The organism is Rothia sp. HSID18069, from assembly GCF_003989155.1.
GTDB classification, from domain to species: Bacteria; Actinomycetota; Actinomycetes; order Actinomycetales; family Micrococcaceae; genus Rothia; species Rothia aeria.
The window spans coordinates 1-98,139 of the sequence record NZ_RBMG01000006.1 but is presented as its reverse complement, the minus strand read 5'-3'; the positions used below and the strand labels follow the sequence as shown (position 1 = coordinate 98,139).

General features: G+C 56.2%; 91 protein-coding genes. 76 read left to right on the top strand and 15 right to left on the bottom strand.

What is annotated here, in order from left to right; genetic code table 11:
• Positions 1-11: 11 nt before the first annotated feature.
• Positions 12-656 carry a ParA family protein gene (locus D8M41_RS11245; RefSeq protein WP_126927049.1) on the bottom strand — a complete coding sequence of 215 codons (645 nt, stop codon included), beginning with the start codon at positions 654-656 and terminating at the stop codon, positions 12-14.
• Between the two features lie 260 nt (positions 657-916).
• Positions 917-1,723 carry a tyrosine-type recombinase/integrase gene (locus D8M41_RS11240; RefSeq protein ID WP_126927048.1) on the bottom strand — a complete coding sequence of 269 codons (807 nt, stop codon included), beginning with the start codon at positions 1,721-1,723 and terminating at the stop codon, positions 917-919.
• 421 nt (positions 1,724-2,144) lie between these two features.
• Between D8M41_RS11240 and D8M41_RS11230 the strand changes: the two genes are divergently transcribed.
• A complete protein-coding gene (locus D8M41_RS11230; RefSeq protein ID WP_037287474.1) occupies positions 2,145-2,939 on the top strand; it encodes a hypothetical protein in 795 nt (264 codons plus the stop codon).
• A 13-nt stretch (positions 2,940-2,952) separates the two neighbouring features.
• On the top strand, positions 2,953-5,217 hold the full coding sequence (locus D8M41_RS11225) for a hypothetical protein (protein ID WP_006888968.1): 2,265 nt from the start codon (positions 2,953-2,955) through the stop codon (positions 5,215-5,217).
• Between the two features lie 86 nt (positions 5,218-5,303).
• Here D8M41_RS11225 and D8M41_RS11220 read toward each other — a convergent pair whose 3' ends face one another.
• On the bottom strand, positions 5,304-5,915 hold the full coding sequence (locus D8M41_RS11220; RefSeq protein ID WP_006889024.1) for a murein hydrolase activator EnvC family protein: 612 nt from the start codon (positions 5,913-5,915) through the stop codon (positions 5,304-5,306).
• 611 nt (positions 5,916-6,526) lie between these two features.
• Between D8M41_RS11220 and rpsB the strand changes: the two genes are divergently transcribed.
• The 29 genes from rpsB (at position 6,527) to D8M41_RS11075 (ending at position 37,294) form a co-directional block, all read left to right on the top strand.
• Entirely contained in the window at positions 6,527-7,333 is an 807-nt protein-coding gene (rpsB, locus tag D8M41_RS11215) for a 30S ribosomal protein S2 (RefSeq protein ID WP_006889032.1), read from the top strand.
• 125 nt (positions 7,334-7,458) lie between these two features.
• On the top strand, positions 7,459-8,289 hold the full coding sequence (gene tsf / locus D8M41_RS11210) for a translation elongation factor Ts (protein ID WP_126927047.1): 831 nt from the start codon (positions 7,459-7,461) through the stop codon (positions 8,287-8,289).
• Positions 8,290-8,455: 166 nt separating this feature from the next.
• Positions 8,456-9,202 carry a UMP kinase gene (pyrH, locus tag D8M41_RS11205; RefSeq protein WP_006889002.1) on the top strand — a complete coding sequence of 249 codons (747 nt, stop codon included), beginning with the start codon at positions 8,456-8,458 and terminating at the stop codon, positions 9,200-9,202.
• A 216-nt stretch (positions 9,203-9,418) separates the two neighbouring features.
• Entirely contained in the window at positions 9,419-9,976 is a 558-nt protein-coding gene (frr, locus tag D8M41_RS11200) for a ribosome recycling factor (RefSeq protein ID WP_006889026.1), read from the top strand.
• An 18-nt stretch (positions 9,977-9,994) separates the two neighbouring features.
• Entirely contained in the window at positions 9,995-10,873 is an 879-nt protein-coding gene (locus tag D8M41_RS11195; RefSeq protein ID WP_006889005.1) for a phosphatidate cytidylyltransferase, read from the top strand.
• 70 nt (positions 10,874-10,943) lie between these two features.
• A complete protein-coding gene (locus D8M41_RS11190) occupies positions 10,944-11,543 on the top strand; it encodes a DivIVA domain-containing protein (RefSeq protein ID WP_006889001.1) in 600 nt (199 codons plus the stop codon).
• A 144-nt stretch (positions 11,544-11,687) separates the two neighbouring features.
• Positions 11,688-13,004 (top strand): 1-deoxy-D-xylulose-5-phosphate reductoisomerase, encoded by a 1,317-nt coding sequence (gene dxr, locus D8M41_RS11185; protein ID WP_039955294.1) that lies wholly within the window; start codon positions 11,688-11,690, stop codon positions 13,002-13,004.
• A 181-nt stretch (positions 13,005-13,185) separates the two neighbouring features.
• Entirely contained in the window at positions 13,186-14,685 is a 1,500-nt protein-coding gene (locus D8M41_RS11180) for a M50 family metallopeptidase (RefSeq protein ID WP_023132851.1), read from the top strand.
• A gap of 188 nt (positions 14,686-14,873) precedes the next feature.
• Positions 14,874-16,025 carry a flavodoxin-dependent (E)-4-hydroxy-3-methylbut-2-enyl-diphosphate synthase gene (gene ispG, locus D8M41_RS11175; RefSeq protein ID WP_023132850.1) on the top strand — a complete coding sequence of 384 codons (1,152 nt, stop codon included), beginning with the start codon at positions 14,874-14,876 and terminating at the stop codon, positions 16,023-16,025.
• Positions 16,026-16,102: 77 nt separating this feature from the next.
• Positions 16,103-17,113 carry a GNAT family N-acetyltransferase gene (locus tag D8M41_RS11170; protein WP_006889036.1) on the top strand — a complete coding sequence of 337 codons (1,011 nt, stop codon included), beginning with the start codon at positions 16,103-16,105 and terminating at the stop codon, positions 17,111-17,113.
• Positions 17,114-17,233: 120 nt separating this feature from the next.
• Positions 17,234-19,051, top strand: coding sequence for a proline--tRNA ligase (locus D8M41_RS11165; protein ID WP_006888970.1), 1,818 nt, complete (start codon positions 17,234-17,236; stop codon positions 19,049-19,051).
• A 40-nt stretch (positions 19,052-19,091) separates the two neighbouring features.
• Positions 19,092-19,748 (top strand): ribosome maturation factor RimP, encoded by a 657-nt coding sequence (locus D8M41_RS11160; protein ID WP_126927046.1) that lies wholly within the window; start codon positions 19,092-19,094, stop codon positions 19,746-19,748.
• Positions 19,749-19,878: 130 nt separating this feature from the next.
• Positions 19,879-20,913, top strand: coding sequence for a transcription termination factor NusA (nusA, locus tag D8M41_RS11155; protein WP_037233353.1), 1,035 nt, complete (start codon positions 19,879-19,881; stop codon positions 20,911-20,913).
• Positions 20,914-21,050: 137 nt separating this feature from the next.
• Complete coding sequence (locus D8M41_RS11150) at positions 21,051-21,359, top strand: YlxR family protein (protein WP_052029760.1); 309 nt, start codon at positions 21,051-21,053, stop codon at positions 21,357-21,359.
• Between the two features lie 196 nt (positions 21,360-21,555).
• Positions 21,556-24,339, top strand: a complete 2,784-nt coding sequence (infB, locus tag D8M41_RS11145) for a translation initiation factor IF-2 (protein ID WP_126927045.1) — start codon at positions 21,556-21,558, stop codon at positions 24,337-24,339.
• A 220-nt stretch (positions 24,340-24,559) separates the two neighbouring features.
• Complete coding sequence (gene rbfA, locus D8M41_RS11140) at positions 24,560-25,024, top strand: 30S ribosome-binding factor RbfA (protein WP_037233244.1); 465 nt, start codon at positions 24,560-24,562, stop codon at positions 25,022-25,024.
• Positions 25,025-26,173: a tRNA pseudouridine(55) synthase TruB gene (gene truB / locus D8M41_RS11135; RefSeq protein WP_126927044.1), complete on the top strand. Its 1,149-nt coding sequence runs from the start codon at positions 25,025-25,027 to the stop codon at positions 26,171-26,173. It begins immediately after the preceding gene.
• The gene (locus D8M41_RS11130) at positions 26,170-26,541 is read left to right on the top strand and encodes a hypothetical protein (protein WP_006889018.1); all 372 of its coding nucleotides are present in this window, start codon (positions 26,170-26,172) and stop codon (positions 26,539-26,541) included. The genes truB and D8M41_RS11130 overlap by 4 nt, the downstream gene beginning before the upstream one ends.
• 45 nt (positions 26,542-26,586) lie before the next feature.
• Positions 26,587-27,030, top strand: coding sequence for a hypothetical protein (locus D8M41_RS11125; RefSeq protein WP_126927043.1), 444 nt, complete (start codon positions 26,587-26,589; stop codon positions 27,028-27,030).
• 59 nt (positions 27,031-27,089) lie between these two features.
• The gene (locus D8M41_RS11120; RefSeq protein ID WP_126927042.1) at positions 27,090-27,752 is read left to right on the top strand and encodes a DUF4345 domain-containing protein; all 663 of its coding nucleotides are present in this window, start codon (positions 27,090-27,092) and stop codon (positions 27,750-27,752) included.
• Positions 27,753-27,866: 114 nt separating this feature from the next.
• Entirely contained in the window at positions 27,867-28,823 is a 957-nt protein-coding gene (locus tag D8M41_RS11115) for a bifunctional riboflavin kinase/FAD synthetase (protein WP_126853992.1), read from the top strand.
• A 127-nt stretch (positions 28,824-28,950) separates the two neighbouring features.
• Positions 28,951-29,409 carry an S-ribosylhomocysteine lyase gene (locus tag D8M41_RS11110; RefSeq protein WP_126853991.1) on the top strand — a complete coding sequence of 153 codons (459 nt, stop codon included), beginning with the start codon at positions 28,951-28,953 and terminating at the stop codon, positions 29,407-29,409.
• Positions 29,406-30,296 carry a 5'-methylthioadenosine/S-adenosylhomocysteine nucleosidase gene (mtnN, locus tag D8M41_RS11105; RefSeq protein WP_126927041.1) on the top strand — a complete coding sequence of 297 codons (891 nt, stop codon included), beginning with the start codon at positions 29,406-29,408 and terminating at the stop codon, positions 30,294-30,296. The genes D8M41_RS11110 and mtnN overlap by 4 nt, the downstream gene beginning before the upstream one ends.
• Before the next feature lie 159 nt (positions 30,297-30,455).
• Entirely contained in the window at positions 30,456-30,758 is a 303-nt protein-coding gene (locus tag D8M41_RS11100; protein WP_006888979.1) for a hypothetical protein, read from the top strand.
• A 227-nt stretch (positions 30,759-30,985) separates the two neighbouring features.
• Entirely contained in the window at positions 30,986-32,407 is a 1,422-nt protein-coding gene (locus D8M41_RS11095; RefSeq protein WP_126499757.1) for an amino acid permease, read from the top strand.
• Between the two features lie 155 nt (positions 32,408-32,562).
• Positions 32,563-32,832: a 30S ribosomal protein S15 gene (gene rpsO, locus D8M41_RS11090; RefSeq protein ID WP_006888961.1), complete on the top strand. Its 270-nt coding sequence runs from the start codon at positions 32,563-32,565 to the stop codon at positions 32,830-32,832.
• A gap of 333 nt (positions 32,833-33,165) precedes the next feature.
• A complete protein-coding gene (locus D8M41_RS11085; protein ID WP_126927040.1) occupies positions 33,166-35,379 on the top strand; it encodes a polyribonucleotide nucleotidyltransferase in 2,214 nt (737 codons plus the stop codon).
• 139 nt (positions 35,380-35,518) lie between these two features.
• Positions 35,519-36,850, top strand: a complete 1,332-nt coding sequence (locus tag D8M41_RS11080) for a M16 family metallopeptidase (protein WP_006888998.1) — start codon at positions 35,519-35,521, stop codon at positions 36,848-36,850.
• A 78-nt stretch (positions 36,851-36,928) separates the two neighbouring features.
• The gene (locus D8M41_RS11075; protein ID WP_006888987.1) at positions 36,929-37,294 is read left to right on the top strand and encodes a hypothetical protein; all 366 of its coding nucleotides are present in this window, start codon (positions 36,929-36,931) and stop codon (positions 37,292-37,294) included.
• Positions 37,295-37,342: 48 nt separating this feature from the next.
• Here D8M41_RS11075 and D8M41_RS11070 read toward each other — a convergent pair whose 3' ends face one another.
• Positions 37,343-38,308, bottom strand: a complete 966-nt coding sequence (locus D8M41_RS11070) for a hypothetical protein (RefSeq protein WP_006888952.1) — start codon at positions 38,306-38,308, stop codon at positions 37,343-37,345.
• Between the two features lie 145 nt (positions 38,309-38,453).
• Between D8M41_RS11070 and D8M41_RS11065 the strand changes: the two genes are divergently transcribed.
• On the top strand, positions 38,454-38,897 hold the full coding sequence (locus D8M41_RS11065; RefSeq protein WP_006889023.1) for a hypothetical protein: 444 nt from the start codon (positions 38,454-38,456) through the stop codon (positions 38,895-38,897).
• A 68-nt stretch (positions 38,898-38,965) separates the two neighbouring features.
• The gene (locus tag D8M41_RS11060) at positions 38,966-39,559 is read left to right on the top strand and encodes a uracil-DNA glycosylase family protein (protein ID WP_126927039.1); all 594 of its coding nucleotides are present in this window, start codon (positions 38,966-38,968) and stop codon (positions 39,557-39,559) included.
• A gap of 115 nt (positions 39,560-39,674) precedes the next feature.
• Here D8M41_RS11060 and D8M41_RS11055 read toward each other — a convergent pair whose 3' ends face one another.
• Entirely contained in the window at positions 39,675-41,630 is a 1,956-nt protein-coding gene (locus tag D8M41_RS11055; protein ID WP_126927038.1) for an acyltransferase family protein, read from the bottom strand.
• A 220-nt stretch (positions 41,631-41,850) separates the two neighbouring features.
• Between D8M41_RS11055 and dapB the strand changes: the two genes are divergently transcribed.
• The 12 genes from dapB (at position 41,851) to D8M41_RS10995 (ending at position 55,713) form a co-directional block, all read left to right on the top strand.
• The gene (gene dapB / locus D8M41_RS11050) at positions 41,851-42,612 is read left to right on the top strand and encodes a 4-hydroxy-tetrahydrodipicolinate reductase (RefSeq protein ID WP_126927037.1); all 762 of its coding nucleotides are present in this window, start codon (positions 41,851-41,853) and stop codon (positions 42,610-42,612) included.
• Positions 42,609-43,262, top strand: a complete 654-nt coding sequence (locus D8M41_RS11045) for a hypothetical protein (protein WP_126927036.1) — start codon at positions 42,609-42,611, stop codon at positions 43,260-43,262. Before dapB ends, D8M41_RS11045 begins: the two co-directional genes overlap by 4 nt.
• 75 nt (positions 43,263-43,337) lie before the next feature.
• Positions 43,338-44,330, top strand: a complete 993-nt coding sequence (dapA, locus tag D8M41_RS11040; protein ID WP_023132838.1) for a 4-hydroxy-tetrahydrodipicolinate synthase — start codon at positions 43,338-43,340, stop codon at positions 44,328-44,330.
• A gap of 184 nt (positions 44,331-44,514) precedes the next feature.
• Positions 44,515-46,233 carry a ribonuclease J gene (locus D8M41_RS11035; protein ID WP_126853983.1) on the top strand — a complete coding sequence of 573 codons (1,719 nt, stop codon included), beginning with the start codon at positions 44,515-44,517 and terminating at the stop codon, positions 46,231-46,233.
• Positions 46,234-46,383: 150 nt separating this feature from the next.
• Positions 46,384-49,458, top strand: coding sequence for an FtsK/SpoIIIE family DNA translocase (locus tag D8M41_RS11030; protein ID WP_126927035.1), 3,075 nt, complete (start codon positions 46,384-46,386; stop codon positions 49,456-49,458).
• Between the two features lie 199 nt (positions 49,459-49,657).
• On the top strand, positions 49,658-50,275 hold the full coding sequence (gene pgsA, locus D8M41_RS11025; protein ID WP_126499765.1) for a CDP-diacylglycerol--glycerol-3-phosphate 3-phosphatidyltransferase: 618 nt from the start codon (positions 49,658-49,660) through the stop codon (positions 50,273-50,275).
• A gap of 69 nt (positions 50,276-50,344) precedes the next feature.
• Complete coding sequence (locus D8M41_RS11020; protein WP_006888958.1) at positions 50,345-50,851, top strand: CinA family protein; 507 nt, start codon at positions 50,345-50,347, stop codon at positions 50,849-50,851.
• Positions 50,852-51,101: 250 nt separating this feature from the next.
• Positions 51,102-51,509, top strand: coding sequence for a helix-turn-helix domain-containing protein (locus D8M41_RS11015; RefSeq protein ID WP_006888959.1), 408 nt, complete (start codon positions 51,102-51,104; stop codon positions 51,507-51,509).
• A 162-nt stretch (positions 51,510-51,671) separates the two neighbouring features.
• Positions 51,672-51,893: a DUF3046 domain-containing protein gene (locus tag D8M41_RS11010; RefSeq protein WP_006888983.1), complete on the top strand. Its 222-nt coding sequence runs from the start codon at positions 51,672-51,674 to the stop codon at positions 51,891-51,893.
• Between the two features lie 285 nt (positions 51,894-52,178).
• Positions 52,179-53,288: a recombinase RecA gene (recA, locus tag D8M41_RS11005; protein WP_023132830.1), complete on the top strand. Its 1,110-nt coding sequence runs from the start codon at positions 52,179-52,181 to the stop codon at positions 53,286-53,288.
• A gap of 125 nt (positions 53,289-53,413) precedes the next feature.
• Complete coding sequence (locus tag D8M41_RS12040; protein WP_023132829.1) at positions 53,414-54,664, top strand: regulatory protein RecX; 1,251 nt, start codon at positions 53,414-53,416, stop codon at positions 54,662-54,664.
• A gap of 17 nt (positions 54,665-54,681) precedes the next feature.
• Positions 54,682-55,713: a DNA glycosylase AlkZ-like family protein gene (locus D8M41_RS10995; protein ID WP_232617574.1), complete on the top strand. Its 1,032-nt coding sequence runs from the start codon at positions 54,682-54,684 to the stop codon at positions 55,711-55,713.
• Positions 55,714-55,750: 37 nt separating this feature from the next.
• Here D8M41_RS10995 and D8M41_RS10990 read toward each other — a convergent pair whose 3' ends face one another.
• Positions 55,751-57,061 (bottom strand): hypothetical protein, encoded by a 1,311-nt coding sequence (locus D8M41_RS10990; RefSeq protein ID WP_231375583.1) that lies wholly within the window; start codon positions 57,059-57,061, stop codon positions 55,751-55,753.
• 40 nt (positions 57,062-57,101) lie between these two features.
• Here D8M41_RS10990 and miaB point away from each other — a divergent pair, with 40 nt between their 5' ends.
• From miaB to dapF, 4 genes are all read left to right on the top strand, one after another.
• Positions 57,102-58,607, top strand: coding sequence for a tRNA (N6-isopentenyl adenosine(37)-C2)-methylthiotransferase MiaB (miaB, locus tag D8M41_RS10985; protein WP_006888985.1), 1,506 nt, complete (start codon positions 57,102-57,104; stop codon positions 58,605-58,607).
• 241 nt (positions 58,608-58,848) lie between these two features.
• Positions 58,849-59,820: a tRNA (adenosine(37)-N6)-dimethylallyltransferase MiaA gene (miaA, locus tag D8M41_RS10980; RefSeq protein ID WP_006889017.1), complete on the top strand. Its 972-nt coding sequence runs from the start codon at positions 58,849-58,851 to the stop codon at positions 59,818-59,820.
• A gap of 92 nt (positions 59,821-59,912) precedes the next feature.
• Entirely contained in the window at positions 59,913-61,070 is a 1,158-nt protein-coding gene (locus D8M41_RS10975; RefSeq protein WP_006889008.1) for an acyltransferase family protein, read from the top strand.
• A gap of 45 nt (positions 61,071-61,115) precedes the next feature.
• Positions 61,116-62,075: a diaminopimelate epimerase gene (dapF, locus tag D8M41_RS10970; RefSeq protein WP_006889014.1), complete on the top strand. Its 960-nt coding sequence runs from the start codon at positions 61,116-61,118 to the stop codon at positions 62,073-62,075.
• Positions 62,076-62,123: 48 nt separating this feature from the next.
• Here the strand turns inward: dapF and D8M41_RS10965 are convergent, their stop codons facing one another.
• Complete coding sequence (locus tag D8M41_RS10965) at positions 62,124-62,741, bottom strand: class I SAM-dependent methyltransferase (RefSeq protein WP_037233180.1); 618 nt, start codon at positions 62,739-62,741, stop codon at positions 62,124-62,126.
• Between D8M41_RS10965 and D8M41_RS11600 the strand changes: the two genes are divergently transcribed.
• Genes D8M41_RS11600 through D8M41_RS10955 form a run of 3 tightly spaced genes read left to right on the top strand, consistent with a single transcriptional unit; the run spans position 62,727 to position 66,582 of the window.
• The gene (locus D8M41_RS11600; RefSeq protein ID WP_153269378.1) at positions 62,727-62,876 is read left to right on the top strand and encodes a hypothetical protein; all 150 of its coding nucleotides are present in this window, start codon (positions 62,727-62,729) and stop codon (positions 62,874-62,876) included. The two genes, D8M41_RS10965 and D8M41_RS11600, sit on opposite strands and share 15 nt — an antisense overlap.
• A 23-nt stretch (positions 62,877-62,899) precedes the next feature.
• Positions 62,900-64,552 (top strand): GTPase HflX, encoded by a 1,653-nt coding sequence (gene hflX / locus D8M41_RS10960; protein ID WP_126927051.1) that lies wholly within the window; start codon positions 62,900-62,902, stop codon positions 64,550-64,552.
• Between the two features lie 20 nt (positions 64,553-64,572).
• The gene (locus D8M41_RS10955) at positions 64,573-66,582 is read left to right on the top strand and encodes an ATP-dependent DNA helicase (RefSeq protein ID WP_174232432.1); all 2,010 of its coding nucleotides are present in this window, start codon (positions 64,573-64,575) and stop codon (positions 66,580-66,582) included.
• 162 nt (positions 66,583-66,744) lie between these two features.
• On the opposite strand, the gene D8M41_RS10950 is transcribed toward D8M41_RS10955, so the two are convergent.
• Together D8M41_RS10950 and lexA are read right to left on the bottom strand one after the other, a co-directional pair.
• Positions 66,745-67,113, bottom strand: coding sequence for a VOC family protein (locus D8M41_RS10950; RefSeq protein ID WP_126927033.1), 369 nt, complete (start codon positions 67,111-67,113; stop codon positions 66,745-66,747).
• A 104-nt stretch (positions 67,114-67,217) separates the two neighbouring features.
• Complete coding sequence (gene lexA / locus D8M41_RS10945) at positions 67,218-67,901, bottom strand: transcriptional repressor LexA (protein WP_006888969.1); 684 nt, start codon at positions 67,899-67,901, stop codon at positions 67,218-67,220.
• A gap of 375 nt (positions 67,902-68,276) precedes the next feature.
• On the opposite strand from lexA, the gene D8M41_RS10940 reads away from it, so the two are divergent.
• The 6 genes from D8M41_RS10940 to D8M41_RS10920 all read left to right on the top strand — a co-directional run bounded on the left by D8M41_RS10940 (position 68,277) and on the right by D8M41_RS10920 (position 72,070).
• Positions 68,277-68,831 (top strand): LysM peptidoglycan-binding domain-containing protein, encoded by a 555-nt coding sequence (locus D8M41_RS10940; RefSeq protein ID WP_161970784.1) that lies wholly within the window; start codon positions 68,277-68,279, stop codon positions 68,829-68,831.
• A gap of 122 nt (positions 68,832-68,953) precedes the next feature.
• The gene (locus D8M41_RS10935; RefSeq protein ID WP_126927050.1) at positions 68,954-69,649 is read left to right on the top strand and encodes an imidazole glycerol phosphate synthase; all 696 of its coding nucleotides are present in this window, start codon (positions 68,954-68,956) and stop codon (positions 69,647-69,649) included.
• 6 nt (positions 69,650-69,655) lie between these two features.
• Positions 69,656-69,829, top strand: coding sequence for a hypothetical protein (locus D8M41_RS11715; RefSeq protein WP_023132820.1), 174 nt, complete (start codon positions 69,656-69,658; stop codon positions 69,827-69,829).
• A gap of 10 nt (positions 69,830-69,839) precedes the next feature.
• Positions 69,840-70,673, top strand: coding sequence for a HisA/HisF-related TIM barrel protein (locus D8M41_RS10930; protein WP_126927031.1), 834 nt, complete (start codon positions 69,840-69,842; stop codon positions 70,671-70,673).
• Positions 70,670-71,563, top strand: a complete 894-nt coding sequence (locus D8M41_RS10925) for an SseB family protein (protein WP_126853970.1) — start codon at positions 70,670-70,672, stop codon at positions 71,561-71,563. The genes D8M41_RS10930 and D8M41_RS10925 overlap by 4 nt, the downstream gene beginning before the upstream one ends.
• A 3-nt stretch (positions 71,564-71,566) precedes the next feature.
• On the top strand, positions 71,567-72,070 hold the full coding sequence (locus tag D8M41_RS10920; RefSeq protein ID WP_126927030.1) for a hypothetical protein: 504 nt from the start codon (positions 71,567-71,569) through the stop codon (positions 72,068-72,070).
• A 122-nt stretch (positions 72,071-72,192) separates the two neighbouring features.
• Here D8M41_RS10920 and D8M41_RS10915 read toward each other — a convergent pair whose 3' ends face one another.
• The 5 genes from D8M41_RS10915 to D8M41_RS10895 form a co-directional block, all read right to left on the bottom strand.
• Positions 72,193-72,789 carry an SMI1/KNR4 family protein gene (locus D8M41_RS10915; protein ID WP_126853968.1) on the bottom strand — a complete coding sequence of 199 codons (597 nt, stop codon included), beginning with the start codon at positions 72,787-72,789 and terminating at the stop codon, positions 72,193-72,195.
• Between the two features lie 254 nt (positions 72,790-73,043).
• Positions 73,044-73,427 (bottom strand): hypothetical protein, encoded by a 384-nt coding sequence (locus tag D8M41_RS10910; protein ID WP_126853967.1) that lies wholly within the window; start codon positions 73,425-73,427, stop codon positions 73,044-73,046.
• Between the two features lie 197 nt (positions 73,428-73,624).
• The gene (locus tag D8M41_RS10905; protein WP_126853966.1) at positions 73,625-74,314 is read right to left on the bottom strand and encodes a hypothetical protein; all 690 of its coding nucleotides are present in this window, start codon (positions 74,312-74,314) and stop codon (positions 73,625-73,627) included.
• A gap of 197 nt (positions 74,315-74,511) precedes the next feature.
• On the bottom strand, positions 74,512-74,922 hold the full coding sequence (locus D8M41_RS10900; RefSeq protein ID WP_126927029.1) for a hypothetical protein: 411 nt from the start codon (positions 74,920-74,922) through the stop codon (positions 74,512-74,514).
• A gap of 146 nt (positions 74,923-75,068) precedes the next feature.
• The gene (locus D8M41_RS10895) at positions 75,069-75,491 is read right to left on the bottom strand and encodes a DUF1844 domain-containing protein (RefSeq protein WP_023132813.1); all 423 of its coding nucleotides are present in this window, start codon (positions 75,489-75,491) and stop codon (positions 75,069-75,071) included.
• 395 nt (positions 75,492-75,886) lie between these two features.
• On the opposite strand from D8M41_RS10895, the gene infC reads away from it, so the two are divergent.
• The 14 genes from infC to D8M41_RS10825 all read left to right on the top strand — a co-directional run bounded on the left by infC (position 75,887) and on the right by D8M41_RS10825 (position 90,697).
• Positions 75,887-76,534: a translation initiation factor IF-3 gene (gene infC / locus D8M41_RS10890; RefSeq protein WP_219098703.1), complete on the top strand. Its 648-nt coding sequence runs from the start codon at positions 75,887-75,889 to the stop codon at positions 76,532-76,534.
• Positions 76,535-76,701: 167 nt separating this feature from the next.
• A complete protein-coding gene (gene rpmI, locus D8M41_RS10885; RefSeq protein WP_004006287.1) occupies positions 76,702-76,896 on the top strand; it encodes a 50S ribosomal protein L35 in 195 nt (64 codons plus the stop codon).
• A gap of 112 nt (positions 76,897-77,008) precedes the next feature.
• Positions 77,009-77,392, top strand: coding sequence for a 50S ribosomal protein L20 (gene rplT, locus D8M41_RS10880; protein ID WP_006888986.1), 384 nt, complete (start codon positions 77,009-77,011; stop codon positions 77,390-77,392).
• A 189-nt stretch (positions 77,393-77,581) separates the two neighbouring features.
• A complete protein-coding gene (locus D8M41_RS10875; protein ID WP_238693529.1) occupies positions 77,582-78,484 on the top strand; it encodes a TrmH family RNA methyltransferase in 903 nt (300 codons plus the stop codon).
• Between the two features lie 51 nt (positions 78,485-78,535).
• Positions 78,536-79,465: a cation diffusion facilitator family transporter gene (locus tag D8M41_RS10870; protein ID WP_126853965.1), complete on the top strand. Its 930-nt coding sequence runs from the start codon at positions 78,536-78,538 to the stop codon at positions 79,463-79,465.
• Positions 79,466-79,469: 4 nt separating this feature from the next.
• Positions 79,470-79,919, top strand: coding sequence for a (deoxy)nucleoside triphosphate pyrophosphohydrolase (locus D8M41_RS10865; protein ID WP_006888960.1), 450 nt, complete (start codon positions 79,470-79,472; stop codon positions 79,917-79,919).
• Positions 79,920-80,266: 347 nt separating this feature from the next.
• Positions 80,267-81,211, top strand: a complete 945-nt coding sequence (gene efeU / locus D8M41_RS10860) for an iron uptake transporter permease EfeU (RefSeq protein ID WP_006889004.1) — start codon at positions 80,267-80,269, stop codon at positions 81,209-81,211.
• A 35-nt stretch (positions 81,212-81,246) separates the two neighbouring features.
• Positions 81,247-82,698, top strand: a complete 1,452-nt coding sequence (gene efeO / locus D8M41_RS10855) for an iron uptake system protein EfeO (protein WP_006888996.1) — start codon at positions 81,247-81,249, stop codon at positions 82,696-82,698.
• A 149-nt stretch (positions 82,699-82,847) separates the two neighbouring features.
• Complete coding sequence (gene efeB / locus D8M41_RS10850; RefSeq protein WP_006888994.1) at positions 82,848-84,164, top strand: iron uptake transporter deferrochelatase/peroxidase subunit; 1,317 nt, start codon at positions 82,848-82,850, stop codon at positions 84,162-84,164.
• Between the two features lie 296 nt (positions 84,165-84,460).
• The gene (locus tag D8M41_RS10845; RefSeq protein WP_231375580.1) at positions 84,461-84,982 is read left to right on the top strand and encodes an ABC transporter ATPase; all 522 of its coding nucleotides are present in this window, start codon (positions 84,461-84,463) and stop codon (positions 84,980-84,982) included.
• A 232-nt stretch (positions 84,983-85,214) separates the two neighbouring features.
• Positions 85,215-86,342, top strand: coding sequence for a phenylalanine--tRNA ligase subunit alpha (gene pheS, locus D8M41_RS10840; protein WP_006888953.1), 1,128 nt, complete (start codon positions 85,215-85,217; stop codon positions 86,340-86,342).
• A gap of 4 nt (positions 86,343-86,346) precedes the next feature.
• Positions 86,347-88,899: a phenylalanine--tRNA ligase subunit beta gene (gene pheT, locus D8M41_RS10835; RefSeq protein ID WP_006888966.1), complete on the top strand. Its 2,553-nt coding sequence runs from the start codon at positions 86,347-86,349 to the stop codon at positions 88,897-88,899.
• Between the two features lie 207 nt (positions 88,900-89,106).
• The gene (locus D8M41_RS10830) at positions 89,107-89,883 is read left to right on the top strand and encodes a hypothetical protein (RefSeq protein ID WP_006888977.1); all 777 of its coding nucleotides are present in this window, start codon (positions 89,107-89,109) and stop codon (positions 89,881-89,883) included.
• A 328-nt stretch (positions 89,884-90,211) separates the two neighbouring features.
• Positions 90,212-90,697: an arginine repressor gene (locus D8M41_RS10825; protein ID WP_023132807.1), complete on the top strand. Its 486-nt coding sequence runs from the start codon at positions 90,212-90,214 to the stop codon at positions 90,695-90,697.
• Between the two features lie 96 nt (positions 90,698-90,793).
• Here D8M41_RS10825 and D8M41_RS10820 read toward each other — a convergent pair whose 3' ends face one another.
• Positions 90,794-91,210, bottom strand: coding sequence for an ankyrin repeat domain-containing protein (locus D8M41_RS10820; protein WP_006888964.1), 417 nt, complete (start codon positions 91,208-91,210; stop codon positions 90,794-90,796).
• A gap of 250 nt (positions 91,211-91,460) precedes the next feature.
• Here D8M41_RS10820 and D8M41_RS10815 point away from each other — a divergent pair, with 250 nt between their 5' ends.
• The 4 genes from D8M41_RS10815 (at position 91,461) to tyrS (ending at position 97,718) form a co-directional block, all read left to right on the top strand.
• On the top strand, positions 91,461-93,131 hold the full coding sequence (locus tag D8M41_RS10815) for an AMP-binding protein (RefSeq protein ID WP_006889013.1): 1,671 nt from the start codon (positions 91,461-91,463) through the stop codon (positions 93,129-93,131).
• A 121-nt stretch (positions 93,132-93,252) separates the two neighbouring features.
• Complete coding sequence (locus D8M41_RS10810) at positions 93,253-93,798, top strand: adenine phosphoribosyltransferase (protein ID WP_006888991.1); 546 nt, start codon at positions 93,253-93,255, stop codon at positions 93,796-93,798.
• Positions 93,799-93,926: 128 nt separating this feature from the next.
• Entirely contained in the window at positions 93,927-96,230 is a 2,304-nt protein-coding gene (locus tag D8M41_RS10805; protein ID WP_006889035.1) for a HelD family protein, read from the top strand.
• 183 nt (positions 96,231-96,413) lie between these two features.
• On the top strand, positions 96,414-97,718 hold the full coding sequence (tyrS, locus tag D8M41_RS10800) for a tyrosine--tRNA ligase (RefSeq protein ID WP_006889016.1): 1,305 nt from the start codon (positions 96,414-96,416) through the stop codon (positions 97,716-97,718).
• Positions 97,719-98,139 lie beyond the last annotated feature (421 nt).

Sequence of the window (98,139 nt, the reverse complement as noted above, 5' to 3'; positions counted from 1 at the left end):
CGGTGGTTGGGTTATAGGCGGGTGATTTCCTGGGTAAGGAGCTGGATTTCAGCTTTTGCCTTGGAGTTGTCAGATTCGACGACGCTTAGTCCTTCAGAAAGTGCCTGCGCGTAGACGTTGCGATGATGGATCACGGTGTCGGCGAGGTCGAATTCTATTTCTTTGGGGATTTCCGCGAGAGCATGAGTCGCAGTTTCTACATGGTTGCTATGCCAATAAGTCGGTGCCTTGGAGATCACGACAAGCATTTTCAGTGCTGGATTCATATCGCGGGCTTCGTCCATCCAGGAGAGGAAGATCCGGGTGGCATCTAAATCGGCGACGGTGGTGCTGGTGGGTACAAGGAGTAGGTCTGCCCTGTGGGCGGCGGATCGGAGCTCTGTAGAGTCTTTGCCTGCGGTATCAATGATCACGATATCGTATGCTGCGGCGAGGTCATCAATGGTGCTGCCAAGCCGCCCGGTTTTACGGACAGTAGTGATGGGTTCCTGAGTGGTGTTTTCCCGGTCGGCGGCCCATTGGGAGGCGGTGCTTACGGTGGGGTCGGTTTCTAGGATGATGACTTTGCGGCCTTGCCGCTGATATTCAACGGCGAGATTCACGGCCAGGGTTGATTTGCTGGTGCCGCCTTTATGGTTTCCTACAACGATGATCATGATATTTTTTCCTTCCTCTGGTGGGGTCATATCGTATTGAATTCATATGATATGGGTTCAATATGATATGACTGTGTGGTTTTAAAAGGAGACCCGCCACACGTGATTGCGGGGGTCTCATATATAAGTTGCTTTTGGGAGCGAAAAGCGCAACAAAAACAGCAAAAAACTTTTTCTCACTGCCTGGTGTTTATGCCCCTCCCACCCCCGGAACGTCAAGGCGAGGGGGTCATATCATATGAGGTTCATATGATATGGGTTCAATATGATATGAGGTGTGGGAGGGTGTTGACGGCGGAGGTGAGGTCGTCGTCTATTACGCCGATATAGCGCTGTGTGGTGGAGATGTCGGCGTGGCCGAGGAGTTCTTGTACGGCACGTAGATTATGGGATTCGGTGTAAACGGTCGTGGCGAACCAATGCCGCAGCTGGTGCGGGGTGCGGCCAGGGCCGAGGAGGCGGGATATTTTTTTGGCGATGTTGTCGCTGCTGCGGTGTCCGGTGAAGCGGCCGGGGAAGAAATATCCTGTGCTTTTTGATTCTAGATAGGGGCGGATCTCGCGGTGGGCTGGGATGACCCTGGTGTGGCCGCCCTTGCCGGTAATGTGAAGCCACCCACTGGCGTAGTCCTGGGTGTGGAGGGCTGCGATTTCTGAGCGCCTGAGGCCGGCGTGAGCGCCGAGCAGGATCATAAACCGCTCTTCGGTGGTAGCTGCTTCCGCTAGGGCGTTGGTGATAATACGGGTGGGGATAGCGCGGCAGTGGTGTCGAGGCTGGGGTATGGACGGGATAAGCCGTGTGGGGTTGTCGTCTCGTGTGCCGGTGAGGGTGAGGTACCGGAAGAATTGCCGGATGGATTGGAGAGCGCTTTTACGGGTGGCGGGCTGCCAGCGGGGGTTAGCAAGCCATTGGGTAACTTGATCTTCGGTGACGGTCAGGGCCGTCTCGGATGGGTAGGTGCGTGCAAGGTGCTGGATCCAGCGTTGGCGAGTAATCGTGGTGGATTCGGTTTTTCCAGACGCGAGTTGCCAAGTGGTGAACGCGGTCTGGTGCGGTTCCCAAAGCATGGGGGACTCCTTATGTAGCTGATGTGATGTGATGTGTTAATAAGGGTAGAGGGGCAAAATAAAAGCCCCGGTGTGGGGCTGTGGTGCGAGTTGCGGCCGGGACAGGCTGGGTCTGATAATCCTTTGGTCGTGGGTTCAAGTCCCACACTCCCTACATGCCCCCGCTCGGTATGACTCTGTCTAGCAGTCGCCGAGCGGGTTTTAGTATGTTCATAGTGGTGTAGCTCAGTGCGGCAGAAATAAAAATAAGCAAAAATAAGCCGGGTCAATCTTCGTCAAAACATGACTGAATACATGCCCCTTGGACGCAGTTTTAAGGTACTGTAAAGGGTAGTCTTCTGGCGGTCTAGTCTTAGCACCGCAGAAGGTTTGAATGCACGGCGTAACTGATGCGTCTACCCCCTTGAGACAAGGACCGATGATGAGCGATAACCTTCCGCAGCAGCCCGGGTACAACGGGTATGACCAGCAGGATCAGTACCAGCAGAATCAGCAGAGCCAGACTCCGGCCGCCCCTAATCATTTTGTGTTGGCGTTCAAGGGGGTGTGTGGGGCCTTCCTAGATATTTTTAAGAGCAACCCCACTGGCGCGCACGACCGTATGCAGCAGCACCCCCTGTGGAGCTGGCTTATTGCCTGCACATTACAGTCGGTTGTGGGTTCCCTGTTCATTATGGCGTTTTTGAACACCTATGCCGGGCAAATTTTCCGTGTCTTGTTTGTTGTTACTAAAGATACAGCGAAGTACACTTCGGGCGCGTACACCGCCGATGAGAGGTTCCTCCTATTCCTTATTTTCCTGCTCCTGATTTTTGGTGTGCTCGTGCTACGCGGGGTGGGCCTGATGCGTATCGCCCGCATCGGCAAGTCGCAGATGGGGTTTAACTCCGCGATGGCTATTGTGGGTACTGCTGTCCTACCACAGATTCCCGCTTTCCTAGTTCTGTTCGTCCTCTCATTCTTGCTGCCACATGCAAGTACTGTGACCGATACGTACGCCGTGTGGCAGCGCCCCATCTTGGTGATGATGATAGTCTTCGCCGTATTTAGCGTAATCGTTGGTGAATCCCTGCTGTACCTGGGACAGGCGAAAGTTGCCAACACCGAAAAATCGGTGTTCTTCAGGTACGTGGTGTCAAGCACCGCATACGTACTTGCTGGGATTCTGGTACTGTACTTCGGCTTCAGCGTATTAGCCCCGAACCCCTCCCACTAGCGGAACATCTCTGATGAGCATGAAACGTGACGACGCCCAGGTAACGCGCACCCCCATGCGTGTGCGTTACCTGGGCGTTCTACTGGTTTTGGTGGCGCTCGTACTTTCAGCATGCGGCGCCAGGGTCGAGACAGATCTGGGGTTGGAGAACGCCGAGAAAGGCTCCCGAACGATGTCCATCTCCTTCAATATGAAGGACAATAAGGACTACGTGAAGGGTGACATTAACTCGATTGATTCGTCGATTAAGAAGCATCTGCCTTCTGAACTGTCTTATGAGGGTATACAGACCGATGGTGATAAGGCGCGTGCCACCTTCAAACTCTCGTTTACGAGTATCAGCGAATACCGCACAAAAGTTGAGAACCTTCTGAAGCTTTCAGGATCCTCCACAACCCCCACTATCAGCATCTCAGACAGCACCACGGGGCTGGTTCAGGGTGTACAGGTGTCGGAGAACTTCAGCTCCAAAGAATTGTTGGGGTGGGTTCCCGAGAGCTTGGTAGTCGATGGTGTTATCGAGTCGAAGCGCAAAAGTAGTGTGCTTGGAACAGAAGATAAAACCACTGTCAAAATGGGCGATAGGGAGCTGAAAAACTCATCCTCGTCGACCCCGATCTCAGTGAAAGATATTAAAGATAACGGGTTCGGCTTCGTTCTGGTGGATACGCAGGTGCAGCAGAATGGCTCGTACACTGCAAAAATATTTTTTGTTGCAAAAGATATTATGGAGCCTGATAAAGCTAAGGCTGTAGACTCTTACCTGCAGTCGGCCACCCCCGAGGGGGGACAGGTATCTAAGGGCGTGGATGAGGCGAGCATTAAGAGCTACTACACCGTCTCTTCCAAACCCAGCACCTCCGCTGGGAAGGAAGAACTGGGGCGTACCCTCACCTTTGAAGCCAGCAACTTAGAAGACATGAACTCGAAGCTGCAGAAAATCTTCGGGAATAAAAACACCGAACTGAAGCACGAGCAGGAGGTGAACGATACCTCCGGCAAGCTCATGGTGAAAAATCATGTCAGCGGCCAGGTGGACTGCTCGATTGTATGCTCACCGGAAGGTAACGGAACCCTTTTCAAGCTCTCCGGCAGTAACGGTGCATACACCGAGCAGGGCAGCTCCTCAAATAGCGGATCGTCTAAGAACATCGTGCAGAATGTGGACCTTAGCTCCACCCAGGAAATTAAGGTTCAGGATGCCAGGACTTCTGTATCTTTGGGCATGGACGGCTCCGTTGAGGCTCGTTTCGAGTACTCAGTGAAGAACACCGATGCGGCTTTAGCATCAGAGGCTCTTAAAAAGAAGTTCTCTCCCGGCGATGATATTGGAACCTTAGAGGAAGGGAACGACGGCGACAATACCGTCTACTCCACTGTTATTAAGGGGAAAGACTCGGCTGATTTTAACAATCGTTTAGAAGGCTACCTGCCCGGGTCGACATTCACTATCACTCACCCCGGCGGTTATAACCCTTTCGGTACCTCATACACGGTGGAACCAGCGTTTAACCTCAAATCACGAGTGGGGGATAGCTACTCAGGCAGCTACAGTTTCTCATTCAACGCACCGTTTATGAGCACGGTGGATCAGAAAAAGTTTGAGACGCAGAACTCTCTGCCTGAGGGGGCGAGAACTGAGGCTGAAGGGCGTAACCTGACGGTCAGCAACGAGCACGGAACATTTACTCTGAGGATTCCGGCCGCTGGCCTAACAATGAGCGATATGGTAATTGATGGCGTCATTGTGCTTCTGGTGCTGCTGATCGTCATGATCCTGTTGCTGTTCCGCAGGCGCATCAGCTCCTCACTTCGTAACTCCCGCGAGCAACGGGCAGCCCTCGCAGCTGCCCAGCAGGCGCAGGGGTACGGTCACGGCGGCAACCCTGAAACATACTTTATGAGCCGCTCTGGCGGAGGCCACCAGGCCCAGGGGTATAGCCCAGCCCAGCCTCCCTACTCGGAGGAAGGGACCTACCAGCAGGATCAGTATCCCCCACAGAAGTCGGGGTATGGCGAACCGCCAACTGTTCCTATTAACAATATGGGTTCAAACGGTGCCTGGGACGATAAGACCCACCCGATGCCCCAGTATGCACCGCAGGAAGGCATGGGAGAGCCCACCGTGCCCATGTCTTACCAGCAGGTAACGTATGAGGAACCTACTCAGGCGATTTCCGGGAACGGTGCAGCTCAGCATGAGCCTCCGACTCGACCGGTCTCTGAGCAGCCCCGTTCGGGCAGCTCTTCACAGCGCGAACAGGACTACCTGAAATAACCTGGGTGCCTCTGCGCGTGAATAAGCCGCTGGCTTACACCGCCTCTGCGGTGGAGCCAGCGGCTTTGCTGTACGCCCACTACACGCTAACCTGCGGTAAAGCTCCCATCAACAGGCAACAGGATGCTGGGCCGTTCGCGCCCCAGCAGGGTGAGCGGGTTAATGTACTCGGCATTTTTGCCGCTTCCGTCTTCTCTATCTCCGCCGCGTCGCACGCCCCAGTGCAGGCACGGCCCCTGCTCACAGTGGTGTATATCGGGGTCTAATGTTGCGATAGTCTGCCCGGCGGATACCTGTGTCCCTTCGGGAAGAGGGTCTTTTACTGGTTCAAAGCTAGACCTTAAGCCTCCTGGATGTTCCAGTACGATCACGGTGCGATCGACAACTTTGCCGGAGAAGACGACGGTTCCAGCAGCGGGGGCCTGCACCTGCGCATTGTCGCTGTCGGTAGCTAAATCAACACCACGGTGCCCCGCGCTCCACCGCTGGGCTGGTTTGCTGAACGGTTTGAGCACGCGCACTTTGCCGGAGGCGGGTGACCGCCATTTACTGCGAGATGCCGATACCTGCTGCACAGTGATGGCCTGGGCGGGTTCGGCGGCAGAGACGATAATGGGCGGGGTGAACAATATAAACGCAACACATACAGCTATTGTTGGTAAGGTCTTCGACGCATGCGCGGTAAGGGAGAGAGGCATTATGTTTTCTCCTTAAGCGATTTTCTTGGGTCGGGGATAATACGTAGTTCTTTTGAGGAAACCAGAAAATTCTCAGTCTTGGGGCGTCGTCTGCCAGAACTGTGGATAAAGACGGGGCGCAGTCACCTAATGGTGCTATCCACAGGTGCGCAGCAACAGATCTTTCGTGGGTACACTCGTGTGGCGGTGTTGGTCTGTATCTGAGTCAACGAGGCAAGGGAAACGTATTAGCTGCCTGGAGCATGGTGACTGCCCAGTAGGGACAGAAACAAACTGCCTCATAAGCGGAACTGCCACTGGGGTGAGGTATTGAGGGCAGGGGCGCGGGCACGGTGAGAGAGCCGAAGCAGAAAAACCTGCGTCAATAGGGTACAATTTCGTATTGCAGTGTGCGCTTTTGCGTACTCTGACTACGCGCGGCGTGAGCGTCCGGTGTCACAAGCCGGACGATAAGGAACCTTCGGTCCGCCCCATAAAACTAGGCGGTGAGGGTCTGAGGCCCGGGGCTACCCCTGGCTTAAGCGCCGCTAGGAGAAACCGATAACTACTATGCGCGCGTGCGGCTAGCCCGAGACGGGAGGTCGGCGCGGCACCCAGAAAAAGGAGACGACATGCCCGTCGTAACTATGCGTGAGATGCTGGATTCCGGCGTTCACTTCGGCCACCAGACCCGTCGCTGGAACCCCAAGATGAAGCGTTTCATCCTCACCGAGCGCAACGGCATCTACATTATTGACCTGCAGCAGTCCCTCGAATTTATCGACAAGGCTTTTGAGGCTGTGAAGGCAACCGTCGCACACGGCGGTAATATTCTGTTCGTAGGCACCAAGAAGCAGGCCCAGGAAGCTATCGCTGAGCAGGCTACCCGCGTGAACATGCCGTACGTGAACCACCGCTGGCTCGGTGGTATGCTCACCAACTTCTCCACCATCGCTAAGAGCATTGAGCGCATGAAAGAGCTGGAGCAGATCGACTTCGACGACGTCGCAGGTTCACGCTACACCAAGAAGGAACTGCTGCTGATGCGTCGCGAGTTTGAGAAGCTCGAAAAGACCCTGGGCGGTATCCGTAACCTGACCAAGGTTCCCTCCCTGGTGTGGGTTGTTGACACCAAGAAGGAGCACCTGGCGGTTAACGAGGCTCAGAAGCTGGGCATCCCCGTGGTGGCTATTCTCGACACCAACTGCGACCCCGACGAGGTGGCATTCCCCATCCCCGGCAACGACGACGCAATTCGCTCCGTGAACCTGCTTACCCGCGTGGTGGCGGATGCGGTGGCAGCTGGTCTGCTTGAGCGTAACGCTAAGAAGAGCGGCAAGGCGGAGACCACCGAGGAGCCCATGGCTGCTTGGGAGCGTGAGCTTCTGGAGCAGCACGAGGCCGCTAAGACCGAGGAATCCGCAGAAGAAGCTAAGTAAGCTTTAGCTCACCCGGTAACGGGGAGCTCACGGACGGTACCCACCCGCTCAGGGCGGGTGCCGTCTGCTCATAACTCATGGGCGTTATCGCGCCCACATCTTATAAAGGATAAAGAGGAGTTCACATGGCGAACTACACCGCAGCCGACATTAAGGCACTGCGTGAGAAGACCGGCGCAGGTATGCTCGACGTTAAGAAAGCCCTGGACGAGGCAAACGGCGACCAGCAGAAGGCCGCGGAGATCATCCGTGTTAAGGGTCTGAAGGGCATCACCAAACGTGAAGGCCGTGCGACCGCTGAGGGTCTGGTTGCTGCCCGCGTGGAGAATGGCGTTGGCTACATGGTTGAGGTTAACTCCGAGACTGACTTCGTGGCGAAGTCCGACCCGTTCATTGCGTTCGGTCAGAATGTGCTGGAGGCTGCTATTGCAGCTAACGCTTCCACCCTGGAAGAGCTGCAGGCTGCATCTTACGAGGGGAAGACCGTTGAGGAGCTGACCACTGACGCAGGTGCGCTGCTGGGTGAGAAGATTGTGGTGCGCCGCGTGGCCCGTGTGGAAGGCGAGAACGTGGCAGTGTACCTGCACAAAACCTCCAAGGACCTGCCCGCACAGGTCGGTGTTCTGCTGGCCGTATCCGGTGCTAACACCGAGGAAATCGCACACGATGTTGCTGTGCACATTGCCGCTATGAGCCCCAAGTACCTCGATTCGGCCTCCATCCCTGCTGACCAGGTTGAGACTGAGAAGCGTGTGGCCCGTGAGACCGCGATCACTGAGGGCAAGCCCGAGCAGATTCTGGACAAGATCGTTGAGGGGCGCCTGAAGGGCTTCTACAAGGAGAACACTCTGCTGGATCAGGACTTTGCTAAGGATCCCAAGAAGTCCGTTGCCCAGGTGCTCTCTGAGGCAGGCGCAACCGCAACCGGTTTCGCACGTTTCCGTGTGGGCGCATAAAAATACGCAGCCACTAATTTTAGTGCTCCCCTAACCCGGTGAAACCTGGCGGCGGGGGCGAGAAAACGAGGGGAGGTCGTCACACGGCGGCCTCCCTTTAACGTATCCTTGATAAAGACTGATGGGGCATACCCCGACCACTACTAGCTAACCGTTGGAGGGTTCTATGAAAGAATCGATCGCACACCCCCTGTACGAGGACAGCAACCGGCATCGACGCCGTGTTTTACTCAAACTTTCCGGCGAAGTTTTTGGTGGCGGTGAAGTGGGTATTTCCACCGAGGTGGTGCGCAATATTGCTCGGCAGATCGCGGCAACCGTGGGTGAGGTAGAGACCTCCATCGTGATCGGTGGCGGCAACTTTTTCCGTGGCGCCGAACTTTCCCAAGCGGGGATGGACCGTTCCCGTGCCGACTATATGGGCATGTTGGGTACCGTCATGAACTCTTTGGCACTTCAGGATTTTCTGGAGCAGGAGGGTATTGATACCCGTGTGCAGTCTGCTATCACTATGCCGCAGGTTGCCGAAACTTACATTCCACGCCGCGCGATTCGTCACATGCAGAAGGATCGCGTGGTTATTTTTGGCGCTGGTGCGGGCTTGCCGTACTTCTCAACTGACACCGTAGCCGCCCAGCGCGCCCTGGAAATCCACGCGGATGAGGTGCTGGTCGCTAAGAACGGTGTGGACGGGATTTACACCGCCGACCCGAATAAAGACCCAAATGCTGAACGTCTGTACAACCTCACCTACGATGAGGCGATGCAGCGTAATATCCGGGTGCTGGATCAGACCGCGTTTTCCTTGTGCCGCGATAATAACGTGACGATGCGCGTGTTTGGCATGCAGGGTGAAGATAACGTGACTCGCGCCATTAAGGGTGAGAAGATGGGCACTCTGGTGACTCGCTAGGTGCCGCGCTATTATGCAGCGGCGTCTTGCCCCATCGCACCGACACACAGGCGCAAAGAGTCGCCGCGAAGGCCGTGGGGCGACTAAACTATAACTACAGGCATTGCTCAAGTACCCGGGCACCATCGTAGAGCCCGCCCGTACCGCTGGAAGCCGCCACGAAAATAATGTTCAGATTCGGCTCGCGCCGACTTCACCCCCAGAAGGAGATCCGAAGTGATCGAAGAAACCCTTGCCGAAGCCGGCGAGAAGATGGACAAGACTGTTGAAGCTGCTAAGGCTGAGTTCGCTAAGGTGCGTACGGGCCGCGTAAACCCGGGCCTGTTCAGCTCGCTCACCGCCGATTATTACGGGGCACCCACCCCGCTGCAGCAGCTTGTTTCGTTCAATGTTGAGGACGCCCGCACCGTGAAAATCGTGCCGTTTGACGTGACCGCCCTCGCCGCTATCGAGAAGGCGCTGCGTGACTCGGATTTGGGTGTTAACCCCAGCAACGATGGGGCGGCTATCCGCGTGGTGATGCCAGAAATGACCGCTGAGCGCCGTAAAGAATACACGAAACTGGTGAACCATAAGGCCGAAGAGGCCCGCATTTCGGTGCGTAATATCCGCCGTCACGCCAAGACCACCATCGATAAGTACGTTAAGGACGGTGAAATCGGTGAAGATGATGGGGCACGTGCCGAGAAGGAACTGGATGCCCTCACCAAGAAACATGTTGATACCATTGACGAGCTGTACAAGCACAAGGAATCCGAACTGCTAGAGGTTTAGCGGGAGCCGGTACCAACGATGACAGCAGAACCCGAAAGCACCGGGGAATCCCCCTCACTACCGCAGGTAAAGCCCACGTCAAAGGCTGGGCGGGACCTGCCCGCCGCCATTGGCGTGGGGGTGGCTTTCGGGGTGCTTCTTCTCTTGGGGCTGTTCTTCCCGCCCGTGATGGTTTTTACTGCCGCGCTAACCGCTGGGGTGGGTGCCTGGGAAGTCGCTCATGCTTTGAACGATAAGCGCGGGCACGGCATCCCCGCCGTCGCGACCGGAGCGTTGACGGTGATGACCGTTGTCGCCTCATATATTCATGGGGTGCTTGGGCTGGTTATATGTACTGCGGTATCGGCAGTTATTCTGCTGGTGTGGACCCTGCTTCTGAGCGGACATAGGCGCACCGCAAACATCCCGGCGGCCACCCTCGGGATTCTTGGGACCCTACTGTGGGTACCGGTGCTGATGAGCATCCCCATTGTCTACCTGGGGAGTGTTGAGCGTGGTTGGCTGGGAATCCTGATGATCCTCCTTATGGCCATTAGCAACGACACGTTCGGCTATATTGCCGGGGTAAACTGGGGGAGGCACCCCATGGCCCCGAAAATTTCACCCAAGAAAAGCTGGGAAGGGCTGGCTGGCTCTATTATCGGGTCGGCCCTGGTAGCCATTGTCACCCTCATTATTGTGGGACAGCCGTGGTGGTACGGGCTGCTCGTAGCCCCTGTGATGGTGGTCGCATCCACGGCTGGGGATTTGATGGAGTCGGTAGTAAAACGTCGGCTGGGTGTGAAAGACATGTCGAACATCCTGCCCGGTCACGGCGGCATGATGGACCGTTTGGACTCAATTCTTTTCGCCGCCGCCGCCGGGTGCCTGATTTTTGGGACCGTGATGCCGCTGTAACGGATACCGTACACTAGATGTTTAGCCGCGCTGCAGGTTATTGAACGCCAGTACACGAAGGAGCGTCCTTTTGGCAAGGAAAAAAATTAGGCCCGCCCGTGACGGGGGCTTCTCCCGTACCGCTGAGACCGTTGCCGGGTACCGCCGTGTGGAGGTAGACCGCCTATTTACCCGCCTTGCCAACGACTACGAGCACCTCAGCAGCGGAGCAGAAGTGCCTTCAGACATATACACTTCACGTTCCATCCGGCAGGTGATTTTTCAGGCTGAGCCCGGCGGATACAATCCCGTGGAAGTGGACCGTGCCTTGGAGCAGGTGGGGGAGAGGTTCGCCAAACTGGAACGCAGCCGCTATATTCAGCGGTACGGACTGACCGAATGGGAGCGTTCTTTACGGTCCACCGGTGAGCTGCTGGCGGGGCGTTTAGAGCGTCCTCGGGGTGAGAAATTCCGCCGCCCTACTAAACGCAAAACGGTTGGCTACTTCATTAGTGACGTGGATGAACTGTGTGACCGGGTGCTCGCCCAGCTCAACAGTGAGGAGCCGCTGGATGCTGGTGTAGTGCAGCGCGCCTCGTTCCGGCCTGCCACCGGGTCTGTCTGCTACGACGAAACTCAGGTGGACGCGTTTTTGGACCGCTGCATTGAGCTACTGCAGGACTTAGCCTAAGGCGGCGTGCTTTCTCTCTGAGGCGCCAACGGTATGTCCGTGCGTAGCCGCTGACTTTCGCAGGCGATACTGGGGTTCGCAGCTGCTGACGGGCGGGAGTAGTCCGCTTCTGGTTCTAGCCTCGGATAGGGGATACTTATAACTATGAAATTTGGTTCCTCCGCCCGCTTAGATGCCACGTCCCCCGCCCTTACTGATACGTTGAGAAGCCTTGTGCGCACACCCTCACGGGTCACTCTTCTAGGTTCTACCGGGTCTATCGGCACCCAGGCAATACAGGTTATTGAGCATCTTGCGCGTCTTGCAGGCACCATCGTCGATGCTGCGGATGCGCCGCTGAAGGTTGCAGCTCTCAGTGCCGGTTCACGCTCCCTCGAATTATTAGCACAGCAGGCGGTGCTGGTACGGGCCGAGCTTGTTGCCACCAGCGGCACGGCGCAGGATGCACAGCGGTTGCGAGAATACCTTGATGCGGCCGCCCGCAGCACGGGCATTAGCGGGTACAGTCCGCGCATCGTCTGGGGAGAACGTGCCAGCGTTGAGGCGGCGGCGCATCCGGCGGATGTGGTGCTCAATGGCATTACCGGATCTATCGGTTTAGAACCCACACTGACCGCCCTCAAAGCGGGGCACCGGGTTGCCCTTGCAAATAAAGAATCTCTGATCGCGGGTGGACCGCTTGTGCGTGCCGCCGTCGATGCCTCACCGTTAGAAACCCCGATGGTTCCGGTAGATTCGGAGCATTCGGCTCTTGCCCAGGCTCTAACCAGCGGTACCGACGCCGAGATAGGCCGGCTGATTCTCACGGCCTCAGGCGGGCCCTTTCGCGGGTACACGCGTGAGATGCTTCACGATGTTACCCCACAGCAGGCGCTGGCACATCCTACCTGGGATATGGGGCTGGTGGTCACAACCAATTCGGCAACGATGGTGAATAAGGCCCTTGAGGTATTAGAGGCACACCATCTTTTTGGGGTTGATCTTGACCGCATTGATGTTGCGGTACACCCGCAGTCGATTGTGCATTCAATGGTTCAGTTCGTAGACGGCGCGACTATCGCCCAGGCGTCCCCGCCGACCATGCTTCTGCCTATTGCTCTGGGACTGACGTGGCCGCATCGTATTCCGCAGGTAGCGGCTCCCTGTGATTGGACTCAGGCGCAAACATGGACTTTTGAACCGCTTGATGCGACGGCTTTCCCTGCTGTGCAGATGATTAAAGAGGCGGGCAAGCGGGGCGGAACTTTTCCCACCGTTTTTAACGCTGCTAATGAGGAAGCGGTTAGTGCTTTCCACGCCGGTAAAATTCGGTTTACCGATATTGTGGATTCCGTGGCGCGTGTTTTGGAGGCACACACCGCCAGCGGCGAAGCCGTGACAGACACCGAGATGACCCTAGACGCGGTGCTTAACGCCGAAACCTGGGCGCGGGCACAAGCCTGTGAACTACTGGGCCCGTAGATTAGCGTTACTCACGGTTCCGGGCTAGGGAACACAGATAATTTGCCCCGTTACTACCACACGGGGTGTCTGGGTGTGGTGTTTGTTCGGTGCTGCCTTCAGCAGGTTCACAGATAACAGGAGTATCCTAAAGGCTTTGCGGTATCCCGCACACACAAGCAGTCCGCTCTGAAGGAGAGACGTGGAGATTCTGTACTACGCCGCTGGCGTGATTATTATGGCGTTTGCCATCGCGGTATCCATTGCTCTGCACGAGGTGGGGCACTTGGTGCCCGCTAAACTTTTCGGCGTGCGTGTACCCCAGTATATGATCGGCTTCGGAAAAACCATTTTCTCGTTCCGCCGGGGCGAGACCGAGTACGGTTTTAAAGCCATCCCGCTCGGTGGGTACATCTCTATGATTGGCATGTACCCGCCCGCCGCCCAAGAAAAAACTGATGCTTCAGTCGAAGAGGATACTTCGATTGAACGTGAGAAGGTCACAGCGTCCGCGGCCGCAGGTACCGTGGCGGGGCGGGCAGCATCTGAACCCGCTGAACTCACCGGTGATACTGCAGAACCAGCCGAAAAACATGCTGTACCCCAGCGGCAGGTGCGTTCCGGGAATACCAGCCTGCTGGCATCGCTCTCTGCTGCCGCCCGTGAGGCGGATGCCGAACGCATCCAGCCCGGCGATGAGAACCGTCTCTTCTATAAGCTGCCGGTGTATAAGCGCATTATCATTATGCTCGGCGGGCCGTTCATGAACCTGCTGATTGGGGTTGTGTGCACCGCAATCCTAATTTGTGGGTTTGGGCTGCCCACCGCCACGAATAAGGTCAGCTCCGTATCGGAGTGCGTGCCGACGGTCAGCATGAACACAGATTCCATCACCTATGAGGAGTGCAGCGCTTCTTCTCAGCCGTCCCCCGCGAAAACTGCCGGGTTGCGTTCAGGGGACACGGTGCTGGCGGTGAACGGTACTGAAACCAGCAGCTGGACGGCGGTCTCAAGCGCTATCCGTGCGGCAGGGACCACCCCCAGTGAGATAAAGATCATGCGGGACGGGCGTGAACAGACCCTCACCATCACCCCGGTGCAGCTGGTGCGGCCCGTGGTTGATGAACAGACCGGCCAGTACGCCCGCAATGAGGACGGGTCATTTAAAACAGTCAGCGGCGGGTTTGTGGGTATTTCTCCCACCTCCGAGCTGAAGCCTGGTAACCTATCCGATGTGCCGCCAAATGTGGGGCATACCCTGGCGCGTATTGCCGGGTCCATGTGGTCGTTGCCGCAACGGGTCTGGGATCTTGGGGTAACTCTCGTTACCAATGGTGACCGCGACGCGAACTCGCCGGTTTCTGTGGTGGGGGTGAGCCGTATTGCGGGGGAGGTCGCCTCCACCGATCAGATTGACCGCACCTCCAAGGAAGCAACTCTTGTCTCCCTGGTGGCCAGCATGAACTTGATGCTTTTCGCGTTCAACCTTATCCCGCTGCTGCCCCTGGATGGCGGGCACGTGTTTGGGGCACTATGGGAGGCTACCCGCCGTGCCTTCGCCAAACTTACCCGCCGTGAAGACCCGGGTCCCTTCGATCCCATTAAGCTCATGCCGCTTACCTACGTGGTGGCTGGAGCATTCATCCTCATGTCCGTTATCCTTATTGCCGCAGATATTATTAAACCGATTAGGTTGTTCTAAATGTGCGGCTCGTGAGAGCCGCAACCTACGGTTTGGACGCCCCATCCTTAACGCCCTGTGATTTATCGCGCGGTTAGGGTATCCGTATTAGTGAATCGCCGCGCGGCGGTGGCACAATAAGAAGCTGAACGGCGCACCCAGCGCCACCTCAACCCTTTTGGAGGAATACCTTGTCGGTTAGCCTCGGCATGCCCGTACTTAAGCCCGCACCCCAGGTTCTTGCGCCGCGCCGCAAAACCCGCCAGTTCAAGGTTGGTACTGTGGGCATCGGTTCCGAATCGCCCGTCTCGGTGCAATCCATGACCACCACCAAGACCCACGATATTGGTTCTACCCTGCAGCAGATTGCCGAGCTCACCGCCGCCGGGTGCGATATTGTGCGTGTTGCGTGCCCCACCGATAAGGATGCTGAGGCGCTGCCGATTATCGCCAAGCAGTCCAATATACCGGTGATTGCCGATATCCACTTCCAGCCGAAATACGTGTACGCCGCCATTAAAGCTGGCTGCGGTGCGGTGCGAGTGAACCCCGGTAACATTCGTAAGTTTGACGACCAGGTGAAAGAGATCGCCGAGATGGCATCCGACCACGGCACCTCTATACGTATTGGTGTGAACGCCGGTTCACTCGATAAACGACTGCTTGAGAAGTACGGTAAAGCAACCCCTGAAGCACTGGTTGAATCAGCCGTCTGGGAGGCTTCCCTGTTTGAAGAACACGGCTTCCGGGACTTTAAAATCTCCGTTAAACACAACGACCCGGTGATTATGGTCGAGGCGTACCGGCAGCTTGCAGCCAGCGGCGACTGGCCCCTGCACCTGGGAGTGACCGAAGCTGGCCCCGCATTCCAAGGCACCATTAAAAGCTCCGTCGCGTTCGGCACCCTGCTCTCACAGGGGATTGGTGATACTATCCGCGTGTCTCTTTCCGCCCCGCCGGTTGAAGAGGTAAAAGTTGGTACAAAAATCCTTGAATCGCTGAACCTGCGCGAACGTAAACTTGATATTGTTTCGTGCCCCTCGTGCGGGCGCGCCCAGGTGAACGTGTGGGAGCTGGCCGAGAACGTGACCAAGGGCCTGGAAGGCATGAAAGTTCCGCTGCGTGTGGCCGTGATGGGGTGCGTGGTGAACGGCCCCGGTGAGGCGCGTGAGGCCGACCTTGGGGTGGCATCCGGCAACGGTAAAGGCCAAATTTTTGTCAAGGGTGAGGTCATTAAGACTGTGCCCGAGGACCAGATCGTGGAAACCCTCATTGAGGAGGCGAACCGTATCGCCGCCGAAATGGAGGCACGCGGTGAATATGTTCCCGAAGGAGCCGCCCCCGCCGTCACCGTCAAATAGTTTTCAGCGCCCCGCACCCGTGTGCGGGGCGTTTCGCCCACTCGCCGCCCAGCACCTTACAACCTTTGGACGTCACAGTGTTACCTAAGCTCTTCACTGCCGCAAGCGCATCGCAGTCGGCGCCCCGTCGCGCTATCCCGCTGGATATGCGGCACGCGGATGCGTTAGAAGAAGCATTGTATTCGAGTATTGTGGGTAACCTGTATGCCGTTGATTTTTACGAGCAGGTCGGTCTGCCCATGGCCGGGTCGGTGGGTGATAAAGTACCGTCTGGTTACGCCGGTTTTGTGGGTATCCCGGCTGAGGGAGACGAAAGAGACGGTGCGCAGCAGCCGAATTTGAGCAGCATTATCCTGCTGGGGAACAATACGGTTCCTGTGGTTGTGGCTAATAGTGATTACGCTGTATTGGCAAAATGCATCCACCGCAGCAAGCGCCGCCTTGACTCTATTTTTGGGCCTGCGGATATGGTGAACCCGTTGTGGCACACCCTTGAGAGCCGTATGCCCGCGCCGTCTTCGTACCGCCCGATTCAGCCTCTGCTGTACCTGTCGCCTGAGGTTGATCTCACTGAGCATATTGATGCGACACTACCGCGTATCCCTATGCACCTGCCTCCGCTTGCTACCACCGACCTGTATGACCAGCAGGTGGGGCATTACGTGCGGTTTGCTAATAGCGCCGACTATAATGCGTTGCTGCCCGCAGCGGCCGCCATGTTCCGTGAGGAGGTGGGCCTTGACCCGCTGGAGCGGTATGGGCAGGGGTACCGTAACCGTGTGCATACCCTCAGCGCGCAGCAGCGAACCGTGGTCGCTACTAATGTTGAGGGGGCGGTAGTGTATAAGGCAGACGCGGGCCTTACCAGCCTGGACACTGCCCAAATACAAGGGTTGTGGGTGCACCCGGATTACCGGGGTCTGGGGTTGGCGGCTTCACTGACTGCCGCGGCGTGCGCCCTGTTACGCCGCCGCTACCGGCATCTGAGCCTGTATGTGAACGACTATAATGCCCGCGCCCGTGCCCTGTATGCACGCCTGGGGTGGGAGCCGGTGGGTGAATACGCCACCGTCATCTTCGCGCGTTAACCCTGCGAACAGATAGACTAGAAAGATGGCACAGCCTGTGCCTGGTTTTTGTGTGCCCGCACCGTTTACGCGTCTTTGTGCGCGAACAAGACTATTTCAACCGATTGCAGGAGGCTTCCCGTGGTACTTCGACTGTCCAACCTCTTCGTGCGAACTTTGCGCGAAGACCCTGTAGACGCTGAGGTGGCCAGTCACAAGCTGCTGGTGCGCGCAGGTTATATTCGCCGTGCCGCCCCTGGCGTGTACACGTGGCTGCCTCTGGGGCTGCGGGTCCTGCGCAAGGTTGAGAATGTGGTGCGTGAGGAAATGAACGCGATTGGAGCCCAAGAAGTACTTTTCCCGGCACTGCTGCCGCGAGAACCCTATGAGGCAACTAACCGGTGGGAAGAATACGGTGATAATCTCTTCCGCCTGCAGGACCGCAAAGGCGCCGATATGCTGCTGGCGCCCACCCACGAGGAAATGTTTACCCTGCTGGTGAAAGACCTGTATTCCTCCTACAAGGATCTGCCGCTGTATATTTACCAGATCCAGAATAAGTACCGTGACGAGGCGCGACCCCGCGCTGGTCTGCTGCGTGGGCGCGAATTCATCATGAAGGATTCCTACTCTTTTACCGTGGACGACGAAGGCTTGAGTGAAGCCTACGAGGCCCACCGTGCCGCCTACCAGCGTATCTTTGACCGCTTGGGACTAGACACCGTCATCGTGACCGCACAATCGGGTGCCATGGGCGGTTCACGTAGTGAAGAATTCCTGCATCCGACCCCTGTAGGTGAAGACACCTTTGTGCGTTCCGCCGGTGGCTACGCCGCAAACGTGGAGGCAGTCACCACTGTTGTGCCCGCAGACATTGATTTCACGGATACGCCCGCAGCTATCGTGCTCGATACCCCCGAATCTCCCACGATTGAAACCCTCGTAGCCCAGATGAACGACCTGCACCCGCAGGTGACCGGTGGTGAACTCACCGCTGAGCAGACGCTCAAATGTTTTGTGGGCGCAGTCATTACCCCCGCCGGGGAGCGTAAGCTCTTTGCCGTGGGCGTGCCCGGTGACCGCGAAGTCGATCTGGGGCGCGTCGAGGTTAACGTTGGTGCACTCCTGGGTATCGGCGGCGAGGTCGAGGTTGAGGCTGCCTCCGAGGAGGACTTAAAGAAATTCCCGCAGCTCGTCAAGGGCTATATTGGCCCGGGTCTTACCTTCGATCAGCCCATGCTGGGAGAAAATACTGAGGAGCGCCACACCGCTACCGGTATTCCGTTCTTCGTTGATCCGCGCGTGGTTCGCGGAACCTCATGGGTGACCGGCGCTAACGAGCACGGCAAACACGTGGCAAATCTCGTGTATGGGCGGGACTTTAGCGCAGACGGTACTTTGGAAGCGTGTGAAGTACGCGAAGGCGACCCAGCACCGGATGGTTCCGGACCGCTTATTGCCGCACGCGGCATTGAGATGGGACATATCTTCCAGCTTGGTCGTAAATACGCCGAGGCACTGGGCCTGAAAGTACTCGATCAGAACGGTAAACTCCAGACCGTGACGATGGGATCTTACGGTATTGGCGTAACCCGTGCGCTTGCCGCAATTGCTGAAGGAAATCACGACGAGAAGGGTCTGATCTGGCCGCGTAACTTGGCACCCGCCGATGTGCACATCGTCATCACGAATAAAGACGCCCACTCCCGTGAGTACGCAGAAACCTTGAGCACGGAGCTTGAAAATGCCGGGGTGCAGGTGCTTTTGGACGACCGTCTGAAAACCAGCCCGGGCGTTAAATTCGGCGATGCAGAGCTTCTGGGCGTACCCACCATCCTAGTGATTGGCCGCGGGTTCAAAGACGGAATGTTGGAGCTCAAAGACCGGCGAAGCGGCGAAGCACGCGATATTGCCGTATCGGATGCGGTACGCGAAGTCCTGGCTGAAACTCGCCCCTAACTGTTCTGGGTGTGTGATAGCAGGAAAGAAGGGATAACTTATGGCGTACAAACCTAAACGTTCGGGCAGTAAGAAAGGCGGTGCCTCCAACGCTCGTGCCCGGCGTGCCGCCTCACGAGCCGCAAGCGGCGTCTCACATGCACCCGCCGAGAAGGCTCCGCAGGCTCCAGTGGGTACCCGCCCTCTTCATGCCGATGAGGTGCGGGCTGCGATCGAACCAACCCTAGCGGAGTTCTCCCTTGTGGTGGAGAGCATTAAAATTACCGGCCCGGCACAGAACTGCACCGTTGAAATTACCGTGGATTACACGGAAGACCGCGCTGATTCGCTTTCTTTGGATACGATCGCCGAGATTTCGGGGGTATTCTCTGCGGCCCTAGACCGTGCTGATGCGAACGATGAGTTCTTCCCGTATTTACTGGAGGTCTCCTCGCCGGGGGCAACGCGTGAACTGTCTGAACGCCGCCACTGGGTGCGAGCCCGAACCCGACTCGTGGCCATTACCGAGACTGATGGCTCCGAGTATGTGGGGCGCCTTGATGAAGTTACGGATGACGGCCCAGTTCTGCGGCGGAAGAAGCAGACTAAGAAGGGGCAGAAACCTTCGTACCATGAGCCGCAGACCCTGCCGTGGGAGCGTATCGCCAGTGCTCATCTTCAGATTGATTTCAATTCCACAGCCGATTCGGTAGAATAGGAATCAAAGTGGGCTCTTCACCGTTGTTTCCTATTTTTAGGTGGTGAAGGGCATACCGTCCGGTAGCCGGGGCGCCCAGAGCGTCCCGGCGCTGTGCTACAGGGAAAGGCTGATGAGCGTGGACAATAATATGACGATTGACCTAAGCGTTCTGAGCACGCTTGAGAAGGAACGCGGGATCGCTCTGGAAGAACTGTTTGCGCTCGTCGAGAATGCGCTGCTGCTGGCGTACATGAAGCAGCCGGGCGCTATTAAAGGTTCCCGTGCAGAGATTGACCGTAAGAGCGGTCAGTTCGTCATTTTAGCCCCCGAACTTGACGACGATAACCAGAAGATCGCCGAGTTTGATGATACCCCCAATAACTTTGGCCGTATCGCCGCCGCGACTGTGCGTCAGGTGCTGGCGCAGCGCCTGCGAGACGCCGAGGACGCCAGCGTACTGGGGGAGTTCCGTGACCGTGAGGGCACCCTCGTCTCTGGTGTGGTGCAGCAGGGCAATAATCCGCGCATGGTGCAGGTCGATCTGGGAACCGTTGAGGCGGTGCTGCCAGCTAATGAGCAGGTGCCGGGAGAGAAATACCCGCATGGCGCGCGTATCCGCGCATATTTGGTGGAGGCACGCCGAGGCCAGAAAGGCCCCTCAATTGTGCTTTCCCGTTCCCACCCGAACCTAGTGTTGCGTTTATTTGAGCATGAGGTTCCCGAGATTTCTGACGGGCTGGTGAAGATCGCCTCGATTGCCCGTGAAGCGGGGCATCGTTCGAAGATCGCGGTGCACGCCACCGACCCGTCTATTAATGCAAAAGGTGCTTGCATTGGTGATATGGGTGCGCGTGTTCGTGCTGTTGCCGCGGAACTGAATGACGAGAAAATCGACATTGTCGATTATTCCTCAGACCCCGCCGAGTTTATTGCCGCAGCGCTTTCCCCTGCGAAGGTGACTGAGGTCATTATTTTGGATGCGCGTGAGTATTCGGCCCGAGCTGTTGTACCCGATGACCAGCTGTCGTTGGCTATTGGTCGTGAGGGGCAGAACGCCCGGCTTGCCGCTAAACTCACCGGGTGGCGTATCGATATTCTCTCGGAATCGAAGTATGCGCAGCTAAAGGCTGAAGAGGAAGTGGCGGAGCGGGTTTCTCGCGCTTTGCATGCTGACAACGAGTAATATTCGTTCATAGCCGCAATGGCGGCTCTGAAAATACCGGCATACCGTATAGAATATAAATGTGCGTTTGTGATCGCGTGCCTTAGTGCGCCCTCAAACGAGGGTAATTGATGTTGGGACGATAAAGGGGGAAACTTATGAGCCTACCCCTGAGAACCTGCATCGGTTGCCGTGACCGCGATACCCAGCGGAACATGCTCAGGATCGTACGATCCTGTGGCGGTGACGGGCCTACCTCCCAGCGTATTCTTGTGGATGCGCGAAGAGATATGCCCGGGCGCGGAGCGTGGCTACACCCCAGCGTGCAGTGCCTGCAGCAGGCAGTACGCAGGAATGCTTTCGCCCGCGCCTTCAAAACTGTCTGTGGCGCTTCGCAGGTGCAGGCTTTTGCCGAGCAGCTTCAACAGCGTCTGGAGGCGGAGGAGAGAACCGCAGGCCCCATGTAAGTCAAACAAGTTTGACGGCTTCTTAACACTGTATGAAAGCGAGTCAGAAAACTGATGGATATCTAATGAGTGCCGCAGAATGAGTACTTACCTGTGCTCAGAAAACGGCTGTCTAATGCCACCGTGCGCCGTAGTGCGCACACCCATACATCACTAGAGCCCGCGCCGTCCTGGCGCGAGCCAGGACAGGAGAAAATTGGCTAAGCCTCGTGTACACGAGCTCGCTAAAGAGTTTGGCGTCACCTCTAAAGAAGTTATCGCCAAACTCGGCGAGATGAATGAATTTGTTAAGGGTCCTTCCTCAACCCTAAACCCCATGGTTGTCAAAAAGCTGCGTGAGGCGTTTCCCGCTGCAAAACCTGCAGCTGAAGCAGCTCAGAAACCTGCTGCATCCCAGAAAGCAGCCTCCGGTGCCTCTGCCGCGCCGAAATCTGCAGCAAAGCCTGCGGCTCCGAAACCTGGGCCTAAATCTGCCGCTCAGAAACAGAGCGGTACAAAGGCCGCTCCGTCGGCAGGGAAGGCTGCTGCTGCGCCGAAGCCTGCAGCTCCTAAGCCCGGTCCGAAACCCGGCCCGCGCCCGGGTAATAACCCGTTCTCATCGCAGCAGGGCATGAAACGCCCCGATGCGCAGTCCGCAGCACCGAAACCCGGCGCCCCCAAGCCTGCCGCGCCGAAGCCTGCGGCTCCTAAGCCCGGTCCGAAACCCGGCCCGCGCCCGGGTAATAACCCGTTCTCATCGCAGCAGGGCATGAAACGCCCCGAACGTGGTGAGCAGCGTTCCGGCGGGCCGCGCCCGCCGCGTGGTGGACAGCGTGGTGCTGGTTCCGGCGGCCCCCGCCCCGCAGCAGGCTCACGCCCCGGTGGCGGCCCCCGTTCAGGCTCAGGCGGCGGTTCACGCCCCACCCCGTCAATGATGCCGAAGGTATCCAATGTTGGGCCCGGATCGCCTTCAGGCGGCGGTAACTCCGGTGGCGGCGGTGGCTCCCGTCGCGGCGGCGGTGGCTTTAACCGTGGCCCGGGCCGCCCCGGCCCCGGCGGTCGCGGTAACGCCCAGGGCGCTTTCGGACGCGGCGGTTCCAAACGTAAAAACCGCAAGTCAAAGGCGGCACGCCGCAGCGAGCAGGAGCAGCTTAACGCACCAGCACCCGGCGGCGTGGTCGTGCCTCGCGGCGACGGCTCAACCGAAATCCGTATGCGTCGCGGCGCCTCCATCATGGACTTTGCCGAGAAGATTGGCGCGAACCCCGCAGCCCTGATTACGGTGCTCTTCCACTTGGGTGAGATGGCAACTCAAACCCAGTCCCTGGACGAGGACACGTTTGAGCTGCTGGGCGCCGAGCTGGGGTACGTTATTAAGATCGTTTCCCCCGAAGACGAAGAGCGCGAACTGCTGGAGTCCTTCGACATTGACCTTGAGGCCGAAGCGGCTGCTGAAGGCGATAAAGAGCTCGAGATGCGCCCGCCGGTTGTGACCGTGATGGGTCACGTTGACCACGGTAAAACCCGCCTGCTGGATGCCATCCGTAACACCAACGTCATTGAGGGCGAGGCCGGCGGCATTACCCAGCACATCGGTGCGTACCAGGTACACACCACCGTTGAGGGAGAAGACCGTGCGATTACCTTCATCGATACCCCCGGTCACGAGGCGTTTACCGCTATGCGTGCCCGCGGTGCGAAGGTTACCGACGTCGCTATTCTTGTGGTCGCAGCGGATGACGGCGTGATGCCGCAGACCGTTGAGGCCCTGAACCATGCCCAAGCGGCTAACGTGCCGATCGTGGTTGCGGTTAACAAGATCGATAAGGAAGGTGCCTCGCCCGATAAGGTCAAGGGCCAGCTGACCGAGTACGGTCTGGTACCCGAAGACTACGGCGGAGACACCATGTTCGTGAATGTTTCTGCCCGCAACGGCACCAATATTGACGAACTGCTGGAGGCTGTGACCCTCACCGCCGACGTCCTGGAACTGCGTGCTAACCCGAATAAGGAAGCTCGCGGCGTTGCCATTGAAGCGAACCTGGACAAGGGTCGCGGTGCGGTCTCCACCGTCCTGGTGCAGTCTGGTACCCTGCATGTGGGCGATGCGATTGTTGCTGGCGTGGCACACGGTCGCGTGCGTGCAATGTTCGATGAAAACGGCCAGGCAGTGAAAGAAGCCGGTCCGTCCCGTCCCGTGCAGGTTCTGGGCCTTTCGACGGTGCCCCGTGCGGGTGATACCTTCCTCTCGACCGAGGAAGAACGCACTGCACGCCAGATCGCTGAGAAGCGTGAGGCAGCGGACCGTAACGCACAGCTTGCGAAGCGTCGTAAGCGCGTAACCCTTGAATCCTTCGATGCTGCCGTGGCTGAGGGCAAGATGGACACGCTGAACCTGATTATTAAGGGTGATGTCTCCGGTGCTGTTGAGGCTCTGGAAGAGTCGCTCATGAAGATCGACGTGGGCGGCGACGAGGTTCAGCTGCGTGTGATCCACCGCGGTGTGGGTGCTATTACCCAGAACGACGTGAACCTGGCAACCGTGGACAACGCGGTGATCATTGGCTTCAACGTTCGCCCCGCAGAGCGCGTCTCGGAGCTTGCCGACCGCGAGGGTGTCGAGATGAAGTTCTACTCGGTCATCTACCGTGCGATTGAGGAAATCGAGCAGGCCGTTAAGGGTATGCTCAAGCCCGAGTATGAAGAAGTTGAGCTTGGTTCAGCTGAGATCCGCGAAGTGTTCCGCTCCTCCAAGTGGGGCAATATTGCCGGTTCGCTGGTTAAGAACGGTATTATCAAGCGTAACTCCAAGGCACGCCTGGTACGTGACGGGTCCGTGGTGGCTGAAGACCTCACCATTGAGTCGCTACGCCGCTTCAAGGACGACGCCACCGAGGTTCGTGAAGGCTACGAGTGCGGTATTGGGCTCGGTTCCTTCAACGACATTAAGGAAGGCGACGTTATTGAAACGTGGGAGATGCGCGAGAAGAAGCGCGTCTAAGGCACTAAGGCCGTCTGCTTCCCAGCCGCAGTAGGGAAGCGGGCACCTCACATACCGTGCGGGCCGGTCCTTATGAACGGGAGTTTATAAGGGCCGGCCCGCCCCGCTGTGGGGCCAGTGTCAGCGATGCACCAGCGGCATCGTACCTTGCGAGCAGAAAATATACGGAAGAACTATCGCGTCGCCCCCGCGCCGCGTATCACCTACAGAGGAGAACAGCATGGCTGATGCAGCCCGCGCGGCTCGCCTAGCCGACCGCATTAAAGTGATTGTGGCACAGGCGTTAGAGCGTCGTGTCAAAGACCCCAGGCTCGGGTTCGTGACCGTCACAGACGCCCGCGTCACCAACGATCTGCAGCACGCAACCGTGTACTACACGGTGTACGGTTCCGAACAGGAGCAGGCTTCGACAAAGGCTGCCTTGGAATCCGCCAAAGGTATCCTGCGGTCGGAGGTGGGGAAGAACATTACCGCCCGCCTGACCCCAACCCTCACCTTTGTGCCTGATGAAGTCCCCGTAAACGCCTACCACCTGGAGGATTTGCTCCGGAAGACCCGTGAACGCGACGCTCAGCTGGCCGCCGCCGCCACGGGCGCGCAGTATGCGGGGGAGGCCGACCCCTATAAGAAATCCGCCGACGATAACGAGTTTGGCGAAGACACCACCGGTGAGGACACCGAATAAGTGGCTAAAACGAAAGGGGACGGACCCAGCGGGCTGGTAGTGATCGATAAGCCCGAGGGGATAACCAGCCATGATGTGGTGTCGAAACTCCGCTGGATTGCGGGCACCCGTCGCGTTGGTCATGCGGGCACCCTTGACCCGGCGGCCACCGGGGTGCTGATTCTGGGGCTGAATAAGGCGACGAAACTGCTGACCTACCTGGTAGGGCAGGATAAGACGTATCAGGCCACGATTCAGCTGGGTATTAGCACAGAAACGGACGATGCTCAGGGCCGACAGACCGGAACTTGCCCGGAGGCTGTGGAGGCGCTGACTGAGCAGCGCATTCTTGAGGCGGTCGCAAGCTTAACCGGCGATATTATGCAGGTGCCTTCTGCGGTATCTGCCATCAAGGTTAATGGGGTCCGCTCCTACACTCGGGTGCGCAGCGGTGAACAGGTAGAACTAGCTGCCCGCCCGGTGCGGGTGAATGAGTTCACGGTGCATTCCATACAACGCACTATGACCAGTTGGTGTGTTCTCGTTTCTCAGCAGGAACTTGCCGAGGCGGGGATCGACGTGGCTGGAACACACGGCGAGCTGTCAGATCCCACTACTGCGATCACCTCGGTGCCGGTGATCAACTGTGAGGTGACGGTATCCTGCTCCTCAGGCACCTATATTCGTGCCTTGGCGCGGGATCTGGGTCAGATGCTGGGCACCGGCGGGCACCTCATACGTTTACGCCGCACCCGGGTGGGAGAAACCACCCTTGCAGACGCCGCTGCTTTGCCGGAACTGCTGGAACGCCGGCAGACGGCGGGGCAACCGTTGACGGATATGCCGCTGCTGAGTTTAGAGGAGGCTGCGCGCCGTCTCTTTAAGGTTCGTGAGCTATCGGCGCAGCAGGCCACAGATGTGTCTTTTGGCCGCCGCATTAGCCCGAACGGGGACGGGACGGTGACTCCGCGGCAGGCCCACGCAAGTACCGGTGACGGAGGGGAAAAGCAACACGCAACTACCGAGGGCGTGTACGCGGCTTTTGCGCCGGATGGCACGCTGGTGGCGCTGCTGGAGAACTTAAAACAGCGCGGTAGCGTGGTGGCCGCACCGACCCTGGTGTTCGAGGCTGGGACTGATTTTTCCGGAGCATTGGAGAAGAGCTCATGATTGCTGGGCTGGACTGGTGGTTTTGGGTAACTGCCGTACTGGGCTCCCTCTCAGCGGCTGCAGCACTGGTGCAGTATGTGCGCGGCTACGCCCCGGATGATTATTCGCAGGGCCCGGTGCTGCTGCTTGAGGCGTACCTGGTGGTGTACCTGATAGGGTCGATTATTATGCAGGCGGTTGGCCCGGGACCTCGCGGTGACTGGCTGGAGTACTACGGGTATTTGCTGACGGCTATGGTGATCCCGGCGGGCGCGTTTTTCTACTCGTTGAGTGAACGCACCCGGTGGGCTACGCTTCTGTTGGCGGTTCCCGGCCCGGTACTGATTGTGATGGTGCATCGGATGAATATGTTGTGGTATTACTACTGATCCGGCCGCAGTGACCTTCTGCCGCACACACTTTTGGAAGGAAACATGGGTAATAATCTTCAATCTGCCTCCGGTGGGCGGTCTCAAAACCGCAGCATGGGCTCCTACCACGCCTCGGGCCCGGGGAAGCTGATCGCCGTTTTGTACGGTGTTTTTACGTTGTCGGCTGGGGCGCGGGCGGGGTACCAGCTGGTGCGTAAATTTGATGAGGCTCCGCTGGCAATCCTGCTGTCTTTGCTGTCGGCTGTTATTTATGCTGTGGCCGCAGTTGCCTTGGCACGGCGCGGGGAGCGGGCACGGCGAGTTGCCCTTGTGACTATTTCAGCTGAGCTTGCGGGCGTGCTGGGGGTGGGGGCGTTGTCTCTGGCTGCCCCGCACCTGTTCCCGCTGGCCTCAGTGTGGTCGCATTTTGGGCAGGGGTACGGGTTTATTCCGCTGGTTTTGCCCGTTGTGGGCCTGTGGTGGCTGTTCCACTCCAGGCGTGCCTAGGCGCTGGGTAGCCGTGGCGCAAATTATTGAATTGTACACATTATGTGAGGAGAGAATATATGAATGAAGAGACCTCAAAAAACGAGGCTGCGAGTCAGGGCGACCGTGAGGAATCTGCGGGTTTCCCCGCCAGTGAAGCGGGTACTGCGGGTCGGCCTGAAAAAGAGCACCAGGCCCTGAAACCGGCCCGAACCACACCAGAGAACGGTGAGACGGTAAAGCAGCCTGCACCGAAGAAACCCGAGCAGAAAACGAAACTGGAACAGAAGCCGCAGACCCTTGAGGATGCGGCAAAACCCCAAAACCGTGGGCTGTTCCGTTCGGTGGTGGGGCTGTACGGCGTGGCGATTATTGCCTACGCGGCGTGGCAGGTGATGGCAGGTACACAGGCTGCCCCGGACTCCGCTGCGGTTGCGGTGAACCCGTCAATCGAGTCGAACTATGCGTTTCTTGCCGCCGTGTATGCGGGGGTGGGCATCGCGTTCTTGTTTATCGCCTGGAAGTTTAAGTGGGCGAATATGCTGGTACTGGCGTGCCTGGTGGTGTTCCTTGGCGGCGTGGGGCGCATTATTTCGTGGGCTTCGCACGGTACCCCGCACTGGTCGCTTATTGTGTTGATGGTGACGGATTTGGTGATCCCGCCGTGTCTTCTGGTGTGGTACGCCTGGATTAATAAGTCGAATACGATCCGTCAGCAGATGCTCAGCGCCTCCCGCGTTTAATCGGGGCTTTGGCCGGGCTCGCCGTACCGGGGTGCACCCCGTTTTAGGATTCAGCATCTATGCCCGCGCTGGTCTAGGATGTATAGGTACAGTATTTTTTATGCAGGAGAGCACGTGACCCTCTATACCGAGCTGAGCGATATTCCGGCGGATTTTGGGCCGTCGGTGGTGACTATCGGCAACTTTGATGGTGTGCATATTGGTCATACCCGCGTGATTTCGCGCGTTGTCGAGTTGGCTGGGGAGCACGGGCTGGCCTCTGTCGCGGTCTCATTCGACCCGCACCCAATGCAGGTTCACCACCCTGAGCTGATGCATCAGGAGATTATGGGGCAGGGTTCACGCCGCTATTTTATGTGTCAGCTGGGCCTGCAGAATTATGTGCTGCTTCACTACGACCTGGAGTTTGCGAAGCAGAGCCCCGAAGAGTTTGTGAAGAGCGTTTTTGTGGATACTCTGCACGCCCGTTACGTGGTGATTGGCGATGATGTGCGTTTCGGGCACCGCAACTCTGGTGACCTTAACACCATGCGTGAGCTGGGCGAACAGTACGGGTTTGAGGTTGTGGTGGTTGATGATCTCATGGCGGATGACGGCACCAGGTGCTCTTCTACGCGTATCCGTGAACTGCTGAATACGGGGGATATGGAGGGTGCCGCCAGATTGTTGGGCCGCCCTCACCTCATGTACGGGGAGGTGGTGCACGGGTTGGCTCGCGGGCGTGAGCTGGGGTTCCCCACCGCAAACCTGGAGCTGGAGGCGCGCGGTTTTATCCCGGTGGATGGAGTGTACGCCGGGTGGCTGACGGACGAGTCGGGAACACGCCACCCGGCGGCTATTTCGGTGGGAACGAACCCAACGTTTGACGGTCTTGAGAACCGGCATGTTGAGGCGCATGTGATTGACCGGCCGCAGGAGCGTGTCGAGGACTTTGACCTGTACGGTCAGCATGTGGTGGTGGAGTTTGTGAAGCATCTGCGCCCGATGGTGGCGTACCACGGGGTGGAGGCCCTGGTGGAGCAGATTAACCAGGATGTGGCGCAGACTCGGGAGGTACTGGCCGCCGCGTAGTCCCTGCGAACCGGGCGCACCGTGTTAAGGGACGCGCCCGGTACCCGTCTGCACCGCCAAAGGTGTGGGCATCTATGCGTGCAGCTTTTTGGGTTACATTACTCAGGTTTTAAGCGAGAATGGAACCATGGAAAAAATGAACGTTGAGTCCTTTAACCTGGACCACCGCGCTGTCGCTGCTCCCTATGTGCGCATTGCGGACCGTAAGATACTGCCGGGCGGGGACACCCTCATTAAGTACGATGTCCGTTTCACTCAGCCAAATAATGCGCATCTTGACATGCCTGCTGTGCACTCTATTGAACATCTGAGCGCCGAACTGATGCGCAACCACACCGATAAGCTCATTGACTTCTCACCCATGGGCTGCCAGACCGGCTTCTACGCCCTCACTCTAGGTATTGAGCCGCAAGAATTTATGCCCATCCTTGAAGCAACGATGCGCGATATTCTAGAGGCTACCGAAGTTCCCGCCGCAAACGAGGTGCAGTGCGGCTGGGGGGCACACCATTCTCTGGGTGCTGCTCAAGAGGCCGCCCGCGGTTTCCTGGCCGCCCGCAGCGAATGGGAGCAGGTGATGGCGTGAGCGATTCTCCTTTTGCCGCGGCGCAGATGAATCCTGACGAGGTTTACACTGCCATGCTTGCTGACCTCGAAAACCTTAATGATCTGATGCTGAACTTCTCCAACGCCGTCATTATTCAGGTGGCTATGGACGAAGAAATCGCGCCGCTCCTTAACGCCACCGCCTGGGCGCAGGAACCTATTGATGAGGGCGCGGCGGTCTTTCACCCGCGCACCCTGACCGTTAACCAGCGTGAGGTGCCTCTGCTGCTGGTGCGTTCCAAGATTGGGCTGGTGAACGCCGCATCCGCCGTGACCGAGGCATTGAGCTACGCCACCGACTGTTCTGGCGTGATAAGTGCAGGCACCGCTGGCGGGCTTGCTGCCACAACGAACGTGGGGGATGTGATAGTCGGTACAGAGTACACCTACACCGATGCTGATGCGAGCGCTTTCGGGTATGTACGTGGGCAAATCCCCGGCATGCCCGAAACCTATGGCGGCCCGGATTCCGACGTGGATGATGCGGTTGCCGCCGCCGTCGAAGCTCTTGATGCTGAGCAGGCAGAAGGCGGCTGGCAGGTGTGCCGGGGGCTGATGCTTGCCGGACATTCATTCGTGACCGCCCATAATGTCAAAGACACCCGTGAGGCGTTCCCCGCCGCGTTAAGCACCGATATGGAAACCACAGCTATCGCCCAGGTGTGCCATAACTATGAGGTGCCGTTTGTGGCGGTGCGGTGCGTCTCTGATTTGTGCGGCCCCGCCGCGGGGCAAGATTTCCACCTTGGTGTGGAGGTGGCTGCTGCCCGCTCAGCCCAATACACTCTGCAGGTTGCTGCGCACCTGTGGTTCCTGCGCGGATACACGGATGACACCGAAGACACAGAACAGGAATCTAAGGCGTAATACGGGCTGCAGCTGCGGCTATGCCGGTGCTGCGCGGCGCTCACTTGCTCTCTGCGGACCCTGCCTAGTGGCGGTTCGCAGCGGGGTGAGGATGCATTTGTGGCGCACATGCAGTATGGTTATTAGGCAAGAGATTTTTCGGACCCCAGGAGAAACCCCATGAAGGTTTGCCCCACCCTCGCATCTGTCACCGGTCTGCTCGGTGGCTACAAGGTGGCTTCCACCACAGGTAACCGTCCCCTCGGCGGTGCTGTGCTGGGTGTGTGCGGCATTATTGCCTTTATGAACTGGAAGCGTAAGGCCGGGGCGCCCCGCGCTACCTTCCTGACCGGTCTGTACCTGGGTGCTTTCGGTGCATCTCATCCGCTCGCCAAGAAGATTGGCGCGTGGCCTTCGGTTTACACAGTGACCGGAATAACCGCTCTCGCTTCGATCCTTATTGGTCGTAAGCGTAAGAAATAAGTCTTAGAAAAGACGGCGGGTTGGCTTCGTTGCCAGCCCGCCGTTTTTGCTTGCGTCCCTCACGCACCGGGGGTTGCGGGCATCACGGTATACGGCGGGTGCGGCAGCCTCCGGCGTTGGCTTATCCCCTGCGGGGAAACGGGCCTAGCCTATCCAATCCGCTTAGCCCACCGTCCCGCCGGGCCCCGCGTAGCAGGCGCCTGGCACCCCAACCCAGTGAGGACAGTATGAAAAACACGGACTCAACGGACCGTAACCCCACACCGGTAGATACCGCTAAGGTGCAGCCGGGCACCCCGCACCTTCAGCGTGTCCTGACGCTGCGTCACATTATGTTCATTGCCCTTGGTTCGGCGATTGGTACGGGCCTTTTCTACGGTTCAGCATCTGCTATCCAGTTGGCTGGGCCTTCGGTGCTGGTCGCCTACATGGTTGGCGGCGCAGCGGTGTTCATGGTGATGCGCGCTATGGGAGAGTTAGCGCTTGCCAACCCGGTTTCGGGGGCGTTTTCGGAGTACGCTACCCGTTACTTGGGGCGCTGGGCGGGTTTTGTGACCGGCTGGAGTTACGCCCTGGAGATGGCGCTGGTCGCTATTGCGGATGTGACGGCGTTCGCCGTCTATATGCAGTTCTGGTTCCCTAATAGCCCCGCCTGGGTGTGGATTGTGTCGGTGCTTCTGATTCTGCTCGCCATTAATCTCACGAAAGTAAAAGCGTTCGGGGAGGCAGAGTTCTGGTTCACCCTAGTGAAAGTTTCGGCTATTATCGCCATGATTATTGGTGGCGTGATTCTGCTGTTTGTTGGGGTTCAGGCGCACGATTCTGTCGCACCGTCGGTTACCAACCTGTGGTCGCTGGATGGCGGTTTCATGCCGAACCAGTTCACCGGCTTCTTGGCCTGCTTTACCGTGGTGATGTTTTCTTTTGGCGGTATTGAGACTATTGGTATTGCGGCGGGTGAGACGAAAAACCCGCGTGTTTCCATCCCTAAGGCAATCCGCACCGTGCCGGCCCGCATCATGATTTTCTATGTGCTTACCCTGGGTGTGATTATGTCCCTGTACCCCTGGTATTCGGTCAGTAAAGAGAACTCGCCGTTCGTGCAGATTTTTAGTTCTTTGGGTATACCTGCGGCAGCTGGCATTTTGAATATTGTGGTGATTACCGCCGCTGTTTCGGCCATGAACGCAGATGTGTACGGTGCCGGGCGTATGCTGTACGGTTTGGCGCAGCGCGGGCTGGCCCCCGCATCGTTCCGTAGGGTGAGCCGTAACGGCGCGCCGTGGATGACCACTTTGCTCATGATCGTGGTCATGGCGGTGGGTGTGATTGTGAACGTGCTCTTTAAGGATGCTTTTGAGGTGGTTGCCTCGCTGGCCACCTTCGCCACGGTGCTGGTGTGGGTGATGATTCTGCTGGCGCACATCGCCTATAAGCGCGGCGGGTATGACACCGAGAAGCAGCCTGTGCGCCTGCCCCTGTGGGTCAGCTACCTCACGTTGGTGTTCATGGCGTTCGTGGTGGTGCTTCTGGGGCTCTTTGAGAGCACCCGTTTGGCGCTGGTGGTTGGGGGTGTCTGGTGCGTGTTCCTGCTGGGGTACTACCTCCTGGTCTTGCGGGGTAAGCAGCCCGGCGTTACCGTCAAATAGCGGGTATATTCCCCAAAAACACGGCTTGTGCAGTAGAATAGTAAGGATGCGTGTCTGCGGTCCGCGGTTGACACGCTGAGGGCTTTTGCCCAAACCCCGCGCAACAACACTATTGTGCGGGAGGTACGCGGCACTAACTCCAGGAGTTAACTTTCATGGCACTAGATCCGGCAATCAAGCAGGAAATCATCAAGGAATACGCAACCCACGAGGGCGACACTGGTTCGCCTGAGGTGCAGATTGCTGTTCTGTCTCGTCGTATCTCCGACCTGACCGAGCACCTGAAATTCCACAAGCATGACCACCACTCACGTCGTGGTCTGATGATGCTCGTTGGTCGTCGTCGCAACTTGTTGGGTTACCTCAAGAGCATCGACATCGAGCGTTACCGTTCGCTCATTGAGCGTCTGGGCCTGCGTCGATAAAGGGCTTATAGTGCGGGCGTGTCAGTCTCTCCACAGAGGCGGGCACGCCCGTAACTGCAACCTGGGGAGGGGCATGGGGTGGCAAGCAGCAACACTTGGCCGACCCCGGTTGTCTCATGATGCAATGAGCCGCAGGGGAGTGCCCCGCAAATGTGCCACGCATCGAACACAGTGAAATATTAACCTGAGGGAGCGCCCCGCGCGTTTAGGTGCGGTCCTCGGTAGCGAATTACGGGCCCCCGCCCGGGAGCGGGTGCGGCCGTGGTTTCCTATCGAAGGCCGATAGTTAGAACGCACGGTGTGCCGACCTCACCAACACAGAAAGAAGGAACCGTGGAAGGTCCCGAAATCCAATTTTCCGAGGTCGAAATCGACAACGGTGTGTACGGTAAACGTCATGTGCGTTTTGAAACTGGCCGCCTCGCCAAGCAGGCGGCGGGCTCCGTGCTTGTCACCATTGACGACGAAACCACCCTGCTCTCTGCAACCGCTGTGGGGAAGTCACCGCGTGAAGGCTTTGACTTCTTCCCGCTGACTGTGGATGTTGAAGAGCGCATGTATGCTGCCGGTAAGATTCCCGGCTCGTTCTTCCGCCGTGAAGGGCGCCCCGCAACTGAGGCCGTGCTCGCTGCACGTCTGATTGACCGCCCGCTGCGCCCCGCCTTTACCAAGGGTATCCGCAATGAGGTGCAGGTTGTCGTAACCGTTCTGACCGTTGAACCGGACGAAATCTACAACACCTTCGCCATTAACGCTGCTTCCGCCTCAACCTCGCTTTCGGGCGCACCGTTTACCGGGCCTATCGGCGGTGTGCGTATGGCTCTTATTGACGGGCAGTGGGTGTGCTTCCCCAAGTACTCTCAGCTGGAAAACGCCGTATTCGATATGGCTGTGGCCGGTCGCATCGTGACCAAGGCCGACGGCAGCGAAGACGTTGCGATCATGATGGTAGAGGCAGAGGCAACCGATAACTCCTGGAAGCTCATTAAGGAAGACGGCCATACTGCCCCCACCGAAGAGATCGTAGCCGAAGGTTTGGAGGCTGCGAAGCCCTTTATTGCTGCTCTGTGCAAGGCTCAGGCTGACCTTGTGGAGCGCGCCGGTAAACCCGCCCTGGAGCTTCCCTACTTCGGCGGACACGGTGAAGACGTTGATACCGCCGTGAAAGACTTCGCGGGCAAGCGCCTCGTGGAGGTTTACTCCATCGCGGGTAAGCAGGAGCGTGAAGCCGCTGCCGCGGAGCTTGAATCCGAGCTGATGGAAGCCCTCACCGGGGAAGGCAAAGAGTTTGAGGAGCGCGCTAACGAGGTTTCAGTAGCGTTTGCGGCTCTCACCAAACACACCGTGCGCCAGCGCATCCTCACCGAACAGGTGCGCATTGACGGTCGCGGGCTCACCGATATTCGCCAGCTGACCGCCGAAGTTGAGGTGCTGCCGCGCGTGCACGGTTCGGCAATTTTCGAGCGCGGCGAAACCCAGATTATGGGCGTGACCACCTTGAATATGCTCAAGCTGGAGCAGCAGCTCGATTCACTGCACCCGGTCAAGTCCAAGCGGTACATTCACCACTACAACTTCCCGCCGTACTCCACTGGTGAGACCGGCCGTGTTGGTTCGCCCAAGCGCCGTGAAATCGGCCACGGTGCGCTCGCAGAACGCGCACTGACCCCGGTGCTGCCCTCGCGTGAGGAATTCCCCTACGCGATCCGCCAGGTCTCTGAGGCTTTGGGCTCGAACGGCTCCACGTCGATGGGTTCGGTCTGCGCTTCAACCCTGTCGCTGCTCAATGCCGGTGTGCCTCTGCGTGCACCTGTTGCGGGTATCGCAATGGGTCTTGTCTCTGATGAGGTTGATGGCGAAACTCGTTACGCCGCGCTGACCGATATTCTGGGTGCTGAAGATGCCCTGGGCGATATGGATTTCAAGGTTGCCGGTACCAGCGAGTTTGTGACTGCTATTCAGCTGGACACCAAGCTTGATGGTATTCCTGCATCGGTGCTGGCAGGTGCACTGACCCAGGCACGCGAGGCTCGCCTGCACATTCTGGAGGTGCTCACCGCAGCTATTGATGCACCCGATGAGATGAGCGAGTTCGCGCCGCGCATCATTTCGGTGAAGGTTCCGGTCGCTAAGATTGGTGAGGTGATCGGCCCGAAGGGTAAGACCATTAACCAGATTCAGGAAGATACCGGTGCCGATATTTCCATTGAGGACGACGGTACTGTGTTTATTGGCGCGACCGATGGGCCCTCTGCTGAGGCTGCCCGCACGGCGATTAACGCCATCGCGAACCCGCAGGTTCCCGAGATGGGTGAGCGCTACCTGGGCACCGTGGTGAAGCTGACTGATTTTGGTGCGTTCATCTCTCTCACCCCCGGCAAGGACGGGCTGATGCACATTTCTGAGATGCGTAAGCTCAACGGCGGTAAGCGCGTGGTAGACACCGAGGATGTGCTGTCGGTGGGGCAGAAGGTGCAGGTTGAGATCACTAAGGTTGACGACCGCGGCAAGCTTTCGCTCTCCCCGGTGGTTGATGACGCCCAGTAGTATGCCCGCTGCGGCACTCTAACTGGCGAGGATGCGTCTTCCGCACGGCGCCCCGGGTTCGGGGCCCGGTGGGAGGCGCATCCTTCGCGTATATTTGTGTGTGGTTCATATTGTTCGTGAGGTAAGGACTGACTTTTTCATGGCTATTAGCCTTCCTGTGGCGCCCGGTGAAATCGCTGAGGAGCTTGATTATGAGCGTGGCCGCCTGATTTTTGCTGGTGCTGATTCGAATGAGGTGCGCCGTTCTATCCTGCCCGGCGGGGTGCGTGTCATCACCGAACGTATGCCGGGCACTCGGGGCGTTTCGATCGGTTTCTGGGCGGGGGTTGGTTCTCGGGATGAGGCCCCGGGCATGTTGGGGTCTACCCATTTTTTGGAGCACCTGCTTTTTAAAGGCACGGCTTCGCGCACGGCGCTGAATATTGCACAGGCGTTTGATGAGGTGGGCGGCGAGTCAAACGCCCTCACCGCGAAGGAACACACCTGCTACTATGCGCGCGTACTTGACGACGACGTGCCAATGGCGATTGACGTGCTGGCGGACATGGTCAGTAACGCCCTGCTGGATCCTGAGCATCTGGAGCAGGAGCGCGGGGTGATTCTGGAAGAGCTGGCGATGGATCAGGACGACCCGACCGATGTTGCCTTCGAGAATTTTGTGGAACAGCTGATGGGTGATAACCCGCTGGGCCGCCCGATTGGTGGCACTCCGCAGGAGATTATGCAGGTTCCGAGGGAGGCGGTGTGGGAGCATTACAAGCAGTATTACACGCCGGATCGACTGGTTGTTTCAGCGGCTGGGTCGCTGGAGCACTCGCGTATTGTGAACCTGGTACTGGATGCGCTCACCCGCTCCGGCTGGAACCTTCGCGAGGGTGTGGCTCCGGCGCCGCGCCGTGTGCGCACCGAAAGCGGTATCGTTCCGTTCTCTGAGCTGCGTGAAGTCCAGAAGGGCTTCGAGCAGACCAATATTGTGATGGGCTGCCCGAGTATTATTGCGGGGGATGAGCGACGCTACGCGATGAGCGTGTTGTCGAGTGCTTTTGGGTCGGGTATGTCTTCACGGCTTTTCCAGGAGATCCGCGAGAAACGCGGGCTGGCGTACAGCACGTTCGCGTTCTCAGGTGCCTACTCCGATGCGGGGTATTTCGGCATGTACGCCGGGTGCCTGCCCGCTAAAACCGAGCAGGTGTGTGAGCTCTTGCAGTATGAGTTTGATAAGTTGGTGGCTGCCGGAATTACCTCAGAAGAACTCAGCAAAGTACGCGGGCAGCTGGCCGGTTCAACTGTTCTGGGCAGTGAGGACTCGGGCTCCCGCATGTCCCGTCTGGGGCACGCGGAACTGGAATCGGGCCGGTTTACGAGCACTGATGAGTTACTTCAGAAGATCCGCGCGGTCACCCTTGAGGATGTGCACGGCCTCGCCAGGTACCTGGGGCAGCAGCAGATGATCACCACAATTGTGCGCTGACAGATTTTGCTGTTCCGGTTGGTTGAAGGACGCCTATAATTTTTTGGTAGCGAGAGTTTGGCAGGAGCAGCTGGTGTCATGATTGAGCCTCACTCCATAGAATACAGCCCCTCAAATGAGGACGGGTTGGCGTACGTTTATTTCTCGTATGGGCAGCACGAGTACTTCACGCTTGCACGTACTTCTGAGGAGGAACCCGTCATCTATTTAGAGCGTAATGACCAGTCGCTCGCTCTTGAGAGCAATAACGTGTCCTACACGCTCAGCGGCAACACGGTGGTGTTCACCATGGGGGAGGATATTCAGCAGGCGCTGCAGGTTGGGCCTGTCTTGGAGGTGCTGGTGAATCTTGACGACCGGCACCTGCCGGAATTCTGTAGGGCGCTGGCCGCTATTTTCTCGGTGGCGCGCTCGCCGCAGGGCGCGGAGCATCCCGACCGATAGCCGATAGCGGGTCAGCCTCACCTGCTGGAAAGACCGGATGTCAGCAGGCTATGGTGTGGCTAAGAAATCCAAAAGCTGCCGGTGCAGCGTCTCGGCGGGGTATTCATCTGAGATGAGGTGCCGTAAGGCGGCAAGGATGCGTTCCTGCGGCTTTCGACTAAAGAACAGCTCGTACTGTGCGCGGGCGATGCGGGCAGCAAGATCAACTTGAGAGTATGCGGGACTGCTTAATTCACCAAGCGTGTCCGCGAGAATGCTGTACTTCTGCAGGAGCTGCTCGCTGTCGCTGAACACATCATTCTCGTGGGTACGGTACACCTGGTGCCACCCCAGCCGAGGGAGAGCAACCGGCTCCACTACGGTCTCTGAGCCTATTTCCTGAAGGAAAGAACGCAGATCATCCACGGGCCAGGTGACGGGTTTAAGAAGACGTACACCAAGGTCTGTGAAGAACGCCAGATCTTTACCCCGATCCGCCAGCTCGCGGCAGAGGTCCGGTAGTTTAAGCAGACACGCATGCCGATCAAGGTAATCTTGAAGATCACCTGTGAGGTCTTCAACCGAATAATCTTTTCCCACAAGCCCCTCAACCGCACAGGTAACACGCCTGAGCGGGTCTGGCTCAAAATACGAGCTGTAGTGGGCATTGACGATTTTCCACAGGATGCGAAGCTCGTATCCTGCCAGGGTCGTATCTCTTGGAGCGGCAGTGGATATGTGGCGGGAAGTTCCCGCCTCATCGAAAGCTTCTAGAAGGATAGAATATTTGCCCATGAGCCATTCGCTCTCCAGAAACTTTGGGTTTGTGCGGAGCTTGGCAGGATCGCGTGGGGCTGCCATATCTTCGGGCTCTAAACCCCGCATAAAAGCCTTAACATCCCAACCGTGCTGTGGAGACCGCGCAAGCAGACGAAGACAGAGACTTATGTAGAAACTAAAGTCTTCTTCACGCTCCACAAGCTCTTGAAGAAGAGACTCTAATATATCGTGTGATGTTTCCTGCTGTGGCTCCATAGAATCCTTCTGATATCGGGTGTAGGGATGGTGCTTTGCAGAGATTATCGTGTGCAGCTTTCACGAGTTTCTCATGCGAAGATTCCTCCCTGTTTCACTTTACCCTTGTGCTAAAGTTGAGGGAATTCGCGAAAGGAACCCCGCTATGTTCACTATCGTTGTCCCTCCCGACTACGCCGAAGAACTACAGCGAATCTGCACTCTAGATGCATCACAACGTAAGAAACTCATCAGCCTTTTAGCCCTGGCGTGGCTTGACTGGAAACAGCAGCACCTTTCAGCGCTTGAGGTGGCTGAGGATATTGTGCGTATAGTGCGTGAGCAAGAAATCTTCTCCCACCCCGAACGTCTTCGGCAATGGGCAGAGCACATGGACGAGATGTACCTTGAGGAGCTCGACGCCGATAAACCGTACGATATTGTACAACCGCTTTTCTACCGTGCCCGGTTTGCCGCCTCTTTATCGCATGCTCAAGACGCTCTTACGGAGGATAAAAGCCTGGATTATCTGCTCTACGAATACTCCTTCTCACAGGAGACCGGCACCGATCACCTGATGCTTCATGCACTTCACGCCGTGCGCGGCTAGGCACCCTATTTTCACCGCCCCACACTACACACAGCACCCACCGCGGGTGCCGCGTATACTGGGGCATCATGAACCTGTTGCCAGAAGCTAACCTGCTATACCAGGAAATCAACGACGCCACAACGAACGCTGAGATGCGCGCCAAAGGGTACACGCCGGTGTACACCGCTACCGCAGCAGCACGCATTATGCTGGTGGGGCAAGCACCCGGCAGGATTGCGCAGCAAACCCACAAACCCTGGAATGACGCCAGCGGGCGGCTGCTGAGGCAATGGCTGGGTGTTACTGATAACGAGTTCTACAACCCGGACCTTTTCGCGCTTACCCCCATGGATTTCTACTATCCGGGTAAAGGCAAACATGGGGACAAACCGCCGCGCAAAGATTTTGCCCCCACCTGGCACCCGCGGCTGCGTGAGCTCATGCCGCAGGTGCGGCTCACCATTCTCGTCGGCTCGTACGCGCAGCGCTACTACCTTGGTACCGGCGCTAAGAAAAACCTGACCGAAACCGTCGCCGACTATGAACAGTACCTCCCCGCCCAGCTGCCGCTGGTGCACCCCTCGCCACTGACCATTGGCTGGCGCAAACGCAACCCCTGGTTCGAAGACGAAGTGATTCCCGCCGCGAAAGAGCTGGTGCGCAGCATCATTGACCAGTAGCGGCGGCGTTGCCTGCCATCACCTGCCGGTGAAGCCCCCATACTACGGTGGGCGGTGCGGCCCCTGATACATCCGATCAGTAAAGCCGAACCGCCCACACCTTTAAGCTTGTCCTTTAAGACTGTGCTTTTGCTACCGCCTCAGTTATCACGCGCGCATAGATAACCTGCCCCGACAAATCCGGATGCACCCCGTCGGAGGTCATGAGCGTCGGGTTTTTCTGTAGCTCCTCACGGATCGTGTTGTTCCAGTCGGCCAGCACCACACGCGAAGAGTTCTTCTGGGCAAACTCGCGAATGATACTGTTCGAGTTTTCAATCCACGTCAGATTACTCGGGCCGAACCCTGTCACCACCACCAGTTTGCTGTCCTGCGGCAGGGTCTCAAGAATCTGCTCCAGCTGCCCCGGGGCGAACGTTGAGTTAGCGGCCACAGAAATTACCACGGTCTTGCGCAGCTGACCGTTGGAGGCCATTGACTTCACTATCGGGATCACCTTATCAATGGTGCGGCCTTCTTCAGCGTCCACCTGAGCATCGGGCATCGTATCGTACAGGTCGGGTTGGGTTGCCACCACAATCGAATCACCAATAATGGTGACCTGTGAAGAATCAACCTTCGGCTGCGAATCCCCGGAAGGCCCGGGGGAGGGCGCCGCGGAAGGATCCTGCGACTGCTGCGGGTCGGCCGTGGCGCTGGCGGAGGCAGACGCACGGGCCTCCTTCTTAGCCTGCAACCGCTCCTGGGCGGCCTTCTTACCGTTCTCCACAGCGGTTTGTGCACTGGTCATCTGCGGTGCACTGTGCACCGCCATTGCGGTGCTGGCAAAGCACGCTCCGGTCACGACCACAGTAATAGAGAGCGGTACAAGTTTCATCCGGTCGGTGCGTAGCCACTGCCACACCATGCGTGCACACCCGCGGAACCCGTAGCGGCGTACCGGTGTCTCAACAAAACGGTATGACAGCTCTGCCACCGCTAAGGTCAACGCCAGCACCAGCAGATTAATCAGGGGAGAACGATCGGGCCCATACAAGTAATGAGCAATGACCGCCAGCGGCCAATGCCACAGGTACAGCCCGTACGAACGCTGGCCAATCCACAGAAGCGGCGGAAAAGACAGCACCTTACGCAGCAGCTCAGAGGCGCCCACCACCATATCAGGCAGCATCCCCTGAATCACACCGATCGTCAGCAAAGAAGCACCAAACAGCCCCCAAGGGATGAAGAACTTCGCCGACTCGTGAGCGAGCACAGCATAGGGGATGAGCGCAAATAGGCACAACCAGCTGATGAGCACCCGCGCAAACGTGACCATGCCGTAGGGGCGGGACACCGTGTAGAGCACGTACTTATCCGTGGGCGGGTACAGCGACCAGGGTACCGCAAACGCCAGCAGAACGCCGCTGAGCAGACCGTACATGTGGGTATCTGTGCCGTAGTACACGCGGCTCAATGGCGCTTCGCCAGCAGCCAGCACCGTGCTGATTTTCAGCGAAAAAACCACCAGAACCCCCACAGCAATGGCGAATAAGCGCCACCTGCGCTGAAGGATAAGGGCCACAGTCACCAGTAATAGCGGCCAGATTACATAGAACTGTTCCTCAACCGCCAGCGACCAGAAGTTTGTGAACAGCTGCGGAGAAGTTTGCGTAAAGTAGTCGTTGCCTGAAAGGATAGAGAGCCAATTAGAGGAGAATGTGGCCGCGCCCAGCACCTGACGGTCAAGGGCCACCCGAATATCGCCCTGCATAATCTGGGTAATGGGGCCAATGAGAAGAATTACTAGTGCAATAGCCGGGAGCAGACGTCTGGCACGGCGTTTCCAGAACTCCAGCAGGTTAATACGCCCGGTGGTGGCTCCCTCACGCAGCAGCAGGGCCGTGATCAAATACCCGGAGATGACGAAAAAAATGTCTACACCAATCATGCCCCCGGGCACTACCGTGGGCCATAGGTGATACACGATTACCAGAGACACTGCGATGGCGCGTAAACCATCTAGCCCAGGTAATATGAACTTTTGATTCCCCTCTTCGGGGGCAATAGCGGAGGCGAAAAGCTGCTTCATTGACGGTAACTACTCCGGGTCAGATGATGGCGCAATAAATTACTGCTTAATTATAGGGTCGGTTCGTGCGGTTCTTTGCACTTCCCGCAAGTTTAGACCGGCTTTAACGGCTAATATTAAAAATATTAAGGGTACGGGTGCAGTATTTCCTGGGTAACGCCCATAAATACTGTGAGAGAAAGAACAAGGCAGGTAGACAGTGGTACAACATACCGGTGAGATGACGACCAATAAAATATGGCGCGTGGCCGTACTCGGCGCGAAAGGACGCATGGGGTCTGAGGCCGTGCGCGCGGTTAATACTGCCGCCGATATGGACCTCGTGGCGGCGCTGGGCAGCGCAGACCCGCTCACGAAACTACTTGATGTTAAAGCCGACGTCATCATCGACCTCACCGTGCCCACCGCAACTGAAGCAAATGTGCGTTTCGCTGTGGAACACGGCATACACGCAGTGGTGGGAACCACCGGTTGGGATGAAGAACGGCTCAGCTCACTGAAGCAGCTTCTGGGCGAGCACCCCGGTGTGGGCGTGCTCATCGCCCCTAACTTCGCTATCGGCTCGATCCTCGCCACCGAATTTGCGGCCAAAGCCGCCCGGTATTTTGAATCGGTTGAAATCATTGAAATCCACCACCCAAATAAAGTGGATGCACCCTCCGGCACCGCCGCACACACCGCCCGGAAAGTGGCTGCCGCCCGAGAAGCAGCCGGGGTAGGGGCGTCCCCCGACGCGACCGAAACTGACCCGCTAGGATCACGCGGGGCAAAAATTGATGGTATTAGTGTGCACGCGGTGCGGCTGCGGGGCATGGTCGCTCACCAGGAAATCCTGTTGGGAGACACCGGGCAGCTTTTGACGATCCGGCATGACTCGTTTGACCGTGCCTCCTTTATGCCCGGGGTGCTGCTGGGTGTGCGAGAGGTTGCCTCCCACCCGGGGCTGAGCGTGGGCCTGGATAACTACCTGGAGCTTTCATGAGCGCCCCTGTGCCCTCTTCCGGCACGGATTCCTCTCGCCGCTCACTTTTTTTATCGTTGCGGCTCTGGAGTGCGCTCGCCTGCATCCTCTTAGCGGCTACAGTGCTGTTGCTGCCCGTGCCGTTTGGTGCCCGCGCTTTCATACTGGGAGTGTTGCTCTTTAGCGGTGTATTCTTGGTCGTCGATGCTGGCGGTAAAGGGAAAACCTTCGCGGCTCTCACCGTAGCGCTACTGGGGTTGTATCTGCTCTTTACCGCACAACGTGGGGTGATGCTGATCGTCTCAGGCAATATTGCGGGAACTGTTCTGGGGGTTGGGCTGCTGCTGTTGCCGGCGGTGGGGGCGTGGGCGTTGGTACGTGAAATTATTTTTGGTGCACGCATCCAGAAGCTCGCCGATGAGCTGGCTGCTGCCGGTAAACTCCCTGAAGACACCCTGCCGCGCAGCCCCTCGGGGCGGGTGGACAAGTCCGCTGCCGCACAGGAGTTCGAGAAATTTGCGCTTGCCGTTGAAGACGCCCCAGACGACTGGGCCAGCTGGTTTAACCTCTCCTGCATGTACGATGCGTGCGGCGAGCGCAAACGCGCCCGGGCCGCCATGCGTAACGCGGTGAGTCTGCACCGGGGGCGGCCCGCCAAGCCTATGGTTTAGCCCGCCTGCCGTAACGGATAAGAAAAGTGGGCGTGACGCGCGACAAATAAAGCTGGGAGTAGTAGGGTAGTTAGTATGTCTGATAGCGCAGTGAACACCGAAACCTCCAACCGTCCCGTGAACAGTGCTGGCGGGCTGAAAACCCCGCATAACCAGGGTACGTTCGCCACACCGATTTTTGGCCGCCTGCTGACCGCCATGGTTACCCCATTTGCCGCCGACGGCTCCGTGGACGAGGCGCAGACCGTGAAGTTAGCCGAGTACCTTGTCGACAATGGGCATGACGGGCTAGTGGTGTGCGGCACCACCGGCGAGTACTCGACCATGACTGATGATGAAAATGAACGCGTGTTCCAGATCGTCAAAGATGCCGTGGGGCACCGGGCTAAGATCGTCGCGGGTGTTGGCTCGAATGACACTGCGCACACCATTGAGCTGGCTCGCCGTGCCGATAAGGTGGGCGTGGACGGGCTGCTGGTAGTTACCCCCTACTACAATAAACCCACCCAGGCGGGCGTGTTTGCACACTATCAGGCGGTGGCGAAAACCTCTGACACGCCCATTATGGTGTACGATATTCCCGGGCGCTCCGCCATTCCGATTGAGCCGGATACCTACCGCCGCATGGCAGAAATTGATAGTATTGTAGCGGTCAAAGACGCGAAAGCTGACTTTGGCGCCGCGTCCGAGGTTATGGCAACTACAGACTTGCAGTACTACAGCGGCGATGATGGTTTAACTCTGCCCTGGATGTCGGTGGGGGCCGTCGGGCTGGTATCTGTTACAGCGCACGTTGCCCCGCAGCTATTCCGTGAACTTATTGATGCGGTCATAGCCCAGGATCTGGTGACTGCCCAGCGTGTTCACCTCCTGCTGACCCCGATCGTGCGTGCGACAATGAGCCGTGCCCCCGGGTGCGTCTCCGCTAAGCAGATTTTGTCGTGGCAGGGCGTTCTTGGCACCCCTGTGGTGCGCCTGCCGCATGTGCTTTCTGAACCCGCCGTGGTGGAAGCGATGCGTTCGGATTTGCGTGACTCGGTCATTGCGCACAGCATTCAGAATTCTTAGCTGATTCTGTCTCCTTCACGGGCCCGCGTGAGTACCCCGCACTATTGGGGTGCGAACGCCGGGTCCGTTTCGATGCATTCAGGTGTGTCCAAGATAGCGGGCCGCCAGCACAGGTTAGAGAGGCAGCAAAGCAACTATGAGTACAGACAATAGAAAACAGTAAAAACCTATAAAGGAGAATAGATTGAGCGTATTCGAGGCGGATCTGCCCGCCCCTCCGCCGTTGCAGAAAGACACCCTGCGAGTGGTGCCGCTTGGCGGTCTGGGAGAGGTCGGCCGCAATATGACCGTGTACGAAATTAACGGCAAACTGCTGATTGTGGACTGCGGTGTGCTTTTCCCCGAAGAGTCACAGCCCGGTGTTGATCTGATCCTGCCCGATTTGAGTTACGTGGTGGGGCGCATTGACGACGTGGTGGCCATGGTGCTCACTCACGGGCATGAAGACCATATCGGTGCAGTACCTTACCTGCTGAAAAAACGCCCGGATATTCCCCTCATCGGCTCGGAGCTGACCCTGGCCCTTGTGGAGGCGAAACTTGCCGAGCACCGCATTAAGCCGTACACGCTGGCGGTGAAAGAACACCAGGTGGAGCGTTTCGGCCCGTATGAGTGCGAATTCATTGCGGTGAATCACTCTATCCCGGATGCCCTTGCGGTCTTTATTCGCACCAGTGCTGGCACCGTGCTGCACACCGGCGACTTTAAGATGGATCAGCTGCCACTGGATGGGCGCATCACCGATCTGCGCCACTTCGCTAAGTTGGGTGAAGAAGGCATTGACCTGTTCCTGCCTGATTCCACCAATGCCGAGGTGCCCGGGTTCACCCCGACCGAGAAGAATATTGGCCCCGTTATTTCCAACGTGTTCCGGGACGCAACCGGGCGTATTATTGTGGCATCGTTCTCGTCTCATGTGCACCGTGTGCAGCAGGTTCTGGATGCTGCTGCCGAGCGCGGCCGCAAGGTGGTGCTGGTGGGCCGCTCGATGGTTCGTAATATGACGATCGCCGAGAAGCTTGGTTATTTGAAGGTTCCCGAGGGTATCCTGGTGGACCTGAAAAAGGTAGACGAGTACCGTCCCGACGAGATTGTGATGATGTGCACCGGCTCGCAGGGTGAGCCTATGGCTGCCCTGTCCCGTATGGCAAATGGTGACCATAAGGTGCAGGTTGAGCCAGGCGATACGATTGTGCTCGCTTCCTCCCTCATCCCGGGGAACGAGACCAGTGTGTACCGTATTATTAACGCCTTGCTGAAGCTGGGGGCGAACGTGGTGCATAAGGGTAACGCGAAGGTGCACGTTTCGGGGCATGCTGCCGCGGGGGAGCTGCTGTACTGCTACAACATCCTCAAACCCAAGAATGTGATGCCGGTACACGGGGAGGTACGCCACCTGATCGCTAACGGCGAGCTGGCCCAGGAGACCGGCGTTCCTGCGGAGAACGTGCTGCTGTGCGAATCCGGCACTGTGGTCGATATGAAGGATGGGGTGGCCCGCATTGTGGGCGAGGTGCCCTGCGAGTACCTGTACGTGGACGGCCGTTCCGTGGGCGCAGTCACCGAGGACGATCTGAAAGACCGCCGTGTGCTCGGTGAGGAAGGTTTCGTTTCGGTGGTGAGCGTTATTGACCGTGCCGCAAAGCGTGTGGTGACCGGCCCGGATATTCACGCGCGCGGTATTGCTGAGGACGACTCGGTGTTTGACGAAATTACTCCGAAGATCACCGCCGCCCTTGAGGATGCGCTTCACCGCGCACCGCAGAAGGTTCACACCACCCAGCAGCTGCAGCAGATTGTGCGCCGTACTTTGGGCGCCTGGGTTTCGCGCCGGTTGCGCCGCAAGCCAATGATTGTGCCCGTTGTGGTGGAGCACAAGAGCGGCCCGGAAGCCGCTAAGTAGCCGGTGTATGCGCCGTGATGGGGTCAACCGCTGTGTTCGGTTGGCCCCGTTACGCTTTCAGGTTCCTGATGCGGTGGGTTGTTCCGCATGGTACAGCGATTTTTCGGCCGGTTAATCTATGAATGAGAGAAGGTTGTTACTCTAGTAGGTATGGCTTCACGGACTTCTAAAGGTCGCTCGACCTCAGCCAAAAAGAAAACTTCGGGTTCTTCACGTTCCCGGAGCTCATCGGCGCGCCAGAATCAGGTTCCCGCCAATGCTTTCACCCGTTTCGTCTCTACGGTGTGGTTGAGCATTGCGCACGCCCTCGGCGGTGTTGTGCGTTCTATCGGAACCGCACGTACCGATTCTGACCCGCAGCTGCGGCGTGATGGCGGCGCTCTTTTTATCGCCCTTTTTGGCCTGATAACTGCTGGGGTGGAGTGGTACAGCTGGAGGGTCATGACCGGTCCGGCTATTATTCACTGGCCGCTATCGGCCTGGCACGTGATGCTGGGCGGTATTTTTGGGCAGGGGGCGCTGCTGGTTCCAGTGCTGTGTTTTGTGCTGGCGTGGTGCGTGTTTCGTGACCCTGAGCGGGTTCAGCGCAATAACCGGGTTACTTTCGGGCTGTTTGTTCTCTTGGTGACAGCCTCACTTTTCTTCGCCCATATTGCCGGGTACCCCAGTTTCGCTGACGGCTTCGAGAAAGTCTGGTCAGGCGGTGGGGTGATTGGCGCAACCGTGGGGGTTTTGCTCGCGCGCGTGGTGGGCCAGGTGCCGTTCCTTGAGTGGCTGCTGCTGTTTGTGCTGTTTGTGGCGGGGCTGATGGTACTGACCGGCACGACGGTGCGTCAGCTGATACCGCGTATCGTGTACCTGGTGCGGTTGGTGCTGGGGGAGAAATCTCCCGGGCCTGCGTGGGAATCTGCCCGTGCTGAGGGCTCTGGAACCGCCGAGACCCGTACTGTTGATTTGGGGGCTGCGGAGCATGACCGCAGTTACCTGTATGGGGATGAGCCTACCGCACCCCAGAAGAAGCAGGGTTTCTTGACCCGGATGTTGGGTGCGTTGGGGATTATCCGCAACGAGAACGATACGGATGCTTCGCTTGACGAGTATGCGGGCGATGAGGCGTTTGTGAGCCCCGTGGTCTCATCCGACCGTGCTGGTGAGGCGCACGATTCGGATGCTACCGCCGTGCACCCGGTACAGCAGACCACGAAGAAGCAGCGCGGTAACGGTAATGGTCGGCTTAGCCGCCTGCCCGGTTACCCGCATGGGGGTGAGCAGCCCTCAGCAGACCCGTTCGATGTGGAGGCCTCAAACGCCCCCGCCACGCGCCTGAACCAGGTGCAGCAGGCGGCCGTGGAGCATGGGCGAGTGAACCCGAATGAGGCTACCCTCTTTGATGTGGAGGCGTACGAGCAGCCGCAGAAGCCAGCGGCCCAGACGAAGCCTCAACCTTCCGTGCAGCAGCGGCCTAGTCAGGGGCCTGCACCTGAAGGTGCAGTTCCTGCCGCCGCAGCGAGTGCACCCGCGAAGCCTGCATCCGGCGGGACGGGCGTATCCCGCCCGCTGCAGAATAACACCCGTGTGGCGCAGACTGAGCAGGCCCGCCCGGCGCAGACTGTGGAATCTTCGCGAGGTAACTACACCTTACCGTCTGAGCAGATGCTGATCGCAGGCCCGCCCGCGAAGGAATCCTCCGAAGTGAACGAGCAGGTGGTTCAGGCGCTCACGAGCGTGTTGGAGCAGTTCAAGGTGGATGCGCAGGTTACCGGGTTCTCGCGTGGGCCGACCGTGACCCGTTATGAGATTGAGCTAAGCCCCGGCACGAAAGTTGAGCGTGTGACGGCGTTGAGCAAGAACATCGCCTATGCGGTGGCTAGTGAAGAGGTGCGTATCCTCTCACCCATCCCCGGTAAATCGGCGATCGGTATTGAGATTCCCAATACCGACCGTGAGACGGTTGCGTTAGGTGATGTGCTCCGCTGCCCGCAGGCGCATTCGAACCCGCATCCGATGGTGATGGGCGTGGGTAAGGACGTTGAGGGCGGTTTCGTGCTGGCGAATTTGGCGAAGATGCCGCATATGCTGGTGGCGGGTGCAACCGGTGCCGGTAAGTCTTCGTTTGTGAACTCAATGATCACCTCTATTTTGATGCGTTCCACCCCGGACCAGGTGCGCCTGGTGATGGTGGACCCTAAACGTGTGGAGCTGACCGCCTATGAGGGTATCCCGCACCTGATTACCCCCATTATTACGAACCCAAAGAAGGCTGCTGAGGCCCTGCAGTGGGTGGTTCGTGAGATGGACGCCCGCTACGATGACCTGGCGCATTACGGGTTTAAACATGTGGATGATTTCAATAAGGCGGTGCGTGAGGGCAAGGTTCAGCCTGAGCCCGGCAGTAAACGTACCATCCACGAGTACCCGTACCTGCTGGTGATTGTGGACGAGCTCGCCGATTTGATGATGGTCGCCCCGCGCGATGTTGAAGAGGCAATCGTGCGTATTACCCAGCTGGCTCGCGCCGCCGGTATTCACCTGGTGCTGGCCACCCAGCGGCCTTCAGTGGATGTGGTGACGGGCCTGATTAAGGCGAACGTCCCTTCACGTATGGCGTTTGCGACCTCTTCGGTGACGGATTCGCGTGTGGTGCTGGATCAGCCCGGTGCGGAGAAGCTGATCGGCCAGGGTGACGCCCTGTTCTTGCCGATGGGTGCCTCAAAGCCGCTGCGTGTGCAGGGTGCTTGGGTGTCTGAGTCGGAGATTCACGAGGTGGTTGAGCACGTGAAGCAGCAGGCCCCGACCGTGTACCGTGAGGACGTGGTCTCTGCCGCATCGAAACGTCAGATTGATGAGGAGATTGGTGACGACCTGGACGATCTGCTGCGCGCAGCGGAGCTGGTGATTAGCACCCAGTTCGGTTCTACCTCTATGCTGCAGCGTAAACTGCGGATGGGATTTGCGAAGGCGGGGCGCATTATGGACCTGCTGGAATCCCAGGGCGTGGTGGGCCCCTCAGAGGGTTCGAAGGCGCGTGACGTACTGGTGCGCCCGGACGACCTGCAGCTGACGTTGGCGCGTATCCGTGGCGAGGATGTTCCAGAACCGGCCGCCGAGCCGGAGGCCAGCCCCGACCCGTACGCCAATGCGGTGGATGCCGGTGAGTCGGCTGCTGACTATTTCGACGGTGAGGATGAACAATCTGAGGACGCCTGGCAGCTGACCGGGCGGTAGGGGGTCCGGCGGGCGTTGAGCCTTGTCTTGTAAAAAAATATAGAGTACGCGCCGTGCGCACCGTGACCAGCAGGTTTACGGTGCGTACGGTTTCTTGTGTGCGGTTTTTCGCGCAGTTCCTGTGGGGCGGGTGCATTCTATAATGGAGGGACTTGCCCGGTATGGGGCCGGGAACACGACGAGTACGGAGCGATAGAGCATGAGCGAACAGGCCGGTGGCGCGGCACCTACCGCATCTAACTGGAATTTGCCGAATGCGTTGACGGTGGTTCGTATTGTGATGGTGCCGTTTTTCGTAGTGGCTCTTATTGCGGGAGGCGTCTATGGCGCCGATAGTTTAGGTGCGCGGTGGGCGGCGCTGGCACTTTTTGTTGCCGCAATGATTACGGACTGGGCGGATGGCTACTTGGCACGTTCGCGTCAGCTTATTACCAGTTTCGGGAAGATCGCGGACCCTATCGCCGATAAGCTACTCACCGGTGCGGCTTTTATAACGCTTTCATGGCTGGGGGAGCTGTGGTGGTGGGTGACTGCGGTGATTCTGGTTCGTGAGTGGGGTATTACCGTGATGCGCCTGTTCGTGATTAAGTACGGCGTGATGGCTGCGAGTAAGGGCGGTAAGGTGAAGACTGTGCTGCAGACCGTGGCGCTAGTGGTGATGCTTGTGCCGCTGGGGCTGTGGGGCACGGCGTGGTTAATCCCCGGGTGGGCGCTGATGGCGGCGGTCACTGCGATTACCGTGTGGACCGGGCTGGTGTATGTTCGTGATGCGCGTGAGCTGCGTAAAAACTGGTTGGCTCGGCAGAGTAAGGACTAAAAGGGGCAGCACGGGCTGCTGCGGTATCAGGGGTGCAGTCGGCAGAACATAGGCAGAGAAAGGTGCATGATGGGTGAGGGTATTCGCATGGTGGGGCCAACTGAAGTTGAGGAGGCTGCCCGTTCTCTGCATGATGCTTTGGCAGGAACCGGGCGAACAGTTGCCACCGCTGAGTCCCTAACAGGTGGGGACGTAGGCGGGGCTATCTGCACTATTGCGGGGGCTTCCGAATATTATTTGGGCGGTGTTATCTCGTATGCGAGCGCAGTCAAAGCAGCTGTGCTTGGGGTGGATAGGGGGTTGTTAGAGCGGTGCGGTTCGGTGGATGCTGAGGTCGCCGTGCAGATGGCCGCCGGTACGGCTCGAGTGTGCGGGGCCGATTACGGGGTGTCAACAACCGGGGTGGCGGGTCCTGAGCCTCATGATGGTAAACCGGTGGGGACGGTATTTATTGGTGTGTTCGGCCCCGCCGGGTCGGCGGCGCATGAACGGCATTATACGGGGGATCGAGCGCAGATTCGGGCTCAGGCCACCTATGATGCGATCCTGCTTCTGCAGGCGGTGGCATCGGCCTAGCTGCGGTATTCGGGTAGCTATTTCTGGTGTTCGTGGGGTAGGATAAGGCGGAGTATAAACTTTCTAAGTAAAGCTTTAGGGGGCTCTCAGCTGCTATTCAGCTCAGTGGGAATAACCGCACAGTTTTATGAGTTTGAATAGTTACAAGCCAAATGAGAGAGGTTCTCTAGCCTTGAAGCGAAAAATAGGTTAGGCTTAATCGAGTACATACCCGCGTGTCGGGTGCAACTACGCAATAGGAGAACAAGGCATGACCAAGCAGCGCGTTTCAATCAATGGTATTACCAGGTGGAAGGAAGTAGACACCACACCTAAGAAAGCGGCTCCCGCCGTTGAGGAGGCGAAGGTGGTTCCCCTCCGCCAGGCTATCGGCGAGGTTTTGCGCGATATCCGTCAGCGCCAGGGCCGTACCCTGCGTGAGGTGTCCCAGCGTGCACGTGTTTCTCTTGGCTACCTCAGTGAGGTAGAGCGCGGTCAGAAGGAGGCGTCATCCGAGCTTCTGGCGTGGATTTGCCAGGCTTTGGAGACCCCCATGTACCAGATGCTCCGTGAGGTCGCTGACCGCATGGCTATTCTTGAGGGCGTTCATGTTCCCGATACTGTTCCCGCCGAGCTGGCCGAGCAGTACAGGAATGATTACGCAATGGCTTCCCTCTAAACGAGGCTCTTGTGGGCGGGTCGTACACCGGTGGGTGTGCGGCCCGCCCGCTTTGTGTCCGTTGTGCAGGTGGGGTGCGCGAGCAGGTGTGGGTTTTGGGCACTGCGTGCTGGTTATAAGCGTCATAGTCTGTCATGTAGACGGTGGGATGAGGAGATCCGCGTGAAGCTGAGTGAATTTTGGCTGTGTATGGAGCATGAATTCGGTCGGGGGTACGCCCGGGTGCTTGCCGCAGACCTGGTGCTGGGGCAGTTGGGGCAGCTGACCGCCTTGGAGGCTCTGGAAAAAGGCGTTGATCCGCGCCGCGTGTGGCTGGCGATTTGCGATACGCAAGACATTCCCTTAGAGCGCAGGCTGGGGCCGGATATTAAGCCAAGTAGTTAGAGGTGAGGCGGCGCTTTGTTGGTATTTGTTGGGTGGGCTGAATGTAGCGCAATATAGGGGTACTGCACTCCTTATCGAAAGCCTGTGCTATTTTCTAGAAATTTTGTTCGATACATGGTAGGCTTATCCACGAAGAAATTTTTTGCAGACCTTTTGACGGACTTATCCACAAAATCCGCAAACCGGTCTTAAACCGTCAGGGGCGGCCCCTACAGTGGTGCACGAAGGGGATAACCAGCATCCCCATAAGTGTTAGAACCACGCAGAGAAAACGAGGTAACAACCGTGGCAAAGAACAGCAAAGCTGAGAGCGTATCCCGCGTTCCCGAGGAGGGCCGCGCCAAGGCTATCGAAGCCGTCATGGCGAAAATCGATAAGAACTACGGTAAGGGTGCCGTGATGCGCCTAGGGGATAAAGAAACCACTAAGACTGAAGTAATCCCCACCGGCGCCATCGCTCTAGATGCGGCCCTGGGCATCGGTGGTCTGCCGCGCGGGCGCGTTATTGAGGTGTACGGCCCTGAATCCTCCGGTAAAACCACTGTGGCACTTCACGCTGTAGCGAACGCACAGAAAGCTGGCGGGGTGGCCGCGTTTATTGACGCCGAGCACGCACTTGACCCGGTGTACGCAGCGAAATTGGGTGTTGATACTGATGCCTTGCTGGTCTCCCAGCCGGATACCGGTGAGCAGGCGCTTGAGATTATGGATATGCTGGTTGGCTCCGGCGCCATCGACATTATTGTGGTGGACTCTGTTGCCGCATTGGTCCCGCGCGCCGAGATTGAAGGCGATATGGGTGACTCGCATGTGGGTCTGCAGGCACGCCTCATGAGCCAGGCGCTGCGCAAGATTACTGGGCGCCTGTCAGCAACCGGCACCACCGCCATCTTCATTAACCAGCTCCGTGAAAAAATCGGCGTTTTCTTTGGGTCCCCCGAGACCACCACCGGCGGTAAAGCCTTGAAGTTCTATGCTTCAGTACGTATTGATATTCGCCGTATCGAGACCCTCAAAGATGGCGCAAACCCGATTGGTAACCGCACGCGTGCCAAGATTGTGAAGAATAAGATGGCCCCGCCCTTCAAACAGGCTGAGTTCGACATTCTCTACGGTGAAGGTATCTCGGTTGAAGGCGGCATTCTTGACTTGGCGGTGGAACACGATATTGTGAAGAAATCCGGTGCCTGGTTCACCTATGAAGGGGAGCAGCTGGGGCAGGGACGTGAGAACGTGCGTAAACTGCTCAAGGACAATCCTGAACTCACCGAAGAACTGCAGTACAAGGTACTGGTGAAACTGGGAGTTATCGAGCCTGAGGAAGAGGAAACTGCTGAGGAGGCCGGTGCCGCCCCCGAGGTTGATCCCTTGGACGAGATCGCTGAGGGAATCTAATAAGTATGCCGAGCGTGTGCCGCGTAACCCGCATCAGGGTACGCGGCACACACCGCATAAGTGCTGTAAAGACATCATGGTATTCAGCAGGAACTAAACATTACAGGGTGTGGGAAAGGAAACGAATGAGCGACTGGTTAGCGGACGCCTGGGGCGAGAACCCTCTGCTGGCCTCCGACCGTGCACAGAAGCAGCGGCCGCAGCAGCATTCAGAACCCACCCCTCCTGCCCAATGGTGGGGGAACGCTGAGGTGGAAAACACTCCGGAGCATCCCTCAGACACTCCGGGTCTCCGCCAGAACGATAGCGAAAAGCAGCGGGAAGAGAAACCGAACAGCCAGAGGGCTCACCAAAGCGCAGACTTTCCTGAGTGGCACCCGGCCGCCCTTGGAATTGACGAAGATGCACTGGGTATAGGTTCGGGCATCGGCCCAGGCACATTATCTGCTGACGCAACACCCCTGCATACTACCCCGGCAGAAGAGACAGCACCGGGGGCGGGAACAGACAATACCTCACGCCCTGCGGCACGTTCTGCAGGTGAGACGCACAAGGCAAAAAATAACAGTCAGCCAGCACGCACGATCCGCCGTTATAACCCCGACAGGAAAAAAGGGTTCCGTCGCCCCCGCAATAACAACTCTCCGTTCGCCCCAGCGATCGGGGCTCAACGCTCGTCAGAACAGGAAAATTCACGCACCCACACCCCGCAGCAAAAAGCTGGAACCCGGCGTCTTTTCCGTGAAGGGAGCGCCTTAAACGATGCCCTCACCCCCGAAGAGGAGACGCTTATTCGGGGTATCGCGGCCGAAGAAAACCAGAAAATCCCTGGGACTCGTGGGCGCGCCGCGAGCACTCAAGCACGTCGAGAAGAAACAGACCCATATACGCGGGCGAAAACCATTGTCTATAACCAGCTGGCGTATTCGGCGAAATCCCGCGCGCAGCTGCACAAAAAACTGGAATCTAAAGGGTTTGAGGCTGAGCTGATCGAACCACTCCTTGACAAATTTGAGGCGGCGCACCTGATTGATGACGCCGAGTACGCGCGTTCCTTCGTAACCCAGCGGGGCACGGGCAAAAAGCTTTCCCGAAGTGCCCTGCGCCGTGAGCTCAAAGAGCGAGGAATTACCGGCGACCTTGCCGAAGAGGCACTTGCTGCACGCACCGATGAGGACGAACGCCGTGACGCCGCCGAATTAGTGCGCAAAAAACTGCGGCCCGCCATGAACTTCTCAGACCGTACCGAGAAGGAGAAAATCATGCGTCGCCTGGTAGGAATGCTAGCCCGCCGCGGGTATTCTTCGTCGGTGGCTTTCTCGGTGGTGAAAGAAGAAATCGAGAGGTACCGCAGCGAGTGGGAAGAAGACAGCTGAGCTGTCTCACAAGAGCCGTGACCGATACGAGATCATCTATGCAGCCGTTACAAGAACTTCGTGCCAGGCGTATGATCGCCCAGCTCCTCGCCCCAAGCGCAGCGCATCGCGATATAGGGGTAGACGCTGACACTCTGCGGCAAGAGACGAACGCTGCGGTATATGCCTTAGACCATCTCTACGCTGTTCAGGGGCAAAACTATAACGCCGGTGTGCGCGCCATTGCGCTACGAGCTGGGTGCAGTACTGACACAGTTCTTGAAGGCATTCACGACTACAGCATTGTGCGTTCGTGGCCCATGCGCGGGACACTCCACTTTTTGACTCTCAATAGTGCAGATTCGCTGTATGCTGCTGTCGCCGGCCGAGGCGCGAAGCCTCAGCCCGCCTATATGCGTCAATGTAACTTTACGCTCAAAGACTTCGAACGGTGGCGTGAGCACCTTCATGACGCTTTACAAACCAGGGGACATCTTGAGCCGCTCACCCGCACTGATCTCTACACCATTCTGTGCGAATACGGCTATAGCGGGCCAAGATCGCGGCGCAGCCACCTCATTCGACTCTACGGCGGTGAGGGCACGGTTCTCCAGGGGCCGCTTCGGGAAAAAGAAGAAAGCTTCGTGCACCGTGACTCCATACCTGTGCCCCGCACAAAATACGAGCGAAAACAGGCACTGGCTGAACTGGGTACACGTTATATATGCGGTCACGGGCCGGTGACCGCGGAGGATCTGCGCTGGTGGGCTGGGATTACAATAACCGATGCCCGGTATGCATTTGAACATGCTCGCCGTACCCAGACTATTGTGCTGGGTGGGCAAGAATATGCGGTAGGTTCCTGGCAAGAAGGCGTTACCCGTTCGGAGCTTAAGGATGCGCTCAACCGAGAGCTTAGCCTCCCGGCCTTCGACGAGTACCTGCTGGGGTACGCCGATAAGAGTTTTGCATTGCGTGAGGAACTGCGTCCGCAGGTTCTCACCTGGAACGGAATGAGCTGGGATTTTACGCTTGCCGCCGGTGAGGCAACCGGGCGAGCCAGCACATAAGTACCATCAGCCTCAGAGGCCCAGCGGCATCTTCTGCCTATTTGACATTCCCCAGGCGCTTGGCCAGATCAACCAGCGCCGTATCCTTCGAATCTCCGGTGCGTAGGAGCAGCATCATCAGCTCGGCACTTTGCCGCCGGATACGCCCCAGCAGATGGGCGCGCTCGCCGTGAGAGTACAGCTCCATGAGGGTGCAGGCTGTCACGGCGGCGCATACCGCCAGATCTTCCGCTAGGTGCGTATCCAATGGGGTGTCCCCAAAGAGCGCCGCGAAGAGGCGGGGTACGGTACGTTCCCGGTTCACCTCATAATTCGGGTACCCCGGTGAGGACGGGAACCCCAGCATCGCCTCCACAAAGGGGAACCCCCGGTGGTGGATGCACGCCCCTTCCGCGTCGAAAGCCCGCACCGTATCCCGCGCCGAACCAAACAGCACATTGTGAGGGGAAAAATCTCCCGAAGAGAACATGTACACCTGCCCGCGGTTCAGCGTGAACTGCTCAGGCACCGGGGGGCGTTTCGTAAAAAACGGCTGAACTACGCGGCGAAACCGGTAGGCCATTTCGATGAGCGTCTGCTGCTGTTCACCCAGTTCCTCAAGCTCAACGTCTTCGGGGACTTGCAACCCGTCAGCCTCGGGGTATAGCGACGCTAACCCGTTCTCAGCGAGCGCGGGGGAGGGCATAGCACCGGGGTGTTGGGCTTTCCGGTCTGCTTTCGCTAGTGCTTTACGGTACCGTTCAACGGCGCGGGGCATGACTCCCGCTTCCGCTAGTGCGTTCCACACGGACAGGTATGAGTCTACTGCGAACGCGAGATATCCGGGCGGGGTTTGGGCTGTGCTTGGCAGGAGCGCATCACCCACGGCACGGGCGTCGGCAAACGCCACGTCTTCGAGGGCCACGCACCGCAGGGCATCGTCGGCGCCGTAGAGGTGGGGGAACACCCCGGGGGCCAGCTCCCCAAGAGCCACCAGCCCGTGGCGTTCCCGCAGGTACCCGAAACCACCCGAGTTTTTCGCTGAATCCTGCCGCCGGTACCATTTTAGAATCATGGTGGAGGGGGCGTCACCCGCTGCCTCGTACTGCACCCGCAGCACCACCGAACGCATACCGGTGCCCAAAATGGTCACGGCAAGCGGCTCCCTGCCTGTGAAGGCTGTCAGAGAACAGGCCCAGAGGACAGCTTGTGCGGCGTCCTCGCGGAAGGTACCGGAATCGGCGGGGGCGTGATTTTTGGCGGGGGAGTAGGTGCCGATGGCTGATTCGATCAGCCCGGTCACTATACTTTCTATAGAGTCGGGGGCCATTGAGTCACCGGTTGAAGAATTACTAAGGGGTACCTGCATAGAGCCATTATCCCCCATCCGTTACCCTAAAGGCGTGAGCATGACCATCAGCGAAACCACAGAATCCCCTCAAACCAGCCTACGCACCTACGAAGTGCGTACATTTGGCTGTCAGATGAATGTGCACGATTCCGAGCGGATGGCGGGCCTTTTGGAGGCGAGCGGGTATGTGCGTGCCGCTGAGGGTGAAGAGCCTGACCTCGTGGTGTTTAACACTTGCGCGGTGCGCGAGAACGCATCGAACCGTCTCTACGGGCATTTGGGGCAGCTGGCCTCTGTGAAGCGACGTCACGAAGGCATGCAGATTGCTGTGGGTGGGTGCCTGGCTCAAAAAGACCAGAACACTATTATTGAAAAAGCCCCTTGGGTGGATGTCGTGTTCGGTACCCACAATATTGGCTCGCTCCCCACGCTCCTTGAACGCGCCCGCCACAATCATGAGGCGCAGGCGGAACTGCTTGAATCGCTTGAGGTGTTCCCCTCGACCCTGCCCACGAAACGCGATCATGTGTACTCGGGCTGGGTGTCAATCTCCGTAGGATGCAACAACACTTGTACCTTCTGCATCGTGCCGTCACTGCGCGGTAAAGAGAAAGATCGTCGACCCGGCGATATTCTCGCTGAAGTTCAAGCGCTCGTTGATGACGGCGCGGTCGAAGTAACTCTGCTGGGGCAGAACGTGAACTCCTACGGCGTGGAATTTGGGGACCGTCAGGCATTCTCTAAACTATTGCGTGCCTGCGGTGATATTGAGGGGCTGGAACGAGTACGGTTCACCTCACCGCATCCGGCTATGTTCACCGACGATGTGATAGAAGCGATGGCAGAGACCCCGAACGTCATGCCTGTTCTGCATATGCCGCTTCAATCGGGATCGGATAAGGTGCTCAAAGACATGCGCCGCTCATACCGGTCCAAGAAATTCTTGGGTATTTTAGAGAAGGTGCGCGAGCGCATTCCGCATGCTGTCATTACCACCGATATTATTGTGGGGTTCCCCGGTGAGAGCGAAGAAGACTTCCAGGATACGCTGCGCGTGGTGGAGCAGGCGCGGTTCTCGTCAGCGTTTACCTTCCAGTACTCAATTCGCCCCGGCACCCCGGCGGCGACTATGGAAAACCAGATTCCAAAAGATGTTGTGCAGGAGCGCTACGAACGCTTAGTGGCTCTGCAGGACCGTATTGCGGGTGAAGAGAACCGTAAACAGTTGGGTAAGACCGTTGAGCTGATGGTTGTCGCAGAGTCTGGGCGTAAAGCGCAGCAGACGCATCGTCTGGCGGGCCGCGGACCGGATCAGCGCCTCGTGCATTTCTCAGTACCTGCTGGGTGCGAAGAGCCTCGCCCTGGCGACATGGTGACCGTTCCTATCACTGAGGCAGGGTCGTTCCATCTGATTTCAGATCCCGCCGCTGAGCAGTATCAGCTTCGCCGCACCCGAGCCGGGGACGCCTGGGACCGTTCGCAGGCCGAATCTTGCGGTGCCGGAACTACCCAGGTTTCGGGCGGCCCGGTGGGGCTTGGTATGCCTACTATCGGCCCGAAGTAAGGCGGCTCAGCCCCCACATTGTGGGAGTGTCGTTCCTGATCCGGTGGCCGAACTGCCGGTAGTATATAAGTACATCCTTTCTGTTCACGAGGTGGAGCCTAATCTGCTCCACCTTGTGTTTTATATCACTCATAATGGTTTCTCGGTGGGGAAGAAACTTTCCCAGCCCCACCTTAAAGAACTTGCCTAGCGGCAGCACATTCTCGCAATAGCCAATGAACCCGCCGGTAGAATGGTGCCCATGACCTCACCAGCACCGGCTAAAACCCCGTCTCGTCCCATTCTCGCTGTCGTTGGCCCCACCGGCACCGGGAAAAGCGCTCTGGCCGTTGCGCTCGCCAAAAAACTGGGGGGTGAATGCATTAACGCCGATTCCATGCAGTTCTATAGGGGTATGAACATCGGCACCGCAAAAATTACTCCCGCCGAAACCCAAGGCGTTGCGCATCATCTGATCGATATTATGGACCTCACCGAAGAGGCGTCCGTTGCCGAGTTTCAGGCACACGCTCGTGAAGTTATTACCGACATTGCCAGCCGTGGAAAATACCCTATCCTGGTGGGGGGATCGGGGCTTTATGTGCGTGCTGCCCTCGATAAACTTGAGCTGCCCGGTACCGACCCTGCGGTGCGTGCCCGCCTTGAAGAAGAAAGCAGGGTCCACGGCATCGGGGCGCTTCGGGCACGCCTGGCGGATGTAGACTCGGACTCGGCCGCCAAACTGAACGATGAACGGCGCATTATTCGGGCACTTGAGGTGTATGAGGTAACGGGGCGCCCCTTCTCTGCGTTTATGCCCACCCGCGAGTACGTGAGTGACACTTTGCAGATCGGGCTGAACATGGACCGTGCTCGTCTGCACGAACGGCTCCACGACCGTGTGGTGGCCATGGAAAAGGCGGGGCTCTTGGCGGAAGTTGAGCAGCTTGTTGATCGGGGGCTACGTCAGGGTAAAACAGCCTCCCGCGCCATCGGGTACGCCCAGTTTTTACGCGCCCTTGACTCCCAAACATCCGGGGCAGATCAACGATACACGGTGGCGCAGGCGATCGAAGACACAACTGTTGCTACCCGCCAGTTTGCCCGCCGCCAGCTCACCTGGTTCCGGGCCGACCCGCGTGTGCACTGGTTCGACGCCGAATCCCCGACCCTCCTTGAGGATACGCTCACGCTCATACAGGGCCATATTGCAGGTTCTGCTAACCTAGCCTAAACCACTACTCAACCTGTAGGGTTTGTTACAGAAGCCCGTCGGCACATTAGAATTTAGGAAGCAGCTCAACTCAATAAACCCTAAGAAGACTTATGACCACACTGGAAGCCCACTCGCCGCCTACCCTGCGTGACGCATTACTGAGCCGTGAGAACTCCCTAAATTTCATACGATTAATGCTGGCGGTTGCGGTGATTATCTCGCACGCCCCATACCTGGTTCTTGGGGTGGAGGTAACTAGCGCAATACCTGTGCTGAACCTCAGCCACCTGTTGGGTGACTATGCGGTGAACATGTTTTTCTGCATCTCTGGTTTTCTGATCGCCCACAGTGCCCAGCGCGGCACCTTCGGCGGCTACCTGAAACGGCGTATACTCCGTATTTTCCCGGCCTACTGGGCCTCAATCCTGTTTGTTGTATGCATTGGTGCACCACTGGCGAACTATACCGCGCACTCAGGTAGCCCGTGGACAGCACAGGGGGTTTTGGAGTATGTGGGCCACAACTTCGACTTATTCTTCCTGCAGTATTCGCTTTTTGACGGACCCTCCCATTTGCCCTATGAAAACTCCTGGAATGGCTCGGCATGGACACTCAGCTACGAGTTCTTGGGGTACTTGGTGCTCATCCCAATCTTTTACCTGCCCGCGTTGAAACGAAATTCTCACAGGGTGGTACCCACGGTGTACCTGTTGAGCCTGCTGCCGTTTTTTATTTTTACCGCCGCTGGGGCGACAAACAATACGTTTTGGGAGGTGGCACGCCTGTACCCCATGTTTTTCGCGGGAACACTCCTGTACGTTTGGGGGAATAAAATCAGGCTCCACCCGCAGGCAGCCTTAGCGTGTTTCTTGGTTCCTTTTGCCCTGCAGTTCGTAGCCCCTAGCGTGGTGTTACAGCTTATCCAGCCCGCCTACGCGTACGGTATCTTGGCGTTGGGGGCGCTTATCCGTGTCCCGCTGTGCCGCCGGAATGACATCTCTTACGGCATGTATATCTACGCGTGGCCGGTGCAGATGATCCTGCTCATGCTTGGCAGCGAGCCGCTGGGGTGGGTGCTCAATGCACTGCTGACCATTGTCGTGACCGTGCCTATTGCCTGGTTCTCGTGGCGGTATATCGAAAAACCGGCTATGGCGTTGAAACACTGGCAGCTTATGCCCACTAAGCCCGTGGACCGCCAGACGGAAGCAGGCAGCGCCGAGGCACACCCCGTACTGGTGCAGGTAAGCACACCCCAGAAGCGGTAGAATTCTCACAGAGACACCGCACAACTACGAAGGGGCAACGAACGCATGAGCGAGAACGCATCAGCCTGGGCAGACCTTACCGGGCGCACCCTCACCAAAGGGCAGGGCACCGGTAACGACTTTATTTTCATCACTGACCCCAAAGCCGAGGCGGTGCTTGACGCCGATCTGGTGGCGCGTGTGTGCGACCGTCATTTCGGGCTGGGCGCCGATGGGTTTATTCGCGCTGCGCATACCGAAACGTTCTCTACGGGGCAGAAAATCCTGGAAAAACACCCCGAGGCCACCTGGTTCATGGATTACCGCAACGCCGATGGCACGATCTCAGAAATGTGCGGGAACGGTGTGCGCGCCTTCGTTGAGTATCTGCGCACCGAGGGGCTGATCAGCCTTGAAGTGGGAGAGCACGTGAGTATTGGCACCCGCGCCGGGGTAAAAACTGTGGCCCGCACCGACACCGGGTATGCCGTAGATATGGGCCCCTGGAGCTTTATCCACGGTGATGCCGCGCGTGAGGGCGGTGAAGACTCGCAGGTTTCCGCACGCGGGCTTAAGACCCCGCGCCCGGCTTTATCCATCTCTATGGGCAACCCGCACACCGTGGTCATGCTCGGCAGCGACGGGAAACTCGACGGCCTAGACCTAGGCGTCGCCCCGGTGATCACCCCCGCCCCGGAGAACGGCACGAATGTGGAGTTCGTGGTGCCTCTCGAACTGGAGCATGACTCCGGCGATATTGGGGTCTTAGGGGAACAGTCTGAGGTGGGAGCTATTCGTCTGCGCGTGCACGAACGTGGTGTGGGGGAGACCCTCTCCTGCGGCACAGGCGCGTGCGCAGCTGCCGCAGCCACCCGCTTCTGGGGAGGGGAAGACGCACCCGACGAGTGGCTCGTGCATGTTCCTGGAGGCACCCTCGCGGTGACCTTCGTCCTGGGCCCCGACGACCTAGAGCACGTGGTCCTCGCTGGGGGCGCACAGATGGTGTATACGGCGCAGCTGAGCTAGCCGTACCCCACGCCCCGTGCGCCTGTGTGCGCCGGGGACGGAAGCGGGTTAGGAGCGAAGAACCTCCAGCACACGGAACCCTTTAGAAGTAGCGTACCTGCTTACCGTGAACTCTCCCTCGAACCGCTCTAAGAAGTGCGCATCCAGCCATTTCTGCAAAGAATCAGACCCCAAATTCTTTTGAACCACCAGATAGGCTGCGCCACCGGGGGCTAGCCGCGGAAGCCACGTGAGCAGAATATTGTGCAGAACCTCTTTACCCACGCGAATTGGAGGATTGGACCAGATAGTATCGAAACGTAACGTGGGATCTACCTCATCGGGGGTGCTCACCGAGACGTTCTGCAGCCCCAAAGCTCGGGCATTCTGTTCGGTGAGCGAGAGCGAACGGGAATTCACATCTACCGCATGAACCTCAGCCTGCGGGGCGAGCATCGCTAAAGATAGCGCAATGGGTCCCCAGCCACACCCAATATCGAGCATATATTTCCCGTGCGGGGCAGGTGCCTGCCCCAGAAGCACAGCGGTGCCTTTGTCTATTCCCGAAGGGCTAAAAATACCGTTAGCGGTCGTTACAGAAACTTCACGACCCGCCAGCTCAACCTGAACTGTGCGCGGCTTGAACTCGGTTTCAGGGGACGAGGAAAAATAATGCTGTTCGCTCATGCCTACCAGTGTACGGGACGTATTACGCCCACGCCCCGCAGCAGCCCGCTCCTACCAGCCACCGATTCCAGCGTACTGCTTCGCTGCGGGCATGAGGCAACGGAACACCGCGACAGCCCCGCATCCGCCCGGTAGAATAGAAACCACCTATGAATTCAATGCAAAACACTGAGAACACCACAAATAACCCCGGCGAAAAACTGCCCAGTGATGAGCAGCTACGCCAAACCGTAGAACGAGTTCTGGGTCGTGCAGACGCAGCGGCCCAGACCACTATCTACCCCGAAAGCACCGGCAGTCCCGCACAACGCCGCGTGCTCGACACCCGTGCTCGAGAAATTTCCGATAATCAGCGGGAACACTCAGAATTTGACGGCGAACAGGAAGACCTCGCCGAACGCCGCGCATTACGCCGAGTCGCCGGGCTCTCCACCGAACTCGACGACGTGACCGAAGTCGAATACCGTCAGCTGCGCCTAGAACGCGTGGTTCTCGCCGGGCTGTGGACTGAAGGAACCGTCGAAGATGCCGAGAACTCCCTGCGAGAACTTGCCGCGCTCGCCGAAACCGCAGGATCTGAAGTGTTGGACGGGCTAGTTCAGCGCCGCCTCAAACCAGATCCCGGAACTTTTCTTGGGTCCGGAAAAGCCCTCGAACTCAAAGACATTGTGCAGGCGACCGGTGCCGATACCGTGATCGTCGATTCTGAATTAGCGCCCTCACAACGACGAGCCCTCGAAGATATCGTCAAGGTCAAAGTGATCGATCGTACCGCCCTGATTCTGGATATCTTCGCTCAACACGCGAAGTCTCGTGAAGGCAAAGCGCAGGTCGAACTTGCCCAACTTGAATACATGCTCCCGCGTCTGCGCGGCTGGGGTGCGTCCCTGTCACGCCAGGCAGGTGGGCGTGCCGCATCCGGTGAAGGTATTGGTTCACGCGGACCCGGTGAAACCAAAATCGAGATGGACCGCCGCCGTCTGCGTGCCCGCATGGCAAAACTCAAGCGCGAAATAGCCGCTATGGCGCCCGCCCGTGAAACAAAACGTCTGAACCGTAAACGCAACAGGGTACCCTCGGTCGCTATCGCGGGGTATACGAACGCCGGTAAGTCGTCGTTGCTGAATCGCCTGACCGACGCCGGTGTCCTAGTGGAGAACGCTCTCTTCGCAACCCTGGATCCGACCGTGCGCAAAGCACAGACTCCGGATGGCATCGGCTATACACTTTCGGACACTGTGGGGTTCGTGCGCTCGCTACCCACCCAGCTCGTGGAAGCATTCCGTTCCACGCTCGAAGAGGTAGCCGATGCAGACGTGATTCTGCATGTGGTAGACGCATCTCACCCAGACCCTGAGGGGCAGATTCGCGCTGTGCGTGAGGTTATTGCGGATTTAGATGCTCGCCGTATACCCGAGATTATTGTGCTCAATAAAGCGGATGCGGCTGATCCATTTATCCTCGAACGCATGCGCCAGCGCGAACCGAACCACATCATCGTCTCGGCGCGCACAGGGGAGGGCATTGATGAACTCAAGCAGAAGATTGCGGATACGATTCCGCGCCCTTCCATCCTGGTGAAGCTTCTCGTCCCTTATGACCATGGGGAGGTCATCTCCCGACTGCACTCGTGGGATGCCGAGATTAAACGCACCGAGTTTGTCTCCGATGGCACCTTTATCACCGCACTGGTACGTGAGGACATCGCCGCTGAGCTTTCAGAATACGTTATTAGCGGGGAACTGCTAGAGGTGCTTGAGTCGGAGCTTGCGGATGCTGCCGCAACACCGGTGGCCGCTTCGGGCAGCTAGGGGTTAAAGTGCAAGAGAGCGTGAGCGCCCCCACCGGTGCTGAACCCGAGACCCTACCGGGGGCCCAGCCTGTGCTTCGTCTGCTTGACGAGGTGATTGAGGCAACGGGTGGTCAGCGACGTGAGGGGCAGCGACTTATGGCAGCCCATGTTGCTCAAGCTTTCGAGCTTGAGCGGCATCTGCTGGTGCAGGCTGGCACGGGAACCGGTAAATCTTTGGGGTATCTCATTCCCGCACTTCACAAGGTTGGCGACAGTAACAAACCCATTATTGTGGCGACCGCAACCCTTGCTTTGCAATCGCAGATCGTGAACCGCGATATTCCGCGTCTGCTTGCGGCACTTGAACCGCGCCCCGAGTCGCAGGCCCAGGTGGCGATTCTTAAAGGCCGCAATAATTACCTGTGCCTGCATAAGCTAGAAGGCGGGTACCCTGAAGAGGAGCCCGAGGCTCTCTTCGATGCCCCTGGATCTTCTGGGGCGTCGTCTCGCCTGAGCGAGGAGGTGCAGCGTTTGCGTGTCTGGGCGGGACGCACCGAGACTGGTGATCGTGATGAAGTGCGCCCCGGTGTCTCAGATAGGGCCTGGGCGCAGGTGTCTGTGAGCGCCTCAGAATGCTTGGGACGGCGCTGCCCAATGGTTGAGGAGTGCTTCAGCGAAATGGCGCGTACCCGCGCCAACGAATCGGATATTGTTATCACCAATCACGCGCTGCTGGCCATTAATTCGTTTGAAGGGCTGGGCGTGCTGCCTGAGCATGACATTGTCATTATTGATGAGGCGCATGAGCTTGCAGACCGCGTGACCGGCGCGGTGACGGATTCCCTTTCTGCTTCCTTAATCAGGCGTGCCGCTCGCGATATCCGCAAGAGCTCCAAAGCAGACTCCAGCGCGCTCGAACAAGCCGCCGGTTCTTTAGAAACCGCATGTGAAGGTGTTTCTGAGGGCTTGATAGAAAGGCTCGAAGGGCGACTTCTGAACGCACTCGCGGCTGTAGCCGATGCCGCACGGGCGGCGCTTTCCGACTCTAAGAGCGACAATAAAGAGGCGGATGCCGGGCTTCAGATGGCTCGTTCACGTGTCTCTGAGGTACACGATGCCGCAACGCGTATGCTGGAGTCTGCCGAACATCGCGAAGTGCTGTGGTTATCACGCCAGGGTGGTTGGGAAAACGGACGATATACCGCAGCTTCCGATCAGGATCCCGCCACACTCCACGTTGCTCCTTTGAACATTGGAAGCCGTTTGCGTGAGGGGCTTTTTGAGGACCGTACCGTTATTCTTACGAGTGCAACCCTTACCGTGGGTGAATCCTTCGATGCGGTAGCAGGTGCCCTAGGGTTAGCGGGGCCGCAGGCTCCGCGCTGGGAAGGTCTTGATGTAGGCTCTCCGTTTGATTATCCGCGGCAGGGCATTATGTATGTGGCTTCCGATTTGCCCAAACCGAGCTTTGGCGTGAATCCTCAGCAGCTCGAACGATTACGCGAATTATGTGAAGCTTCTGGTGGTGGGGCTCTGGGGTTATTCTCGTCGAAGCGAGGTGCCGAGCAGGCGGCTGAATATGTACGTCAGCACACGGATTTGAATATTCTCTTGCAGGGAGAGTCCTCATTGCGGGCTCTTGTCGAGGAGTTTACTGAAGATATAAATGCTTGTCTTTTCGGCACCATGAGCCTTTGGCAGGGAGTGGATGTTCCCGGAGACTCCTGTCGTCTGGTACTGATGGACCGTATACCGTTCCCGCGCCCAGACGATCCTCTCGCTCAAGCGCGTACCCGTGCCGTGGCAGAAAAAGGCGGGAATGGGTTTATGGCTGTTTCGGCATATCATGCGGCAATCCGCATGTCTCAGGGAGCAGGGCGATTGATACGTTCCGTCCACGATCGCGGGGTAGTGGCGATCCTTGACTCTAGGCTGGCGACTCAGCGATACGGTGGGTACCTGATGCGGGCGATGCCTAACCTTTGGACCACCCAGGATAAGAATGTTGTTTTGGGTGCTTTAGAACGGCTCTATCAGAGTATTGACTAAAAGCAATAAGATACGCGGGTTTAATACACGTTGTATTCCGGTACTGGTACCGAGACATAAACGTAGCGAAGCGTCCATAGATGTAATGTGGGAAAGGGAGGGTACCGTTCGACGGTACCCTCCCTGATGTATTGTGCGTTTATGGCTGCCTATAGTAATTAGTTAGTCTATCGGGGCAACTCGGATACGGTTCCCATCTAGATCACTTGCTACGAAAGTCATCCCAAATACATCACGATGGGGCTCTTCCAATATGACAACCCCTTGTTCCACCCAGGCTTGGTACTGCGTGAGGATTTCTGCATCGGAACCCTTGAGATTTATACATACCTCAGAGGTACGTATTGAAGTTTCATGAAGAGCATTGCTTGCTCCGGTCCACAACGCTAGCGAGACTCCCGGTGCTAAATCCATGGTGACATAGCGTGGTGAGGTAAAACTGACTTCAAGATTTAGAAGGCTCGTATAGAAGGACACTGAGGCCTCGATATCCGATACATAGACAATAAAAACGATCTCACGGTCAATCATTGTGCTGTTATTCCTTTCTGGACATGAGACGGCTGAATACGCAGGAACGGAACCTCTAGCGTTGTGTCTTTTGAGAAAAACGTGCGCAGGTCAGAAGGTCCCCGTTAGATGCTTCGCAGAACAGAAACTACTTTACCCATCACCGTGGCGCGGTCGCCGAGTATGGGCTCATATTGGGAATTTCGGGGGAGTAGCCAGGTATGACCATCTACTTGGCGGAATACTTTGACGGTCGCTTCGTCGTCAAGAAGAGCCGCAACAATGTCTCCATTATCGGCGGTGTGTTGTTCACGTACAACAACCCAGTCACCGTCGCATATGGCGGCGTCGATCATCGAATCTCCTTTGACGCGCAGCATAAAGAGCTTGCCGCTGCCAACCAGCTGTTTGGGGAGGGAAAGCACATCCTCAACGGATTGCTCTGCCGTGATGGGCCCGCCTGCCGCTATGCGACCTACCAGAGGGATAGGCACCATATCCTCGTCGCTGACTTCAAAGGTAGGCAGCTCCGGAACTTTGGGCGCTTGGGTATTGGCACGTTGTTCGGAGTTTCCTGAGGCGTCCAGCACCTCAATTGCTCGCGGCAGCTTGGGGTCACGGCGAATATAACCCATTTTCTCAAGTCGCCCCAGCTGGTGCGTCACCGACGAGAGGGATGCAAGACCCACCATATCGCCGATTTGGCGCATTGATGGGGGATATCCTTTCTGCTCAATCTCGGTGCGAATAGCGTCCAAAATCTTCTGCTGGCGCGGAGTTAGGGCCGGGCGTGGGGTCTCGGGTGCCATGGGTGCCTTCTTTCCTAGACTGCGGCGCCTGCTGAAGCGACTAGTACGTGCGGCGTAGCGCCAATGGAACGATCGTTGCTCCCATTTTAGAACAAACTTCCTCAAAAACCAAACATTTATTCTAGATTTCTCGTGAAACTTCGAAGAAATTTTTAGTACACATCTACTAGAATTTGGAATAGAGATTCGATATACTCGGTTCTACCTAAGGAACACATCTTCGAAAGCAGAGGTTTGCTCATGATTGCTCATACATCCAGTGCATGTGTGCAGAGTCTTGCTGATAGCCCGCGTCCGAAGAAACGGGATGATTCGTTACTCGTCCCATCACCCCATCAACACCTTTATGACAACCAGCCAGTGAAAGGACTCGTTATGGATACCCAGGCAAGCCCCGCTATTCCTTCCGGTCTAACGGTTATTCACCCCGCCCGACGTAAATCATCGGCGGCCGTGCGACGGCTGGCTCGGGAACGCCAACAGGCTGAACGGGCACGTTCCACGCACCGCGGCGGTTCGGCTGAGAACCCGGCTCAACAGATCTCAGTGACTCAACCACCGCGTAACACTCGAGTACCTCAGCAGCAGTCTGGTGGGCGCATCTTTTCGCCCATTAAATATATTCACAGTCGTTTGGGCCGCAGGGGTATGCTCCTGCTGGGGCTGCCGTTGCTCACACTTGCGGCCCTCATTGTGCTTGGTGCCATTACCCTATTAGCGCCCCAGGGTGCACAGGCTGGAACATCACAGCAGACTACGGCAGTTACTAAGGTGGTTACTGTCAAAGCGGAGCAAACCCTATGGGATATTGCTCATGAGGCGGACCCTGAGACAGACCCTCGGGACACGATTGTGCGCATCATTAAACTGAATGATTTACAGAACACCAAGCTTCAGGCTGGTCAACGGCTGGAGGTTCCTGCACGGTGAATAGTAGCTATACGAAACATATTTTCTGGGTCGGGTGTGCAATAGCACCGTCTCAAAAGACCCTGTACCCTAGAAGTTGTGGGTCCAGTGCCTATGGTACAAAGCGATGAATCGGAGGAATGATGGCGCAGGAACAACCGGTCGTTGCGATCCTGGGGGAGCCTGGCACGTTCGGAGAACTAGCACAGGCTCTTGGACGCGCAGGGGCACAGGTTCTTGTCACTAAAACCTCCAATGAACTGTTGGACGCTGATGGCATGATTATTCCTGGCCATACAAGCTCTATTGAGACTTATCGCACGGTGCAGTCTTTCGATGCTGAACGTGTGGTGGGGCGTCGTGTGGCTGGGGGACGTCCAGTGCTTTTTGCGGGGGCAGCTTTTGGCATGTTGTTCGAGACAATGGACGATACGACTTCAGCCGGTACCGTCGAAGTTAAAGGTATGGGGGAGTGGCCCGGGCATGCCTGTAAGCTCGCTGCTGCTGGTGCCCCTCTCGGTGTACAACAGCTGGTGCCCGCACAAGAAAGTTCCCTGCTTCATAATCTGCCTGGAGCGCTGCGGTACAAGGCCGAAGACGGCGTGCTGCGGTGGGAGTTTGAGCAAAATATTGACTATATGAGAGCTCCTGCGGTGAGTTGGACACAGACTACGCCGCCGTACATTGCGGCGGTTGAGAATGGCCCGCTAACAGCAGTGCAGTTTTGTCCGATTGCATCGGGAGAGCCCGGTGAGGAGTTCATGCGCCGGTGGGTTGCCTCATTACCTGTGACGGGGCGGATGTCAGTAGTGGTTGAGAACAACGTTGAGGAGAATTAGTCGTCCATGAACCCAATGTATTCCGGTCTGATACTCATGACTGTGGGAGCCTTCTTCGCGGGTGGGGGAATATCGTTTCGTAAGCAGAAATTACCGTTAGTTGCGCAGGTTATTATGTGGCTTATCGCTCTGGCGCTTTTTGGGTACGGGGCGTATGTAGCTTTTACTTTTGGGTCATAAGGGGCTGCTCATGCACTCTCAGCATTTCGGGAAGCTTCAGCTGCTTCCCGCTGTTGATATTTCTGAAGGGCGGGCTGTACGTCCGCTGGGCGGGCAGCTGTTGGGCACTTCGCAGAGCATTGATCCCGTGGCGGCCGCCATTACCTGGTGTGAGGCCGGTGCTGAGTGGATTCACCTGGTAGATCTTGATTTGGCTTTTGGCCGCGGCACTAATACTTCTGTGCTGGAACAGGTCATAGATGAGGTGCGGGACAGAACCTCCAACCGTATAAAGATTCAGGTAAGCGGCGGTATTAAAGATCACCGCAGCATTGAGTTGGCTCTTAGCTTGAGACCAGATCGTATTAATGTCACCTCAGCGGCACTGGCACAGCCCAGTTGGCTTGAACAAGTTCTTGAGGAACATGGCGAACTACTGGCCCTTGGGGTTGATGTCCGTGATGGTGTGGTGGTTGCCCGCGGTACCGATTGGCGGGGAGACACATTGGACGCGAGTATCATGTGGCTTGAGCGTGCGGGAGCTCAACGGTATGTTGTTACTGACGTGAGCCGTGACGGGGCGTTATCTGGGCCAGGCCTTGAGCCGCTGCAACACGTGTTGGCGCTGACCGGGAAACCGGTGATAGCTTCTGGCGGGGTGGCAAACCTTAATGATATTCGTGTGCTGCGTTGTATGACAGCCCAGGGTCTGGAGGCCTTGGTGCTGGGCAAAGCCCTTTACACAGGACGCTTTACCCTTGAGCAGGCGCTACAGGTGGCACACGGTACTGCGGAAGGTGTTAGTGTGCAGGAACAACTGGCGTGGAAACCGCCAACAGAGCAGGCAGAAAGCAGCGGTGAATGAGCGGCGGAGGGAATCACCAACACCACGGTCCCCAGAGTCTTCACGGCAAGCTCCCGGCCCATATTGCCGCGCAGTTACGTAGCGCCGGTCGTAAGACAGATACCGGGGGCCAGCCATGGAAAGGTCGCAACCTTGGCGAGGGCACCTCACAGACCCACCAGTTTTATGGGGATAATGGGCTGACAGAACCTGCCCTTGGTGCAGCATTGAAAGCATTTGCAGCGGGTGAGGCGAATGAAACAACAGTGGTGGATGCTCTTCGTGAGGCCCGGGTATTTGTTCCTGTGGTAGCACAGCTATCTCAGGTACATCTTACAGCTGAGGGGCTGGTCTCAGACAAAGAAGCAGATATGGCGCTGGTGAGTATTCAATCACCAGATGGCCGTAGGGCATTGCCTGTTTTTACCTGTGTGGACTATTTGACGCAGTGGCACGCCCAGGCGCGTCCTGTGGCTGCTTCGATGCGTAAAACATCGTTGAGCGCGGTGGAAGATAATAATCAGCTGATCGTGGTGAACCCGGGGCAAGACCCCACATTTGTGGTGCGTCGACCGGCGATTTGGGCTATTGCTAAAGAACAACCGTGGGTGCCGTCATACAACCACGGGGCGGTCTCCCAGGATGTGCGCCAACTTATTCGCCTGATGCCTCAGGTTGAGGATGTGCAGTTAGCGGCAGCGGCGGGGGTTGACTCTCGTTCTGCTAAGGGGCGTATTCTGGCAGGGGGCGGTCATGGGCCAGAACTTGAGATAACGCTGGTGCTGAAACCAGGCATGACACGGGAACAACTGGACGCTACTATTACTGATTTTCAGCAGCGGCTTGCTGCTAGCGAGGTTATCTCGGAGCTAGTGGATTCGGTGCAGATAAAACTTTCACAGGCTTCATAGATAGTGGCTGCTGTGTTGGGTAAGGTGAGCGGCGTTACATCATTACCAGTGTTTAGTGTTTCAGAATTCTTGGCGTGTGGCACATTCTTCCGTGGCGTTAGTTCGGAAACACATGTTGTTAGGCTTCTACAACAACAGTGTGACCGCTCATTTGGGACTGGTGTACCCATGTACTATTTCGATTATGCAGGGTACAGTATTGCGTTTATCTGTGATGAAAATACTTATCGTCCTAAAGGCGAGCAGATTGAGGTGTATGCTCCGGAGCTGGTGCTAGATGCGGCTTTGTGCTCCATCCTAACGGTTGAAAAATTTAACCTCAGCCCTTTAAAACATGCAGCCATTGAGGAGTATTCGGATGGGGACGAGTATGTGATTTTTCTGAGAAACGGGCTGAACCTGTATTACCTCTCTAACGGTGAGCAAGGTTTTTTCCTAGCAAAAATAATAAGCCAGCACGAGCCATCCCGTATTCTGGTGAGAAAAACAATGGCCTCTGCCCGATAGCACTGCCGGGTGAGATTCACGTATAGTGGTGCTCCACAGCTCACAAGGGTGGATATATTTATTACCTAATTAAATAATTAATGAGTGAAACAAGGGAGTTGGGTACGTATAGGTGGCACTTGCTAATCCAATAAATCTGGAGTCATCCTGCTAAAGCAGTCATATAAGTTTTTACCGATTAGATAGATATTTTGTAATTTTACTTCTTCAGGCATCGGCACACCATAATCATCAATATAATCCTCTTCATCCCACTCATTTTCATGATCCCAGTAGAAAATTTGCCCGATTCTTTCCCCTTGGGTGCATAGGCATATTAAGTCACCGAACTCATTACTTGATATTGGTAGAAAGTTATCCGGTATTCTATTTTTATATTTTTTAAGTCTTTCACTCATCGGGGAGGATTGTTCACCACTCTTCACAGGTGCTATAAAAAATCCTAAACCTCCGCCACCCCATGCAATATTACCTCCAACAGGAGGAATAGCATCATCTGGATAACAATATTCAGGAAGGTTGCTGTATGGTGTTAATCTATATTCTTTTATAAGTCCTGTTTCCCCACCATATAACTCAAGGTAATCTAAATAGTCAGCAAATTCTTCTCTAGTAATGTCTAAAAATTCAGACATTGTTTCTCGAAGGGTAGGGGCTAGCGGTTCAGATGTAAACCTTGCGACTCCACCCATTTCTTCAACTAAATTCTTAATCCTCATTTTAGTATCTCTTTCGATGATTATACTCAAAGATAAATACTGCAACACCGGGGTGAAGCATCTGTATACCAGTAATGCTTCAAAGGCGATCTTTGACCTGATTACGTTTATCGTATAATAATAAAATTATAACTCAGCGTCGCCTCGGTGTAAAGATATTAATTTTCAATCTACCGTGAAGAAATAATTTTACATCGTTAATTCTGGAATTTATGTAGATATCAATAATTCCCCTCCTCCTCTAAATGTGTAATTCAAAGATTAAAATATTTCTTCTCATAAGAAATATTTATGTCATTTGCCATAATAATAAAAGGAGAAGACTCTAAATCTGTATTATTAAATCTTAGGAAAAAATAATTTTCTTGTTCCGCGGGCAAATAGGTATATTCTTTACTACTAATAATTTCTGCAGCAGTAGTGTTATTGTCAATATCTATAGTCCATGTTAAACTTCCGGATAAATATTTAGTGTTGTATAGGTCAATATTATAATTGAGATAGTAACTTGGATCGTAGCTGGCAATAATATTTAATTTGGTAAAATCAAGTGAAGTGACTTGAAAATCCAGCCAGTCAAAATTTGTTTTTATATGATTATTAAATTTTGCTATTTTATACTCTATAGATTTTTTCATTCTTTAAATCCCTACTGTGCAGTCACCGTTTCGCACGCATAGACCCATTCTTGCATATCGTCTACTCTTGAGCGAAGTCATTCCCTAAAAATTTTATTGTTGCTACAGCCTGAAACCTTCAGAAGTCCATATGTGGTATCAGCAGTGATATTGCGAGCTGACGACTAACCCCGTTCTGTAGATCGGCAACTTGCTGTTTAGGCTAAATATTTAATATAACCTTCTGGGTATTTACCTTCCCACGTATAGGGGAAATAACCTTTTAGGTAACACTTTGCCAGTGAATCAATAAAATAGTCAACTTTATCAAAGGCATAATGTTTTATGAGTATTTCTGCATCACGCATTACCTCGTCTATAAAATAAGTATAAATATTATTTTCTGCACCTAAACCAGTAAGCTTTTTATCTATCGAAGCAAATGTTTTGTCAAGAGACAGGCCTATTTTGTCCTTATTGCTTGAAGAAAAATATATTTTATTAATATTTTTCATATATTTATCTTTTAAATTCCCATAATATTTCTTATCAAGTAGACACTCTGAGAGTTTAATACCTTCAACGGGTTTTTCTAGATCAAGAGTCAGGAAAATATTTTCAATATACTCTATGCCATTTTCCTTTACGTCACCCTCTTCTTCAAGGGGAAGGTTCTTAATACTTTGTGAAAAATATGTGAGAAGCTGGGTGTGGTTATCCAGTAGGCTGTTCATTTCTACGATCAGGCCTGATCGCCGGTTGGGAACTAGTGATACGAATAAATCAATTATTTCTCTTTTTTCTAATATACTGATATTTGAGTCTGTAATACTTTTAAAGATTAGGTTCTGCGCCTTTCCTATCTCATTTACTCTGATGTATTTCTTAATTATTTCTAATTTATTCATTTTATTATCCTCTGATTTGATATGTTGGAACTATTTATTAAATTTTAACAGGAAGTGCAGAGCTCTGGTGTTGCCCGTTAAGTCTATCCAGCTCGGTACAGGGTGTACTATCGCTGCACATTCTATGAATAGTCTGGTGACGTTTCGAACGATAGGCCGTTTGAGCTACATATTATCCGTAATATATCACTCATAATTTATTGAGAATCAATCCAGTGATTTTTAATTAACCAATGTTTTAAATCATCCATGAAATAAGGGTTTATGTCCTTTAGGGATGGAAATCTTTTTTCATATTTTTTCATGGCTTTTGGGAAAAAATTATAAAACTCTTGACCTATTATTTTACGCTGTGCAGGAACATTGTTTATATAGGGTTTGTAATCTATTTCTTGTGTGACAATGTCTATGTATATAAAGTTATCACTTGAATAGTATCTGGCACCGGATTTCCATCCGCTCCAACTGTCTAAACATCTCACGCAGATCCCTATATTTACGGGAAAATTACTAAATTTATTGATTATCTTTTCTATTCCTTCTAGTTCTTCCCTGAGCTGTGAAACATGAGTCCAAGAAGGAGAGTCTGAAGTTGTCTTAAATTCCACGATAAATAATCTTTATGGATTGCACTTGTTGCTGAAGAGATACTTGTGCGGGGCAACCGCTCGTGTGGAATGCCCCGCGCTTAGAGATATAGGTAACGCAGCGACTGCTGGTTCTGGGTTGAGGTGTTATAACATGCTGCGCAGACTTAGCAGACCGGTCCAGTGAATTTTTCTCCAGGGCCCTGGCCAGGTTCGTCAGGGATAGGGGACGCTTCACGGAATGCCAACTGTAATGTGCGTAGCCCGTCGCGTAGAGGTGCGGCGTGCTGTGAGCCTATTTCGGGTGCAGCGGCTGTAATAAAGCCTGCAAGTGCTGTGATGAGTTTCCGAGCCTCGTCAAGGTCTTTGAGGTCCTCAGCGTTCTGTTCGGCACCTAATCCGCATTTGATAGCAGCGGCGCTCATCAGGTGAACGGCTGCGGCGCCAATAATTTCGATGGCTGGAACATCCGCGATGTCGCGCATTTGGGCGTTGAGGGCTTCAAGCTGTTCGGCGTCCAAATCTGTGTGTCCGTGTACCGGTTTGCCGTGCTCCGCCTCGAATGTAAACTTCTGTGTTTCGTTAGTCATGCCTCTAAGAATCTCATAGTTCACAGGGTTTATAAAAGAAACATAAGTCTCTACAGCTCTGCGCTGTGACGGCAGGTGATGCGGGGCAGAACTGGTACTTAGGGGAATCAGGGCGTTGCGCACGAAAGCAACCAGCGGTTCCCTTGTATTAGGCGGCAGCATGGGGTAAACTCTTGTACTGTTTGCAAGTGGATTGTACTCCCACCCGCATTCACCAGTTTGTTACAGTCACCGTAGCGTGGCTAAAGGGACTAAGGTCTCTAAGACTATGGTGGTCGGGTTTTAGAACGACCAACCGGTTGTAAGTGTAGCCTCCGCTTGTAACATGCGGGGGCTTTTTAGTTCCCGTCAACGGATATATTCACGGGGAAACCCACTATGTACAGGAGTTAGTCATTAGCGAACCGCGCATTAATGATCGAATCCGTGTTCCGGAGGTCCGACTTGTTGGCCCCGGCGGTGAACAGGTAGGCGTCGTGCCTTTGGCCGATGCCCTGCGCCTTGCAGAGGACGCTGAACTTGACTTGGTCGAGGTAGCGCCGAACGCAAAACCGCCAGTATGCAAGCTGATGGACTACGGCAAATACAAGTACGAAGCGGCTGTTAAAGCCCGTGAGTCCCGCAAGAAACAGGTTAAAGCCGTTCTGAAGGAAATCCGTTTCCGGCTGAAGATTGATACCCATGACTACGAAACCAAAGTGGGGCACGCACGTCGTTTCCTTTCTGGCGGTGACAAAGTCAAGGCAATGATTCAGTTCCGCGGTCGTGAACAGCAGCGCCCCGAGATGGGTGTGCGTCTACTGGAACGCTTGGCCGAAGAACTGGCTGAGGTGAGTACTATTGAGTCTCGCCCCCGCCAAGACGGCCGTAACATGGTGATGGTGCTGGCTCCGCTACGCGGTAAGGCAGAAGTACGCCGTGGACAGGGCGGCGGTGGACGCAAGGGTCGTGAACGTATTGATACGACCAAGGCAGAGCCTGTAACGAACTCGCTGGCGGACGCAATGCCCGCCGAGTTGAAAGCGCAGGCTTCCGCAGAATAGAATTCGGTGGGAACACCCCGCTGGCGCATACATGCGGCGGGGCTATAGTCCTGCGGGTTCTGAGGTATGAATCCTCACTATTTCCGTACCGTGGGGAAAGTGTCCCTTTCCTCAGTAAAACTACCCTGTGCGTATGTGCGGGGGTGATTGTAAGGAGAACGGCAGCTATGCCGAAGCAGAAGACCCACTCTGGTGCTAAGAAGCGCTTCAAGCTCACCGGCAGCGGCAAGGTTAAGCGCCAGCAGGCGAACCGCCGCCACTACCTGGAGCACAAATCCTCCCGTCTGACCCGTCGTCTGGCATCCGACCAGATCGTGACCGGTGGTCAGGCAAAGGTTGTCAAGAAGATGCTGGGTAAGTAGGCTACCGCTTACTTCTCGCTAGAGGCGGGTGCATTCCCGCACCGACGATGAAAGACTCGCTCCTACAGGCTGGTTCTGAGGCCTTGTAGGACATAAGACGAAGGAGACACACGTGGCACGTGTGAAGCGCGCGGTTAACGCGCACAAGAAGCGCCGTACTATTCTCGACCGAGCATCCGGCTACCGCGGTCAGCGTTCGCGCCTGTACCGTAAGGCTAAGGAACAGGTCACTCACTCGCTCGTTTACAGCTACGACCACCGTCGTAAGAAGAAGGGCGATTTCCGTCGCCTCTGGATTCAGCGCATTAACGCTGCATCCCGTGCACAGGGTTTGACCTACAACCGTTTCATTCAGGGGCTCAAAGCTGCTGGTGTTGAGGTTGACCGTCGTATGCTCGCTGAGCTGGCCGTAAACGATACCGCAGCGTTTAACGCCCTGGTTGAGATTGCCAAAAACAACCTGCCTGAGGACACCTCCGCGCCGAAGGCTGCATAAAAACAGTTGTTACCTCCCGTCATGTGCGGGGTAATTAAGAGCTTGAACGGCTGCCGCATATTGTATGCGGCAGCCGTTTTGCTGTACTGTGCCTTCCCGAAAGCATCACGGAAGTAACGGGCATTGGGAGGGCTTTGCCTGTACTCTTGAAGAGTGAGTTTTCTTGAACGAATCAGTTCCCCAGTGATTATGTCGAACCCTCAGGCCGATCGTGTGCGTGATATTGCGAAACTACGCACCCGTGCTGGCCGTAAACGGGGACAGTTTTTGGTTGAGGGCCCGCAGGCTGTTCGTGAAGCGCTGCATGCGCACCTGCGCCGCCCGGTGCTGGATGCAGTATACGTGACGGAAGAGGCGTTCGACCGCCACCCCGACATTGCCGAGCTATTAGAAGAGGTGCACGGCACACCCACACCCGAGCAGGGGCGCCGCGTTTTTATGCGTGTGGTGACGGACGAGGTGCTACAAGCGATGGCCGATGCTCTCACTCCTCAGGGCATTATTGCGGTGTCGTTTAAACTTGACGCCCCTGCTGGACGGTTATGGGGCGAGGGGGCGCTGAACCCGCGTCTTATTGCGGTGCTTTCACGTGTACAAGATCCGGGAAACGCTGGTACGATCCTGCGGGTGGCTGATGCCGCGGGGGCTGATGTGGTGGTGGCGTCAAAGGGCACAGTGGATTTATATAACCCGAAGACAGTGCGGGCAACAGCCGGTTCGCTATTCCATGTGCCGCTGATTCAGAGTGTTGATCTTGAAGATTTTGCGGAGGACGCCAAATCTCAGGGAATGACGGTTTTGGCCGCTGACGGGTACGGTACGGTGGATCTGCAGCAACTGGTGGAGTACTCTCTGGCACGCCCCGCTAATATCGAGACGCCCGTTCCAGCCGGGGTGAAAGGCTCATTCAACTTATCGAAACCAACTGTGTGGTTGTTTGGGAATGAGGCACAGGGGCTTAGCAGCGAGGAAAAAGCGGCGTCGTCAATGCGCGTGGCGGTTCCCGTCTACGGGGCGGCTGAATCTTTGAACGTGGGCACAGCGGCGGCCGTGTGCCTGTACGCCTCGGCGATGGCGCAGAACCGCCCCTAGTGAGCGGCATGTATTTAAGTTTTGTTCTGACTGACCGATAGATGGAGAGCTATGTCTGCCAATTCTAGCCATTCCGGTTCCGGCGCGATTATTGCGGCGCTCGTGGCAAACCTGGGCATTGCGGTGCTGAAATTTGTGGCGTTTATTCTAACTCGTTCTTCTTCAATGCTCGCCGAAGCCATTCACTCGGTGGCAGATTCAGGGAACCAGCTTCTTCTGCTAGTGGGTGGGAAAGTATCCCAGCGTGCCGCTGACGAAGAGCACCCATTCGGGTATGGCCGTAACCGCTATATTTACGCGTTTATCGTGTCGATTATTATCTTTGCCCTAGGTGGGCTGTTTGCCCTGTATGAGGGGTACGAGAAATGGCACGACCCGCATGGCATTACCGAGTGGCAATGGGTTCCGGTGGCTGTGCTGGTGGGCGCCATTCTTCTTGAAGGCAACTCATTCCGTGTAGCGGTCAAAGAATCCCGCGAACTGAAGGGAACACAAGGGTGGTTCCGGTTTTTGCGCACCTCAAAAAACCCAGAGCTTCCAGTGCTTTTGTTGGAGGATGCAGGTGCCCTTTTGGGCCTGATTCTGGCGCTCTTTGGGGTGAGCATGACCCTGCTGACTGGTAACGGGCTGTGGGATGCTGCCGGTACTCTGGCGATCGGGGTGCTGCTGGTGGTTATTGCCGTGTTTTTAGCTTCCGAAATGAAGTCGCTGATCCTGGGGGAGGCAGCAACTCCCGAGGATCTGGCAAAGATCCGCACGGCTATTGAGAACGGTGATTCTGACCGACTAATCCATATTAAGACCGTTCATTTGGGGCCCGAGGAAATTTTGGTGGCGGCTAAGATCCGCATCCACGATGCTGATACTGGTATTACTGTGGCAAACGAGATTGACGAGGCGGAGGCACGGATCCGTGAGGCTGTTCCGGCGGCACGGGTAATTTATTTGGAACCGGATGTTTATCGTCCTGCGGAGGCATAGAAGCATGATGACGCATTACCCTGTGCAGGTGGTGGGCGCGGCAATTTTCGATTCGCTTCAGTCTCCTACCCGGCTGTTGGTTGCCAGGCGGTCAGCGCCTGAGGCATTAGCCGGGTTGTGGGAATTTCCCGGCGGGAAGGTTGAGCCGGGGGAGTCCTGCGAAAAAGCGCTCGCCCGTGAGCTTGCGGAAGAGCTGGGCGTGCAGGTTCAGCTGGGGCAGGAACTTACGGGGCCGCACCCCCAGGGCTGGGTGCTGAACAATAATGCGGCGATGAGGGTTTTCTTTGCAGAACTCACGTTGGGTGAGCCTCACCCTTTACAGGACCATAGCGAGCTGCGGTGGCTTCCATTGGGGTCTGACCATAATGCCTCAACAGTGCTGAGTTTGGAGTGGATTCCTGCGGATTACCCGATTGTGGAGGCTTTATTGGCCGCGGTACATGCCGTTGGTTAGGTTTTTACACCAACGAGCTGGTGTGTTCTGTCAAATTGTTACGTCGGTTAGCTGTTTTTCCAGCGAAACTGCGGTCAGCAAGCTTGCCCTCGGCTGGGGAACGGAAACGTAACAGTATTCAAAAATACATCTTTCTATAGGTAACTTCCCCTTACTTTAAAGGGGTTATTAAAGATAGTATGAATTATTATGCTGGCGATATGTAGCTAAAAGACAGTTACAGCCGAATCTGTCACCGGAGGCAAAAAAGTGTGTGTAGTGACACATCTCAGCTTGGGAGTCGTGGCACACAGATACTCTAGAGTGTTAATTAGAGAAGGAAACTCTAACGTTATGGTGATAAAGCTATGAACTTTTGGGCCGCATTTACAGGCAACTTCCTTATCGGGCTGCGCGAAGGCTTAGAGGCTGCACTTGTGGTCGGTATCCTCATCGCTTATATCCATAAAACTCAACGAACCCACCTCCTTCCCAAAGTCTGGGCGGGAGTAGCCTTTGCGGTCGTGGTATCACTAGGATTTGGGGCACTTCTCACCTACGGTCCTAAAACCCTCACCTTCGAAGCTCAGGAAGCAATTGGCGGTTCGCTCTCAATCATCGCGGTCGGTTTCGTCACCTGGATGATTTTCTGGATGGCAGAGAATGCCCGCGCGCTTTCCGCAGAACTGCACACTAAGCTCGACGCGGTGCAGGGCAGCACCTGGGCGGTCGTTCTTCTCGCAGCCCTCTCCGTTGGGCGTGAAGGGCTGGAAACCACCCTATTTATCTGGTCGGCAACACAAGCCGCAACCGCAGAGCAGGGCTCTGCTGATTCCGCACTGCCCGTTTATGGGGCGCTTACTGGAATCATCGTTGCAGTACTCCTCGCGTGGGCTATGATGCGCGGCATTATGAAAATTAACCTCGCCAAATTCTTCACCTGGACTGGTGCGTTCCTCATTATTATTGCCGCAGGTGTACTTTCCTACGGGCTGCATGACCTGCAGGAAGCAAATATTCTCCCCGGGATCAACAACATTGTTTTTGAATCCTACAAATACATTGACCCCGGCAGTTTCCTCGGCACTATGCTAAAAGCGGTCTTTAACCTCTCAAGCACTACCACCTGGATTGAAGCCATTGCCTGGGTGCTGTACGTCAGTATTATCATGACCCTTTTCTTCCGGGTGCAATTGCGCCACCGTCGCGTGCGCCAAAGCAGTGCGCCTAAGAATGTTGCCGCTGCGGCAAACAGTACCCCTGAAAATGGTGGTACTACCACAACACAGCCGCTATCTAACGGTACCCCCTAGATTTTCCCCTGTCCCCAAACAAAGGAAAACACACTATGCGAAAGTCACTTGTTTCCGCAGGCGCCCTGCTGTCGGTTAGCGCCATCCTGCTGACTGGTTGCACCGACAACCCAAAGAATAACGCTAGTTCCTCGAACTCCTCAGGCGGCACCTCAAACGACGGTAATATTTCTGTTACCTCAACTGATACCGCCTGCAAACTATCAGCCACCGAAACCAAGGCCGGTAAGGTTACCTTTAAGGTCAAGAACGAAGGTACCAAGGTTACTGAGTTCTATGTGCTTGGTTCTGACGGATTGCGTATTATCTCAGAGGTCGAGAACATCGGCCCCAACCTCACCCGTGAGCTGGTGGTTGATCTGCCCGAGGGCTCCTACAAGACCGCCTGCAAACCGGGTATGGTCGGTGACGGCATTCAGGGAGACTTTAAGGTCACCAAGAACGAGAACGCTAAACCCGTGGCTGAGGACATACAGAAGCTACGCGATACCGCCTCCACCCAGTACGCCTCGTATGTGAAAGACCAAGTTGAGTCTCTGCAAACCAAGACCGAAGAGTTCGCAAAGCTCTACGCAGAGGGCAAGACCGAAGAAGCTAAAGCCAAGTACGCTCTCGCCCGTCTTCACTACGAGCGTATCGAACCTGTAGCGGAAAAGTACGGCACCTCCCTTGACCAGAACCTGGACGCCCGCGAGGCTGACCTGCAGGAAGGCAAGATCAGCGAGTGGAGCGGCTGGCACAAGATCGAGAAGGATCTGTGGCAGCCCAAGGCCGATAAGAATGACGGTAAGGAGTACACCCCCCTCACGCAGGATGAGCGGAAGAAAGTCGCAGACCAGCTGGTCAAGGACACCAAAGAACTGTACGACCACGTACACTCCGAGAAGTTCGCGCAAGAGCTGAAGGTTGATGACATCACCAACGGCGCGAAAGAACTGTTGGACGAGATCGTACACACCAAGACCACCGGTGAGGAAGAAAACTGGTCGCACACCGACCTCTACGATTTCCAAGGCAATATTGACGGCGCTAAGGTTGCCTACGAAAACGTACGCCCCATCCTTGAGAAGAAGAACGGCAAGCTCTCCAAGAATATTGAGAGCAAGTTCGCGGCTGTGCAGACTCTGCTCGATAAGCACAAGAGCGGTGACGACTTCAAATCCTACAAGGAGCTCAGCGAGGCTGAGGTACGTGAGCTTTCTGACGCGGTGGGTGCACTCGCCGAGCCGCTCTCCGAGCTGACGGCTGCTGTTGTTGACGAAACCGGCAATGACACGTCCACCGAGAAAGAATCAGCGGGTGCTTCCGCATCGGCTTCAGCCTCGGCGGGGGCATCAAATAGCGCGGGTGCCTCAGGTGCGGCGTCTGCTGGGGCATCAGGTTCAGCCTCAGCTACCGGTAGCTCTGGCGCATCAGCAGGGTCCTCGGCATCAGCTGGGTCTACCTCAGACGATTCAAGCGCCAGCGCGGCAGGCTCAGCCCAGTAACAACAACGGGCACGCAGTCTAGGTAGAGCCAGCACTGACGGCCCCAGCGGGGTGCAGAAAATCCCACACCGCACCCCGCTGGGGTAAACACCGCATCAACACACACGCATGGCCCGTATTCCATAACAAACCCATTAGGGAGAAACCACATGCGCGAAGAAAATTACCCGGTGCCCCCAACAGATCAGGGCACCACACCGCACGGAACTAACCGTCGCGCCCTCCTAACCGGTACCGCACTGACTGCTGTTGGTATTGCCACAGCAGGTACACTCGCCAGCTGCGCTACCGAGCAGAAGCAGAACGACAGTAAAGATAATAAGAGTCAGGAGGTGAAAGATACCCACTCTTTCTTCGGGGAGCACCAGAGCGGCATTTCCACCGAAGTGCAGGATCGTATGTACTTTGTGGCTCTCACCCTCAAAACAACCGATAAAGAAGAAATCAAGAAACTTTTTAAAGACTGGACTGCCGCTTCCCAAAAGCTCATGGCTGGTGAAGTTGTGGGTGATGTCTCCACTTATGAGGCCCCGCCGAAGGACACGGGAGAAGCCTACGATCTTTCTGCCGCGCATCTGACTCTCACCTTTGGGCTCGGCCGGTCGTTCTTTGTCGATAAGGATAATAAAGACCGTTTTGGGTTCAAAGACAAGCTGCCTGCTGCGCTCGTCAATATCCCTAAAATGTCCGGTGATGCCCTTGACGATAAACGCAGCGGCGGGGACCTGTGCATTCAGGCGTGTGCTGATGACCCACAGGTGGCCTTCCACGCCATCCGTAACTTAATCCGTATTGCTGCGGGCCGGGCCGTGGTGCACTGGAGCCAGCTAGGGTTTGGACGCACCGCATCGACTTCTACGAGTCAGGTGACGGCACGTAACCTTTTCGGTTTCAAAGACGGTACGAACAACCTCAAAATCCAAGAGCCGGAGCTGCTGAAGAAACATGTGTGGGCTTCCTCCGAGAACTCTGAGGGAAACCCCGACTGGATGAACGGCGGCACCTACCTCGCAGCACGCCGCATCCGCATGATTATTGAAACGTGGGACCGGTCCCGCCTGCATGAGCAAGAAGATATTATTGGGCGCACTAAAGTATCAGGCGCGCCGCTCTCAGGCGGAGAGGAATTTACCACCCCAGATTTCAATATGAAGGGTAAAAACGGCCCTATCATTCCCGATGATTCGCATATGCGGCTCATGCACCCGAACCAAAATAATGGTGTTCAGATGCTACGCCGCGGGTTTAACTACACGGATGGCTCCGACGGACTTGGACACCTGGATGCTGGGCTGTTCTTTATAGCGTTCGTCTGTGACCCGCGCACCCACTTCATCCCGCTTCTGGATACCATGACCCAGTCCGATGCGCTCAGTGAGTATCTTAAACACACCGGCAGCGCCGTTTTTGCGGTACCTCCCGGTATCAAAGACGAGAACGATTTTATCGCTTCTGGGTTGTTCTAAACCGCTGAGTATGCTTCTGATGGGCGCCCGGTACCAAGACGGTATCCGGGCGCTTAGGGGTCAGCGGTGTTTCGATAACCGTGGTCTGAACTATTGGGTTCTTCAGGACTTTATCGGGCATGGGAAAGGGGAGAAACTTCGTACTAAGGCATTTTAAAACAGTGATGTGGTATGCCTTGGCGACGCGGTTTATTGTGATGTTCGGCTGAAAACCTTCGGCGGTGCGCGTCTAATTTGACTGCCACACCGCCAACGGTACTATTGAGTTAAAAATCACATACATATGGGAGACAATGATGACTGCTCAACCCCCCTCGTACGACCCGCAGAATTTTAGGAGCGACGCCGTTCCTTCTGATACGCAAGCCATTTATATTCAAGAAGGCGGAGACTCTGCAAGCAACCTTTTTAATCTGCCTTCTAAACATCCTAAAATTCTTCGTCTACAAGAAATTATGATTGTGTCGGCGATTATCTGTTTTATTCATGGGCTCATCTCGGCATTTGCGCCGGGTAACGCTAAACCTCTTGCGGGACTGCCTGAATTCGGGGTTGCTGGCGGCATTGGGTTGCTTGTTGTTTCGGCTGCCGTTTACCTCACCGTCTATTTCATGGTGCAAAACGGTAACCGGCTGGGCCTGACAATTGGGCTTATCTTCGCAATTTTGGGCGGGCTGATCGCTATTATGTCCCTTCTAGGTAACATTCTTGATACTCAACGCTATGGTTTTGTGCCGCTCTATGCTGGCTGGTTTATTGCCAATGTTCTGTGGATTCGCGCCGCTTTCGACCCGGCAGTGAAAGCTGCTCTCAAGTAGGTTCCCGTAACTTTTCGGCTGCACCGTGAAAGTAGCCTGCAAAACCGGCCGCACCCCGCCAACTGGGATGCGGCCGGTTCCTATATGTACTCTTCGTGCTGCAAAGCAGAAACGTGAGAGGGGCAAACGGTGAAAGAGCCCTCCGACTGCACTAAAATAGTAAGGATGGGCAGGCCCCTCAAAATTGTAGGGTGCGCCCCTAACCTCAGGAAGAACGCAGAGAAGAGTAGCAATGACCGATCCCGTGCAGGAGACCGAGAACGTGCCTGAATCGGCGCAAACCCTCGCCAGCATCGCACAGATTCTCAATGAAAACCCCGAAAGTGGGCTTGAGATTGTGCGCGCCGCCTTTGACGCTGAGCGCGAGCGCGCACTGACCGCCCTCCGCGAACGTGCCAAAGATTTTGAATCGCTTAAAACGGTGCGCCTAGGCTTTTTCGGTGATAAGGGGAGCATGAGCTTGGCAAACAAGCAAATGCGTGACCTTCAGAATCAGCACAAGGGACCCGTGGGGAAACTGCTGGGGCAGGCACGTGCGGCGCTCACCGAGGCTATTGAGGCGCGTACTGCTGAACTGGAGGCCGAGCGCGAGGCGCGCATCCTAGAGGAAGAAGCAGTTGATGTGACAGCGGCTTCAGCGCGGCGTTCGCTGGGTGGACGGCATCCTGTGGCGCTCATGCAGGAAAAACTCACCGATATCTTCGTAGGTATGGGCTGGGAAGTCGCTGATGGGCCGGAGCTGGAATCTGAGTGGTACAACTTTGATGCCCTGAACATTAAGCCTGACCACCCGGCACGCGATATGCAAGACACCTTCTACGTCGAGCCGCGAGAGGCACATTTGGTACTGCGCACCCACACCTCCCCGGTGCAGATGCGCGCCATGCTTACCCGTGAGCTGCCGTTATACATTGTGTGCCCCGGTCAGGTGTACCGTACAGATGAGCTGGATGCCACACACACCCCCGTATTCCATCAGATTGAGGGGCTTGCGGTTGATAAAGGCCTGACGATGGCTGATATGAAAGGCACCCTGGAGTATATGGCCCGCGCCATGTTTGGTGAGGAAGCTAGGATTCGTTTGCGTCCGAACTTCTTTCCCTTCACCGAGCCTTCCGCTGAGCTAGATTTGTGGCATCCGAACGCCAAGGGTGGTCCGCAATGGATTGAGTGGGGCGGTTGCGGCATGGTAAACCCCAATGTGTTGCGTGCGGCCGGGATCAACCCCGAAGTATATTCGGGGTTCGCCTTCGGCATGGGTATTGAACGTACCCTTATGTTCCGTAATAACGTCCCCGATATGCATGACATGATTGAGGGCGACATTCGTTTCTCTGAGCAGTTCGGGATGGAGATTTAAAACAATGCGAGTACCCCTATCATGGTTGCGTGAGTTCGCGCCTGTTCCTGAGGACGCGACGGCTGAAGACGTACTGGACACCCTCGTGAAGGTTGGGCTGGAAGAGGAGGCTGTGCACCGTCCGGCCGATGAGATCTCTGGCCCTATTGTGATCGGTCAGGTGCTCTCGATAGAACCTGAGACGCATTCTAACGGTAAGACTGTGAACTGGTGCCAGGTGCGTGTTGTTCCTGAGGGGCAGCAGCAGACTCTCACCGGTAAAGGTATCGAAGAATCCGGTGTGCAGGGCATTATCTGTGGCGCCCACAACTTCAAGGTCGGCGACAAAGTCGTGGTGACCCTCCCCGGTGCCGTCCTACCCGGAAATTTCGCTATTACCGCCCGTAAAACCTACGGGCACAAGTCTGCCGGTATGATTGCCTCCACCCGCGAGCTGGGTATTGGTGAGGACCACGGCGGTATTTTGGTGCTCTCCACCCTGGGACTCGATCCGGAACTTGGGTCAGATGCGCTGGAGCTTTTGGGTCTGTATGACGAAGCAGCCGAGGTTAATGTGACTCCTGATCGCGGATATGCGTTTTCGATTCGCGGTATTGCCCGTGAATACGCGCATGCGACCGGAACTTCTTTCAACGATTTTGTTCTGGAATACGGCGCTCGCGCCCCCAAAGCGAACTCCGAAGGCATTCCGGTACGCCTGGAAGACTCTGCACCAATTCACGAGAACCCTGCAACCATACGCTTTGTCATGCGCCGGGTTAATGGTGTGGATGCGACCGCGCCGGTACCCACGTGGATGGCTTCGCGTTTGCGTTTAGCGGGCGTGCGTTCTATCTCGCTGCCAGTAGATATTTCCAATTATGTGATGCTTGAGACCGGTCAGCCGCTGCACTTCTATGATGCCGATAAGGTACAGGGAGAAATCGTGGTGCGCCGAGCAGTCGCAGGGGAGAAGCTGACGACTTTGGACGGCGTTGAACGCGACCTGCACCCCGAGGATATCGTGATTACCGATGATTCCGGCGTTATCGGTCTTGCCGGTGTCATGGGCGGTGCTTCTACCGAGGTTACGGCTGAGACGAAGAATATCCTGATTGAAGCAGCGCGTTTCGATGAAGTATCTATTGCGCGTACTGCCCGCCGCCATAAGCTGATTTCTGAGGCTTCGAAGCGGTTTGAGCGTGGGGTAGACCCACAGATTCAGCAGGCGGCAGCGCAGCGGGCGGTCGAGCTACTGACTCAGCTGGCAGGTGGTACAGCTGATGCTGGGGTGACCGATGCGGCTCTGCCGTATCATCCCGTGGTAATTGATCTGCCTTCCGAGTACACCGCTGGCCGTATCGGTGTGGACTACTCACAGGAGCAGATTGTTGCGTGCCTGAGTGAAATCGGGTGCGACGTTGAAAAAACTGAGAACGGTTATTCTGTGACGGTTCCTTCGTGGCGTACCGACCTGCTGGCGAAAGAGGACTTGACGGAGGAGATCGCCCGGATCGACGGGTACGATAAGATTCCTTCGTCTTTGCCGGTGGCACCAGCCGGGCGCGGGTACACTCCCGAGCAGTCGATGCGCCGCCGTGTTGTGGACGCACTTGCCGCGTCCGGTATGACTGAAGTTTTTGCGTACCCGTTTGTTTCAGCGGATGAAAACGCCCGCTGGGTTGCACCTGTGGCGGGGGAGCAGGTCGCTTCGGTGCGTCTGGTAAACCCGATTTCTTCAGCGCAGGGGTGGATGCGCCGCTCGCTGCTGCCGGGGCTGGTAGGGGTGCTGAAGCGTAATCTTTCGCGAGGGTTTAAGAACCTGGCGATTTTCGAGGCTGGACGTGTGTTTATTCCGCGCCCCCAGCACGGCTCGGCATTGAACCCGCCCTTGGGGCAGCGCCCCAGTGATGAAGTATTGGCTGAGCTAAACGCCGGTATTCCCGAACAACCAATTCATATGGGTGGCTTGTTCACCGGCGCTGAACACGACCCGATGCCAGGCACGCAGGCACGCCCCTATGATTGGCGCGATGCATTGGATGCGGTGCGTCTGATTGCTGATGCTGTGGGCGTGGAACTGGTGATCGTGCAGGGCACACACCAGGCGTTCCATCCAGGGCGTACTGCGCGCCTGTGCACCGTTGAAGGCGAGACGGTCGGGTTTGCTGGTGAGCTTCATCCTAAGCTTTTGCAGACTGAGAACTTACCTGAACGTACCTGTGCGTTCGAGCTGGATTTCACTGCCCTTTTGGATGTGAAAGCCCCTGCGCCGCAGGCAGCCCCGATATACGGCTTCCCCGCCGCCACCCAGGACGTTGCTCTGCTGGTGGATGCGTCGGTACCTGTCGCCGAGGTTTCTCGTGCGCTGCGTGAGGGCGCTGGCGAGCTTTTGGAGGATATTAGGGTGTTTGACGATTACCGCGGTGCGGGTATTGAGCCGGGGAAGAAGTCCTTAGCATTTGCGCTTCGGTTCCGCGCTCCTGACCGCACCCTAACGGCTGAAGAGGCAAGTGCGTCCCGTGAGGCGGCGGTAGCTGTTGCGACGGAACGTTTCGGTGCTGTAGCGCGCGTATAGGACTGATTTCGGTGCTGCTGACGGGGCGGGGGAGCGGTTGCTCACCCGCCCCATTGTCTGGTGCAGGGTCGTTACAACGTATATTTGTTGTTAGATATGCATAATTTATACCTTTGATGGAATTAAAGTTTTGGGCCGCGTCGGCTTTCTCAAATGCGTTGTAGACCGGTACCCTAGACCGTAGAGAAAATACTAGGAGACACATTCATGGCTGAACGAGAATACGAGCACGAAGAATACGACGAAGTAGACGGCGAATACATCGAAGATATCGACGGCGGCGAAGAAGTCGTTGACGAAGATTTTTTTGATGAGGATGATGAAGTCGAGGAAGTAGACTCGGAATTCTTCGAGATGCACGGGGATGAGGAATACGAGGAGTATTCAGAGAACCGCGCTAGCGTGAGCTGGGGCGCGGTGCTGAGTGTTGTTGCGGCTCTTATCCTGGCTGTTGCTCTGTGCGTTGTGGGTGGTCGGGCGTTGTTTGCGGCGCAGCAGGATACCGGTATTACCGGTAAAACGTGGGTGATAGAGGGTTCTTTTGTCGATGTTACCCCCGACCTGGAAACGAAAGATAATGTGGCCCGTTATAAGGGCACTTTGCCGGTTGATGAGCGTATTGATGGGAAAACATATCGTTCGAATCTGAAAGACCGTCAGAAAGTAAGCCGGGGTGAGGAGATTGAATTCCGTGGCTCTCAGACCGGTATGGTTTCCTCTGACTTCCCGCGTGAAGTGAGCGCGTTGTTGGTCGAAACTGGAGATAACCAGCTTGAGGTAATTCGCACTGGTGAAAAGGGCAGCCTGCATGAAGTAGATGAGGGTACCGTGGGCCGACAGAAACTGATTGGGTGGGCCAGCTTTATTGGTGCTTTGCTTGTTCTCATTGGTGGCGGTTATGTGGGTGTTATTTTGACTCGACGCGCTCGACAGCAAGCTCTTGAAAGTGAATATGAGGGTGAAGAAGATCTTGAACTCGATTAACCTTTAGAGTTGGCTCATATTGAGTTTTAGAGGCGGGTATCTGCGGCTGTTGAATGCCGCTGATATCCGCCTCTTTTCGTTACCCCTATCAATAATGGTGGTGAATAACACATAAATTTTGTTAGTGTGGATTGACAAGGAGAAAATAGAAAATATTTGAGTTTTTCACCCTAAATCTTTTTAAATTATTCTTCGCATAATACCTATTTTGAGCGAATATTTATGTGTGCGTGTATTATCTTTATGGAGGAGATTTTGCCGCCCGGTAACCTTCCGGTGTTCCGACGGCTGTACCTCCACGATAATGACCGAAGGAAGAAGAAGAGACATGCCTTTCCCCTCGACCAAAATCGCGCGTCAGGCTCGCATCGTTGAGCTGCTGCAAACCCGACGCGTACGTTCTCAGGCCGAATTGGCGCAGTACCTCATTGATGATGGTATGAAAGTCACCCAAGCTACTCTATCCCGTGACCTTGTTGAGATCGGTGCCGAGCGTATCCGTGATGAAGGCTCCGGGCTAATTTACGCAGTTCCGAATTACCCTGCCCGGCGCGGCGGGGGAGAAACCCCGGATGCGCGTATGATTTCTCTGTTCAAAGAACTGCTGATTACAGCTGAAGGATCTGGTAATACAACTATCCTTCGTACACCACCGGGGGCGGCACAGTTTTTGGCTTCCTCCATTGATCAGAGCGGTTTAGAAGCTATTTTAGGGACCATCGCTGGGGACGATACCGTTATGGTGGTAACACGTGACCCCTCGGGCGGTCAGGAACTTGCTGAAAGCTTCCTTGCCTGGTCGGCAGGTCAGTAGCTTTAAGAGTTTCAGGTAGAGAGCTAGTCGGAGCCGCCGAACAATGGGTGTTCGGCGGCTCCGGTGCACTTTGAGGGACTGGCTCTTGTGAATAGGCTAATTAGCAAGTAACTTCTGCATGTTTGGCAGATCAAAGAACTGTGCCACCTGGGCAGGGGTTTGTGTGCCGAGGTGAGGGTCAGCACCTGCTTTTAGCAACGCCTGTGCGATGGGCTCATTATCGCGGAATACGGCGCATACAAGCGCGGTTTGTCCCCTGTCGTTGAGGCGGTTCAGATCAGCCCCAGCATCAATGAGGATGCGCACCATGTCTTTGTGTTCGTGATACGCGGCGAGAATAAGTAGGGTATCGCCGTTGGAGTTGGTGAGATTCACGGGTATGCCCTGGTTAAGGAGCGAGGTGAGCGCTAGGGGCTTATTGTCGCGCACAAGGTCAAAGATTGAGTTGAGAAAATCAAGGTCTTGACTGGTGAGGTGTGTATCTTGAGAAGGTTGGGGTATTTGTGTGTTCATGGTTTCTCTTCCCTAATAGGGCGATTTATCGGTGTGGTACGGGGGAGTCTGTGCTCAAAGTACTTATTGTGAATTACTAAAAATATTAAAAAATGATTTTATCATAATAAGAAGAATGGGGAGGTGTCTCGGGGCCAGCCGCAGCCTCCCAAACGAGCCATGTAAAGGACTAAAATAGTGAGAACGTGCTGCACTATCTTATGCGCCCCCATCAGGTGCATCTCACGACCCCTGCCCGCAAGGACATTACATGCCAACTAGCGAACCCCAACACCAACAACACTTCGCTGCACCCGCCGAGACGCGGAAAGACTCACACACGCACCTTCCCGCAGTCGCGCCACAGCCGCGCAATAATATCGCTGCCCTTTTAGCCGACAAAGCCCACAATAACGACACGGCACTCATTGTCCCCAGCGCTGCCGGTGGGGTAACCCATATTAGCTACCGTGAACTAGCTCAGGCAGCCGCCCGCGTACAAGACTACCTGCAGAGTATCGGTGTACGTGAAGGCGACCGCGTCGCACTTTCACTTCCCAACGTTCCCCTTATGCCCGCTATCTACTATGGTGTCCTTGCCGCAGGCGCTATCTGCGTACCGTTGAATCCGTTACTGAGCGCGGCCGAGCTGGAACACCACATTCAAGACAGCACAGCAAAAGTCCTCTTCGCCTGGGAGGGCACAAGGCTAGCCGAAGAAGCCCCGCGTATTCCCCACATTGAGCGAGGCACTCTGCGCTTTGAAATACTTCGCGCGGTTACAGGGCAGAGCTCAGAAACCTGTTTCGCCCCCTTTGACACGAACTCACTTGATAACACTCGAGCGGTACTCGCTCCATTACCGGTCTGTGGGGCAGATCCCGCGCTTATTCTCTACACCTCAGGAACCACCGGAAAGCCTAAAGGTGCCACTCTAACTCACGCAAATATCCTCAGTAACGCACATAGCTGCGCGGAGGTTTTCGGGTTCACTAACGCAGACATCATCTTTGGTGGGCTGCCGCTTTTTCATGCCTTCGGACAAACCGTGTCCATGAACGCCACATTTAGTGCAGGAGCCGCCGTTGCCCTTTTGCCTCGGTTCACTCCCGCTGACGCGCTGTATCTCATTGAACAGGCCCGCGTGAGCGTGCTCGCGGCGGTACCCAGCATGTACCTAGCGCTCGCCGATGTTCTTGAGTCTAATCCCGAAAGCTCAGTGTGCTTGAGGGGGCGTATCCGTTTCGGTATATCCGGTGGGTCACCTCTGCCGGAACCGGCGCATCGGAGATTTGAGAAACTGATCTCCTGCCCCATCTATGAGGGGTACGGACTGAGCGAAACGTCGCCGGTGGTCTGCTTTAATCGGTCGCAGTTTGGCCTGATCATCGGGTCGGTGGGGCGTGTGTTGCCCGGGGTGCGGATACAGGTACGCAAGCAGGACGGTACCCCAGCGCCCACCGGAGAGGCCGGGCAGCTCTGGATCTCGGGAGAAAACGTGATGGCAGGGTACTGGGAAAACCCAGAAGCCACAGAACAGGCTTTCGACGGTTCGTGGTTCGCCTCCGGCGATATTGCCAGTATCGACGCAGATAACAATATTTATATTCTTGACCGTATTAAAGATATGGTGCTGCGCAACGGTTACTCGGTGTACCCGCGAGAAATTGAAGATGTGCTCTACGCACACCCTCAAGTGCGTACCGCCGCCGTGGTGGGGGTCCCCGACGAGCGGGTGGGAGAAGAAATCCTAGCGGTCATTCTTCCGCGTGAGGCCACAAATACCTCTCAGCTGGAACATGAGTTAGACAGCTTGGCCCGCACCCACTTAGCAGCGTATAAGCACCCACGCCGCTACCTTTTTGTGAACGAGCTACCGTTAGGGCCAACCGGTAAAATACTCAAACGTGAGTTGCGGGCCGCCTTGGGACTCACCGAATAAAAGCGAGGTGCCGCTAAAACAGAGTAGAATTCTGTAGGCTACATTAGCACCATGCCCCCGACTAAATGGGGTTGCACAGACACCTTGGATGCACAGCATCCGCCACCGGAAAGCGAGATATATGAGCGTCACCGAGCCTGCCCCCATGCAGCAGATCGTACCTGATGCGTGCACAACCATTGAGAATTATCCGCACGAGGGTATCCTTTTCTACGATGTGACCACGCTTTTTGCCAATGCCAAGGTATTCAAACAATGCATTGATGAGCTGGCCCGCCGGTTTGAAGGTACCTATGATGTGGTGGCCGGTGTTGAGGCGCGTGGTTTTTTGTTAGCGTCAGCGCTTGCCTACGCCACGGGTAAAGGGATTATGACGGTGCGTAAGGCAGGTAAACTGCCGCGCGAGACATTCCGTGAAGAGTACTCCCTAGAGTATGGTACGGCTGCCGTTGAGATTCACTGCAATGATTTCCCAACGGGTACTCGGGTGCTTTTATTGGATGATATTTTAGCTACCGGAGGTACCCTGGTAGCTGCGGCGAAGCTGGTGGAGCGGGCACAGCTGCAGGTGGCTGGTATTGGTGTGCTCCTTGAGCTTGATGGCTTGGGCGGTCGTACCGCGCTTGAGTCGTACCATATTGAGAGCCTTAGCGCAGTCACTGAGTAATTCTTCTTGGGTTTTAGCTTAGGGTAAGTTTCCCACCCCTGTGTGAACCCTGTAGAATAGTTCACCGTATTTTCGATACCGCCCGGCGGTTCTCGCCCGGGCGGTATTACTGTTCTAAGGAGCCGCATTTGTCCGCAGATGACCAGCAGTACGCGAATGTAGAAGAGGCGGAACGCCGCAGGGAGCGGGTTTTCGCGGAGCAGCTCAACCTTGAGCGTGACTATGTTTCACGCCTGTATTCTCGTCTTGATACTTTGCGGCAAGAGACTGAGCAGAAGCTCGCGCAGGTGCGGAAGAACCAGGCAGTGGGTGGGCACCAGAACCGGTCGGAACGGGACTCATTTGCAGCCCACTATGAGGACCGTCTAGCGCAGCTTAACGCGGTAGATGCGCGGTTGGCGTTTGGTCGTTTAGATATGAGCCGCGGGGGCGAGGACGTGACCCGCTATATTGGGCGGCTGGGGATTACTGATGAGCAGCAGAACCGCCTGTTAATGGATTGGCGTGCCCCGAAAGCGGGAACTTTTTACCAGGCAACAGCGTTCACGCCAATGGGGGTGCGTCGTCGTCGCCACCTCATGCTTGAAGGCCGCACCGTGGTGAACCTTGAAGATGAAGTATTTGACCCAGCCATGCTGCAGGATTCAGGTGAGTTACATGGCGATGGTGCACTGCTGGCTGCGCTCAATCAGAAGCGTACGGGGCGCATGAATGATATTGTGGCGACTATTCAGGCTGAGCAGGATGCGATTATCCGCTCGGACCTGGCGGGCGTGCGCGTGGTGCAGGGCGGGCCGGGAACAGGTAAAACGGCAGTTGCTCTGCATCGTGCCGCATACCTGCTATACACGAATCGTGAGCGTCTCGCTAAGGCAGGCGTGCTGGTAGTGGGCCCCTCGAATTCGTTTATGTGGTATATCGAACGTGTGCTGCCTTCCTTGGGGGAGACAGGCGTGGTGATGGCATCGTTGGCGACCTTGTACCCGGGCTTACAGGCCGTGGCCGAGAAGAGCCGTAAAGCTGCTGCTTTAAAAGGTGAGCTGCGTATGGTGAAAGTGATTGAGCGTGCGGTTGCTGATCGGCAGAAGGTGCCGCAAGAGGCGCAGCAGCTTAACGTTGAGGGTACTGATGTTGAGCTGACTCCTGAGATGGTGCGTTCTGCCCGTGCTCGGGCTAGGGCCACAGGCAAACCGCATAATGAGGCACGTGAGACATTCGTAAAAATCCTGCTTCGTGAGCTGACCACTGCATTGGATGAGCAGTTGAATAAGGCGGCGGGCAGGGTAGTGGAACGCCCATATTTGCAGGATGATGTGCGCGGCAGCTTGGATGTGCGCCGTGCCCTTAATCTGGCGTGGATGCCGCTTTCTCCCGAAACGTTGGTGCGCTCGCTTTTTTCGAAACAGCACTATCTGATATCTGCGACACCTGATTTTACGGAACAGGAGCGGGCCCTTCTAGCACGTGAGGCTGATGCTCCTTTCACCGAGGCAGATGTACCGCTGCTGGATGAAGCAGCCGAACTGCTGGGCGATTTTTCGAAGGTGACAGGCGCAGCGGCGGCAGCTCGCGCGGCGGCTGAGCATCAGGCGAACCTGGAGAACGCCGCTAAGGCACTGGAGAATGTGCATCAGTCTCTTGCCGATGTCGGGGCTGACGGAGTGGTCACTGCGGAGCAGATTGCAGCGATGAATGAGACGGTGCGTGAGCGCATGACAGCTGCGGCTGCAGCCCAGTCTGATCGTACGTGGGCGTATGGGCATATTGTGGTGGATGAGGCTCAGGAACTTTCACCCATGCAGTGGCGCCTGCTAATGCGCCGGTGCCCCATGAAGTCTTTGACGGTAGTGGGGGATATCGCTCAGGCTTCTTCAGCAGCCGCGGCTTCTTCCTGGGAACAGGCACTTGAGCCATTTGTGGGGGAGCGTTTTACGCTTGATGAGCTGACGATTAACTACCGCACCCCGGCACAGATTTCTGATGCTGCTGTTGCTGTGGCCCGATCGGCTGGTTATGAGGTGTCAGCCCCGCGTGCGGTGCGTCAGGGTGACTGGGGGCCGCAGGTTCACCGTGTTCCTGCGGAGCGCGTGGTGGCTGAGACGGTGTCTGTTGTGAACCGCGAGGTTGAGCACAGCGGCGGGGCACTGATTGGGGTTATCTGCCCACCAGATGAGTATATTGCGGTGGCACAGGCTGTGGGGCGGGCACACGCCGGGCGTACCGGTACCGCGCAGGACGCTCTTGAGAATCAGGTTCTAGTGCTTACCCCGTGGGAGGCAAAGGGGCTTGAATTTGATGTTGTGGTTATTGTTGAGCCGCAGCGTCTTATTGATGATGCGCTCGGGGCTGTGGGGGATTTATATGTGTCGATGACTCGGCCCACTCAACGTTTGCATCTGGTAGGTGATCGTATGCCTGAGGGGCTTGAATAGAACCCGCTTGGGTCTGAACTGCTTAAAAGTCTGCGCGTAGCAGCAGCTGTGAGGCTGGGTAAGCGGGATGTTGAGAAAGCGCGCGCTCGGTTGCTACCTGCTAGGCTTAACCCTGTGTAAATCCTCTTGTGTTGTATCCGCTACCTGCGGCACGCAACCTCGACCCGTATGAAACGGAGAACCATGTCTGCCGACATCCTCAATGCGCAGCATAATGACGATACTTTTGAGAACATTTGGCAGGAGCTCAAGTGGCGCGGTCTTGTGCACGTGAGCACTGATGAGGAGGCGCTGGAGAAAGCGCTGAGCAGCGAGACTGTAACGTTCTATACCGGTTACGATCCTACCGCCGCATCTTTGCATCTGGGGCACCTCGTGCAGCTATTGGTGATGCGTCGTTTGCAGCTTGCGGGGCATAAGCCGATTGGTTTGGTGGGCGGTTTTACGGGATTGATTGGTGATCCTCGTCAGACGTCAGAGCGTGTGCTTAATTCCCGTGAAGTTGTTGCTGGGTGGGTTGATTCGTTGCGTTCCCAGATTGAGCGGTTTCTCTCGTTTGAGGGAGAGAACGGCGCCCGGATGGTGAATAACTTGGACTGGGGCGGGCAGCTTTCCGCTATTGATTTCTTGCGTGATGTTGGTAAGCATTTCCGCGTGGGAACTATGGTGAAGAAGGAAATCGTTGCTAAACGCCTGAACTCGGAAGAGGGTATTTCTTACACCGAGTTTTCATACCAGATTTTGCAGGGGCTGGATTACCTTGAGCTTAATCGCCAGTACGGGTGCGCCCTGCAAACCGGTGGCTCTGATCAGTGGGGTAATCTCACCAGCGGTACTGAGCTGATTCGTAAGGTTGAGGGTAAAACCGTTCACGCTATTGGAACTCCGCTGATTACTAATTCCGATGGCACGAAGTTTGGTAAGAGCGAAGGCAACGCAATTTGGCTGAATCCTCAGATGTGCTCACCCTATGCCTTCTACCAGTTCTGGCTTAATACCGCTGATGCTGATGTCGTGGACCGTTTGAAGGTCTTTACTTTCTTGACTCGTGCCGAGATTGGCGAATACGAGCATAAGGTTGAAACGGAAGCGTATAAACGTGAGGCTCAGAAACGACTCGCCTATGAGGTGACAGCTCTTGTGCATGGTGTTGAGGCTACACATCAGGCTATTGCGGCTTCGGAAGCTCTTTTTGGTAAAGGTGATTTTGCGGCTTTGGATGAAAGCACTCTTCAAACGGTGATGAGTGAACTGCCTTCAGTTGAGCTCTCTTCAGATCAGCTGGATCTGATTACGGTGCTTACAGAACTTGGTTTTGCTTCTTCCAAATCTGAAGCACGCCGCATTTTGAAAGAAGGCGGTGCCTCGGTTAACGGGGCAAAGGTTCAGGGGGAGGATGCCGTAATTACAGCTGAGCAGTTGCTTCACGGTAAGTACGCGATTGTGCGTCGTGGTAAGAAAAACCAGGGTGCTATTACGGTCGTATAGAGATTTGACTGTAGACATTGAAGGGGGTTTACTGCACAGCTTGTGCAGTAAACCCCCTTCTTATTTGCAACGTGGGTGGGAACGCCATAGGCGCGAATGCGCTGCCATACCGGTAATTACCCCCTGCCGCACCCAGATACCAGAGTGCTGAAAAATTTTTGTGAGAATTTTTAACGGTCCAACAGGCCAGCAGTTCCGCGTGTTTTCAAGGAACTCTGAGGTGTGAGGGCCTCCGGATAGCTTGTTTATCCCCCAATACTGACCTATTTGTGTCGCAGAACACTCTGATTCGGGTTGCGTGTTGTGTGGGGGGTGTGTATAGTTGTATGAGTCGCCGCGGCGAGGGGCCCTGAAGGGGTGCTGTTGATGTTGTGGTTGGCTCTGAATGATGACTGTCTGGGGGGCTTCTGCGTGCCTGTTG

Coding starts and splice junctions, on each gene's coding strand:
- D8M41_RS11230 (WP_037287474.1), top strand. CDS start 2,145: ATGAGCGATAACCTTCCGCAGCAGCCCGGGTACAACGGGTATGACCAG.
- dapB (WP_126927037.1), top strand. CDS start 41,851: ATGACGACCAATAAAATATGGCGCGTGGCCGTACTCGGCGCGAAAGGA.
- D8M41_RS11075 (WP_006888987.1), top strand. CDS start 36,929: ATGATTGAGCCTCACTCCATAGAATACAGCCCCTCAAATGAGGACGGG.
- dapA (WP_023132838.1), top strand. CDS start 43,338: ATGTCTGATAGCGCAGTGAACACCGAAACCTCCAACCGTCCCGTGAAC.
- D8M41_RS10965 (WP_037233180.1), bottom strand. CDS start 62,741: ATGAGCGAACAGCATTATTTTTCCTCGTCCCCTGAAACCGAGTTCAAG.
- D8M41_RS10870 (WP_126853965.1), top strand. CDS start 78,536: ATGTCTGCCAATTCTAGCCATTCCGGTTCCGGCGCGATTATTGCGGCG.
- D8M41_RS11055 (WP_126927038.1), bottom strand. CDS start 41,630: ATGAAGCAGCTTTTCGCCTCCGCTATTGCCCCCGAAGAGGGGAATCAA.
- D8M41_RS11225 (WP_006888968.1), top strand. CDS start 2,953: ATGAGCATGAAACGTGACGACGCCCAGGTAACGCGCACCCCCATGCGT.
- D8M41_RS11715 (WP_023132820.1), top strand. CDS start 69,656: ATGAACCCAATGTATTCCGGTCTGATACTCATGACTGTGGGAGCCTTC.
- D8M41_RS11600 (WP_153269378.1), top strand. CDS start 62,727: ATGCTGTTCGCTCATGCCTACCAGTGTACGGGACGTATTACGCCCACG.
- D8M41_RS10910 (WP_126853967.1), bottom strand. CDS start 73,427: ATGAAAAAATCTATAGAGTATAAAATAGCAAAATTTAATAATCATATA.
- hflX (WP_126927051.1), top strand. CDS start 62,900: ATGCAAAACACTGAGAACACCACAAATAACCCCGGCGAAAAACTGCCC.
- D8M41_RS11160 (WP_126927046.1), top strand. CDS start 19,092: ATGGCGTACAAACCTAAACGTTCGGGCAGTAAGAAAGGCGGTGCCTCC.
- D8M41_RS11240 (WP_126927048.1), bottom strand. CDS start 1,723: ATGCTTTGGGAACCGCACCAGACCGCGTTCACCACTTGGCAACTCGCG.
- D8M41_RS10865 (WP_006888960.1), top strand. CDS start 79,470: ATGATGACGCATTACCCTGTGCAGGTGGTGGGCGCGGCAATTTTCGAT.
- D8M41_RS11110 (WP_126853991.1), top strand. CDS start 28,951: ATGGAAAAAATGAACGTTGAGTCCTTTAACCTGGACCACCGCGCTGTC.
- D8M41_RS10925 (WP_126853970.1), top strand. CDS start 70,670: ATGAGCGGCGGAGGGAATCACCAACACCACGGTCCCCAGAGTCTTCAC.
- D8M41_RS10935 (WP_126927050.1), top strand. CDS start 68,954: ATGGCGCAGGAACAACCGGTCGTTGCGATCCTGGGGGAGCCTGGCACG.
- D8M41_RS11125 (WP_126927043.1), top strand. CDS start 26,587: ATGGGTAATAATCTTCAATCTGCCTCCGGTGGGCGGTCTCAAAACCGC.
- D8M41_RS11045 (WP_126927036.1), top strand. CDS start 42,609: ATGAGCGCCCCTGTGCCCTCTTCCGGCACGGATTCCTCTCGCCGCTCA.
- D8M41_RS10940 (WP_161970784.1), top strand. CDS start 68,277: ATGGATACCCAGGCAAGCCCCGCTATTCCTTCCGGTCTAACGGTTATT.
- D8M41_RS10930 (WP_126927031.1), top strand. CDS start 69,840: ATGCACTCTCAGCATTTCGGGAAGCTTCAGCTGCTTCCCGCTGTTGAT.
- tyrS (WP_006889016.1), top strand. CDS start 96,414: ATGTCTGCCGACATCCTCAATGCGCAGCATAATGACGATACTTTTGAG.
- miaB (WP_006888985.1), top strand. CDS start 57,102: ATGACCATCAGCGAAACCACAGAATCCCCTCAAACCAGCCTACGCACC.
- D8M41_RS10815 (WP_006889013.1), top strand. CDS start 91,461: ATGCCAACTAGCGAACCCCAACACCAACAACACTTCGCTGCACCCGCC.
- ispG (WP_023132850.1), top strand. CDS start 14,874: ATGCCCGTACTTAAGCCCGCACCCCAGGTTCTTGCGCCGCGCCGCAAA.
- D8M41_RS10915 (WP_126853968.1), bottom strand. CDS start 72,789: ATGAGGATTAAGAATTTAGTTGAAGAAATGGGTGGAGTCGCAAGGTTT.
- miaA (WP_006889017.1), top strand. CDS start 58,849: ATGACCTCACCAGCACCGGCTAAAACCCCGTCTCGTCCCATTCTCGCT.
- D8M41_RS10875 (WP_238693529.1), top strand. CDS start 77,582: ATGTCGAACCCTCAGGCCGATCGTGTGCGTGATATTGCGAAACTACGC.
- rpsO (WP_006888961.1), top strand. CDS start 32,563: ATGGCACTAGATCCGGCAATCAAGCAGGAAATCATCAAGGAATACGCA.
- D8M41_RS10810 (WP_006888991.1), top strand. CDS start 93,253: ATGAGCGTCACCGAGCCTGCCCCCATGCAGCAGATCGTACCTGATGCG.
- nusA (WP_037233353.1), top strand. CDS start 19,879: ATGACGATTGACCTAAGCGTTCTGAGCACGCTTGAGAAGGAACGCGGG.
- D8M41_RS11150 (WP_052029760.1), top strand. CDS start 21,051: ATGAGCCTACCCCTGAGAACCTGCATCGGTTGCCGTGACCGCGATACC.
- D8M41_RS12040 (WP_023132829.1), top strand. CDS start 53,414: ATGAGCGACTGGTTAGCGGACGCCTGGGGCGAGAACCCTCTGCTGGCC.
- D8M41_RS10820 (WP_006888964.1), bottom strand. CDS start 91,210: ATGAACACACAAATACCCCAACCTTCTCAAGATACACACCTCACCAGT.
- efeU (WP_006889004.1), top strand. CDS start 80,267: ATGAACTTTTGGGCCGCATTTACAGGCAACTTCCTTATCGGGCTGCGC.
- D8M41_RS11020 (WP_006888958.1), top strand. CDS start 50,345: ATGGGTGAGGGTATTCGCATGGTGGGGCCAACTGAAGTTGAGGAGGCT.
- dxr (WP_039955294.1), top strand. CDS start 11,688: ATGAAATTTGGTTCCTCCGCCCGCTTAGATGCCACGTCCCCCGCCCTT.
- pheT (WP_006888966.1), top strand. CDS start 86,347: ATGCGAGTACCCCTATCATGGTTGCGTGAGTTCGCGCCTGTTCCTGAG.
- D8M41_RS11195 (WP_006889005.1), top strand. CDS start 9,995: ATGACAGCAGAACCCGAAAGCACCGGGGAATCCCCCTCACTACCGCAG.
- D8M41_RS11245 (WP_126927049.1), bottom strand. CDS start 656: ATGATCATCGTTGTAGGAAACCATAAAGGCGGCACCAGCAAATCAACC.
- D8M41_RS10990 (WP_231375583.1), bottom strand. CDS start 57,061: ATGCAGGTACCCCTTAGTAATTCTTCAACCGGTGACTCAATGGCCCCC.
- rbfA (WP_037233244.1), top strand. CDS start 24,560: ATGGCTGATGCAGCCCGCGCGGCTCGCCTAGCCGACCGCATTAAAGTG.
- pgsA (WP_126499765.1), top strand. CDS start 49,658: ATGAGCGAACAGGCCGGTGGCGCGGCACCTACCGCATCTAACTGGAAT.
- D8M41_RS10895 (WP_023132813.1), bottom strand. CDS start 75,491: ATGACTAACGAAACACAGAAGTTTACATTCGAGGCGGAGCACGGCAAA.
- D8M41_RS10845 (WP_231375580.1), top strand. CDS start 84,461: ATGACTGCTCAACCCCCCTCGTACGACCCGCAGAATTTTAGGAGCGAC.
- lexA (WP_006888969.1), bottom strand. CDS start 67,901: ATGGCACCCGAGACCCCACGCCCGGCCCTAACTCCGCGCCAGCAGAAG.
- dapF (WP_006889014.1), top strand. CDS start 61,116: ATGAGCGAGAACGCATCAGCCTGGGCAGACCTTACCGGGCGCACCCTC.
- pheS (WP_006888953.1), top strand. CDS start 85,215: ATGACCGATCCCGTGCAGGAGACCGAGAACGTGCCTGAATCGGCGCAA.
- D8M41_RS11060 (WP_126927039.1), top strand. CDS start 38,966: ATGAACCTGTTGCCAGAAGCTAACCTGCTATACCAGGAAATCAACGAC.
- rpsB (WP_006889032.1), top strand. CDS start 6,527: ATGCCCGTCGTAACTATGCGTGAGATGCTGGATTCCGGCGTTCACTTC.
- D8M41_RS10830 (WP_006888977.1), top strand. CDS start 89,107: ATGGCTGAACGAGAATACGAGCACGAAGAATACGACGAAGTAGACGGC.
- D8M41_RS11070 (WP_006888952.1), bottom strand. CDS start 38,308: ATGGAGCCACAGCAGGAAACATCACACGATATATTAGAGTCTCTTCTT.
- rpmI (WP_004006287.1), top strand. CDS start 76,702: ATGCCGAAGCAGAAGACCCACTCTGGTGCTAAGAAGCGCTTCAAGCTC.
- D8M41_RS11030 (WP_126927035.1), top strand. CDS start 46,384: ATGGCTTCACGGACTTCTAAAGGTCGCTCGACCTCAGCCAAAAAGAAA.
- pyrH (WP_006889002.1), top strand. CDS start 8,456: ATGAAAGAATCGATCGCACACCCCCTGTACGAGGACAGCAACCGGCAT.
- efeB (WP_006888994.1), top strand. CDS start 82,848: ATGCGCGAAGAAAATTACCCGGTGCCCCCAACAGATCAGGGCACCACA.
- D8M41_RS10950 (WP_126927033.1), bottom strand. CDS start 67,113: ATGATTGACCGTGAGATCGTTTTTATTGTCTATGTATCGGATATCGAG.
- D8M41_RS10825 (WP_023132807.1), top strand. CDS start 90,212: ATGCCTTTCCCCTCGACCAAAATCGCGCGTCAGGCTCGCATCGTTGAG.
- D8M41_RS11080 (WP_006888998.1), top strand. CDS start 35,519: ATGGCTATTAGCCTTCCTGTGGCGCCCGGTGAAATCGCTGAGGAGCTT.
- D8M41_RS11095 (WP_126499757.1), top strand. CDS start 30,986: ATGAAAAACACGGACTCAACGGACCGTAACCCCACACCGGTAGATACC.
- D8M41_RS11100 (WP_006888979.1), top strand. CDS start 30,456: ATGAAGGTTTGCCCCACCCTCGCATCTGTCACCGGTCTGCTCGGTGGC.
- D8M41_RS11130 (WP_006889018.1), top strand. CDS start 26,170: ATGATTGCTGGGCTGGACTGGTGGTTTTGGGTAACTGCCGTACTGGGC.
- tsf (WP_126927047.1), top strand. CDS start 7,459: ATGGCGAACTACACCGCAGCCGACATTAAGGCACTGCGTGAGAAGACC.
- D8M41_RS11120 (WP_126927042.1), top strand. CDS start 27,090: ATGAATGAAGAGACCTCAAAAAACGAGGCTGCGAGTCAGGGCGACCGT.
- D8M41_RS11220 (WP_006889024.1), bottom strand. CDS start 5,915: ATGCCTCTCTCCCTTACCGCGCATGCGTCGAAGACCTTACCAACAATA.
- D8M41_RS11015 (WP_006888959.1), top strand. CDS start 51,102: ATGACCAAGCAGCGCGTTTCAATCAATGGTATTACCAGGTGGAAGGAA.
- D8M41_RS10975 (WP_006889008.1), top strand. CDS start 59,913: ATGACCACACTGGAAGCCCACTCGCCGCCTACCCTGCGTGACGCATTA.
- D8M41_RS10905 (WP_126853966.1), bottom strand. CDS start 74,314: ATGAATAAATTAGAAATAATTAAGAAATACATCAGAGTAAATGAGATA.
- efeO (WP_006888996.1), top strand. CDS start 81,247: ATGCGAAAGTCACTTGTTTCCGCAGGCGCCCTGCTGTCGGTTAGCGCC.
- D8M41_RS11065 (WP_006889023.1), top strand. CDS start 38,454: ATGTTCACTATCGTTGTCCCTCCCGACTACGCCGAAGAACTACAGCGA.